The organism is Selenomonadales bacterium (assembly GCA_018335585.1).
In the GTDB taxonomy this organism is placed as follows: domain Bacteria; phylum Bacillota; class UBA994; order UBA994; family UBA994; genus UBA994.
Genome location: JAGXRZ010000020.1, coordinates 230,687 through 326,744, shown reverse-complemented (window position 1 = coordinate 326,744; position 96,058 = coordinate 230,687). Strand labels below are relative to the sequence as shown.

The window sequence follows — 96,058 nt, the reverse complement described above, 5'->3', positions numbered from 1 at the left end:
AAGCGGTAAACCTTGGGGGTTCGGGGGCAAAGCCCCCGATATGCCTAACTCTAGCAGTGGCCACCCGAACCAGTAGTTTCGGCCACGCTTCACGGCAATCCTCGGTCAACTTACGCCGTCTGCTGCGGGACAAATTGCGTTAGCAGTAACACCGGAACGCCAGAAAGACTTGCTCTACTTCAAATATGCACTAGACCTAGATGACGCACAGATCGCGGCGGTGTACAACATCTCCCCCGCCGGCGTCAGGCAAGCGCTGACGCGAGCGCGTAGAGCCGTAAAGAGACTTACCGCTAAAAAGGAGGAAAACAAGGATGACGAGCACAAGGGCGAAGCTGCAGGCAGAGTATGAACATGCCTTGTTCAAAGTGCTCTTGCACGATGCGGCCGAACAGGAGGGCAGGGCGCTGCTAGAGGAGCTAGACGACGCAGGCCATTCCCCCGCACATGCGCCGTCCGAACTCGAACTGAAACGGTTTGGCAAGGCACTAGACAAACGGCAGAGAAGGCAACGCCAAGCCGCTTGGCAAAAGGCTGCGCTGTCTGCCGCACGTACTACCGCGATATCGCTCTTAGCAGCCACGGCGGTATTTGTCACCGCTATGACCACCGTTTCAGCCTTTAGGGTACGCGTCATGAACCTATGGATGAGCGTGCAACCGGAGTACACTTCCTTCCAGCTAAGGCGGGTTGACGGCAGCCAGTTTCACCACAGCACCATAGCGCTTAACTTAAGCAATGATTACGTTCCCACGTATGTGCCACAAGGCTATGAGGTTAACTCCTTTGCCGTAAATGACGGCTTAAAGCGAATCGTGTTTGAAAACCATCGCACCAAGACCTTTATCGTCTACACCGAAATGGACGCAGCAAGCAATCTAGTCGTTGATACCGAGAATGCCACTCGCTTTCTGGAGATAAGCATCAACGGTCACGCAGGCACACTCGTAGTTAAGAACAACATGGTCACCGTCATTTGGAGCATAGGCGAGCGCATGTTTATGCTCAAAACCCAAACCACTGTGGATACTGCCATTAGAATGGCCCGGGGAGTAAAATTTGTCGAATAAGCCGCGGCATCATATAGGTCGGGGCACGGGGTATGAGAGCTGCCCTTTATATTTACGGGGACGCACAGCCGCGGTGCGCTTGGTCTCGCACTGCAAAGAAACGCCTCGCCTTATTTGTCTTATTAATGTAGACAAACCGCTTCGCCTAAGGCGTTGACCACGCACCCGCTAGCTTCTCGCCCCCCGCATTAGGGGCCCGCGTATCCCGAAAAGCGACAAGGGGGAGGGAGGCCAAGCACAAGAGCGCTTTCGAAGGCGTTGCATTTCTTCTAGCCACACATCAGTTCAAGGAGGGAAAACATGGCACGCCCACGTAAAATGTATGCCTGGCGTAAAGTAGCCGCCGTTGGTGTCGTGGCTCTGGTTGTCGTCCTCTTGGGTGCCAACTATTCCGCACAGTCATACTTACAATCGAGAGTACTTCCACAGCGCACTGCAAGCGGATGACATTTGGGTAGTCACTAACGCTGGCATTGCATCTGCAAGACCGGCTAGCGTTGACTTGGCAGCTATAAATGCGCGCCCTGTCGTCGGAGAAGACTTTGTTGGCGGCCGGAGAGAAATCCTGTTCAGGCTAAGCCGCCAGCCCGGAAAAATAGAGACTGCGTCTGAAGACGGCGTTATAGTTGTGCATTTGCGGCTTCTGTGGCTGCGCGCAGTGATTAGAAACAAAGGTCTATGATCGGCACAAAACGCAAATCCTTACCTCATATGGTGACCCCAAACTGGTGTGACCCGATTCGCCCAGTGTATCCGCCGCCTCGCTAAACTCCCACCCCCTGGGGTGATTTACGGACGCGAACGAAGGTTGTTTGTCCTAAAGGAGGTGAACACAATGCTCGACATCCAGTCTCCGGGAAGAGGCCTGGCGTCTTTGATTGCCGCATTCGCACGCTTGACCCTCAAAATGGAGATGAACAAGATGCCGCTGCCGGTTGCCCAAAGAGTGAGGAGAATCGGGACGCATGAATCAGTACAATATTAGGGATAGGAGAGAAGGTGCAGTAGCATGACAAGGAGAGCGTTCCTAGTGGCGGGCGTTCTGCTATTGATGGTGAGCGCCCTCACTCTATGGTTCCTATCAGCAAACAGCTCCACACTGGATTTCACCCTCAGACTTGAATCCGCAGAATACGAGCCACTAGATGGGCAGACCCTGAAAATGGAAGGACATGCAATAACATTCCCTTTCCAGTTTGTGTACGGCAGGGTTAGGTTCACTATAGGAGAACACGTGTTGCACACTGAGCAGTTCAATCTTGCGGGGAACATCCTAAATCAGAAGAATGTATATTCTTTTACGCTCTGGAATCCCAAATGGAGGGCAAACCCTGATGGACCCGTGTCAGGAGGCGGTACGCTAGTTGCAGATCTGAAGGACGGGAGGGTGGAGCATGCAGGTATACGCTTATATTTCCCTAAGGGTGACCGCGATATATGGCTACGCGCATTCCCGCTCCCATAGTGTTACTGTCTTGCTCCCCCACCACTCTACCCTCATGCTCCCTTCGCTCCACGGGGTTCAAAGGGCACCTTCGGGCAATCAAGAGGGACTTGCCTAGGAACGTTGTCTATGGAGTCGCGTTCTTACTGGTACTATCTGAGCTTTTCTCCGCACGCAGAGCCCCCCTGTTTTCATTTAGGTTCTTTGCGTGGACATCTTTGTTTGTGCTTGCAGTATCTTCTCCCTATTGGCCAGCCCATATTAAGTATGAGTTGCGCGAAGATGGTGTTTACCTGCAATCTGCTCTGCGGCGCCGCACTATTCCTTATGCGAAAATCAAGCTGGCGGCTGTGTTTACGGACATTTCGTCACTTAGCTGGAGACTAGGGGTAATCGGCTCGCCGCAATACCACGTTGGTATTTATGCCAGTAGAGAGTTTGGCTACGTTGACTTGGTGGCAAGTCATCTCTATGAGCATGCGGTCATATTGTTGCTTGAAGACGCGCGCCCAGTTATTTTCACGCCGTCCCAGCCTGAAGATGTAGTAGCTATGATTCGTTCGCTGCAAACAGCTGCCGAAAAACAAGCGATTCTGGCTGCGATGCGCAGCGCTGACACTGGCGGCACGTAGGTCATTGCCCCTACCTAAGATGTGCCATTTCACCCGCGGCAACTCGCGGACAAAGAAGCCGTGAGCTATTGGTCATTATGCGTGGCTGAAACAGCGATGACGCGCATGGGGGTAGTCACGCACTCTGAGTGTCATTTATCTGATACGAGTATTATCAGAACGAGACTGCAGTAAGCAGATGAAGTCGGCAAATGTGGGGAGTGTGTGAGATGTCAAACAAGCGAATCAGAGGTTGTGTAAAATTGCTTCTGGCAGGCACCGTGCTGGCGGTTTTAGTAACCACTCGCTGGTTGAGCATCTACCCTGCAGTGGCGCGCCAGTTGGAGATTGGCTCTTTCGTTCCGGTATGGCTGGTGGCGTCTATTGTCGCTGCGAGCTCAATACTGGCCGTCGCAGTTCTGGCCGCCCTTGACAAGCATCTGCATGCTAAAGAAGGACAGCAACTAAGCTTTAGCCAAGCGTTTCTTAAGATTTGTCTCGTCTTTTCGCCTGTGGTGATTACTAGTGGTCTCCACTCGCGCCTGCTTCCCGCTGATATCGCAAGGCTCGGCCTTGATCCATTCCAGTTCTTCCCTCTGCTGCTTGGCTCTCTGTGGGAAGGACTCACAAACATGAGCTATCTCCAAGACATGAGCTACTTTGTATGGGTGGTCTTCGCAGCAGCTCCTTGGTTGGCGTCTGGTGTAATCTACGTCAGGCTCTCTAGTATTGGCCGACTGCGGTCAGCCCTAGCCCTAGTTTTAACTCCGATAATTGTGGTTGCCACAGCTACGGCTGAGCTGGCACTGATTATCGATTGGATCGATTAGGTGGAACATAGGAATACAAAGGTGGGGAGGTTCTTAGGTTGCTAGGGAAACGGTTTCTAGCTGTAGTACTATGCGCGTTGTTCTTTGTCTCCTTGCCGCATCGAGCCTTGGCCGCAGGAGGCGCAAGCGCTATGCCGGTATCATCTGTGTCGATTCAGTATGCTATAGGTAGAGACATAGTGTTAACAATAGCCGAAAGCGTTAGGGCTATCGACGAATTTGTTGCTCCATAGAGTTATTGCCACATTTATCATTTAAAGGACAAAGAATGGATGGTGAAAGAAATGCCGAGGAGGCTGCGGCACGTCCGCGGACGTGCGAACGCACGTCCCTACAGCGCGGTGGGCACCCCGTCAGCTCGCTGTGAGAAGAAGGGTGGAAGGGTACAAGGTAAAAGGGTAAAGGGAAACCGGCACCGCTGCGATACCGCTCTACTGGGCACTGAGCACTAGGCACTGGGCACCTTCCTCTTCCAGCAGCCAGCAGCCAGGAGCCAACAGCCCTCCGTTCTCCACTCTCGCGCGCATGTCCTGCCGCAATGTGGTATAATACTGCAGAGCGCAGGCGTGCGCGTTATTTTGTTGCGTGAGGAGAAACAAATTGCAGGAGCGCATACGCAATTTCTGTATCATTGCCCACATTGACCATGGGAAGTCCACCCTTGCTGACCGACTAATTGAGGCCACGGGCACCATGTCCGAGCGCGAAATGCAGGAGCAAGTGCTCGACAGCATGGACCTCGAGCGCGAGCGGGGAATTACGATTAAGCTGCAGGCAGTGCGGCTTATTTACCGTGCCAAAGACGGCGCCGAGTATATCCTTAACTTAATTGATACGCCGGGGCATGTGGACTTCTCCTATGAAGTTTCCCGCTCGCTCGCCGCCTGCGAGGGAGCGCTGTTAGTGGTTGACGCTGTGCAGGGGATTGAGGCGCAGACACTAGCCAATGTTTATCTAGCGCTCGACAGCAATCTGACTATCATCCCGGTAATTAACAAGATAGACCTCCCGTCTGCCGACCCGGAAAGGGTACGGCGCGAAATAGAAGACGTGATTGGCTTGCCTACCGACAACGCCATTCTTTGCTCGGCTAAAGAGGGGATAGGGATTGACGAGATTCTGGAAGCCATTGTTCGCGAAGTCCCGCCTCCCCAAGGCGATGTTAACGCCCCGCTGCAGGCGCTAATTTTCGATTCACACTACGATTCCTACCGCGGCGTCGTGAGTTACGTGCGGGTAGTTAACGGGTCGATGACGCGCGGGCAAAAAATCCGCATGATGGCGACTGAGCGCGAGCACGAGGTAGACGACGTGGGCGTGTTCACGCCACCCCGCCTGCCTGTCCCCGCGCTGACGCCCGGCATGGTAGGCTACTGCATTGCCGGCATTAAGAACGTAAAAGACACCCGCGTGGGCGATACCATTACCGGCGCTGCTAACCCGGCACTAGAAGCGCTCCCCGGGTACCGCAAGATTACGCCCATGGTATTTTGCGGGCTCTACCCAAGCGAAAACAACCAGTACGACGAGTTGCGCGACGCGCTAGACAAGCTTAAGCTAAATGACTCATCGCTTATTTATGAGCCCGAGACATCTGAGGCGCTAGGCTTTGGCTTTCGCTGTGGCTTCTTGGGGTTATTGCATATGGAAGTGATTCAGGAGCGGCTCGAGCGCGAGTACGAACTCGACCTAGTCACTACCGCGCCGAACACCCTCTACCGCATCGTGACAACGTCCGGCGAGGAGCTCTTTATCGACAACCCGGCTCGCCTGCCGCCGAGCAATAAAATCGAGACGATGTACGAGCCGTATGTTAAAGCCTCGATTATTGTGCCGGAGGAGTATATCGGCACGATGATGGAACTTTGCCAAGACCGCCGTGGCACCTTTAAGAACATGGAGTACCTAGACACCACCCGTGTCGTCATTACCTACGAACTGCCGCTCTCAGAAATACTTTACGACTACTTTGATCAGCTAAAGTCGCGCTCGCGCGGCTACGCTTCGCTAGATTATGAGGTGATTGGCTACCGCGAGGCCGACCTCGTCAAGCTCGATGTGCTGCTTAATGGCGAGCCTGTCGACGCGCTCTCGTGCATTGTGCACGCGGATAGAGCGCAACAAAAGGGCCGTGGCCTCACGGAGAAGCTGCGCAAGATTATTCCACGCCAGATGTTTGATATCCCTATCCAAGCGGCCGTCGGTGCGAAAATAATTGCCCGGGAAACGGTTAAGGCCATGCGCAAGGACGTACTCGCCAAGTGCTACGGCGGCGACATTACGCGCAAGCGCAAGCTCCTAGAAAAGCAAAAAGAGGGCAAGAAGCGCATGAAGCAGGTTGGCAGCGTAGAGATTCCACAGGAGGCGTTTATGGCCATTCTGAAGGTAGACGAGTGATAAGCCGCGGCCTCTATCTCCACGTCCCTCTGTGTGTTTCTAAGTGCCTGTACTGCGACTTTTACTCCTTGCCGCTGGCAGCGGATGTCGCTGCCAAGTACCTAGAGGCGGTTGTGCAAGAGATAAGGCTAAAAGGCGAGTTGTGGGGAGGGCCTGTTCAAACCGTCTATTTTGGCGGAGGCACACCGAGCTGTTTGTCACTCACGCAAGTGGCGAATATCCTCGGGGAGTGCGGCCGCTTTTTCACGCAGTCGCCAGATTGTGAAGTAACGTTTGAAGTTAACCCGGCGACGGCCGACCTAGATTATTTGCGCGCACTTGCAGCCCTAGGAGTTACCCGTCTAAGTATCGGTTTGCAGTCGGCTACACCAACGCGGCTCATGGCCCTTGGGCGAAGCCACACCTGCGAGGACTTTTTTCGCTTAGTGAGGGAGTCCCAGGCGGCAGGCTTCGGCAACTTTAGTGTCGACGCCATGTATGGGTTGCCTGGGCAGACTACAGGCGAGTACCTAGAAACGCTAGAGACCATCGTGAATACAGGTGCGCCGCACGTGTCGGTCTATTCTCTGCAGGTGGAACCTAATACTCCCCTCGCCGGTCAAGTGGCCAGCGGGCAGGTGGCGCTGCCTACCGACGATGCGGTCGCAGATATGATGCTGGCCGGGCGGGAGTACCTACTCGCGCAGGGCTTTTTACACTATGAGCTAAGCAATTTTGCGCGCGCCGGTTACGAGAGCGCGCATAACACCATCTACTGGCGAAACGAAGAGTATATCGGCCTTGGGCCGGGGGCCGCGAGCTACATAGCAGGCCGACGCCTAAGCAACGTGCCGAACCTAGACGATTATGCGCACACGTTAGGGCGCGGGCGTCTCCCCGTCCACTACTGCGAGCATTTGCCTGTAGCACGGCAAATGGGTGAAACGATGATGCTTGGCCTGCGTATGTTACAGGAAGGGGTCAGTAGGGAGAGGTTTGCGGCACGGTTTGGGTGCGACCCTGTCGAGGTCTACAGCCCGGTAATCGCGCGCTTTGTCCGGCAGGGAATGCTTGAAGTGACCACGCGCTCTGTGCGACTAACCGCCGCCGGGTTTCCACTGGCGAGTCAAATCCAGATGCAGTTTCTTGATTCCTTCCCCACTTGACAACCGCACCGACGCGATGGTATTTTTGTGCTGTAAGTGTTAGCACTCAGCACCGACGAGTGCTAACGCAGAAGGGCGGTGTATGAGATGTTAGATGCGCGTAAGCGACAGGTCCTGTTTGCGATTGTGCAGGACTACATTCAGACCGCAGAGCCTATCGGGTCGAGGACTATTGCCAAGCGGCACGCTTTAGGCGTCAGCCCTGCTACCATTCGCAACGAAATGGCCGACCTCGAAGAACTTGGCTTTCTGGCTCAACCACACACTTCGGCCGGACGCATCCCCTCTGAGCGGGGTTACAGGTTCTATGTAGACGCCATAGAAGAACTGCCTGTGTTGACTGCTGTTGACGCAGAGATTGTCAAGCGTCAACTTGGCGGCATATTGCGCGGACAGCAGACTATGCTTGACGCTCTGGCCCGCCTCGTCTCGTCCCTTACTAATTACACTTCCATCGTCGTCGGCCCAGAGCAGCAGTTAGCCTGCCTGAGACTCATGCAGGCAATTCCGCTAGACGAAAGCAGGGCCGTGCTTATGCTCGTCTTAGACACCGGCATGGTTGCTAACGAAGTGCTTGCGCTGCCGCCCGGCCTTACTATGTACGACCTCCTGGCGTTCTGCAACTACGTTAACTACCACTACGGCGGCACATCGCTCGGCAGGCTCAAGGCCATGAACTTCGAGGCTTATGCGGGCCGGTTTCACGCCGGTGCGCAGGCGGTAGAGCAAGCCATGGACTCGCTTATTGCCGGGCTGAGTCGCAGCGACGGCGAACGCGTTGTCTTGGGCGGGGCGACCAACATCATGAACCAACCCGAGTTTAGGGACATTGCCAAACTCCGCGCCATTATGCGCGTGCTAGATGAACATGAGCTAGTGTTGCGCCTGGTGACGTCGGTTCGAGGTGCTAGCGCCTCCGTCAGCATAGGGTCAGAGAACGCTGTCGAGGCGCTGCGTGACTGCTCGCTGATTACGGCTACCTATCAGCTTAGCGGGGGGCAGACCGGCCACATCAGTGTGCTAGGGCCGACGCGGATGGAATACGCGCGCGTTATTGCGCTCTTAAACTACGTAACCAAACTAGTTAGCCAGGCGTAAGCGCGGGCCTGAGGGGGAAGGGAATATTGACTGCGCAGGTGAGAAATCCTGAAGGCGAGCAAAGAAACGCCGCTCTTTTGACCAACAGCGCCGCCATAGCTGCGATTGCCGCAGCCGTGGCCGGGACGATGGGGCCAAAGGGGCTTGACACGATGCTCGTCGACCGCTTTGGCGAGGTCGTGGTCACTAACGCGGGTGTGACAATCCTAGAGAAGATGCAGGTCAACCATCCTGCGGCACGCATGCTCATCAAGGTGGCCAAAGCGCAGCAGGAAGAGATTGGCGACGGCACTACCACCGCTACTTTAATGGCGAGCACACTTATAGCCGAAGGCGTCAACCAAGTGGTGCGGGGCGTACCGGTAGCCCGTGTTATAGAGGGTATGCGTAGCGGGATTAAGTGCGCCTTAGAGGGGCTTGCTCGCCGCTCACGCCCCATGGATGCGTCCGATTCGCCTCTGCTCGAGCGAGTGGCCTACATATCTGGGCGGGCTCATGCAGACATTGCTGCGCTGGTAGTGCGTGCGGCACAGCTCATTGGCCAAGATAAGCTTAAGGAGCGGTCATTTAGGCTAGCTGACACTATTCGCGCCGAGGAAGGCATCGCCAACGAAGTCTTTATGGGCGTTATCGTCAGCAAAGGACGCAAAAACCGACAAGTGCCCGCAGGTGTTAGGAACGCGCGCATCTTGGTGCTTGACGATGCTCTCGAACCCGAGGCAGTCGAAGACGAGGCGTTAGCTACCGAGTCTGGGTTTAAGAAGTACCTTGAGCTGCAGGCAGATTTTCAAACGTACATACGAAAGATTATCGGCCTAGGCGTTACAGTCTGCCTCGTTGAACGTGGTATGCACGATATAGCCGAGGAAATGCTAACTGATGCAGGGGTGCTGGTAATCTGTCGCGTTCCCGCAAACGAACTGCGACAAGTCTGCGAGCACACCGGGGCTAGGGCGATAAAACGCACCGCACTGCGCAAAGCCGGCGAGGAGCTTGTCCGTTGTTTGGGCGAAGCGAGCGAGTGCTTCGAGGACGAGAGCTTGCGGCAGGTGCGTATCTTAGGAGGCAGCGGTAAGCCGATGGCGACCATAGCGGTTGGGGCTGCCACTGCCGAAGTGGTAGGCGAAAGACTGCGCATAGCCCGAGATGCGGCCTCGGCCGTGCAGGCCGCGGTGCGCGGGGGGTATGTCCCCGGCGGCGGTGCGGTGGAAATCGCCTTGGCTAAGGATGTGGAACGTGCGCGCGATACTGTTAAGGGCATGGCGGCCTACGGTCTGGATTGTGTCAGTGCGGCGTTGCGGCGGCCGCTTGCGCAGATTGTCCAAAACGCGGGCTTTAACCCATTAGAGAAGGTGGAAGAGGTGGCAGCTCTGCAACTCGCCTCTGACAGCGACGCAGTGGGCATCAACTGCGATACGGGTGAGGCGGCCGATATGCTAGCACTTGGCGTGGTTGCCCCGACACTAGTTAAATTACATGCCGTCAAAGCGGCGGGCGAAGTCGCCGAGGCTATCCTCCGCATTGATACGATTATTAAGATGACGGACACTGAGGGTTAGAGCGAGAAGGTGGTGGACAGATGGAAGAGACAGTAAAGGACGCCGTAGAGTCAGAGGTCGGTAATGAGCTAGAAAGCCTTAAGAACAAACTGGCCGAGGCCGAGGCACGCGTTTTGCGCCTGCATGCCGACATGGAAAACATGCGCCGCCGGATGCAGCGCGAAAAGGAAGAGATCTGGAATGTCGCCGTAGCCGATTGCCTAGCGAGGCTACTGCCGGTGGTAGATAACCTCGAGCGGGCTGTCGCGACGCTGCCTGACTCCACGTGGGGGCAAGGCGTAGTGCTGGTAAGCAGGCAGTTCGAGGATGTACTGACCAAGCTAGGGCTCGAACCAATCGCGGCGGCAGGCATGTTTGACCCGCAGTATCACGAGGCGCTCATGCAGGACGTCGAGTCGCCTGAGCCGGAAAACACAATTACCGCCGTGCTGGAGCGCGGATATGTCTTTAAGGGTAGAGTCATAAGACCGAGCAAAGTAAAAGTTTCAGTGGGAGGGTGCAGTGATGAGTAAGATTATCGGGATTGACCTTGGCACCACAAACTCAGTGGTAGCCTATCTGGAAGGTGGCGAGCCGGTTATCATTCCTAATACCGAGGGCGGGCGTTTGACGCCGTCTGTGGTAGGTTTCTCCAAGACAGGGGAGCTGCTTGTGGGGACCATTGCCAAGCGCCAGGCGATTAGTAACCCCGACCGCACCGTGGCGTCGATTAAGCGCCATATGGGCACGAACCACAAAGTGCGCATCGATAAGAAGGAGTATACGCCGCAGGAAATCTCGTCCATGATTTTGCGCAAGCTCAAACAGGACGCAGAAGCCTATCTCGGCACGACCATTGACAAGGCCATTATCACCGTGCCCGCGTATTTTACGGACAGCCAGCGTCAAGCCACAAAGGACGCAGGCGCCATCGCCGGGCTAGAAGTGCTTAGGATAATCAATGAGCCGACTGCCGCAGCGCTTGCCTACGGCTTAGACAAAGGTCAAGATCACACCATTTTGGTGTTTGACCTTGGCGGCGGTACGTTCGACGTCTCAATTCTGGAGTTAGGCGACGGGCTTTTCCAAGTGAAGGCTACCTCCGGCAACAACAGGCTCGGCGGCGACGATTTTGACCAGCGCGTGCAGGAACACTTGATTAAGGAGTTTAAGCGTGACACCGGCATCGACCTTAGTAAAGACAAAATGGCCATGCAGCGCCTGCGCGAAGCCGCCGAGAAAGCCAAGATTGAGCTTTCCACTTTGCAGCAGACAAACATTAACCTGCCCTTTATCACCATGGACGCAGAAGGTCCGAAGCACTTAGACATTACCTTGACGCGGGCAAAGTTCGACGAACTGACGGCCGACCTCGTCGAGCTGACCATGGGCCCGACACGGCGGGCGCTACAAGACTCTGGGCTAGAACCGTCGCAGATCGACAAGGTAATACTGGTAGGCGGTTCGACGCGTATTCCCGCCGTACAGGAGGCCGTGCGCCGCATCATCGGCAAAGAGCCACACAAGGGAGTTAACCCCGACGAGGTGGTCGCACTAGGTGCCGCTATTCAAGGGGGCGTGCTGTCGGGCGATGTAAAAGACGTTGTGCTCTTAGATGTAACGCCGCTGTCCTTAGGGATTGAGACACTTGGAGGGGTGATGACGCGCTTAATTGAGCGTAACACCACTATTCCTACTTCCAAGAGCCAGATTTTCTCCACCGCCGCAGACAGCCAAACCACAGTTGAGATTCACGTTCTGCAGGGCGAGCGCTCCATGGCGCAGGACAACGTCACGCTCGGGCGATTCAACCTTGACGGCATTCCCCCGGCTCCGCGCGGTATCCCCAAAATAGAGGTCGCCTTTGACATAGACGTCAACGGTATAGTTAACGTAAAAGCCAAGGACATGGCCACCGGTAAAGAGCAGCGCATCACCATTACGTCGTCAACCGGGCTTTCCGAGCAGGAAATCGAGCGCATGGTGAAGGATGCCGAGAAGTACGCCGCTGAGGACGCCAAACGCAAAGAACTGGTCGAGGCCAAGAATTCTGCCGAGCAGTCCTCTTACGCGGCCGAAAAACTGCTCAAAGACCTAGGCGACAAAGCTCCTGCCGACAAAGCCGAGGCCGTCAAAGAAGCTGTAAGTGAAGCGCGCGCAGCTATTGCGACTAATGACTTAGCGAAAATCACAGCGGCAAGCGAAAAACTAACCGCGCTGATGAACGAGCTATCCACCCTGCTCTACAACCAAGCCGGCGCAGGACAGCACGGCGAGCAGGCGAGCAGCGAGCAAAGCCACGGTCCGTCTGATGGACAGACGTTTGACGCCGACTACGACGTCGATAAGAAGTAGCGCTAAGGTTAAAACGCGAGGGGTGATTCAGAGTCATGGCTAAACGTGACTACTATGAGGTGCTGGGTGTAGAGCGCTCGGCCGATGAAGGTGACATAAAGAAGGCCTATCGCAAACTCGCCCGGCAATACCACCCTGACGTTAACCCAGGCGATGCATCTGCTGCCGACAAGTTTAAGGAGATTACCGAAGCGTACGAAGTCTTAAGCGATAACGACAAGCGCGCTAAGTACGACCGATTTGGGCATGGCGCTTTTGAGCAGGCTCAAGGCGGGGGGCCGGGTGGCTTTGGTGGATTTAGCGGTGACTTCGGTGGGTTCGGTGGTGTCGAGGACATATTCGATATGATGTTTGGCGGGGGCGGACGGCGTCAGCGGTCCGGCCCCGAGCGCGGTGTCGACTTGCAGTATGAAATGGAACTGGAGTTTGTCGAGGCCGCCCTCGGCAAAGAAGTAGAAATCGAAGTGCCGCGCACCGAGTCCTGCGATACCTGCAAGGGAAGCGGAGCAAAACCCGGCACCAAAGTAGAAACGTGTTCCGTGTGCAAGGGCACCGGTCAGACTAGCTTTATCCAAAACACGATTCTTGGCCGTATCAGTAGCGTTCGCACTTGTGAACGCTGTCATGGCACAGGCAAAGTCATTCCTTCACCCTGCACGACGTGCGGCGGTAAAGGCTTAGTACGCAAGCGCCGTAAAGTCACCGTACGCGTCCCTGCGGGTGTAGACACCGGCACGCGCCTGCGCATGAGCGGTGAGGGCGAGGCAGGCCTGCGCGGCGGGCCGGCGGGGGACTTGTTTGTGGTAATGCGGGTTAAGCCTCACCCAGTGTTTAAACGGAGCGGGGCCGACCTGCTGGTAGACCTGCATATTTCTTTCCCAAAAGCCGCCTTAGGCGGCAAGGCGAAGGTTACGCTAATTGAGGATGAGACTGTCGAATTAGACATTTCCCCCGGCACGCAAAGCGGCGCCGTGCAGCGCATTAAGGGGAAGGGAATTGCCAAACTCGGTAGCGTATACAAAGGCGACGTAATCGTAACCGTGATTGTCGATACTCCTAAGAAACTTGGCGCGAAAGAGCGCGATTTACTAAAGCAACTCGCACAAGCCTTAGGAGAAGACCTAGATGATGATAAGGGCTTCTTTGGGCGCGTACGGGATGCCTTGCGATAGGTGAGCAAGATGAACACCAAGTGGCTGGAGATTATAATCGTCACGTCGCAAGAGGCCAAAGAGGCTGTGGCCGACATGCTGTATTGCCGTGGTGCGACCGGGGTCATTGTCGAGGACAGCGAGCTTTGGCACGGTGCGCTTGACGACGAAGACTACGCGGAGCGCCCCGAGCCGAATATTCCCCTCGAAGAAGTGCGCGTGACGGCTTACCTTCCTATCGGTAAGAACGCGCCGGGCTTAGTGGAGGGTCTACACTCATCCTTGGCCACCTTGGTTGAGTGTGGGCTAGACCCGGGACGTGCCGAGGTTGTGCTGTCAGAAGTGCAAGAAGAAGATTGGGCTACTGCCTGGAAAGCATATTTTAAGCCGCTACGGATTGGGGAAAGGCTAGTCGTCAAACCCACGTGGGAAGACGTAGAACTGGCGCCGCACGAAGTTGTCGTGGAAATCGACCCCGGCATGGCCTTTGGCACCGGCACCCACCCGACAACCGTGATGTGTCTCGCGCTCTTAGAAAAACAAGGGCTCGCAGGGCGCCGCGTGCTTGACCTTGGATGTGGCTCGGGGATACTTTCACTTGCGGCGGCGCAGCTTGGCGCAGGTAGCGTAGTGGCTGCCGATTATGACCCTATTGCCGTCGCCGTGGCAGAGGAGAACGTCCGGCAAAATGGGTTGGCCGATGTAATAGAGGTAGTAGAGAGCTCGTTGTTCTCGCGCGTAGAGGGTCGCTTTGACGTGATAGTCGCTAATCTCACCGCGAAAATCATTATAGAAGCGCTGCCGGATGTTCCGGGTCACCTTGCGGCGGGCGGGGTGCTGATTGTGTCCGGTATCATCCGGGAGAAACTGGCCGTGGTAGAAGACGAGCTCGTGCGACAGGGCCTCAGTATGGCCGAAGTAAGGGCCGAGGGCGAATGGGTAGCGCTCGTGGCTAAGGGCGCTGAAGCGTAGTGCCCCGCTTTTTTCTTAGCACCCGCCAAGGCGAGAGGGGAACTATAGACGGCAAGGAAGCGCATCACTTATTCGCGGTGCATCGCCACCGTGTAGGTGATGCTATTGAAGTTGTGCATGCAGGCCAAGTCTTGCGTGCCGAAATTATCGAGGCGAGCACACGTGCAGTTACCGTTAGACTTACGGCGCAGCTTGTTAGCCCTGAGGCTAAGCTCAAGGTGACTTTGTTGCAGGGATTCCCTAAAGGGGACAAACTCGAGTTAATTATCCAGAAGGCAGTAGAGCTAGGAGTTGCGCGAGTATTGCCTGTGACGTGCAGCCGCTCTTTAGCTCACGTTCCTTCCGGTAAAGTTGCTGCGCGTGTAGAGCGTTGGCGAACGATTGCCGCAGAGGCAGCCAAACAGAGCGGCCGTGCCGTCGTACCAGAGATAAGCCAACCGGCGGAGTTTACAGGGGCGATAGGCGAAGTGCAGGCGAGCCTAAAGCTTGTTGCCTACGAGGTGGCGGGCAGTGGGCTGAAGGAAGTCTTACGGCGTGCCGGGGAAAACCAGAACCTAGACAGCGTAGCCTGCTTGGTTGGACCGGAGGGAGGCTTGTCGCGAGACGAGGTAGAGGCGGCAGAAGCTGCCGGTTTCGTACCTGTCACGCTCGGGCCGCGGATTCTCAGAACCGAAACGGCGGCACTAACCCTTGTCAGTGCGGTGATGTATGAGCTTGGCGATGTGGGAGGTCGAAATGACGACGGTCGGATTTCACACCCTCGGGTGCAAGGTTAACCAACAGGAGACCGGCGCGCTGGCAGCCCGCTTTCAGGCGGCGGGTTTTTGCGAAGTGCCTTTTACAGAGCCTGCCGACGTGTATGTCATTAATTCATGTGCGGTCACGGGTGAGGCGGAGCGCAAGTCACTCAGCCTGGCACGGCGTCAGAAGCGGCGCTGCGGTGAAGCCATAGTTGTTCTGGCCGGTTGCTTTCCGCAGGTGTCGCTAGAGAAGGCCACCGGGGCAGGCGTCGACCTTTTGGTGGGCAGCAACGATAAAGCTAAGATCGTGGAGCTCGTAACCGAGTTGCTCGAGGGTAAAGGCGGCGCGGTTACTATGGTTACTCCTTGGTCTGGTGACACTCCTTTTGAAGTGATTTCGGACGTCTTTAGCTCCTCGCGCGTGCGGGCTACGCTCAAAGTACAGGACGGGTGCGAGCAGTTCTGCGCCTACTGCATTATTCCCTATGCGCGCGGCCGCGAACGTTCGCTTTCGCCTGCGGCAGTCGTAAAGCAGGCGCGCGGTTTGGTGGCGCAGGGGTATGGCGAGGTGGTCTTAAGCGGCATACATCTTGGGGCCTATGGGCGTGACCTACCGGAGTTGCCGAGCCTTGCCGACCTAATTGCCGAGCTTTCCGGCGTGGCAGGCCTTAAGCGCCTGCGCTTAGGGTCGGTGGAACCTAACGATGTTAACGCGCCGTTGCTAGCGCAGTTCGCAAGCAATGAAAAACTCTGTGCGCACATTCACCTGCCGTTACAAAGCGGCAGCAACAGCGTGCTTAGTCGCATGGGAAGGCAGTACACTGCCGAACAATATCTGGGCGTTGTCGCCGCTTTGCGTACCGCATCGCCAAGCATCGGCATTACGACCGACGTAATGGTAGGTTTCCCGGGGGAGAGTGACGCCGAGTTTGGCGAGACCGTAGCGCTTGTTTCCGAAGTGGGCTTCTCGCGTCTACACGTCTTTCGCTACTCCCGGCGGGAAGGGACACCAGCCGCCTCCATGCCGCGGCAGGTGGCGGCAGCCGTTAAGGCCAAGCGAGCGAACTTACTGCAGGAGCTGTCGTTACGCGAGGCCCACAAGTTTAACCTCTCCCTAGTCGGACAAGAGGCCGCAGTACTTTTGGAGTCTTGTGGCGGCGAAGTATGCGAGGGATATACGTCATCGTATGTTAAGGCGTATCTACCGGCAGATGCTGGTGCTATAGGAGATATCGTTACCAGGCAAATCGCTGCGGCCACAAGCGAAGGCGTATGGGCAGCAGGAGTTATTTTCCCGCCACAGAATATAACTAGAGCAAAGAAATGAGGTGAGTTATATGTCTTGTGTCTTCTGTCGAATTGTAACGCGAGATATTCCCGCGCGCTTTGTGTACGAGGATGAGCATGTATGTGCTTTTCACGACGTAAACCCCGTCGCTCCCGTACATATTTTAGTTATCCCGAAGGCGCACGTGGCGCGCGTCGATAGGCCCGAAGTTTGCGAACTTGGGCTTGGCGACCACATTTTTCGTGCTATCGGTAGCATCGTGCGGCAGGAAGGTCTGGAGGAGGGCGGCTTCCGCGTCGTCAGCAACGCCGGCAAGGACGGGGGGCAGACGGTTGACCACCTGCATTTTCATCTGATTGCCGGGAGGCGCATGGCCTGGCCGCCGGGTTAGAGTTGACACTACCCCTTGCTGTGCTATAATACTTAGGGCATGGTATTAAAGTCCGAGACTTCTCCGAGCAGTTGTTAGTGGCGGAGGGAGGGAAATTTAATGTCAGAAGTTAAGATTCGCAAAGACGAGAGTCTTGACCAAGCGCTGAAGCGGTTTAAGCGTCAGTGCCAACGGTCGGGCGTGCTTTCGGAAGTGCGTAAGCGCGAGCATTATGAAAAGCCTAGTGTGCGCAGGAAGAAAAAATCCGAAGCAGCGCGCAAGCGCAAGTTCTCCTAACTCCCTCTTAAGATAGGCCCACAAAGGCGTTGCCGCGGCAACGCCTTTATACGTGAAAACAAAGCAAAACAAAAGGGACGGTTCTTCCTGTAAATTGCGAAGCAAAAGGCTCCGTCCCTTTTGCTTCAGGGCGTTGCCGCGGCAGCGCCTTTTTGCGTCCTTTTGCTTCGTGTTATGCGCGCTGGGTTTCGCTCATAGTGTACTAGGAGGGGGTGATTGACGTGCCGCCGCTTGGTCGCTTGTTTGGGTCAGTCTTGGACCTGCCTCAAGATGTATATATGGACTTGCCGCGCGTCACCATCGTCGGGTGTGAGGAGGTCAGCATAGAAAACACGCGTGGCGTACTACATTTTAGTGATACAGAATTAGTTATCGAACTAGCGCACAGGGTGCTGCGCATCACGGGCGAAAATCTGTCGCTGCGCAATATTCAGTCCGGAGAGATTGCCGTGAACGGCAGGGTTTTCGCATTAGTTTTTGAGAGTGTCAGTGCGCATGAATAGGCTTACGAACTACTGCACTGGGTTTCTCTTGCTTAGACTAACAGGGCAGAACCGGGCCGCATTTCTTAGCGAATGCGCTCGTGCTGGAATACCGCTGTGGAGCGTCAGGCAACAGGGTGGCCACGTGCTGCTTTACTCGTCCGTGCCGGGGTTTCTGTCAATGCGTAAGCCCGCGCGCAAATACCGTTGCCAAATAGAAGTACTAAGTCGCAGGGGGGTCCCCTTCTTGCTGCAGAAGGCTCGGCGGCGTCTGTTTTTCTCCTTAGGTGCGATTTTCTTTGCGGGTCTGCTGTGGCTTTTGACAAGCATGGTCTGGCGAGTCGAGGTGGAGGGGAGTCAGAAGGTCGCAGCCGCAGATATCCTTCCGGTTGTGCGCGAGGCCGGCCTTGATATCGGGACATGGCGACGTGAGGTTGATTCGGAGCGAATTGCGACCGCTATTCTGCGGGAGTTTCCGGAACTAGCTTGGGCTGGCGTGCGCCTTAAAGGTAGCGTAGCGATCATACAGCTAGTCGACCGCGCTGTGATACCACCCATCCTCCGTTTGCCTGGAGATGTGGTGGCCGCTCGCGCCGGCGTGATTACCCGCATTATTGCCTTTAGCGGCGAAGTAAGAGCGGCAGCCGGTGATACTGTGGCCAGAGGACAGCTTTTGCTCAGTGGCGCGACGGCCCAAGGAGGGCATGCCAGTGGACTGGTTGAAGCGCGAGTGTGGTATGAGGCTGTCGGTTCGATGGAGACTACGCAGGTCGTCCGGAACACGACCGGTCGCGTCGCCGTACGGGAGTATGTGCGCCTAGGCGAACGCGAAGTTCAAGTAGCGGGCCCTTCACAGCTACCATTTGCGCTCTACGAGGCGACTACCCTAAAGAGGAATTTGCTGCCCGGTGTCGAACATGTCACCGTCACCTTTCACGAAGTCACTCGCTCACATAGGTCCCTAAGCGCGAGCGAGGCCGAGGCAGCGGCCACTTTGGCTGCGCAGGAGAAGCTGCGAGTGAGTCTGCCCAGCGGGGTTACAATACTCGATAGCAGGACTGATGTGTGGTGGAGTGAAGACAAGACGGTAGTCTATGTGCGCGTCATTGCAGAGACACTCGAAGACATTGCGCAGTTCGTGCCGCAGCAACAATAGGAGGGCATGGTAATCGAAGGGAAAGAAGTTAAGCTCATTATTCGCGACAACAACGAGGCGGTCAAGCTATTTGGCTTGCATGACGAGAACTTGCGCGCTATCGAGGCAGCCTTCCCGGTGCGGCTTTTCAGCAAGGATAACGAAATGGTCATTGCCGGGGCCGAACAACACGTCTTTAAGGTAGAGCAGGTCATCAAGGGGATGCTCGAGATTTTGCGCAGCGGCGGTGACTTAGGCCGCGGGGATGTGACGTATCTTTTGCGCTTGGCGGGGGAAGGACAAGCCGTGCGCAACTTCTCCCTCGCGACTGACGTAATTGTGCAGACGACGCGCGGCAAACAGATTCGACCCAAAACCGCGGGACAGAAAAGATACTTAGACGCCTTGCGCGCGCATGACATTGTGTTTGGCATCGGGCCCGCGGGCACCGGCAAGACCTATCTGGCCATGGCCCACGCGGTGGCCGCGTTAAAAGCACGGGAGGTCAGTCGACTGGTACTTACGCGTCCCGCTGTCGAGGCAGGCGAGAGTCTTGGGTTTTTGCCGGGCGACCTGCAAGAGAAGGTTGACCCGTATTTGCGCCCTCTCTATGACGCTCTGTACGACATCATGGGCGTGGAGACTTTCGCTAAGCATATGGAAAAGGGCATTATCGAGGTGGCGCCGCTTGCCTACATGCGTGGGCGCACGCTTGACGATGCCTATGTCATCCTTGACGAGGCTCAAAACACGACGCCCGAACAGATGAAGATGTTTCTCACCCGTCTTGGGTTTGGGTCACGGGCGGTGGTCACCGGCGACTTAACCCAGGCAGATCTTCCGCGCAGCAAGGTGTCCGGGTTAATGGACGCCAAGCGAGTGCTGACCGGTATCGAAGGCATAGCCTTCGTCTTCCTCTCGCATACGGACGTCATCCGTCACGTTTTGGTGCAAAAGATAATCCAAGCCTACGAGGTCAGCACAAAGCAGGAAGGTGGATAAATGAGAAACTTCTGGCAGCGAGGACTGCTGCTGTTGCTTGTGTACGCCGTTACGGCTCTCTTGCTGATCCTTACTTTGGTGCCTGAAGCGGTAGACCTTGAAGTCGGTCAAGCGAGTCCGCGTTATATTGGCGCGCCCCGGGTGGTCGAAGATGCCTTTACCACCGCTTTGCTGCGGCGTCAAGCGGCGCAGGGAGTCGCCGAGGTGTTCGAACAAGACCCGACGGTCCTCGATCGTGTGAGCGCAGAGGCTGAAGCAATACTGAATTCTTTTGTGCGGATTGCCGAGACTGAACCGGATGCGACAAGACGCGCGGAAATGGTGCGTGCACGCGTAACTTTTGCCATTACCGAAGCATCGGTGCAGACCGGTTTGACGCTGGATGCGGGGAGTGTGGAACAACTTCTCGCCGAATTCAGACTGGCACTTGGACCTGTCTACCGACTCGGGATTAAGGTTGACGGGCTTGAGAGCGCACGCGCGGCGGTGGTGGCGGTTTTGCAGAACTCAGGGCTGCGAGCCCCATATCGTGTGCTCTTGTCGGAACTGGCTCGGGGCATCATGCTCCCTAATATGAGCCCCAACGAAGCAGCGACAGAGAGAAGGCGCATTGAAGCTAAAGCAGAGGTGGCCCCGGTAATGCTGCAGATTGGGGAAAAGGTAATTGGGCAGGGAGAAATAGCAACCGAGCGTGAAATCATATTATTACAGACGCTCGGCCTTTTGCGCCGCACTCTAGAGTGGAGGGTTATCTCGGGTAGTCTCCTGTTTGCCCTTATCGCCGTCGGGGTGCCGACACTTTACTTCTATCGCGCTTACTGGCATGCAGGCCGCACGACTAGCGAGCTTACACTTGCCGCAGTGGTGTATCTGGGCACGTTGTTTATTGGCTTGGGCTTATCTACCCTTTCAGGGTATCTATTTCCTATTGCCGGGGCAAGCATTCTGCTGACGGTATTGCTTAACGCGCGAGCGGGGCTTGTCGTGGGCAGTGCCCTTAGTCTGCTCGCGGTCGGGCTTGTCGGGTATGATGTAAGCTACCTGATGGTAGGACTCCTAGGCACAGCTGTGGGCGTGTACGCGGTTTCTACACAAGAGCATCGCGCGGGCATTGCACGCAGCGGCATAGCGGTTGGGCTCGCCAACATGGCGGCGATAGCTGCGCTTAGCCTGCTATTTGGGGGGCTTGGGCCGCAAGTGCTGGTTGACCTCGTCTGGGGTTTTGGTAGCGGGGTGCTGTCTGTTGTACTTGCTATAGGTGTTCTGCCGTTTCTTGAGCATTCATTTGGCGTGACTTCGTCGATTAGACTAGTCGAGCTTTCTAATCCGCATCAACCCCTATTGAAAAGACTCTTGTTTGAGGCCCCCGGCACCTACCAACATAGCGCTATAGTCGCAAGTCTCGCGGAGGCTGCAGCCTTAGAAATAGGAGCGAACGCGCTCTTAACTAGAGCCGGTGCCTACTATCATGATGTGGGGAAGCTTGTGCGCCCATATTTTTTTATAGAGAACCAGATAATGATGGATAATCCGCACGATCAATATCCCCCTGAGTTAAGCGCCTCGGTGATCATCAACCATGTCAAGGATGGCGTTCAACTGGCCAGAGAGCATAAAATTCCGCCCGTTCTGATTGACTTTATACAGGAGCATCACGGCACGTCCATGGTGCAGTATTTTCTGGCGAAAGCACAAGAACAAGGTGAGTCAGTAGACGCAGGCAACTACATGTACAGCGGACCGCGGCCGCGCACTAAAGAGTCGGCGATTGTCATGCTAGCTGACATGGTCGAGGCTGCAGTACGAGCCACGAAAATGCCCACCCCTGAAAGAATGGCCGAGAGGGTGCAGTCGTTGATTAGGGAGCGGTTGTATGCCGGTCAGCTCGACGAAAGCGAGCTCACTCTGCGGGAGCTAGACAAGATAGCTGCGGCGTTCGTGCGGCATCTTTCAAGCGTCTTTCATCATCGAGTAGAGTACCCGGGACAACAAGGAGGTCTATCGTATGCAGGTGCTGTGGACGGACGCCCAGGACAGGTTCCCCTTACCGCCCCACCTACCCGAACTAATGGTGGAACTAGCCACACAGGTAGCGGCGAGGCTTTCACTCGATAAAGACACAGAGCTGAGCTTGGCCTTTGTCGATGACGAAGAAATACAGCGCCTAAACTTAGCCTTTCGTGGGAAGGATGCCCCTACCGACGTGCTGTCCTTTGCTAATGCCGACGAGGACGATCTCCCCACTCCTCCTGGGGCGCCAAAACTACTTGGTGACATCGTAATATCTCTCGAACGAGCACATGCTCAGGCCGCTCTGTTTGGCCACAGCCTAGAGCGCGAGGTAGCCTTTCTCCTAGTGCATGGGCTACTCCACCTCGCCGGATATGATCACGATGTTGACAACAGCGGCGAGATGCACGAGTTGACCGAGAGCATACTTAGCGAGGCTGGGTGGCGTAGGTGAAGAGACCACATACACTGCGCGATAGTTTTCGTGACGCAACTGTTGGGCTAAGGACCGCGCTTAGGGAAGAGCGCAATATGCGCATACACTTTACGGCGCTTGGGCTCTTATGCGCTGTCAGCCTGGTAGTGGGGCTTAACGCCTTGGAGTGGGCAGTCTTGTTGTTGGCGGCGGGGGCAGTAATAGGGCTCGAGCTACTAAACTCGGCTGTGGAAAGAGCAGTCGACCTTGCCGAGCCGCATGAAAACGAACTGGCCGCACAGGCTAAGAATCTTGCCGCTGCCGGTGTGCTGGTAGCTTCTGTCGTGGCTACTTTGGTAGGACTGCTTGTTCTTTTGCCTAAACTATTGTCTGCATTCTTTGGGGCCTAGGGAGGAGATGTGCAAGTGAATAGACTTAAGACCTACTTCCTAGCCGGGTTAATTGTCATCTTGCCGGCAGCAGTCACGGTTTACACGCTGGTTGTTTTATCGCGATTTTTTGACGGATTGCTTTCGCGCCTCCTGTTCTACGTCCCGGCCATAGGACCTCTCTTGGCGGTAATTCCGGGGAGCGGCCTGGTAGTCACGGCTGTAACCGTGGTAGTCATAGGGATGGTGACCACTAATGTAATCGGGCGCCGCGCTATCGGTTACTGGGACAGGTTTTTCCTAGGGGTGCCTATTGCCCGCAGCATATACAATTCGACCAAACAAATAGTCGACGCCTTCTTGGCACAAGGCAAGTCGGCCTTTCGGCAGGTTGTATTGATTGAGTATCCGCGGAAAGGCATTTATGTGCTTGGTTTTCTTACAGGCGAGCTCAGCGGCGATGTGTTCTCGCTTGCGGGCGAGCTCGTGGCCGTGTTTGTTCCTACAACGCCTAACCCTACATCTGGTATGCTAGTCTTAGTGCCTAAACAGGAAGTCCAAGTGTTGGCTATGCCAGTCGACGACGGCCTAAAGCTGATTGTCTCAGGTGGTGTTTACCGACCTAACGAACGTGCTGTGCGACAGGCTAAGCCAGAGGAGGAAGAAAGTGCACCAAGAGTTACGTCAGCAGTTAATTGATGTCGCTAAGGCCGTCTGCCGCCGGGCCTATGCCCCCTATTCGGGCTATAAGGTGGGGGCTGCTGTGATGTCCGCTGGTAGGATTTACAGTGGGGTAAATGTAGAAAACGCGTCCTATGGCCTGACGATGTGCGCCGAGCGAGCCGCTGTCATGGCAGCGGTAAGTGACGGAGCGCGGAGCATCGAAGCCGTAGCCATAGCGGTAGAGGAAGGAGCGCCCTCGCCCTGTGGCGCCTGTCGACAGGTGCTGCGGGAGTTTGCGGACGACATGGCTGTTATCTTGGTCGCCGCCGACGGCACTGTGCGTGACACAACTCTCGCCAAGCTCCTGCCAGATTCGTTTGGGCCGGACTTTCTCAAGGAGGACCGACGTGACGCATAAATCAGGGTTTATTGCCGTAGTCGGACGCCCAAATGTGGGGAAATCCACACTGCTAAACTGCGTTCTAGGGGAGAAAATTCTCATTGTCAGCGACAAACCGCAAACAACACGCAACAAGATTCGCTGCATCTACACCGAGCCGGGCCTGCAGGCTGTTTTTCTTGACACACCGGGCATCCACAAGCCGCATCATCGTTTGGGCGAGCAGTTGGTGGCAAACGCGCTTACCGCACTAGCCGAAGTAGATGAAATCTGGCTTGTCGTAGAGCCCACTGCGCGCGTCGGCTCCATAGAGAAGGAAATCATTGCTAAGCTCCCTCAGGCGGCGTCGGTAGTCCTAATCGTAAACAAGGCCGATACCGCGACGCCTGCGAGTATCGAAAACACGCAGGACGCATTCCGCGCGCTGCACGACTTTAAGGCGACATTCAGTGTGTCCGCCGCGACAGGCGAGCGGGTGCCGGAGCTCTTAGAGCACTTGCGCAGCACTTTGCCGGAGGGGCCGCAGTACTATCCGGAAGACATGATTATTGACCAACCCGAGCGCTTTGTCGCGGCAGAGATTGTGCGAGAAAAAGTGCTGGAGTTTACGCGCGACGAAATCCCGCATTCCACGGCTGTGGTGGTGGAAAGCATGAAAGAGCAGGGTGACATAGTGCACGTAACCGCTACCGTCTATGTGGAAAGGGAGTCGCAGAAGGGGATAATTATCGGCAAGACAGGGTCAATGCTCAAGGCCATAGGCACAGCCGCCAGACAAGACATCGAAAGCCTCCTCGGCAGTCAGATTCACCTAGCGCTGTGGGTGAAAGTGCGCAAGGACTGGCGACAGAAGGAGCATGAACTAAGGCACCTAGGGTATGAAAGAGAGAGGCAGTGATACAAATGGATTCTAAGCAGTTGGCACGATACATTGACCATACCGTACTCAAGGCAGATGCGCTGCCTAGCGACATCAAAAAGCTCTGTGAAGAGGCGGTTAAGTACAACTTTGCGGCTGTGTGCGTCAACTCATGCTACATACCGATGGTAAAGCAACTGGTACAGGCAGAGGTCGGCATAGCGAGTGTAGTGGGCTTCCCGCTTGGCGCGGCATCTACGTTTGCCAAGTGTGAAGAAACGCGGGAGGCTGTGCGTCAAGGCGCGACGGAAATCGACATGGTCATTAACATCGGGTGGCTTAAGGCAGGGATGCTGCAAGCCGTTCTCGAAGATATACGCGCAGTTGTAGACGCGGCAGGGCAGGCAGTTGTTAAGGTGATTCTCGAAGCCGCGCTCCTAAACGACTCCGAGAAAATTAAGGTATGTGAAATGTCTGTCGCCGCGGGGGCCGGGTTTGTTAAGACATCGACAGGGTTTGGTCCCGGGGGCGCGACGGTGGCCGATGTGGCGCTGATGCGCCAAGCCGTGGGTGCAAAACTCGGCGTAAAGGCCTCAGGCGGCGTGCGCAACCTAGACCTTGCTCTGGCTATGCTAGCGGCGGGGGCTACTCGCATTGGAACTAGCTCGGGTGTGTCGATTGTGGAAGAGTGTAAGTCTAGGCATGCCGCAAGTCAAGGGTGAGGGGCTGATACTTAGGACCAGTAATCTCGGCGAATGGGATAGGCTAGTTGTCGTGTTGGCGGCAGGCATGGGCAAGCTGCGAGCGGTAGCCAAAGGTGCCAGGAAAGTGCAAAGCCGCTATGCCTCCGTAACACAACCGCTCACTCACCTGCGGTTCACGGCCTATGTCGGGCGGAGTCTCCCCACCTTAAGCCAAGCTGAACCGTTGGAGAGTTTTCGCTCGCTCCGAGAAGACCTCGATAGCCTAGCCTACGCTCTATACATGCTTGAGCTTGTAGATAGCTCACTTGTAGACGCCGAGCCGCACGACGACGTGTTGAGTCTAGCTATCGCTTGCCTGCACATCCTGAGCCACACCGAGCACCGCGAGCTGTTGCTGGCATTTTTTGAGCTCCGGCTATTAGCACGACTTGGGTTTGGTTTGGAGTTAAGTTTATGTCCGCATTGCGCCGGTCCCGCCGGCGAATATTTGGTCCCGGATGTCCCCGGTTTCCCGTGTCGGAAGTGTAGTCAAGGTGAGATGCGGGGCAAGCAGGTTAAGGTAAGCACTGCGGCGCATAACTTGCTCTGCAAGTTACGGGATAGAGACTGGCGAGCAGTGGAAGGTTTGTGCGCCCCTGTGGCGGGAGAGAGGGAAGTGGCTGCGGTGCTCGACAGCGTCGTGATGGCCAAACTTGAGAAACGCCCGGCCAGTCATGCCTTTTTGTGCGCCATACGCACAGCCGGCAAGAGAGGCGATTAAGGAGGACAAAAGTGAGCAAGGTTGTTGTTTTTGTAGTTTCAGATTCTCTGGGCGAGACGGCACATCGCGTGGCCCATGCGGCTGCCAGCCAGTTCGGCAACGACATGGATTTTCGCCGCATCTCATACGTCGCCGGGCGCGAGGCATTAGATGAAGTGGTAGACGAAGCGAGAGGTTTGCGCGCGCTGGTGGTGCACACTTTGGTGTTGCCTGAGTTTCGGGCCCACATCAATGCACGTTGCCGGGCGGAGGGGATTGCCGCGATAGACATTTTGGGGCCGATGATGGACGGGTTCTCGACTATTTGCGAAACTCAGCCAAAGCTTCAGCCCGGGCTAATCTACCAACTAGACGAGGAGTATTTCCGCGAGGTAGAGGCGGTGGAGTTTGCGGTCAAGTACGATGACGGCAAGGACCCGCGCGGCCTGCTCAAAGCAGAAATCGTGCTGCTTGGCGTCTCCCGTACGTCTAAGACCCCGCTCAGTATGTACCTAGCACACCGCGGCTATAGGGTGGCGAATGTGCCGCTTGTTCCAGAAGTCAATCCGCCGGACGAAATCTACCTTGTACCGCGCGACCGCATCTTTGGCTTGACGATTCGCGCCGAGGAACTGCAGTCCATTCGCCAGGAGCGCCTAAAGGCACTCGGGTTAGCCAGTAATGCCAGCTACGCCAGCTTCGAGCGCATTAACGAGGAGCTTAGATACGGGGAAGGCATTATGCGGGCTGCCGGCTGCCGCATTATCGACGTCACCAAACGGGCAGTCGAGGAGACAGCCTCTAAGATTATTGACTACTATAATCGCCGGGATAAACTAGGAGACTAGCGCCGAAAAGTAAGGTGGGAGCCGATGCCTGAGTATGGACGAGAGCTTGTAGAGAGTGTCGTTAATAGCGTCGATATAGTGCAGGTCGTAGGCGAGCATGTCCGCCTAGAGAAGCGGGGCAGGAGTTTCTTTGGGTTATGCCCGTTCCATGCCGAGAAGACAGCATCCTTTAACGTCAATCAAGAGAAGCAGATGTACTACTGCTTTGGCTGCCAGGCGGGGGGCAATGTCCTAAGCTTCGTCATGGAGCACAATAAACTAACTTTCCCCGAAGCACTAGAAAACCTAGCCGAGCGTGCGGGGATTACTTTACCCGCGCTGCATACCGATGCTCCCGACGTGCTGGCCAGGCGGCGGGCGCGTGAGCGCGACCTGAAAGTCACTGCGTGGGCAGCAGATTTATTCCACCGCCAACTGCTGAATGAGTCCCTAGGACGCGAAGCGCGAGATTACCTCGTGCAACGCGGGCTAAGTTTTGACCTAATCACCTCGCTTAAGCTAGGCTACAGCTTAGCAGCTTGGAACACGCTTATCGAGCGTGCGGCGGCAGAGCGCATCGGGGAAGCCGAGCTGTTGCGTCTAGGTTTGATTGTACAGGGAGAGAGGGGCCTTTACGACCGCTTTCGCCACCGCGTGATGTTTCCCATTCGCAACCGCCAAGGGCAGGTGATTGCCTTTGGCGGCAGGCTTCTCGGAGACTCCAAGGAAGTCGCCGCACCCAAGTATATGAACTCCCCCGAAACCCCTTTGTTCAGCAAGGGCCGGGAGCTCTATGGGCTCGACCGCGCGGCTAAGGCCATCACCCAAGCCGGATTTGTCATCGTCGTCGAGGGGTACATGGATGCTATAACCCCTTGGCAATACGGCGTGGACAACGTAGTTGCTACGCTTGGGACAGCGCTGTCACCAGAACACGCCCAAGTTCTTAAGCGCTACACCTCGTCCGTTAGCGTTTGTTTTGATGCAGATGTTGCCGGGCAGAACGCCGCTTTGCGCGGCATAGAGGTGCTAAGCGGAAAAGGGCTAGCGGTAAGAGTGGCTACCCTGACCGATAGCAAAGACCCAGACGAGTTCCTGCGCAAGTTTGGGCGCGAGCAGTTTCTAGCGGCCGTAGGCAGCGAGGCCCTAGCCGCCACGCTGTATCGCATTCGCGGTCTATCCAAGCAGCATGACCGGAATACGCCGCAGGGTCTTGGGGCTTTCGGGGCAGAGGCTGCCAAGGTTATAGCCGGGGTAAGCAATGCCCTCGAGCGCGATGCGTATGTCAAGCAAGTCGTAAGGCTGTACAAGCTGCCGGAAGACGCCTTTCTGGTGGAGCTGGCAAAAGCCCTAGGGCCGCAGCCGACGGATAAACTTTCCAAAGCACGGCATACTATGGCTGATAAGGGCGGTGCAAAGGCGGTATTGCCGGGTTGGGTTAGGGCTGCGCGCATGCTCCTCTACATCCTGGCGAAACATGAGGAGTCGCGGCAGCCTCTCTTCGACCTCTGGACGCGCGTCGGTTTTATTGACGAGAAGTATCGGCACTTGGCGACGTGGTTAACGCGCGAGCTTGGCCCCGAAGATGACCCCATGCATTTGGCACACGAGCTCGCCCCAGAGTTAAAATCCGAACTTGCCGCTGCGTTAACCGTAGATTATTTAGAGGAAAACGTGCTCGACGTGGCGAATGAGTGTTTTGTAAAGATTGAAGAGCAAGCTTTGACGCTAGAGATAACACGCTTGCAGGATGCCCTAGCGGGGGCAGAAGGGGAAACTCGCGGGGTGCTGGCAGCGCAGCTAGCAGATTTGCAGCGGCGCAAGAAGGTCCCACAGAGAGAGAAAGTTTCCCAGTTGAGGGGGTACAGGACGTGAACAAGAAAGAGACTCAGGCTGAGGCGGTCAAGGAACTGATAGAGCGCGGTAAAAAGCGCGGAGTGCTGACCTACAAGGAGATTGGCGAACACCTCAGTGAGGTGGAGCTTGAGCCTGAGCAAATCGACGAATTCTATGAAGGGTTGGCATCCTTAGGAATTGACCTCTTGGCGGACAACAGCGCCATGGAAACGGTCTACCCTAGCGTGCCCGACACTTCTACCGTGCGCGCGGAGGCAGACGCGCCTCTCGAAGAAGCAGAAACCGGGGAAATCGGCATTCCCGACGGTTTGCGGCTTGACGACCCTGTGCGGATGTATCTCAAGGAAATTGGACGCGTGCCGCTGCTTTCCTCGGAAGAAGAGGTCGACCTAGCTAAGCGCATGGAGGAGGGGAGCGAGGAGGCCAAGCGGCGTCTGGTAGAGGCCAACTTGCGCCTCGTCGTGTCCATTGCCAAGCGGTATGTAGGACGCGGCATGCTTTTTCTCGACTTAATACAAGAAGGCAATCTCGGCTTGATGAAGGCAGTTGAGAAGTTTGACTACCGCAAGGGTTACAAGTTCTCGACCTATGCCACGTGGTGGATTAGGCAGGCAATTACCCGCGCTATTGCCGACCAAGCCCGCACGATACGCATTCCCGTGCACATGGTTGAGACCATTAACAAGCTGATTCGCATCACGCGCCAGCTCCTGCAAGAGCTAGGGCGAGAACCGACGCCGGAAGAGGTCGCGGCGGAAATGGGCGTGCCTGTTGAACGCGTGCACGAGATTCACAAAATCGCGCAAGAGCCTGTATCGCTAGAAACGCCTATCGGCGAGGAAGAGGATTCGCATCTGGGCGACTTCATACCCGACGAAGACGCTCCGGCACCGGCAGATGCCGCGGCTTTCGCGCTTTTGCGCGAGCAATTAGACGAAGTGCTTTCAACGCTAACGACGCGCGAACAAAAGGTACTGCGCCTGCGCTTTGGGCTTGAGGACGGCCGCTCGCGCACACTCGAAGAAGTAGGCCAAGAATTTGGTGTGACGCGGGAAAGAATTCGCCAAATCGAGGCCAAAGCGCTACGCAAATTGCGGCACCCAAGCCGCAGTAAGTGGCTCAAGGACTTTTTGGAGTAGAACAAAAGAGAACAAAAGGGACGGTTCTTTTTGTCACGACCCGTGATGCAATGGGGCCGTCCAAGGAGTCCATAGAGAAAGGATATCGGGCTTGGCTGCTATGAAAATCCTAGAATATATCGACATTGACTATACCAAGGTTAAGCGTCAGTACGAGAAGGTAACGGGTCATCTCGCCAGAGATGACTTTCGCTCCGCCACTGTCAAGAAGTTGGCGGATTTTGATTTGTACAGTGCAAGACTCGACGACGCAAATCGCTTAATCTTTAAGCTAGTGCAGTATCAGGGAGTGCGCTACGCCCTAATGCTGGAGGTAGTGCTCAACCATGCCTACGACAGGTCCAAGTTTCTAAGGGGAGCCAAGATTGACGAGGCAAAAATACCGCCATTGGATGACCAAGCGCAAATAAGCACAGACACCTTACCATCTGTCAGCTACGTTAACCCGACAGAGAAACGCTTTCACTTCCTAGAAAGAGCTGTATCCTTTGATCCTAACCAGTCTATAATATATCGCGCTATTTGTCCGCTTATCATCATTGGGCCGGCAGGCAGTGGCAAGACTATCGTCACACTTGAGAAACTAAAGCTGTTCCGCGGCCAGGGGCTCTACGTCACTCATTCGCAGTATCTGGCAGAACGAGCTAGGGCGCTGTATGGTAGTAATCATTATGAGAACGGCGAACAGGACGTGTCCTTTCTCTCCTTCAGGGAGTATCTCGAAACCATGCGCGTCCCGGAAGGCAAGGAGGTGAGCTTCAGCCGGTTTGCCGAATGGCTATATAGATTTCCGAAGCAGCGGCGAGTCGCCGACGCCCATCGGCTATACGAGGAATTTCGCGGCGTAATTACCGGCTCTGCCTTAGATGCCCCCTATTTGGGCCGGGAGGAGTATCTCGGCCTCGGGGTCCGACAGTCGATCTACCTCGGAACTGAACGTCAGTTGGTTTATGACCTCTTCGAGAAGTATCTTGTTTTTCTTGGGGAGAATCACCTGTATGACCCCAATATCATAGCGTATGATTATCTGCGTGAAGTGAAGCCACTATACGACTTCGTCGTGGTCGATGAAGTCCAAGATGTAACGAACGTACAGCTCCAGCTTGTTCTTAATAGTCTTAAAAATCCCCGTGAGTTTATGCTCTGTGGCGACTCTAACCAAATTGTACATCCGAACTTTTTCTCGTGGAGCCGCTTAAAGTCGATGCTCCTAAGCAGCGCAGAGCTTGAAACAGCTCGAGTGACACGCATCTTACAGTCAAACTTTCGCAATTCTAGGGCGGTCACTACGTTGGCCAATAGACTTATTCTAATTAAACAACGGCGATTTGGTTCAGTAGATAAGGAAAGCACCTATCTGATGGACAGCCTCTCTGAGAAAGATGGGGAGGTGCTGCTTCTAAAGGATACTCAGAAGGTCAAGAGTGAGCTAAACAAAAACATCAGGCGATCTACTAGGTTTGCCGTTATTGTGATGCGCAGTGAGGACAAGATCTTGGCCCGAAAGTGGTTTGAAACCCCTCTGCTGTTCACCGTGCAAGAGGCGAAGGGCCTTGAATATGCAAATGTCATCCTACTTAACTTCGTCTCCGAGGAGCGGCAGAGTTTTCAAGAGATTGTTAGGGGAGTAAGCGAAGCGGACATGGAGTGCGACCTCCATTTCATGCGAGCCGCAGACAAAACCGACAAGTCTCTAGAAGTCTACAAGTTCTTTATAAACTCGTTGTACGTTGCCGTTACTCGCGCCGTAGAGAAGCTGTACATCATCGAGAGCGATGAGGCACACCCTATTCTTAGTCTAATGGGGTTGCGTCAGGCTATGGAAGAAGTCGCAATAAATGCTGAGCAGTCTACCACAGCAGAATGGCAGGCAGAGGCCCGCAGATTAGAGCTGCAGGGCAAGCAGGAACAAGCCGATAGCATAAGGCAATCTATTTTAAAGGTGCAGCCTGTCCCTTGGGATGTTTTTACTCCGGCGAAAGTTGTAGAGCTAGCCGACCAGATTCGTCAGGCTAAAGATAACCCACAAAGACCGAGAAAGCTGCTCTTTGAATACGCACTCTTTCACGACTCGCCAGCAATAATTGCTTTCCTGAGTGGGCAAAACTACGCCAAGGCACGGCAAATACTCGCACAACGTGATTATGGGCTGCTCGTTAACTCCTCGTTGTATGATCAACAGAGAGCAAATCTGTACGCGCACCTGCTTCCAAAGTATACAAACAGTTTGTACAAAGAGATATTGAAGCAGTGTGCTGTGTACGGCGTTGATTTTCGCAATGAGTACAATGCGACACCGCTTATGCTTGCCGCTAGGACAGGGGTTGTTCCCCTCATCAAAGAGCTGCACTCGGGCGGCGCAAACGCTGATTTGACAGACAACAGCGGCTTTACGGCATGGCAAATCTCACTTCACCAAGCTATAAGGGGGCGCGGCCTTGACCCCGCAACCGTCTATCAGGTGCATGAGTTGCTAGCCCCCTCGAGTGTAAGCTTACGTGTTGGCGATAAGTTAGTGAAGTTAAGTAACCGTCAAGGGGAGTTTCTTCTCTTTCAGGTCGCTCTTGTGCTTTTAATGGCTGTCATTGGTAACCCAGCCCATCGTAACGGAGCACTGACGGCAGCTTACCTCGCGGAAGCAATGAGGGCATTGCCGGACAGTGTTGTACAGCCCTACAGAAAGAGCCGTTCCTATATCTCGAGCCTACTGGCGAAGCATGAGGCAGACAGCCAGAACCCATATAATAAAAAACTGTTTCGGCGCATAAAAATGGGCCACTACATTCTTAACTCAGATATAAAGATAAAGTCACAAGAGGACTGGCAACCAGTGCTCGAAGTGCTGGGCTTCGATATCTTGCGCCGCGCGCTTGCGCCGCAATAAGGTTTGTCAATGGTGTTGACGACGACGCCTGCATTTCGTATAATCTTGAGTGTCGACTAATAACGGCGACACTCCTTACGTTCCTCAGTAGCTCAATGGCAGAGCAACCGGCTGTTAACCGGTAGGTTGTAGGTTCGAGCCCTACCTGAGGAGCCATTTTTTTCGGGCCCATAGCTCAGTTGGTCAGAGCGGTCGGCTCATAACCGATTGGTCCTAGGTTCGAGTCCTAGTGGGCCCACCATAGGTTAGATGTTGGATGTTGGATGTTAGATCTGAGAAGTGCGAGGTTCGAAGTTAGAAGCTAGGGAGGAACTGCCCTAGCTTTTTTCATGCACTGCGCGTCAACATTTGTCGTCGCTTGCACGAAGGAGTCTTGCCGCCGTGACCGAAATAAGTGAAGTGGGGCCCTAGTGCGAACAGGAGGTAGTTAATATGGAGTATGCATTCTATGCTGTAGCCGGTCTATTAATTGGCGGAGTCGTAGCTTGGGTTTTTGCTTCAGCACACACAACGAAGGCGCTGACGGCGCGTGTTGAAGAAGCGCGGGCGCAGGCCGTTGCTGCGGAGCGTCAGGCTGCTACTTTAGAAGCATTGCGGCTCGCGCTTAGCAGCCAGAACGACCAGCTCACTCTGTCCATTGAGAGGCTGCGGGAGAGCTGTGTCAGCGAGCAAACCGCACGTATCAAGGCGGAAACGCAACTAGCAGAAACAGTAAGGCGTCTCGATGCGGAGCGAACCTTGCTTGCGGATGCTAAGGCTACGCTCACTGATACATTTAAGGCGCTTGCTGGCGACACGCTTAGTCACAGCACGACTGCGTTTCTGCAGTTAGCAAAGGAAACGCTTGAAAAGGCGCTCACCGATGCCCGCGGCGACCTCGGCATGCGCCAAGAAGCAATTCAAGGCCTTGTCAACCCCTTAAGCGAGTCACTGACCAAGTTTGAGGAACATATCCGCACACTAGAAAAACATCGGCAGGAGGCATACTCCGGCCTCAGTGAACACCTTAAGCATCTTGGCGCAAGCCAGCAGCAGCTACAGAAGGAGACCGCGAACCTAGTCACCGCATTGCGCAAGCCGCAGGTGAGGGGACGTTGGGGTGAGCTTACTTTACGCCGGGTGGCCGAGCTAGCCGGAATGGTCGAACACTGTGATTTCGCCGAGCAGGTTACCGCTACGACCGAGGACAATCGGTCGCGGCCTGACCTTATTGTGAGACTGCCGGCCGGCCGCGAAATAGTCGTAGATGCGAAGGTGTCCCTAGATGCGTATCTCGATGCAGCCGCCGCGGAGTCGGATGAAGAGCGCAGGTTAGCCTTAGGGCGACACGCTAAGCAAGTGCGCACGCATATGACTGCCTTGGCGGACAAGCGTTACTGGGCACAGTTTCCTAGCGCTCCCGAGTTCGTAGTGATGTTTATCCCCGGCGAGTCGTTCTTTGGAGCCGCAGCCGACGCCGATCAGCGCCTGATTGAGGATGGATTGGAAAAGCGCGTAGTGCTGGCTACACCTTCCACTTTGATTGCGCTGCTGCGCGCCGTGGCCTATGGGTGGCGACAAGAGCAGCTCGCCAAAAACGCGCAGCATATCAGCGAGCTTGGCAGGCAGCTTTACGAGCGCCTAGGAACACTCTCCGAACACTTGCGCGACATGGGCAAAGGCCTAGAGAAAGCTAACGCTGCTTATAACAACACTGTAGGCTCAATGGAGGGGCGCGTGTTGCCTGCCGCCCGCAAGTTTAAGGACCTAGGTGCTACGAGCGGCAGCGATATTGCCTTGCTCAGTCCCATCGAAACTTCACCCCGCGAGCATCTTGACCTACCTAAGGCCTAGCCATACAATAAATAGTAGTGAATACTATTCTCAAGCATGAGGCTTAGAGGGGGAATAACCGTGAAAATTAGATTACGTGCTGCGCTGGCATGGGGTTGCTTGGCTACGATGCTTTTGCTGAGTTTTGGCTCTTACGTCGTGGGATCTGCCGCGCGATTAGTTTCAGTAACAGTCGACAATCAGCCCGTCTCATTTGACGTGGCGCCGGAGATTGTAAGGGGGCGCGTAATGGTGCCCATCCGGCCCATTGCGGAGACGCTAGGGGCCACGGTAGCCTGGGACGAAGTCAACCGGACCGTACATATTCGCAAGGGCGCGACTAGTGTCTCGCTGGTACTAGGCGCGGTTGTAGCACGCCTCAACGAACGAGCAGTAGAGCTTGATGTCCCGGCCTTCGCGACGCGGGGGCGCACCCTAGTTCCCCTGCGCTTTATCAGTGAAGTACTAGGGTACGGCGTAACTTGGCAAGAACGGACTGGGCGCGTAGCTATTATCACTAGGCTATCGAGACTAAATATGCTCGGGCCGATTTCCCCGCTCACATTCCCATTTTATCGCGTGGGCAGCGAGCCCCACATTACCTCGCTTGCCGAGCAAACACAGGTACACATCGCGCGAACTGTGGACATGTTGCGGGCGCAGGCGATTGCGCCTGGTATGCACTTCGCCGCTTTGCCCACATACGTCGCCGCCAACTTGTACAACCGCGGGGTCAACCTGCGCCTAGTTAATGTTGCTATCTGGGGGAACCTCTACGTAGTCGGAACCGAAGGCATTCCGGTTAGGTCGATGGAGGACCTTAAAGGCAGGCGCATTGTTGTGCCTTCGCGCGGGGACACGCCCGACCTCGTCTTTCGTTTCTTGGCGGCAGGCAAGGGACTAGACATTGCGCGCCACCTGCAAATTGAGTATGTCCCATCGCCCATGGAAGCGGCCGGGTTACTGGCGACTGGGCGAGCTGAACTGGCAGTGCTTTCGGAGCCTGCCGTGACCACGGCCTTGCTGCGAGCGCAACAAGAAGGGAGGCGTCTTGCGCGACTTATCGAGTTGCACAAAGTCTGGGGTGAAGTTACGGGGTCTCCTGCCCGCATACCGCAAGCTGGCATTGTCGCGCTACCCGCTGTTGTCGACCGCAACGACCTGATTCATGCTTTTAGTGACGCTTACGACCAAGCCGCGCTGTGGGCGGCCGCCAATCCAAATGAAATGGGCGCCTTAGCCGCACGTGGCATAGAAGGCGTACAAGGGCCGGCTGCAGCAAGTGCTCTGCAGTTTTCGGAGTTTCGAGTCATACCAGCGCGCGACGTTAGGCAGGAAATAGAGCTGTACTTTACCACGCTACAGCAGATGGCCCCGGAGATAATCGGCGGGAGGCTACCGGATGCGCGCTTTTATTGGCAACCGGAGTAGAGAGATCTGGTTCGCCATCGGGGTAGCTTGTCTCCTACTGGCGTGGGAATATGTGTCCGGTGCAGCGCCGGCGCTCTTGCCGAGGCTGGGCACTGTGGTCGCGAGCTTGACCGAGCTTTGTACATCAGGCGAGCTTCATAAACACCTCGGCGTTTCGCTACACCGTTCTGTGTCAGGGCTTGCCATTGGCGCAGCCCTCGGGTTTGTCACTGGCGCCGCCGCCGGCTTCTCAAGGCCTGCCTACTATATGTTTAAGCCTGCCATGGGAGCCTTGTTCGCTTCACCTGCGGTAGTAGTTGTTATGCTGGCGATGGTCTGGTTTGGAGTGGGTTCCGGCATGGCAGTGTTCGTTACGGCCTTGTTCACGGTGCCCATCATGTACGTCAGCGTGGTCGAAGGCATGGCCATGGTCGACCGCGACCTGCTAGAGATGGCGGCCGTGTATCGGCTTTCGAAATGGCATCTGTGGTGGCAAGTGTACCTGCCGGCCCTCTCGACAGCCGTTCTAACAGGATTCTCTTTTGCCGCCGGAAGTGCCTTCCGCAAGACAGTAATGGCTGAGCTCTTAGGTAGCAGCAACGGCGTTGGGTTCGCTATGGCCATGACACGCTTCAACTTAGACGTAGCGCGTTTTTTCGCGTGGGTGGCGGTCTGTCTGCTTGTGGCTTTGGCGATTGAACTTGTGCTGGTCCGCCCAATTGTGGCAAGTCTCTGTAAATGGCGTGCGGCGAGCGCAGCGGGTGCTACTTATGAGTAGGTGGCGTAAGTCTAAGGCGCTGTTCCCGTACGTGTGGATGCTGCTTGGTTTAGCGGCATTTACCCTAGCTTGGCACGGTGCGTCGCGCCTGTGGGGTCCGCTGCTGGTGGCCACCCCTGCCGAGACGGGGGCTGCTGTCTTGCGCCTGTTTGCTTCGCCTGCGGGTCAGCTCTCGCTTTATCAGACGCTAGCGCGCGTAGCGGTCGCCTTGGTGCTACAAGTGGTTGTCGGTGCGGCACTAGGTATGCTAGCCGGCTTTTATCCGTGGTTCGAGGAGCTACTAAGACCCGCCATAAGCGTCCTCATTTCGGTTCCTCCGGTGGCAGTAGCCTTGTTCGTCATCTTTGTGTCTGGCGGCGGCGAGCTTCAAGTCGTTGCGACAGCAGTAGCATTGGGGTTACCTCTGTTATACAGGGGCGCAGTGGCTGCCGTGCGGACCTTAGACCGCGACTTACTGGAAATGCTTAGGGTTTATCGCGTCTCGCGGGTCAGGCAGCTCCGGACCATGTATCTGCCTGCGACCCTGTACGCCTTGTTGCCTAGCATCCTACTCGCGGCCGGTTTAACTATAAGACTCATGATTATGGCTGAAATCATTGTTGGTATAGAAAGAGGCATTGGCCCCGCCTTAAGCCTTGCTCGCGTACACATGGCGACAGCAGATATCTTCGCTTGGATGTTAACTATGGCCGCGATAGTACTGCTCATTGAAGGCTTGTTGCTGCACGTGGTCAGAACCCATGTATTGTCGTGGCAGACGAGGAGGTAGGCGCGTGATTGAGTTTGACGGGGTCAGCAAGGCGTTTGGCCAGCGCCCTATTGTGGACTCGGTGTCCTTTACGGTAAAGGAAAAGCAGATATTGGCAATCTTAGGGCCCTCAGGAGTCGGTAAGACGACCATCCTCCGCATGGCCGCCGGCACCCTAACACCCGACGCCGGGCAGATTCGGTCAGACGGGCAGCGTATCGGCTTTGTTTTTCAGGAACCGCGGCTGTTGCCGTGGCGGACTGCATTAGCAAACGTCACACTTGTGCTACAGGACAAAGGACTGACGCGCGCTGAACAGGTAGACAAGGCGACGGCCATGCTCAAGCGGCTAGGACTTGGGGGCTTTACGCACTATTATCCCACGCACTTAAGCGGGGGCATGCGGCAAAGGGTGTCTATTGCGCGGGCGTTTGTCCTTGCCCCGGACCTAGCCTTGCTTGACGAGCCCTTTACCGGTCTAGACATCGGGCTAAAGGCGTCCTTACAGGAAATGCTGTGCGAGCTGCTAGCGTGGCACCCCTGCGCCATGGTTTATGTCACACATGAGCCGCAAGACGCGGTGCTATTGGCTGACACAGCTATCGTGCTAGACGGTAGGCCCGGCAGAATAGTGGCCAGCATGGACTTTAACCGCCCGCGCGGGGAGAGGGACCGGTACTACATAGAAGAGCAGGCAACGAAGTTGACGGCAGTGCTGGCGCGAAGTAGCTAAGAAGTATCCATAAGGAGGAGATTATTGTGTCCGATTTGTCCGCCTACAGCGTACGTTTAGCGACCGAGGCAGATTTGCCCGCATTGCACCGCCTCGTACGAGAAGCCTACAGCGAGCACATTGCGCGCGGGCTTAACTTCACCGGCACCTACCAGGACGAACAGACTACGCGCGAACGCATGGAAGGCAACGAGGTGTACTTGGTATGCCGAGGGGAAGAGGTTATCGCGACTGTAACACTGTCGAGCGACGAGAGCCGGGACGGGTCGTGCGGGCTGTACGTTACTCAGCTTGCCGTATCACCTACATATAAGCGCCAAGGGATTGGCCGGTGGCTCTTGCGCTATGCGGCGGACTGCGGGCAGGAGAGAGGTGCGGCGTTCCTAAGGCTAGATACGGCTATCCCCGCGACGCACCTTGTGTCTTTGTACCAGTCCGAGGGGTTCCGCGTTATCGACGAGGTGCAGTGGGAAGGGAAGGCTTACAGAAGCTATATAATGGAGAAACAGCTAAAGCGCTAGCTACGGCTAGCGCTTTGGGTTTTCGTTTACGGATTACGAGCTATGGATTACTAGTTCACTTAGCTGGCGGCGCACGCCGGGGCGCTCGCGTTCCCTGAGTTCTGCCGCAAGCAAGCTAGAGTTACCTAGTTTTCCGACAGCAACCAAGGCGACAGGAGCAATGTCTGGCGGCAAGTCATAGAGGGCTATGGCTCGCTTGCGGCTAAACCCGCCCATGGCGTGCGTTATCAGCCCGCGGCGTTCAGCTTCAAGCGACAAGTAGCCCCAAGCAGTGCCTGTATCAAACATATGCCAGTAGTTTTCCTGTCCGGTTTCGGAGAAGGTTCGTTTCGCAAGCAACAACAAGAGAACAGGCGCATGCTTTGCCCACAACAGGTTTTGCTCGGTCAAAAGGCCCTGCATCTTCTGTAGTGCCTCGGACGTTTGCGCGACAATAAATCGCCATGGTTGCTCGTTGTAGCACGACGGCGCAAAGCGCGCTGCCTCAAGGAGTGCCAGTACTTCTTCTCCTGCTACTGGTTCATCACTAAACGCGCGCGGCGACCAGCGCCGCATAATCTCGGGCATTATCTGGTATTTGAACTCTCGCATATGTACCTCCTTTATCCCTCTCACACCGTCCCCGGTTCTCTTCTTCCGTGCTTGTGTTTTGTGTGTTGTTTTTCTGCGTCTACCTTTCGTGCTTGTGTTTTGTGTGTTGTGTTCTGTGATTCGTTTCTTGCCTCTTGTTTCTTTCCCCTTGCCTCTTGTATCATGTCCCGCAAAACGTACGGCAGCGCTTGCCGGAAGGCTCAGTGTACCCCGCATGTTCGGGGTTGTCGCTGTAGGGGTCTGCTAGCGCTCCAAGCAGGCGTTCCATAACGCTTAGGTCGCCTGTTGCGGCCGCCTCTAAAGCCTCCTCCACGCGGTGATTGCGGGGAATAACGGCCGGATTAGCGGCACGCATTACCGTAACAGGGCGTGGGTCCTCGGGCTGTCGCTCTTGCCTCTCCTGCCAACGCTGGCGCCACTGCGAAAATCCGGGCGCCTGTCCGAGCGCTAAGCCGTCAAGCAGGCTGTTGGTTAGGGCACGAAAGGTGTTCGTGAAGTCCGAGGCTGTACTATGCATCATGACTAGCAACTGCTCAATCAGTTCCCCATCCTCGGGCTCGGCATTACTTAGCCCGAGCTTACGTCGCATGGCCTCTAGATAGCTCGCGCGAAACAAGTCCGCACCGCGAGCTATTTCTTGCTGTGCCAATACAACTGCTTGTTCTCTGTCCGGGTCAAGCAGCGGCAACAAAGTTTCAGCCAGGCGTGCTAGGTTCCATAATCCAATGCTCGGCTGGTTTCCGTAAGCATATCGCCCATAGTGGTCGATAGAGCTGAACACCGTCTTTGGGTCATAGGCGTCCATAAAGGCGCAGGGACCGTAATCAATGGTTTCGCCACTGATCGAAGTGTTGTCTGTATTCATGACCCCATGCACAAAGCCAATTGCCTGCCATCGCGCTATGAGGTCCGCTTGGCGAGCAATGACCTCGCGCAAGAAGAGCAGGTAACGGTCCTCGTGCCCGCGAAGGTGTGGGTAGTGTCGCTGCACGGCATACTCGGCGAGGGCTGCAAGGTCCGGTGCACGGCCAAAGTGGGATGCATATTGAAACGTGCCCACGCGCAAATGGCTCTCTGCCACACGCACCAGAATTGCACCGGCTAGTGGCGCTTCGCGCTGAACCGTTTCGCCTGTGCTCACGACAGCGAGGCTACGCGTTGTCGGTATGCCGAGCGCATGCATGGCCTCGCTGATAACGTACTCGCGCAGCATGGGGCCTAGTGCCGCACGGCCATCCCCGCCGCGCGAGTAAGGAGTGCGCCCGGCTCCTTTTAGCTGTATATCAAAGCGTTTCCCATCCGGGGTAACCTGCTCGCCAATAAGAATCGCCCTGCCGTCGCCAAGCAGCGTGAAGTGGCCAAACTGATGCCCCGCGTAGGCTTGCGCGATGGGCATGGCTTCTCTCTGGATATTGTTTCCTGATAACAGCTCGGCTCCTTCCTTGCTGCGCAGCCGAGTGGCATCAAGCCCTAGTCGGAGTGCCAAGGGCTCGTTAAGAACTACGATCCTCGGCGCGCGCACTGGGGTGGGGTTTTGCCGCGAGAAGAACAATGGAGGCAGTTCGGCATAGCTGTGCTCTAATCTGAAGCCTGTCATGTCGGTGTCTTCTCCTCCGCTACATGTCTTGTCGGCAGTAGGTTTTCCCTAGACGTAACAGCCTTAATCAAGCGCTTCAGGTAGAGCGATTTGAACTGCTTAGCAGCGAGGGCCTGCTTAAGCGGCGGCATCCTGAGCACGGCAGAAAGGACAGCCGCCATGGCTCGGTGGCTAGCAAAAGCTTGATTGTCAAAAACAAGGTCGGCTAGCCGTCCTTTCTCAATGGCCATCTGCACAACACGGTGAACTGAGTTGACGGGGGTTATGACGCGCTGTGCCCTCCGTTTTAGCAGCAAAGCTCCGTGCGGACAATTGCGCACGCAGACGCCGCAGCCGAGGCATATCCCTTCGTCGACCGAGGCTTCATCCTTGCCGCCTACTGCCGCAGCGTTAGGACAGATTTTGATGGCGCAAATAGGACAAGCATCCACACAGCGGCCGCATCCGCTACACTCCTCGGTCACCTGCGGGATAAAGTTAGTGGTATGTACCGGCACAAGTATGCCAAACTTCTTAGCGGCGAGCATGGCCTCACAGCAACACCCACAGCAGTTACAGATAAAGCTGACCCGCTCGCGCACGTTCTCGCCGCACTGCACAAGATTACTAGCGTAGGCCTGTTCTAGCAGTTCTAGTCCTTCACGGGCATCCGCACGCCGCGCATGTCCATGCCTAATCAACGAAGCGGCTGTGCCGTCGAAAGTTAGGCAGATGTTCATGGGCGCTTGGCAGCTTTGTTCGAGATGCTCCATCTTGTGGCGGCAATAGCACATGCTCACGCCAATGTGTGCGGCGTCGCGAATGTAGTGACTCGCACGCTCGTAATCGAGCACATGTATCGCGTCCCGTGGGGTAACTAGAGATTCCTGCACGAACACACGCCCAAGCCGCGTTTCGCTGCCTAAGAAGAGGTCCTTAATGAAGTCCTCTTCAACATTGAGATACTGGTGCAAAAGCTCTGCAAGCAGCTTTTGGTCTATATCCTGGCGTACGCGCATAAAGGCGAACTCAAAAAACCCGGCCATAGGCGGCGGAAGAAAGTACTGCTTGACGCCGCGATGATCACCGTCAATTAGTATGGCCTTGCTTGCTAGTGTGTCAAGCGTCGCCTGAGCGTCTGCTTCGCTAGTATGCCAGATGTCACCTGCTGTCTTTGCGGTAAACGGCTTAATAGGCAGCTCCGCTACTAGCCGAGCCTCCCGCTCGCTAAACAGGATGCTGAGAATCTTGTACAGAGTCTTAGACGGCGGCGCTCCCTGCGGATAGCGGTTTAATCGGTCCACTAATCTACCGTAGACCGAGTTCCCTGAAGCATGGGACAAACGTTGACAACCTCACTCTCTATATGGATTGCTTGAAGCCGTATCTGGCCTCTGATAATATGCATGGTGAGAGGCAAGCTGCTCCTCTGGGGTATCCCTGCGTTTTACACTAACTCGCCGCGAGCTACAGGTACAACTTTGCCGCCGACGTGTATGGCGATGGCTTCGCCGTGGGCTTCTGCTTCTAGGCGCAGTAAAGACGGGCGCCCGATTTCATAGCCCTGCTCTACATTAGCGCGTAACTTAGACGCGCCGCGATAACGGTGCTTAACGAGATAGCCTGCTAGACAGCCGTTAGCGCTCCCGGTGGCGGGGTCCTCGGGTATGCCGAGGTAGTCAGTGAAGACGCGAGCGTTAAAGTCGTTGCCCGGCTCATAAGTTTCAGGGGCGAACACGAGGATGTTTTTGGCTGTGTAGGGTGTGACGAACCGCAACAAGTCTGCTGTTTGCGGCCTAGCGCGGCGTACCGCGTCTAGCGTGCAAAGCGGTACAATAAAGAAGGGCAGACCGGTCGACACTTCCTGTGGGGCGAAGCGCGTGTCAAAGTCTGCGAGTGATAACCTCAGCACTTCGGCTAGGTCGGCATGGGTCACTGTCTTCCCAAACGTGGGCTCAATCTGTCGCATCCAAAGCACGTCGGGCACGCCGTCGTGGTAGGTGAAGGTGACGGTTATCGGCCCGACCGCGAGGTTTAGCTGTACTGCAGGCACCTCGCTGCGCAAGATTTCCTGTTGAATGACGTGCGCTGTCCCAAGTGTTGGGTGCCCGGCAAAGGGGACTTCTTCGGCAGGTGTAAAAATCCGCACGTCAAAGCCGCCGTTGTGAGGCTCGTCGCGTAGTATGAAAGTAGTCTCGCTGTAGTTCATCTCCTTGGCGATGAGCTGCATTTCGGCGGTGCCTAGTCCCTCGCAGTCGCGAACTACCGCGAGCTGATTGCCAGCATACTTCTTTTCCGCAAACACATCCACGGTGTAAAATCGTCGTGACACTCCGTTTCCCCCTTCGTCTGTCGTAAGTCTACGATAAACGGGAATCTTACCCATTGTCAATATCCAAGCCAAGAAAACACTGGGAGGTCGTAAGAATGAGCAAAGTGGCAGAGAAGTTTCTTAGGTACGTTCAGGTGGACACAGCTTCGGACATCAATTCCCCTTCCCAACCGAGTACACATCGGCAAGTGGAGTTTGGCACCGCATTGGCTGCAGAAATGCGAGCGATGGGGCTCACAGACGCGCACATAGACGAACATGGGTATGTATATGCGACGTTGCCGGGGAACATTGAGCGGCCTGTGCCGGTGATTGGGCTTATCGCCCACATGGATGTGGTGGCTGATGTGCCCTCGGCTAACGTAAGACCTCAAATCGTGCGCAACTACGATGGGGGAGACATTACCCTTAACGCAGAAAAGGGCTTAAAGATGTCGCCGCAGGATTACCCTGAGCTCCCAAATTACCGTGGGCAGGACATTATTACTACGGATGGCACGACGTTGCTAGGCGCAGATAACAAAGCAGGCATCGCCGAGATTCTCACCGCCGCGGAGTATCTGCTGGCGCATCCGGAGATTAAGCGCGGTACACTGCGTATAGCTTTCACCCCAGATGAGGAGATAGCGCGGGGCACGGCCAAGTTTGACGTCGCGCAATTTGGTGCAGACTTTGCTTATACCCTGGACGGCGGCGCGGTCGGTGGCATTGAGTTTGAGACCTTTAATGCCGCGTCGGCCAAAGTGACGGTTAAGGGCCGCAACATCCACCCAGGCGCGGCCAAGAACAAGATGCGTAACGCCATCCTTATGGCTATGGAGTTTAATGCCCTGTTGCCCGCCGCAGAGCGCCCCGCCCATACAGAGCATTACGAGGGGTTCTATCACCTAAACGAAGTGCGCGGCACGCCTGAGCAGGCTGAGCTCAAGTACATTGTGCGCGACCACGCCCGGCCTGTATTCGAAGCGCGTAAGTCGCGCCTAACGGCGATTGGAGAGTACCTTAACGGCGTTTACGGCGAAAAGAGCTTTACTGTTGACTTAGTGGACTCCTACTACAACATGGAGGAGAAACTGCGGGACGCTTGGCACGTAGTGGAGTTGGCCAAGGCAGCGATGCGTGAGCTCGGTATCGAGCCGGTCACCACCCCTGTGCGAGGCGGTACGGATGGCGCGCGACTGTCGTTTATGGGCCTGCCGTGCCCGAACATCTTTACGGGCGGTCACAATTACCACGGCACGCATGAGTACATCCCGATTCAGTCCATGGAAAAGGCAGTAGAGGTCATCTTAAAGATAAATGAGCTAAACTGCCGCGCAAAGTAGGCTTCACTACAGCAATACAGGCACGACTCCCTTGCGGGTAGCCGTGCCTGTACTTTTTGGCCTACAAGTGGTATTCCCAGATAATAGTACCATCATTCCCGGTAAAGCCGCGCGCCCGCAGATGAGGCAGCAGGGGACTTGCCGGATTAAGCCACGCCTTGAACGTAGCACTTTCCTTGCGCGGCAAGTAGGCAATCAGCTCGTCGCATGCTTCCAAGACTTCGCGGTCGTCGCCACAGGGTGGGAACAGGGCAATGTACTCCCCAAAATCCTCAAAACCTGCCCACATGCGCGGCTCACTGCGGCCCCACAGCCAAAGGTTGTTGGCTAGAATGTTGCGCTCTAGGGCAGCGCGTGACATGAGTTGCCACTGCCAACAGGCAAAGAGCCCAGGTTCGCTGCTGTTTTTGTCAGCTATGCGCTCCAAATCAGCCAAGTCACCGGACACGGCCTGACGCCAGTTAGTGACGCCAACTTCATCGCCTTCCGCTCGCGGCGGCAAAACTTTAGTCACTCGCTCATACTGCATAACTTGTCTAAAGCCGACTCCCGCAGTCATAGTCAACGAGGGCGTGTTCTCTGCGTCAATGCCTAAGTATACATGTTTTATGCCGTGGCTTTGCACTTGTGCCAGACTTGCCTCGGTCAGCTTGGTGCCTATGCGCTGGCGGCGAAACTTCGGGTCGACGCGCATAGCCTGAAACCAGGCACTTTGATGGGGCATAAAGTTGATGTAGCAGGTTCCGGCAATCTCACCGTCCTGCTCGGCCACGAGTACTATGCCTTGTTCGGGACTAGTGACCCACCCCTCCCACATGTTTGGCACATAGTCGTCCTCCCAGACGCGGCTTAGCAGGTCTAAGACACGGGGCTTGTCCGCTAGTTCTCCTTTTCTTATCGCTATCATGATGTCAGCTCCTTACTTTACCCTGCACGTGGCACATTCGCCGAACACTTCAAGGCGGTGGCCCGTTATGCGGAAGTTGTGGTTCGCTTCAAGCAGGCCTAGGGCGGAGGCTAGAGGGCAGCCATTCATGCGTGTTGAAACTCCACAGCGCGTGCAAGTCAGGTGATGGCTGTGGCCGTAGGCAGAGAGCGCATAGGTAAACCTGTTGCCTAACGGATGGTGCATCTGCTCCACTAGCCCTTTTTCTAAGAGCATTTCCAGCATGCGGTAGATAGTAGAGAGGTTAACGGTGTTGTCCTCACGGCGGAGTGTCACATGGATGTTGTCTACCGACAAGGGGGCTTCAGCCTCTGCGAGGATGCGCAGCACGGCCTCGCGCTGGCGCGTCTTCTTTATGCCATGGCGGCGCAGCAAGTCCCCGGCCTGTACCTTGTTGGTCAAAGGCTTACCCTCCTATAGCGCCAAACTTCCGTACCCCTACGGAGCAGAGGAACATCACCGCATTAAGCAGCACAATTACCGCGCCCGTGGGGAGATTATACACGTAAGACCCAAAGATTCCTAGCACTACGCAGGTTACCGATACAAGCGCAGCTACGGCTATAGTCGACTTAAAGCCTTTGGCCACCTGTAGGGCAGTGACAGTCGGGAATACAATTAGGCTCGAGATTAGCATAGTGCCCACAACCCTAATGCCCAAGGCAATCGTCATGGCGGTGAGCATGGCGGTCATGTAGTTTATAAGTCTTGTATTAAGCCCAAGGACGCGGGCGAAATCCTCGTCATAGGTAACAGCAAACAACTGGTTGTAAAAGAGCAGGACCGCGCCAAGGATAACAACAGCTAAGGCCACCGAAATGAGTACGTCGGCATGACTAATAACTAGGATGCTCCCAAATAGAAAGCTCATCAGGTCGACGTTAAACCCTTGTGCAAGGCTGGCCACCAACACGCCGACGGCAATCGAAAAGGAGGAGACCAAGCCGATAGCGGCATCGCCATGCATGCCGGTGCGTTCGCTCAAGGTGAGAATGGCCAGCGAAGCTACGGTGACCAGTGGAATGCTTATCAGGAGCGGCGAGGCCGATAAGAGGAGGGCTAAGGCCACTGTCGCGAAACTGACGTGAGCTAGGCCGTCCCCAATAAGCGACAGCTTGCGCAATACCAAAAATCCTCCCAAAAACGCGCAGCAAAGCGCAATTAGTGTGCCTACGATAAGCGCCCGCTGGATAAAGACAAAGGAAACAGCTTCTGCGAGTAAGTCAATTAGCGCCATGGCTGTGCCTCCAGCAAAACAGATGTTGCGATACAGTGCCGAAGTAGGCAGTCATAGCTTCCGAGCCGCAAAACTCGTCATATGTGCCGAAAAACACTAGGCCGCGGTCTAAGTACATAAGTTTCTTAGTGTACTTTCCGATTGAACCTATGTCGTGTGAGACAAGCATGATTGTGACTCCATCCTGCGTGTTTAGGTCTTGTAGGAGCTCGTAAAACTCGTCGCGGATTTTTGGGTCGAGTGCACTTGTGGGTTCATCAAGGATGAGTAGAGACGGGGCGCTAACCATAGCCCGCGCCAACATCACGCGCTGCTGTTGCCCGCCCGAGAGGTTGCCTACTTTTTTGTCGCTAAGCGAGGCGGCGCCCAAGCGGGCGAGGACAGCGTCAGCGCGAGCGCTGTCCTCAGGCGTGAATATGCGTGGCTCTCGCTTTGACGCGAGCAAGCCAGTCATTACTACTTCTTTCACGGTCGCAGGGAAGAGGGGGTCATTCTGCGTCGCCTTTTGCGGCAGGTAGCCTATGGAGTGCCGCTTAGCGGCTTGAATAAAGCGTATCTGTCCGCTAGCGGGTGGTAAGAGGCCGAGTAGCGCCCGCAGCAGCGATGTCTTGCCCGAGCCGTTAGGCCCGGCTATGCCGATGTAGTCCCCTTGCTGCACGACAAACGAGACTCCGCTTAAGACCTCGTGTCGACCGTACTTGAGTGTTAAGTCCTTAACCGAAAGTAAGGCGTTCATGTTACCTTAATCCTTCGCGCAGTCGGGCGAGATTCCCTTCCATGATGCTCAAATAAGTTGCGCCGGCGCGTAGCTCCTCCCGCGAGACATTATGGGCGCCGTGCAAGAGCGACATGCGCGCTCCGGTAGCCTCGGCTATGATGCGCGCTACGCGGGGCTCCACCAGCTCTTCATGGAAAATGACTTGACTGCCGGTCTCCCGCACATTCTCAATCAGCTCGGCGATGCGCCGGGGAGTAGGCTCCGCATTGGGAGAAAACCCTACATAGGGTGACTTGTGTTCGAGGCCGTATCTGCGGGCAAAATGGCCAAAGGCGAAGTGACCCGCATAAAGGATAGTCCGGTTTTCCACGGTGGCGAGGAACGAAGCAAACTGCTCGTGCAAAGCCTGTAGCTTAACTTTGTAGGCTTCGCCGTTTTCGCGGTAGAATGCGGCGTTCTGTGGGTCGGCCTGTGCTAGGCCGGCGACAATGTTGTCGACCATGTGCTGGGCAAACACAGGGTCAAGCCAGATGTGGGGGTCTTGCCCATGCTCGTGCGCGTGGTCGTGGCCGTCACCTTTGTGGTCAGGATATTCTGCGACAGAGACGATGTCGCGGTCTGCCGCATCGCGGAAAAAGTGCCTGCCAGCTTCAAACTCGGAGGGAACGTGTCCGGTCAGGAGCACGTAAGTGCCGGCGGTCTCTATGCGCACGGTAAAGACAGAGGACTCGCGCGTCTGGTCAAATTCGAGCGAGTAGACACCTTCGCGGGGACTGACGGTGCCACCGTGCTGTATGGCGGTTGGCGAGGCGTACTTAAACAGGTCTTTGGCGTCATGTTTAGCCGCGTCGAGTGCGTCTTCGCCGGTGTAGGGCGAGCGGAGCAGTACAATGGGCATGGAGGGGTCGGCGTAATGGCCGCCAACTTTACTGAACTCGAGTCGGTAGTTGCCGGGCGTCAGCTCAAACACCCCGATCCATTCATAGGGATCCTCGTGTTTGGGCTCTGACTCGAGCGCTATGCCGTGACTGGCATCGACTACGACTACAGGTTTGCCTTGCATGGCCTCGATTACCCTCGCCGCCCAAGGCTCCATGTATTTGCTGGTGTAGATAAACACATCTGCGCGGTGGATGTTGGCGATGTCGCGCGGTGTGGGTTCGAAAGCATGCGACTCGACACCTGGGGGAAGGAGCAGGGAGACTTGCACTCTGTCGCCGGCAATCGCCCGCACAAAGTCATACTGGGGGAACAGAGTCGTGATTACCGTAGGGCGGCCGGGACTGGCAAAGCGAGCCTGCAGAGCGGCACAACCCGATAGAGAGAGCGAGAGCACGAACACGAGCGCCACGACGAGAAAACGTTTCATAGGACCTCCTTATGTACGGCAAATGCACTTGCTGCGAATGCAAAGCATTTGCATTTGCGTTTGCAATTAGTATAACTTACTTTGCGCGAATAATACACGTTTCTACAAAATTTCTTTTTGACTCTGGTTCCGCCAGGCTGTACAATTTTTCTAGCCTGCCGAGGAGGGATTGTGATGCGCGAGCTGTCACCTAGACTGCAAACAGTGCTTGCTCAACTTAAAGAGACCCTGTGCCTCGGCGACATAGGCAGCGACCACGCCTTCTTAGTGACCGCTGCCATCCTGCAGGGCAAAGCTAAGCGGGGCATAGCTGTTGAGCTCTGCGAACTTCCCTATCAGCAAAGCAAAAAGACCGTCGCTGCGCTTGGCTTAAACGAGCAAGTCGATGTGCGACTAGGCGACGGGTTAGCGCCGCTTGCGCCCGATGAAGTGCAGGCGCTGTGCATTGCCGGCATGGGGGGAGGAACTATGCGCGGCATCTTGGAACGAGGTCGGGACAAACTCGGTCAGGTCAGTCAGCTGGTGCTGCAGCCAAATGTCGATGCCGGGGTGCTGCGTAGCTACTTGTGGGAAAGCGGTTTCCGCGTTAGAGACGAGGCCATGGTCGAAGATGCAGGTATAATTTACCAAGTAATGCGGGCTGAGCCCGGCAGCGAAGCGGTAGGGTACTCACCGCTAGAACTGGAGTACGGTCGTCTCAATCTAAAGCGATTCGACGCTACCACTGCGCGTCTGCTCCGGCGCGACCTAGCGCATTGGAAACGTGTCTTGGTTGACTTGCAGGCGGCGAGGCAGGCAGGAACACACGAGCGCAGTATTTGGGTGAGCGAGCGAGTACGTGCACTAGAGGAGGTCTTGGCAGGTGTCAGTTAAGGTAAAGCAGATTGTCTCGCTAATTGAGGATTTAGCGCCAAGAGAAATCGCGGAGGAATGGGATAACGTAGGGCTCCTAGTCGGAAGCATCGACAGCGTGGTCAATCGGGTATTGCTGCTACTTGACGTCACCGAGGCAGCCGTAGACAGGGCGTTAGCACTCGGTTGCGAGTTAATCATTGCGCATCACCCCGTGATTTTTCGCCCGCTAAAAGCTCTGCGCACAGATTTGCCCCAAGGTCGTATTCTCGAAAAGCTTATCCGCGCAGGGGTGTCCGTCTATGCGGCTCATACAAATTGGGATAAGTGTCAATCTGGAACAAGCAGGCGATTGGCTGAGTCGCTAGGGCTTCGCAACATCAGCGTACTTAAAGCCATGGGGCAAGACAGGCGCTTTAAGCTCGTGGTCTTCGTGCCGGAGTCGCACCGTGAGGCAGTGTTTTTAGCCATGTCTGCCGCTGGTGCCGGACATATCGGTAACTACAGCCACTGCTCCTTCGCCACGCACGGAACAGGTACTTTTATGCCGTTAGCGGGAGCTAACCCCTATGTTGGCCGTGAGCAGGAACTGGCCTATGTAGAGGAAGTGCGGTTAGAGATGATTGTGCCGGAGGCGAAGTTGCCTGCGGTGCTTAATGGTCTTAAGTCAGCGCATCCTTATGAGGAAATTGCTTATGACGTGACTGTGCTTCAAAACGCGGGGCAACCTTACGGCCTTGGTTGCGTAGGGGAGGTAGCGCCGCCCCTTGCTTGGGGCGAGTTTAGTTCTTTACTGCGAAGTTTGTTCCCCGCTCTGCGGGTAGCCGGACACATACCAACGGAGGTACGGCGGGTCGCTGTATGTGGTGGCGCAGGCAGCGAGCTGTTGCTAAGCGCTCAGGCGGCTAGAGCAGACGTATTTCTTACCGGCGACGTGGGGCATCACACCGCACTAGACGCCGCGGCACTTGGGGTCGCTGTCGTTGACGCAGGGCACTATGCGACAGAGGCCTTTTTGCTTTGGGATTGGCATGCTTTGCTCGCAGAATATGCCAGTTTCAACCAAGTGTCCTTAGAAATTCATGTTTTCAGCCCTGAAAAGCCAGTGTTCTCCGTGCTCTAGCGTGTCGCTGAACGCATTATCTGTGATTTGCATTCTACAAAACAAGCTGTTATTATGTAAACACAGCTTTTGCTCTTGTCAGCAAGAGCAGAGAAGAATAAAATATATTGTCAAGTAGACTGGGTAGTTACGCGGCAGACATTTGCCGCGAGGAAAGTCCGGGCTCCACAGGGCAGAGTGCTGGTTAATGGCCAGTCGGGGCAACCCGAAGGAAAGTGCCACAGAGACATACCGCCATTTAGATTGCATCAAAATGGCAAGGGTGAAAAGGTGAGGTAAGAGCTCACCAGCGGCCTGGTGACAGGCACGGCTAGGTAAACCCCACTTGGAGCAAGACCTAATAGGGGAGAGTTAAGAGCTGCCCGCTCGTTCTCCCGGGTTGGTCGCAACCGGCGCGTTAGCGCCAGCGAGACTGATGGCAACATCAGCCCTAGATAGATTACTACCACCGCTCTCGCGGTACAGAACCCGGCTTACAGGTCTACTTGACACTGAACCGCCCCTTTCCAAAAGGGACGGTTCTTTTTGTTCTCTGTGTTTTTTCATTCCTGTCCCAAAAGGGACGGTTCTCTGTGTGTTCCAAAAGGGACGGTTCTCTGTGTTTTTTTATTCCGCGCTCAGAGATAATTGTGCAGACATTGCTTCTTTTAAGTATCACATGAACGTGCCCAAATATGGTATGATTCTCATGCTAAGCATTTGCGTTGCGATACGCGTAACGACCATTGTAGAGGAAGTCTAGTATGGGAGGCATTGCCATGTTTCGTTTCGTTTGGCCGCTTCTTTTCCTCGTCTTTAACGGCGTAATGGTGGTAGCCCTTCTTTACATAACGGTTATAGTCCACGAGTTTGGGCATGTAGCCGCAGCAAAACTTATCGATAAGCGGGGGGAGTACCTCGTAACGATGGGGAACGGGCGGCAGTTGTTCTCACTGAGGATTTTTGGCATACCGGTGCGCATTTATCAAAACCCTTTCAATCAGCATGGCCTTGATGGAATATTCCATGTGCTGTCCGTCGGTCGACCTTGGTTGTTGTGGGAGCAAATGCTGGTAACAGGCGGTGGAGCGATAATTAATCTCATGTTAACGACTGTCTCCTTCCTGATTATGTACCATGTGATAAAGGGCGGCGTGGAGGGTTCCTCTCTCGTTCATGGTGTCAGCGGCTTCTTAATGATCTTTGGCGGGTTAAGGGCGCATCTTGACGCTTTACCGATACTTGAGCGCATGCTCTTCGCTTTTGCTGCCACTAACAACTTCGCTATGTGGATGAGCATCATTCCGATTACTATTGGTGAGTACCGGACCGATGGGGCAAGCATTCTGTACCGTTTGCGGGCAGCTTGCGGCGCAAAGGGACAATCCAGCCGTGGGGGGATTGACTTGTGAAGACGATCTCCATCCTATTGGCTACTATACTCCTGCTCACAGGAGTGCTTGAGGCCGCGCCGCCAAGTGGATCTCAGCCGCTCACGTCCTCGATCATCACTAGCCAGGGACGCACAGTTTATGCCATGCTTAGCTATGCGGCGGGTAGCGAGAGCATGCCGGCTACTAAGGCCCGCTTGGAACAGGACTTACATGCCATCGAAAGAGTGTTTCAGGACTTTGTCGTGGCGCGGGCACCAGGCGGGAGACGCGCCGTCTTGCTGATTAGGGCGACGCAGCACGTGGGACCTGCTATCACCACCCTATCTCGTACGCCGGCTGTGGCTAAGGCAAGTATACACCCAGCCGGTGGGGGCTTAGTCGGCACGACTAGATTAGGCGAAGGCTATGTCATTGAGACCACTACCGCGCGGCTCGCTTTCAACGACCTACTGGCCCTAGTTTTGCTCCTGCCTCGCCTGACCGACCAGGCGCCGGTAGTGGTTGCGGACGGCGACGAGGTGTTGCGGCAGGTAAAAGAGAGCCAAGAATTTCACGAATTCAGCCGTCTCGAAGTGAGTTTTGGGCCTCAGGGGATGTGGAGCACGGAAGGAAAGCAGCTTGCTCCTGTCTGGCGAGCCGGAGAGCTCACCTATCGTGTCATCGATTTAGCCGGCGCGACCTTGATTGAGCTTAAGCCCTTGCCCTATTACATTGCCAGGCCAAGCTGGTCGCCACCGGTGCCGCGTTTTGTCGCCGGGGCAACAGCAACAGAGCTGCTAATCGCAGAGGCGCACTCGGGCGCAGTGCATCGTCTAGATTTGACCGCCCTCTTCCCTGAGCGATACCTGCGCATCACTGAGGTGTTGGAGATGGCGGCTTCGCCGGACGGTGAGCAAATCGCCTTTACCCTGAGCTTCAACATGCCGGAAACTTTTTGGCAAAGAGAAAACCATAGCTATGTCTATCATCTCGTTGCCCGAGAAGTAAAGGTTGCGCCGCCGCTAGAGCCGATAAACCCTAGGGTGCAAGAACCTGCTCCGGGCAGAGGTATTGTTCTCGATTTTATTACTCCACAGCCGGGGCACGTTTCGCCGGTGTGGCAAAGAATCAACCAAGGCTGGAACCGGGGAAGCCTCAGTCGTCAACAGAGCCATATCGGTGCGCTCTGGGCTCAGTTGTTGCCTCAGGATAAGCCTTTTGTCTTTCTACCTATCCAGTTTTTCCTGCAGCACCGTTTTATTGCCTACGCTTCGCAGACAGAAATCGTAGTCTATGACCGGGTGCAGCGCAAGTATCATCGCATGGATGCAAAAACGCTGCACTCCGATTACCGGAAGGTCGAAGGGGTGAGGTTCGCGTACGACCCCAATAACCCCAGAAGCCAAGTCTACATTTGGCTTATGTGGCTAGGTAGAACAGCCGAAGGACATCGCTGGGATATCGCGGCAGACACAACCGTGCCGCTCGCAACTACGCTAGAGCAGTTAAAGCGGTACGGACAAAGGCGTGACTGGGAGTTCGTTCCCGCCACAGTTAACTTTGCCCTGCCTTCAGATACAACTATTCTGATAGGCGACCAAGCGACTGCGGCGATATGGCGACGGCTGCTCTCCTCGCTTTCCCACGCTTTTTGGGCGCTCTCGGTTTGGCTCGGCGTCATGTTTTTTGTCTTTCTGCTGCCGTTTGTTGTGGCCTGTTTTTTCACGCTACTTGGCGCGCGCAAGCTGCGACGCTCAGGGATGTTTCAAGGAGCCGTGCCGTTCATTGCGGCATTGGCTTTCTTAGGGTTGTCCATGCTTGCACTGCGTCTAGCCATGCCTTATAGCGAGATTATAAGAGTTAGGGTCTATCCTCTTTTGTGGTTTCCGCACGGGAGCGCCGCGGGCATGCTCTTTATGAGCGGATTTGTCCTGGGGGTGGCGGCATTGTTGACCATGCTAGTCTTCTCGCAGTCGCGTCGTTTGCAGAGCGCGGTAATACCGAATGCAGCAAGTTTCACTCAGGCAAGGGGAAGTCAAGCTGCTCTTGCCGGAGTCACCTATGGCCTAGCCGGGGCAGCCATAGCATTACTCCTATTTCTCTGGGCTGCGGCGACGCTGCCGTATCATCTCCCCGCGCACTTGAGCGAACGGGTCTTTGTAGTGATATTCTACGGGTTGTGCCTTGCTGTTGTCTTCTTCCTGTTAAGGGCTCCCCTCGTCTTAGTGAGCTACTCAACTGCTGCGGCCGTATTCCTGGGTGTAGCCGGGTTGGTGAGCTATCCTCTCAGTATGAGTGAGTTTATCGGTGCCCTTAGTGTAGAGGGCTGGATTAGGCATATTGGGCTTGTCTCTCCGCTCGCGGCTTTCTGCCTTGTGTATCTACTTAGAGCAGAGCTGTCGCGCCGCGGATATGTGCTGACAACACGGGCGGCGTTGTTCGGGTCCGCGCTCTTGGCTGTGCCAGCTATCTATGTAGTTATCCACGGCGAGCGACTCCACTGGTATTTGCTGCCTTTGAGGTCGTTGGCACTTCCGGCGACTATGCTCCTGGGCGCGGTTACGGTCATTTCCTTCATAAGCGCGCTCGCTTCTCTATTGCATATTTTGCGCAAGGAAGCTCTGAAGGTGAAGGAACCCACAACGGAGTTCACAGACCCTATCACCCCTGTCGGGCTTGCGGCTAAACCTCATGCCCAGCGGCCAAGAGGGCTGCTCGGGCCGCTCATGACGGCAGCGGCGGCTCTAATGGTCTTCGTACTTATAGTGGTGGAAGCACAAACAGGTGTCATGCGCAGTCCGGGTGGTTACGTGGGGTTGCTGTTGCTGCTCTTCTTCCTCATTGTCTCGGCTGTATTCCAGCTTGGCTCATCTATAGCCGCGCGTTTGGGACAGCTTTTCAAAGCAGAAGAAGCAAAAGGGACGGAGCCTTTTGCTTCACCTTAGCGCGCCACCTGCGCGAAACCGTGACTTGAATTACGCGTATTAATGAGTATACGTTCGCGTAGAGCGATTATTGGAGGCGGAGGCGAGTTATGATCGATTGTCCAGGTTGCGGAGCCCATATCGAAGATCAAACTAAGCACTGGTGCGCAAACTGCGGCACGCAGTTACGGTCAAATCCCCAAAATCCCCCAGAAGGGCTAAGCAGCGAGGAAAAGGCTGGAGTATGTGTTGGCAACATATGCCTATCTCCGTTGCTCGGCGTTATCCTGTACTTCGTGTGGAAGGACGAGAAACCGCAGAAGGCCAGCGACGTATGCAGTGTAACCATCTTCTCTTTTATTGCGGCCATTGCGCTAGCTTTCATCTTAGCCCTCATGGGGACCATGTGATGAGCAGAGCTAGGAGGCGCGAGGCATGTCCCAGAGGGACGGCAGACCGTGCGAAAAGCCTTCCTCGGGTGTAGGGACGTGCCTGTGGCACGTCCGCGGACGCGCGAAACGCGCGTCCCTACTAGTTAACACCACGATGGCTCCGCTGATGTCCTAACGCCGTTTGGTGAGAGCGAAGAGGCCGATAAACAGAGAAGCGATTACAAATGCTGCGCCCGCAAGCTGAGTTTCCCTAGAAAAGCTGCTTACTACGTTAGCTTCTGTGGATTGACGATGCACAGCATCAGTTGCCTTTAGCGGCGTACTCGCGGCTGGCTCTTGTCTGAAGCCCATGGCAGGCTCAGCCGTCATTTGCTCATAAATGGCTACCACGGCATCAAGGGAGGCTATGGACTCGACTTCTTTGGCCGTTAGCTTAGCTGTCACTACCTCGCCACCAGGCTCTGTACTGGGCTCTGCGCCCATGGCAGTAAGCGCGGCTTCGATAGCTTTGACGGATTCGCGCACGGCCTCAAGCCTCAGCTGCCCTAGGGCATTAAAGAAGGCCTCGGCCTGCAGACGGTATGCCGTGTCCTGCTCTGACGGCACTCGGGGCTGTGGGGGAGATGGTGCTATGGCAATAGCTGGCTCCGCCTTGGCAGTCGTAGGCAAGTCGCTCGCAACGCCGCCTCCTCCGAGTAGTTGTTCATCGCTAAGGGCCAGTCCTTTGGCCAACATCGGGTATTTCGCTCTAAGTTCAGCCAACTTGACGCGTATTTCTTGGCTGATTTTAACACTTGGCTGAATCACTACGGACAACCTAGCCTCTGCGGGGAGGTCACGCAGTCTGCGGTATAAGCTAACCTCAGTCTTTCCAGCTTCAGCGGCCAGTTTCTCCCATGCCGCTTGTTCAGCTTGGTGGAACGCCTCCATTTGTGGCCCATCGAGAATTGCTCCTGTGGCGAGACGAATCGCGATTAGCCCGAAGATCTCAGGGGCTGGGGAAATGCTTCTGTCGGCAGGTGCAGGCGTGTCAACTCGTTTAAGAATCTTACCCTAGATGTGTAGTTCACTCACTTAAGGTTCTTACCCACTCCTTGATTGAGCGGGCTGTTGTTGAAGGTGGATCACCTCCCCGCGTCCCCCCCTTCCCCCTAGGGGGAAGGGGGGGAGGAAAATAGTGTAAGTTCCTAATTCGCAGCCTCTTTCCCTTTTTTCCCCTTTCCTGTCGCGGCAGCTTGCATGGATTTCTCTGGGTCTTGTCGCACTTGGGCTTCTAATTGCCGATAAAGCGCCAGCGGATTCAGCGTTGCTGCCATAGTCCTGTATTGGCTTGTTTGCTCAGGTGATAAAACTCCGGCTTCAATCGCACGCTGTAGGGGTGTCTTGGCTGCGTCATAACGCTTCTTCACTTTACTACCATGCCGGTCTTTAGAGATGAGCTTCTGGCTGGGTTGAAACAAGTTTACGTACAGGTCATAAGCATCGTATAGCTTGTTCATCCACTCTACTTGCTCGGGCGTGTCATATCGCTCGTATCCTACAAGGCGACGTACATGCTGAAAATTCTTCTGTTCGACATGGGGATTGTCGTTCTTCTTATAGGGCCGACTGCGCGTATAGGCGATTTTTCTGTCCTTGCAGAACCGTATCAGCTGGTGGTTAAGGAACTCTGCCCCATTGTCTGTATGTATGCCCCAGATGGCATAGGGCCAGTTCAGGATTATTTCAGCTAGTTCTTTGTGAACAATGGTTTGCCCCTTGCCGAGGATGGCGCGCCTGCGGCTGTACCCTGTGGCCACGTCAACTACAGAAAGGGTGTACGCGAAATGCCCAAGCGAAGACCCTCCGTTATGCTCCACTAGGTCAATCTCCAGCGCGCCTGGACGCAGCTCGCCGGAAGCATATCGCTCAATGGGCACCTGCTGTTCAAGTTGTGTGCGCTTTCGGGGCACAGACAGGCGCGGGGCTTTGGTAGAACGGGACTTGCTTAGCAGCCTCGCGAGAGTAGGGCGACTTATTGTGGCTACCAGCAGACGCACTTCAGGGCTCATATGCACCTCTCCGTGTTGTGCGAGCAGGTCTGCTGTCACCGCCAAGACAGGGTGAAGTCTTTCAGCGCAGGGGAAGTCTAGGGCTTCCCACGCTTTAAGTATTACTGGCTTGGCAGGCAAGTACTTTGAAGAGCGCTTGCGCTTGCGCCTGCCACTACCGCGCACTGTGCTAGCATTTAGCACATGGATGGCATACTTTCGGTGGTAGTTGAGGACTGCAACTACTTCCTCGATAATTACGGTCTTCTCGGCTTTTCCTTCTGCATCGGAAAAACGCTTGCGCACGCCTAAGATATAGCTCCCCCGACATTTCATTGGCAATCTCACACACATCCCCTCGGTAAGATTTCGATGTGAGTGAACCACTTCCCCCTTGGTAAGATTTTAAGTGAGTGAATGCGTTGTGTTGCGCATCCCTTCCTAACTCTGCTATAATTCGTTCAAGTTTCTCGCGAATACGAGCAGTGCTGCACGCTTGGGAGGGGGATGGTATGTCGCGCTCCTCCGTCCCTCTGCGACACTCCTCGGTCCTTTGCGACACAGGAGGGCTTCATGATGGCAGTAACGATGGACAAGCTCACGGCGCTATGTAAGAGCCGCGGTTTTATTTTTGCGGGCTCAGAGATTTACGGGGGCCTGGCAAACACCTGGGACTATGGACCGCTTGGCGCCGAGCTCAAGCAAAACATTAAGCGCCTGTGGTGGCGGAGCTTTATCCAGGAGTCGCCGCTAAACGTCGGCCTAGACTCGGCGATTCTCATGAACCCACAAGTATGGGTAGCGAGCGGGCATGTCGGCGGTTTCTCCGACCCACTGCTCGACTGCAAGGGCTGTAAGTCGCGCTTTCGCGCAGATCACCTCGTCGAAGAAGTAGGGCAGCAAAAGACCGACGGCTGGACTACGGCCGAGCTTGCCGCTTACATAGCCGCGCATCAGCTAAAGTGCCCTAAGTGTGGTACTCACAATTTTACAGATATTAGGCAATTTAACCTCATGTTTAAGACGTATCAGGGTGTCACCGACGATTCTAAAGCAGAGATTTACCTGCGTCCCGAAACCGCGCAGGGAATCTTCGTAAACTTTCGCCACGTGCAACGCACCACGCGCAAAAAAATACCCTTTGGCATAGGACAAATCGGCAAGTCCTTTCGCAACGAAATCACGCCGGGTAATTTTATCTTTCGCACGCGGGAATTCGAGCAGATGGAGCTTGAGTTCTTTTGCGAGCCGGGGACCGACCTCGGGTGGTTTAGCTTCTGGCGCAAGTTCTGTTACGACTGGCTGCTCTCCATTGGACTACGGCCCGAGTCGGTGCGCCTGCGCGACCACAGCAAGGAAGAACTAAGTCACTACAGCGCAGCCACTACCGACATAGAATTTAACTTCCCCTTTGGCTGGGGGGAGCTGTGGGGGATAGCCGACCGCACCGACTTTGACCTTAAGGCGCACATTGCCGCCGCGGGAGAGGACTTAAGCTACTTTGACCCCGACACATCAGAGCGCTATGTGCCCTATGTTATCGAGCCTTCGCTCGGTGTGGAGCGACTGCTGTTAGCCCTGTTAGCCGACGCATATTGTGAAGAATCGCTAGGCGAGGATGACATGCGCGTGGTCTTGCGCTTTCATCCAAGTGTCGCCCCCATTAAGGCCGCCGTGCTGCCACTTAGCAAGAAGTTAAGCGCGGGAGCGGAACAGATTTATGCCGATTTGCGCCGGCACTTTGTCGTGGAGTACGACGAAAGCGGCGGGATCGGCAAACGCTATCGCCGCCAGGATGAAATCGGCACGCCTTTCTGCATTACCTATGATTTTCAGAGCCCCGAAGACCACGCGGTCACGGTGCGCGAGCGCGACAGCATGGCGCAGGAGCGCGTGCCCATTGCTGCTCTACGCGAATATTTACAGGCCAAACTAGAAAGCCGTTAGCTGAAGTTCGAGGAGGGCGGCATATGACACGTGTTTTCTCCGGCATCCAACCTTCGGGAGTGCTTACACTCGGGAATTATCTAGGCGCACTAAAACACTTTGTGGTGAGCCAATACGAACACGAGGCTTTTTTCTGCATAGTAGACTTACACGCCCTGACCTTGCCGCAAGACCCGGCAGAGCTTAAGCAACAGATTAGGACTTTAGCGGCGCTCTATCTAGCGGCAGGCATTAACCCACAGAGGGCCACGCTGTTCGTGCAGTCCCAAGTCCCCGCGCATAGCGAACTAGCTTGGCTCCTACAGTGCATGAGCTATATGGGCGAGGTTGGGCGCATGACTCAGTTCAAAGAAAAGTCCGAAGGCCGCGAGACGGTTCCGGTGGGGCTGTTTACTTACCCCGTGCTGCAGGCTGCGGATATTTTGCTGTATGACACGAACCTAGTACCTGTCGGGGAGGATCAAAAGCAGCATATTGAGCTCTGCCGAGACATAGCTTTGCGCTTTAACCACCGCTTCGGCGACATTTTCGTAGTACCCGAGGCGCGCATTCCTAAGGTAGGCGCGCGCATTATGTCGCTTGACGACCCCACTAAGAAAATGAGCAAGTCAAACCCAAGCCCAGCCAGCTATATCAGCCTGCTCGACGACGAGGACGTCGTTCGCAAAAAAATCATGCGCGCAGTGACCGACCTCGGGCGAGATATTGTCTATGACGAGGAGAATAAGCCCGGCGTCTCTAACTTGCTGGTCATTAACTCTCTTTGCAGCGGCAGAAGTATTGCCGAGCTAGAAGGCCTTTTTGCCGAAAAAGGCTATGGCGACCTAAAGAAAGACACCGCCGATGCCGCGGTGTCGGTACTTGGGCCTATTAAGCGACGTGCAGAAGAAGCACTTGCCGGTTCCGAGATTGACGAAGTCTTAGCCCGAGGGGCCGCGCAGGCCTACGAAGTGGCGCAGGGCACATTGCTCCGCGTGCAACAGGCGCTTGGTTTAAGGTAACTGCTACCAGCGCCCTCCCGCACCGCCGCCGCCTGAGCGTCCGCCGCCAAAGCCTCCGCCGAATCCGCCGCCGAATCCGCCACCAAAGCCACCGCCAAAGGGACCGCCCCGATTGCGTCTGTTCATGTTGCCTATGCTGTGGCCAAGCAGAAACCACAATAGGCCCCGCCCGCCGCGGGTCGACAGCAGAAATAGGAGCACGATAACAACCAAAAGATTAAGCCCGCCATCAAAGAACATTACCGGGCCAGCCGCACTGCGCTCGGCAAGTCGGCCGCGCTCGATTGTGACGTTATATTCGCGCTCTAGGCGTGCCACAATGCCGTCGTTAGCAAGCAACGCGCCCTGCAGGCCCTCAAAGAACCGGCCTTGGCGAAAGGCTGGCTGAATATGGGTGCGAAAAAGTGACCCAAGGTATCCGTCTGGCAATGCGCCTTCCAGCCCGTAACCCGTATGAAAACGAAACTCCCGCTCCTCACGCGGCCCCTCTCCCAGACTCACGAGCATCAGCAAGCCGTTGTTCTTGTCGCGCTTGCCGATGCCCCATTCCGTGAATAAGCGTTGCGCATAATCAAAGACATCTATGCCGTCTAGCGTACGGACAGTGACAATCACGACCTCCGCCGTCGTAGCTTTTTCGATGCCCGCTAGCACCGCCGTGAGGTCTTGTTCTTCTCCGGCACTCAACAGATTAGCGAAGTCGTTAACAAAGGTTAAGGTTTCGGGTCGCGCGGGAACTGAGGCCTGCGCAAACGCCGGGAGGACGAGCAGGACTAGCAGCAGGAGTGCGGCAAGGAGCTTCTTCACGCTCAGTTCCTCGCTCTCGCGTTAAGGAAAGGTGACGCGTGGGGCTTGTTGGGCGCCGGGGTCTGCCTGAAAATACGTCCGCGGTTCGTAGCCAAACATGTTCGCCAAGATTACCGCCGGGAATGACTTGATGCGCGTATTGTACTGCTGCACAACAGCGTTAAAGTTATCGCGTTCTACGGCGATGCGGTTCTCGGTTCCGGCGAGCTCATCCATCAGGCGGGCGACAGACTCCTGCGCCTTAAGCTGCGGATAGTTTTCCATCACCACGAGTAGTCGGCTTAAGGCTCCCTCTAGTTGGTTGGTGGCTGCGACTCGTTCGTCTACCGTGCGGGCTCCGGCCATGCGCGCGCGTGCCTCGGCAATGTTGCCAAACACTTCTTGTTCATGCGCCATATGTCCTCTAACCGTTTCTACTAAGTTTGGGATTAGGTCAAAGCGCCGCTGCAGCCTTGCCTCTAGATTAGCGAACTGGCTATCTACCTGTTGTGACAACCGCACAAAGCTGTTGTAGGAGCCCACGAGGGAGATGCCAAGTAGCGCCAACACGCCTAGTACCACTAACAGCACACCAAGAATGCGTCCACTTTGGTTCATTGTTAACACGTCCTTTCTGGATGAAAGCCTCTTACATTAGTCTATTACGCGAACCGGAAGCTAAAGTTTCAGCGGAGGTTAAACATGGACTCACAACTGGCGCTCATGCAAAGTGCCGTCCGAACGAGGACAGAGAGTGATACTTTTATTAGACTACAAGCCTGTGCGGACGGTCAAGAGCTGGTAATAGAACCCCTCTGGACTACGCCTGGGGTCTTTGTCTTGCGCCTAGCCAAGCAGAAGGCGCGTGAGATTAGCCAAGCGGATGTGCCCGCGCTCCTTACAAATTTTCTTGGCGGAAAAACGCAGGCTACAATCACGTGTGTGGAGCGTAACCAAGAGACGATTATAGAGCTAAGCAAAGGCAAAGTGCGAGTCCGCTCAACCCCTAAGCAGCAGCCCGACCTGCCGACACATAGCCAAGGCGAGGCTGTGGCCCCCGGCACTCGCCAAATGTTCGTGAAAGCCGAAGCCGCGCGGGAGCTACTTGTAGCCATCGGCATTATGACTGCGGACGGCGAGATTAAGGGCGACAAGCGGCGCAAATACTACCAAATCGACCGCTTTATTGAGCTGGTCGCCGGTATGCTCGCAAGCTGGCCAAGGAATGAAGAGCTAGTGGTGCTTGACTGCGGTTGCGGGAAGTCCTACCTTTCGTTTGCACTCAACTACTACTTAGTCGAAGTCGAGAGGAAGAAGTGCCGCTTTATTGGGATAGACAGCAGCCAAGCGGTTATTGAGAGTTCACGCGCCATCCAAAGACAGCTTAACTATCGCAACATGGAGTTTTACGCAGTCGAAGTCAGCGCATTTGTGCCGCCCGGCCCAGTCCACATGGTGCTAAGCCTACACGCTTGCGATACGGCTACCGACCAGGCCATGGCCTTGGGGCTACGCAACAAGAGCCGCTATATTATCGCCGTACCGTGCTGCCAAGCCGCGCTGACGGACGAGTTGGACTATGGCGCGTTTACCGCCGTCGTTAAGCACAACATCTTTAAGCGTAGGATGGCAGACTTGCTCACCGACGGGCTACGCGCAGCGGCACTCGAGGCACATGGCTACAAAGTGAGCGTCGCCGAGTACGTCTCGCCGCTCGATACACCAAAAAACATTATGCTGCGAGCAGAGCTGTCTCTGGCGAAAGACGCCGGCGGGGGCGAGGCTTATGCCGAGCTTAAGCGCGTGCTAAGCGTCACTCCTTGGATTGACCGCCTGCTCTAATGCACGCGGTTATTTTTTAGTTACACGAAGGATTAATGCCCTGCGCGGCGAATGTTTCTGATGCAGAGTAGAAAGGAGTGTTGTACTTGTTGCGTCCCCTAGTCAAAGAAGACTTGCTTAAACTTAAGTTCGTCTCGGCTCCCGAGCTCTCTCCCTGTGGGGAACGAGTCGCGTTTGTAGAGACACACATCGAGGAGAAGACCGAGGAGTATCGTTCTCACATCTACGTGAAGTCGGTAGAAGGAGGGGCAGTACACCAGCTGACTTTTGGCGGCAAGCTACAGAGCTCGCCTAAGTTTTCTCCGGACGGCAAAAGACTCGCCTTTATTTCCGACAGAAGCGGAGACAAGCAGATTTTCGTCCTGGATCTTGAGTTAGGCGGCGAAGCGCGGCAGGTTACCACTATGCGCTTTGGGGCTGTATCGCCTGTATGGTCGCCTGACGGTAAACACCTAGCTTTCGTGGCGCGCTTTGCCGGCAGAGACAGCTCGCTCGACCTGCAAAAGGCGCGCACCCAGGAAGAGCGCGATGCAGACGACAAGAAGCGCCGTGAGGAGCCTAAGGTCATTTCGCTCATTAAGCATAAGGCCGACGAAGCTATGGGGCTTCTAGACGGGAAACACAGTCATATCTGGGTTGTAGCCAGCGATGGCGGCCCGGCACGCTGCCTTACGGGCGGGGACTTCGAACATGTTGACCCAAGCTGGTCTCCGTGCAGCCAAAGCTTAGCTTTTGCCAGCAACCGCGACGGCGACCCTGAGTTTAAGCCCTACTACGCCGACATCTACACCGTCGCAGTCGCCACAGGAGAGATTAAGCGCGTAACTGCTACAGAGGGGCCCGCCGTGAGCCCTGTTTGGTCGCCTGACGGTAAGAGCATAGCCTATGTTGGACACACCGGCGAGTTCTACTCGGCGACACTCGCGCGCGTGTGGCTAGTCGACGCCGGCGGCGGCGAACCCATTAACCTTACCGCGGATTTCGACCGCTGTGTCGGCGACCAAACAGGGTCTGACAGCCGCTACGGCGGCGGTGCGGAAGCGCTCTTGTTTAGCCCCGACGGCACCGACATACGCTTTCTTGCCAGTGACCGTGGCGATACACACGTTTACAGCATCTCACTCTCTACGCGGAAGGTCACTCAGCTAACCACCGGGCACCTGCATATTCAGAGCATGAGTTCGAGCAAGGACGGCAAACGCATGGTTGTGGCCGCCGCTACGCATATGCACCCGGCCGACTTGTTCCTTTTTGGCGAGGGTCACGTCCTGCGCCGGTTAACTGCAGTCAACCAAGAGCTGTTAAATGCTGTCGCGCTCAGTGAACCGGAGGAATTTTGGTGCCACAGCACCGATGAACAAAAGATACACGGCTGGATTATGAAGCCCACGAACTTTGTTCCCGGAGAAAAGTACCCGCTAGTCCTAGAAATCCATGGCGGGCCGCACACGCAGTACGGCTGTACCTTCTTCATGCAGTTTCAGCTCTGGGCTAACAACGGCTACGGTGTGTTGTTCACTAACCCGCGCGGCAGTCACGGCTATGGGCAGGCTTTTGCGAATGCCGTGCGCGGCGACTACGGCGGCGGCGACTTCCGTGACTTAATGTGCGCCGTGGATCGAGCCGTAGAGCTGCCTTGGGTTGACAGCGAGCGCTTAGGAGTTACCGGCGGCAGCTATGGCGGCTTTATGACTAACTGGATTGTCGGCCACACCAAGCGCTTTAAGAGTGCGGTGACGCTACGGAGCATCTCTAACTGGCTTAGTTTCTACGGCGTAAGCGACATCGGTTACACGTTTACCGAGTACGAGATTCTTGGCAACCCTTGGGACAATACCGAGCTCTTGCTTAAGCATTCACCTATCACCTACGTCAAAGACATCTCGACGCCAGTTCTTGTAATGCACGCCGAACAAGATATGCGCTGCCCCATTGAACAGGGCGAGCAGTTCTATGTTTACCTGAAAAAGCTTGGCGTCAAGACGCGCATGGTTAGATTCCCCGGCGCAAACCACGAGCTTTCGCGCAGCGGTAAGCCCAAGCTTCGCCTAGCGCGACTCCAACACCTTTTGGAGTGGTTCCAAGAGACGCTGTAGCGGCAAAAAAGAGCTGTCCTCCATCCGGGGGCAGCTCTTTTGGTTCTTAATCGCAGTTCTTAGTGGCGAGTCGTATCCCAGATAAAGGCTCGCAGTTCCGCCATGTTTTGCCCCAGCCAGACCATAGCGTGGTGGCGCCCGTAGGCGGCCTCGTCCTGACGGGGGTCGGGAGTCCCGGCGTAGTGGTCGCTAAAGCCAAACAGGCCGCGCACCAACTGGTAGTACCACAGGCGTGGCATCTCTAAGTACTCGGAAGGCGCCAACATGCCCCCGCCGTCGCGATAGCCCTTGAGCATGGCTGCAGCGAGAGGGTAGTTGAACTTGCCGTCTCGGAGACACGTAAAGCCGATGGCCCGCATTAACTCCCACGCCGGGAAGCTGTAGCAGGTTTGGTCAAAATCTAGCACGCCGGCGACTGTGCCGTGGGCATCGAACAGCACGTTCCCTAGTTGGTAGTCACCGTGAATGGCCTGTCGCCGCAGATGAAAGAACTGGCGCGGCCCAACGTCTACCCCCTGCATAACTTGGATGCGGTAGGTCAGGGAAGAGATGGTGAAGTAATCGAAATCGTCATGGCGGTCCTTCGACTGGACGGTTGTAAGCAAGTCAAACAGGCGAGGCAGAGACTCCTCGCTCCCACGCCACAGGCTGTTGTGGAGCTTGTCCGCCTGCGGGAAGAAACGCAAGCTGTGATGCAGTTTCCCAAGCATTGCGCCCATGCCAAGGCCTTCGGCCCTCCCTACTTCATCTAGGGCGAGATTGCGACCGGGGAGAAAGCGGAGCAGCAACAGGCGGAGCCGGTCAACTACGAGCACGAGGTCGCCTGCCGCAGTAGGTACGACGCGGGGGACAGGAAACCCTAAAGGGATTAAATACGAAGTGACCTCCAGGCCATCGTAGAGCCGCTTATCGGTAACGGCGTCGCTGTAGACCTTAAGGCAGTATGTGTTGCCGTCATCCGCACAGAGCTTGTAGGTGCGATTTACTCTCCCCGTAGACATAAGGTCGAGGGAAGAGACAACAAGGCCATAGTGCCGCAGAACAGACTCCCTTATGTCCATGAGTCACCTCCTCTGTGTCGGTTGTCATTCCTTTCGCTGTGGGCAAGCGTAATCCTCTTTATCTTTGGAGCGACTTTGTTAATCCTAAAAGCCAAGCTAGCGGAAAGAAGGTTCCCGCCGTAGTGACTGCCGCGAGTAAGAGGCGAAAAAGCGGAGTGCCGCCGTAGGACATAAGGGCCCACTCTACGGCAAAGAGAGCGAGCCCCCCGGCAACACCGCCGCGCAACAAGAGGTTTATTACGGCCCTTAGCCCGCTAAGCATCTTAAATACTTCTAACAGCCCTAAGGCCGCTCCCGTGCCAATGCCCGTGACCACGCCTATCACCGCTGTGTAGATGCCAAGTTCGGGCCGCAGATACGTCCCCAAAACGATAGCTAAGGAACTGAGAATGGTGCAAATAGCTGCGTTTCGCGTGGGCACGGCGGGTCTACCTAAGCCCTGCAAAGTAGCGGTAGTAATGTGTGTGAGGTAAATCATCCAGGCTACCCAGCCCATACTCGACAGGAGTTGCCCGGCTTCGGCCACGCCAAAGAGCAGCAGGCAAATGTCTACACCCGCGGCGATAAAGACGACGCTACTTGGCCAGCCGAGGAGCAGCGCTAGGGTGAGCCCACGCAAGAAGCTCTGCAAACCGTAGCGCTTGTCAGGCTGATCACCGCTTTCGGCCATCGCGGGCAATAGGTTGCTGGCCAAAGGGAAGGTCAGAACCGAAGGTATAAAAAGCACAGTCACCGCCATCCCTGTCAGCTGCCCGTAGGCAATGGCCGCAGCGCTGGCCGAGTAACCCATATGACGCAGGCTGCGCGGTATAAGCACTGCCTGCAGCGCCCCGGTAAGCGAGAGTATCAGGCGACCTAAGCCCACCGGTATAACTATCGCCAACAGCGGTGCGAATCCCGCGCGGGGCGTAGGTGTGACAGGGCGCCGCGCTATCGCCAATAACAATAAGAGCGTTAGCAGACCGCAGAGCTCACCTAGGGTATAGCCCATGGCGAGACCTAGCGAGATACCCCCCGCTCCCAAAGGGCTGAGGTAAAACGCCAGATAAAGCGAGGCCACGACGTGCGCAGCCTGCTCTACGAGTAAGCCTGTGGCGATAAGCGACATGTAGCGCATACCCTGATAGTATCCCCGCACGGCACCCCCCAATGAAACAATGAGGAGAGCGGGAGCCATAGCCAAGAGTGGCACCCACAGCCGTGCCTCGCCCACAAAGGAAACGGCCAGCGTGCGGCTACCTGCGGCCAACAGCAGCATACCTAGGCTCCCTGCCAGCCATGCCAACCGGCTCCCGGCCCAGAGCGCGGAGCGGACTCCGCCTGCGTCGCCGCGCTGGCGATGGCTTGCTACCAGCCTCGCTACGCCAATGGATATCCCTGCCGTGGAAACGGTCATGACGCTGACATAAAGAGGGAAGGCCATTTGGTATAGCCCAATCGCCTCTTGGCCGAACGTTCGCACCAGGTAAGCGCGAAAGGCAAGGCCTACGATGCGGTTGACTATCGCGGCAACAGCTAAGACCAGAGTTCCGCTCACCATGGTGTGCTGGCGCATATGCATCTCTCCTCTCGGGAAGATACATATGTCAGATTCGCGTCCGCATGCGTGTGTAAATTAAAAGACTTCTCTTTGGAGTAGGAAATGGCCGCTGCGATAGCGAAACCACAGTAAAGAAGACAGAGCACGAGGAGGAAGCGAATGAACGAGCAACGATTCGCAAGTAGACTACGTAACATGCAGGGAAATGTCATCCGGGAAATACTCAAACTCACTCAGCAACCGGATATTATTTCCTTTGCGGGAGGATTGCCGGCCCCCGACTCGTTCCCGGCAGAGGAGCTAGCCGAAATTGCGCGGCAGGTGCTCCGTAACGACAGGTCTATACTGCAGTATGGCACGACAGAAGGGTATGGCCCGCTGCGGGAGTTTGTGGCAGACTGGGTCAAAGATGTGGGAATCAAGGCTAAAGCAGAAGACGTCATCATTACATCGGGTTCACAGCAGGGGATTGACTTAGTCGCCAAGGCCATGCTGGACGCGGGAGAGACAGTGGTGGTGGAGAGCCCGACATACTTAGCTGCCATTCAGATTCTGCGCACTTATGAGGCCAGCTTCGCGGTCGTCCATAACGACCATGCCGGGGTCTTGGTCGATGAACTAGAGGCTGTAATCGCCAAAGAGAAGCCTAAGCTAGTTTACCTTGTGCCCACCTTCCAGAACCCTACCGGCATAACCCTAAGCCTTGCGCGGCGCAAAGCCATAGGCGAGATGCTTAGCCGGCACGAGGTTATTCTGATCGAGGATGACCCTTACGGCCGCCTAAACTTTACCGGTCAAGTCTTGCTGGCCATTAAGTCCTTTGATACAAGCAACCAAGTCGCATACTTCGGCAGTTTCTCCAAGATTATTTCACCGGGGCTCCGAGTGGGGTTTGCGATTGCGCCGGCTCCTTTGCTGCGCAAAATGGTAATCGGCAAGCAGGGGACGGATGTGCACACCTCGAACCTGTCGCAGGCGATGGTCTACGAGTTTTGTCGGCGCGGGCTACTTGCGCCCCACATAGCCGAGGTAGCACGACGGTACAGCAGAAAACTTGTTGTTATGCAGGAATGTCTGGCGTTGTTGCCGGCCGATATCAAGTGGACGCAGCCGGAGGGCGGTCTCTTTATCTGGGGTGAACTCCCCCCGCACATTGACGCGGTTAAGCTCTTAGAAATAGCTGTGCGCGAAAAGGTGGCGTTTATTCCGGGGGAGAGCTTCTTTGTTGAAGGCGGCGGCAAGAACACGCTAAGGCTTAATTTCAGCAACGCCACAGAGGAAAATATTCGCGTTGGCTTTGCTCGTCTCGCCAAGGCTCTACAGGAGTTTGAGTGAGGCAATGCGGGTAGTCCTGTTGGCGCTAAACGCCAGCTACGTGCATACGAGCCTAAGTGCGCGGTACCTAGCCGCAGTATGTCAAGTGGCGGGAGTTAAGCTCCATGTAGTCGAGTCAAACATCAACGAAGGGGCAGAGCTTATCACGAGCAAGGTTATGGGACTCTGCCCAGAACTCCTCCTGTGCTCCGTCTACATTTGGAATCGGCGCCTTATGGAAGATATCTGTACGAGGATACGCTTAAGTGACCCGGGCATTACCATAGTGTGGGGCGGCCCGGAAGCCAGCGGAGGGTGGGAGGACGTCCTTAGGCGTGACGATGTCGACTATGTCGCCTGCGGGGAAGGGGAGGGGTCGGTCCTCCCCCTCATTCGCGCGCTCGCGCAAGGGACAAGGCCAAACACAGCGGGGATTGCGTGGCGGGGCGGCCCCTTACCCAAAGCCCCGCGCCTCGAGACGCTAGACAAGCTACCCTATCCTTACGTCGACGAAGGGTGGCTGCAGAACAAAATATACTACTTTGAGAGCAGCCGCGGGTGCCCGTACAACTGCGCTTACTGCCTGTCTTCGCGCGAAGCAGGAGTGCGGTACATGTCACTAGATACTGCTAAAGCCCGCCTGTCCCACATGATGGGTAAAGCTCCGTTGATTAAGTTCGTCGACCGCACCTTTAATGCCGACCCCAATCGGGCGAGAGCGCTTTGGGAGTTTTTGCTCTCAGCCGACGAGGAAACGCGGTTTCACTTTGAGGTCTGCGCGCATCTTTTGACGGCGGATGATTTTGAGCTCTTAGCTGACCCCCGCGCCAAGCGGTTTCAGTTCGAAGTAGGCTTGCAGTCGGCTTCCCCGCCTAGCCTGCAGGCCGTTAACCGCCAGGTAGATGCGTCACATACGCTACAGGCGGTGAGGCAGCTAGTGCAACTTGGCACCGTAGAGGTGCACCTCGACTTAATCGCAGGACTGCCCGCGGAGAGCCTAGAGACTTTTGCCGCCGCCGTTGACGCCGCGCTGGCCACGTTGTCGCATCGACTGCACCTTGGCTTCCTAAAGCTCCTGCCTGGCACCGAGCTTAGGCAAAAGGCAGCTCAACTAGGCTTAGCTTACCTGCCGTTTGCGCCCTATGAGGTGCTTAGAACGCCTCACATGACAGCGCACGACTTTACTTACCTAAAGGCACTAGCTAAGGCACTAGACCACTTCTATAACTCCCGGCAAGCCGAAAATGCCTTGCGCTATGTGCTGGCGCAAGGCGAAATGACGGGGTTTAAGCTGCTTGGGCTCCTCTCTGCGGCAGAGCGCGAAGCGGTGCAAGAGAGCGTTTATCTCGCCCTGGAAAAGTACGTGCCGTGCTCTCTGACGCTTAAGGAGCTTTGCCGTCTTGACTTTCTCTGTAACGAGCCGCACAAACGAGTTCCCGACCTTCTGCTAGGCTGCGAGCCGCCCGAGGACGAAATGGTGCGGCATATAGTTTACCATGAACCCGAGCGCCTATTTGCCGCTCTGCCACACCGCCGGGGCGAAAAACCGGGGAGTATCCTGCGGCAGCTGCGCTTTGGAAAGTTTGCGCACGGTGAACTGCTGTTTGACCACAGCCGACCGCGCGGCGAGCGGGTTTTTGAGGTGTGAGCTAGGAGCCAGCCACCCTCCAAACTCCCTACCTAATATCCACCCGTCGCAGCAAGTTGGCATTCGTCACGACGCTAAGTGAGCTCACCGCCATGGCGATTTCTGCGATAATGGGGTGCATTAGTCCGGCGACGGCTAGGGGAATGGCTACGACGTTATAGAAGAACGCCCAGAACAAATTTTGGCGAATTTTGCGGAAAGTCGCGCGCGATAGTTTAATGGCGCTGACGGCGGCGGTTAGGTTGCCGCGCACGAGCGTCACATCGGAAGCCTCAATGGCGATGTCTGTGCCGGTACCGATAGCAATGCCGACGTCGGCCTGTGTGAGCGCGGGCGCGTCGTTAATGCCGTCGCCGACCATGGCTACCCTAAGCCCTTCGCTTTGCAGGCGCTTGATAGCCTCAACTTTGCCCTCGGGGAGAACTTCGGCAAGGATACTGGTTATGCCGACAGCGCGGCCGATAGCAGCGGCCGTGCGCTTGTTGTCGCCTGTAATCATGACCGGGGTTAGCCCCATTTTCTGCAGTGCCTCTATGGCGGCTGCGGAGTCTTCCTTGACGGTGTCGGCTACGGCTATTACCCCGTTGATTTGACCGTCAATGGCCACCAACATAGCCGTCTTGCCCTCGTCTTCGAGCGCGACTACCGATTCCTCTACGCTGGCTGCGGCAACACCTAGTTCGTGCATCAGTTTGCGGCTGCCCACCGCAACTTTCCGTCCGCCGAGCTCGGCCGTGATGCCGCGCCCTGTGTAAGAGGTAAAACGCTCAATCGGCGAGAGCAGCAATCCGTCGGCGCTACCCCGCTTAGCAATCGCCCGGCCTAGGGGGTGCTCGGAGCCAGATTCGGCACTAGCGGCAGCCTGCAGGAGCTCGCGCTCCGTTCCTACGACGGCGATGACGTCGGTAACCTCTGGTTTGCCTTTAGTAATCGTACCTGTTTTGTCAAATACGACGGTCTTAACTTCCTGCAGAGTCTGAATAGCTTCGCCGCGCTTAATGAGAATGCCATTCTCGGCTCCCATGCCGCTGCCTACCATCAAAGCCGTCGGTGTGGCGAGGCCGAGCGCGCAAGGGCAGGCGATAACCAAGACGGCGACAGTGGCCACCACAGCGAGCGTCACCGGGCTAAGGTGCGGGTTAACCCATGGGATAAAATTCTTGGCCACGTGGAGGATATCGGAGAGTTGCTCCGGGAACATAAGCCAGGCCGCTAAAGTCACAAGGGCGATGCCGATAACCACCGGGACAAAAACGGCTGTAACCTTGTCGGCGAATTCCTGTATAGGGACTTTGGTGCCTTGTGCTTCTTCCACAAGCTTTATAACTTGAGCCAAAAAAGTATCCTTGCCGACGCGCGTAGCCTTGCCGTGCAACAGCCCTTCTTGGTTTACAGTAGCGCCAATTAGCTCGTCACCTAGGGACTTACGCACAGGCAGTGATTCGCCCGTCGCCATGGACTCGTCAACACTGCTTTCGCCCCAGATAATCTGCCCATCGGTAGGCACCTTTTGCCCGGGCCGTACGACGTAGACGTCGCCGACTTGCACCTCCGACAGAGCTACTTCGCGTTCTTGCCCGTCAACAAGCAGGGTTGCGGTCTTGGCCTCTAGCTGCAAGAGGCGACGAATAGCCTGCGACGCTCGGCCTTTAGCCTTAGCCTCGAGGAAGCGCCCGGTCAAGTGAAAGGCCATAATCATAGCGGCGACGCCGGCGTAGTTTTCAATATGCGTAAAGAACGTGGCCACGCCTGTGCCCCACGCGGCAAGCGTGCCCATGGCAATGAGGGTGTCCATGCTAGGCGACAGGTGCTTGGCTGCTTTCCACCCCGAGACAAGGGTGGGCAGACCAACCCAATACATTACCGGTGCGGACAAGGCAAGCATGCCGATGCTGTAGCCGGTCTTGCCTAGCCACATGGCGTCCATGTTGTGGGGGCCCGCGAACATGGCTGGGAGCATCCACAGGACTATGGGGAGGGTGAGTGCCCAAGCTATCCACATGCGGCGAGCTGCCGCACGGCTGTGCTGTAGCGCTTTATCGTCGTCTAGCGGAGTGGTGGCTTCGGCCTTAGCCTCATAGCCAAGCGCCCGTACTTTAGCGATAAGCGCGGTAGCCGTAGTTGCGCTCGGGTCATACTCCACTACCGCTTTTTCGGTGGCGAGGTTGACCGCCGCGCGCAACACCCCGTCCGTTTGCGAGAGGCCTTTTTCCACACGACTTGAACACGCAGCACAAGTCATGCCCTGGATAGTGAGCGTGACGGAGTCGGACTTGACTCGCGCCTCGTACCCGGTACTGGTTACTACTCGTATTAGGTCGTCTGTGCTGGTCGATTCCGAATCATAGCGCACCACAGCTGTTTCGGTGGCGAGGTTGACGTTAGCTTCGCTAACTCCTTGGTGTTTGCTCAAAGCGCGCTCAACTCTACTCGCACAGGCTGCGCAGGTCATGCCCCCGAGAGTGAGGGTGACACGTTTCTGTGTCTTCATAGGGACTCCTCCAAAGCTTGTTTAATATACCCCTCTAGGGTATGCTAACAAAAGCCTAGCATGCCTGCGCCGTCGCGTCAATATGGCTAGCTTAATTCTTGCTGCTTCTTCTGTTGGCGCAGCCGTTCTTGGCGATTAAGTATGCGTTTGCGGAGGCGAATGCTCTTTGGTGTCACTTCTACTAGTTCGTCGTCGGCAATGTACTCAAGCGCATTGTCTAGGCTCATATCGCGCGGCGTTTCTAGGCGAATGGCGTCGTCGGCGCCGCTAGCGCGAATGTTAGTAAGCTGTTTGCGTTTACAGACGTTTACGTCAAGGTCGCTTGGCCGCGCGGATTCGCCGATAACCATGCCCTCGTATACTTGTGTTCCCGGCCCAATAAACAGATGGCCGCGCTCCTCCGCGTTTTGCAGGCCGTAGGCAGTAGCTTCTCCTTCTTCCCAAGCTACGAGCACGCCGCTTAAGCGCCCCGGGATATCGCCGCGGTAGGGGCCATAGCCAAGGAACAATGTGTTCATAACGCCATAGCCGCGTGTTTCGGTTAAGAGCTCAGAGCGAAAGCCAAGTAGGGCACGGGCAGAAATCTCAAATTCTAGGCGTACCGAGCCTGTAGCGGTGTGTTCCATGTTCGTCATAATGCCTTTTCTGGCACCAAGCTTTTCCATAACCGTGCCCATATATTGCAGCGGCACATCAATCGTTAAGTGCTCCATCGGCTCCTCTAGGCCGCCTTCGCCCTGTCGGAGGATAACCTTTGGACGTGATACCGCAAACTCATAACCCTGCCGCCGCATCGTCTCTATGAGGATGGCTAAGTGCAGCTCACCGCGCCCGGAAACATGGAAAACGTCCGGAGTGGGGCCATCTTCTATACGCATGCTTACATTTGTGTATCCTTCACGCAGCAGGCGCTCCCGGAGATGGCGCGAAGTTACGAACTGCCCTTCGCGTCCGGCAAAGGGGCTGTCGTTAATCATAAAGTCCATAGTCACGGTGGGTTCGTCTACCGGCACGAAGGGGAGTGCCTGGGGGGATTCGCTATCGGCAATGGTATCGCCTAGGCTGATATCCGAAATCCCAGCTAAAGCCACGATATCCCCCGCTTCGGCGGACGCGTGTTCAGTCCGTTTGAGCCCGACGTACTGGTAAAGTTTGGCCACCTTAGCCGACAGCACGCCGCCGTCTGCGGAGACTACGGCTACTGTCTGCCCTGCGCTCACTCTGCCGTTGGTTATTCTGCCGATGGCAATCCTGCCCACGTAATCGTCCCAGTCGAGGGTAGTCACCAGCATTTGTAGCGGTGCATCCTTATCCCCTGCCGGTGCGGGAATCTTAGTAAGGATAGTTTCGAATAGCGGAGTAAGGTCTTCACCCTCATCCTCGAGCTTGTACTTCGCGATGCCGGCACGCGCCGCCGCAAATAATACGGGAAAGTCTAGCTGTTCGTCGGTTGCCCCAAGCTCAATAAATAGGTCAAGACATTTATCCAGTACGGCGAGCGGTTGCGCGTCCTGGCGGTCGATTTTGTTTATAACTACTATAGCCTGCAAGTTAAGTGCCAAGGCTTTGCGGAGCACGTATTTGGTTTGTGCCAGCGGGCCTTCTGCGGCATCGACCAACAGCAGTACGCCATCAACGGTGCTGAGCGACCGCTCCACCTCACCGCCGAAATCTGCATGGCCGGGGGTGTCGACGATGTTTATTTTGACGTCGCCGTAGTACACGCCTGTGTTTTTGGCCATAATGGTAATCCCGCGTTCGCGCTCTAAATCTAAAGAGTCCATCACGCGTTCCTGTACATGCTCTTTGGCATGGAAAATGTGACTTTGCTTAAGCATAGCGTCAACAAGTGTAGTCTTGCCGTGGTCGACATGGGCGATGATGGCGATATTGCGTTTCACAGCTCTTATCTGGCTCCTTCAGTTTGTGGTCTAACGACACAGTATAGCCGCATACGCTCGCTGGAGTCAATGAAAAGGCAGCAGTTTGCAGGAGCGACGCTTCCGGTGTGGAACATTCATGTAGCATGTACGACGGTGTAAAAGGGGGGTAGACGTGAGTACAGGCAAGAAGCGCGTGGTTGTCACAGCCACGACAGAGATGCCCGTTAACTTAAGCGTAGTTTCGCGCGAGTTAGGGCCGGAGGTAGAGGTAGAAATTGTGCCGTTAGCGTTTGGCGATATGTCGCTTAGTGCGCGCGAGCGGTGCTGGCAGTCTATCTCCGGCGCGGACGGTCTCCTCGTGCGCACGGGGATAATCCCCTACGAGTTGATTGGCCGCTGCTTGCGCCTCCGCATTATTGCGCTGCATGGCGCGGGGGTAGATCAAGTCGACGTCAAAGCAGCCACCGAGGGCGGCATTTATGTGACCAACACGCCGGGCGCTAACGCCCAATCGGTTGCCGAACTAACGCTTGGCCTGATTGTTTCCTTGCTGCGGGGAATTACCCGAGCCGACTGCTTGGTCAGACAGGGGCGATGGGAGCAAGCGCGCACACTCGGGCGCGAGCTTAAGGGTAAGCGGTTAGGCTTAGTCGGGTACGGCCATATCGGACGGCTCGTGGCTGAAATGGCGGTCGGCTTAGGCATGGAAGTGGTGTGTTGGAGTCGCTCCACCTACAGAAGTGTGCCGGTAGGAGTGAGGCAAGTTTCGCTGGAGAGCTTGTTTGGCACGGCGGATATTGTTAGTCTTCACTTACCACTCGTCCCGGATACCGTGGGGCTCGTCGGAAGAAGGCTTTTGTCGCTCATGAAGAAGGACGCACTCCTGGTCAACACTGCTAGAGGCGCGCTGATTGTGCAGGATGACCTATTGCAGGCACTGCAAGAAGAGTGGTTCGCAGCTGCCGCGCTTGACGTGTTTGAGCAAGAACCTTTGCCGACGAACAGCCCGTTTTTGCAGCTGCCTAACGTAATCTTTACGCCGCATATGGGCGGCTCCACCGCGGAGTGTTTGGCGAGGGTGGCGGGCATGGCGGCACGCGATATAAAGCTGGCCATGGCAGGTGAGGAGCCTGAGTTTGCCGTTAATTCGCCGTGGCGAAGCAGTTGATGTAAACCGTAGCTGAAAAATAGGTTGACAATCTGCCCTGTGTCCGCTATTATACGCGGCAGGGAGGTGCTTGACGTGAAGTTTAGCGCGCAAGACATTACAAGAGTAGGCATTTTCGCGGCACTCCATGTTGCCGCCACACTAGTCCTGCGGTTTGGCGGCGAGGCCATGGTGCCGTTTTCTCTGGTGCCGTTTATGGCCTTTTTGGCCGCCTTCGCCTTAGGGGGAAGGCTCGGAGCCATGAGCTTAGCCGTATACATGGCGCTTGGGCTGCTCGGTGTCCCTGTATTTGCCCGTCCGCCATACGGAGGGTTGGTGTATGTACTGCAGCCGACGTTTGGATTTATCATTGGGTTTATTGTCGCTGCCTACGTCGCCGGGCTGTTTAACATTGACACGCCGCGTGGCGGAGCTTTGGCGATTGTCTTAGGCCTTGTGGCACTCTATGCCGTGGGGCTGCCTTATCTCTTTGCGATTGTGCGGTTCTACCTCGGTAGGCCGGTAGACTTCTGGTGGGCCATTCGTGTGGCTGCGGCTCCGTTTATTGGGCTCGACTTAGTCAAAGCAGCGCTAGCGCTCTTTATCGGCCGTCAACTAAAGAAAGGACTTCACCGCGCGTGAAGTCCTCTTAGTTTGGTCACCTTAGTATTCGCCGAACATGCGCTGAATTTCGGCTGCGTCGCGTGTTATAGTTAGCGCTAGCATCAGCAGGATGCGCGCCTTTTGGGGCGAGAGGTTGTCGCAGGCAATAAAGTCATCTAAGGATGCGGGGAGGATGCGCCCGCCGCCTGTGCGACTAGAGCGCACGATAATAGTGCCTCTCTCCATAGCCGTTTGCAAGGAGCGGTCGGCTGAAGGAGAAATGTGTCCTGCTCCCGTCCCCGCCAGTACGATGCCTTGCGCCCCGGCCTTAAGTACGGCTTTCACCAATACGTCGTCTGCGCCAACATACCCCAGCACAATGTCCACGCGGGGGAGTTTAGCTAGTCCACCCACGCGAAAAACTGCGTCTAGTGTGTGTTTGCGCAGCGGTCGGCGGTAGATTCCTACTTGGCCGTTGTCGATGCTACCTAGTGCGCCAAAGTCGGGCGAGCGAAAGGCGTCTAGTCTAGTTGTGCTGGTTTTGGTGACGTCACGGGCAGAAAATATCTCGTCGTTCATCACTACTAACACGCCTAAGCCTTTGGAACCGTTAGCCGCCGCTACTCTAATTGCGTTCACGAGATTCATCGGGCCGTCGGGACTGAGTGCCGTGGCCGGCCGCATAGCACCTACGAGAACAACGGGCTTCTTACTCTGAACTACAAGGTGGAGAAAGAAGGCGGTTTCTTCCATGGTGTCGGTGCCGTGGGTAATGACTATGCCGTCAATATCGTTTTCGCTTAACAGGGCATTGACTCGCTGCGCTAGTTTTAGCCAATCGGTAGGGGTTAGCGCCGAGCTTGGAAGATTGACGAACTGCTCGCCCGACACGCGAACCGAAGAGGTAATGTCGGGTAAGTCATCTAACATTTCATCGACAGTAAACTGGCCGGCTCGATAGCCCATGGTTTGCAGCGGTGAGTCGCCTCGGCCGGCGATTGTCCCGCCTGTAGCTAGAACCATAATATGCGGAATCATGCTTAGCCCCCATTTTGTTTATCTAATAGTTACATCGCCTGCGGTGAGAACTTTCTCCTGGCCGTCATCTAAGCGCACGACTAACGCTCCTTCGGCGGTTATATCGCGTGCCAGCCCGGTATAACTCTCGGACACACCGTGCACAGTCACCTGGCGTCCAAGCGTGGCGCTAAACTCCCGCCATTTCGCGAGACATGCGGCAAGGTGCCCGGCTCTAAATAAGTCTATGTTGGTCTCTAGCGCGGCTAGAATCGTTGCCAGCACTTTTGCCCGACTCTGCCGTACGCCTTCGGCCGCGAGTGATGTGCTTGCGTACTCGGCGCCCGTGGGATGTTCCCAGACATTTACACCAATCCCTAGGATGACATAGCTCGTGTAGTCGAGCTCGCCACTAAGTTCCGCGAGGATGCCGCACACTTTTTTGCCGGCGATGTGCACGTCGTTTGGCCACTTGAGCGTCGCGGTTACACCTAGTTCTCGCAGGGCTTCCGCTACCGCTACCCCGGCTAGGAGTGTAAGCCCGGCGAGTTCACCGGGTGGCATTTGTGGGCGCAAAAGGACAGAAAACAAGAGCGCGGTTCCACGCGCAGCGGTCCAGGTGCGGCCGCGTCTGCCCCGGCCTGCATGCTGTTCGTCCGCGGTGATTACGAGTCCTGCCGGTGCGCCCGCTTCCGCCCTTGCCCGCAGCTCAGCATTTGTGGAGCCGCACTCCGGCAAGTAGATTATGGTCTTGCCTAACGCGACCGGGGCAAAGTATTGGTGCACCAGCACGGCATGGGGGTGGTCGGGGATATGCGTCAGCGTGTAGCCGGTACCGGTACGGGAGTCAATCTCGTAGCCAAGTGCGCGGAGCGCCGTGACGTGCTTCCACACCGCGGCGCGAGAAACACCGAGCTGCCGGGCTATAGCTTCACCCGAGCGCGCTCGGCCCGACATAAGTTCCGACAATACCTGTGTAGTTGCATCTCGCACTCCGTCAATTGCCCCCTTTGGCGGCTCCTGCTAACTGCCGTGCCGCTGCCGCTACTTCTGTGAGTAACCCGTGTTGCTCGCGCGCCGGGACGGCATCCGTATTAGTAGCCGCGAAGACGTGTTTTAGCGGCGCACCGATGCACGTTAAGAATATACGCACCTGCGCGGCGGTAGTACTTACGCCGGTGCCTGGGCCGTCAGGCGCACCGGCCGTGAGTAACAGCACTCCCACGCGAGAGGTTTTGCGTCTGTTTGGATGAGTCCAGAAAGGCTGGCAACGGTCGACAACCGCCTTAAGCTGCGCCGTGACGCCGTAGAAGTATATGGGCGACGCGATGACTACTACGTCGTCCTCGGCTAGGTGGGTGTATAGCTGACGCATGTCGTCGTCCCGCACGCATAAGCCGCTGTTTTGGCAGGCATAGCATGACCAACAGGGGAGTATATGTTGATAGCAGACATCGACGCGCTTGACCGCATGAGCAGTGCAGAAGGGGGACAAAAACGACTCAAGCAGTAGGGCGGTGTGTCCGTCTCGCCGCGGGCTGCCTTGTAGTGCAATGACGCGCATGCTAAAACGCCCCCATTCACAGTCAATGTAGCACTTCTCTTGCGGTGAGGCAAGCATTTGCTTGAGCCGATGCGCGCGAGATGGTATATTTGGCCTAAAGGAAGGAGGTGGCACGAGTGAGGTGGGTGTGCGTAGTATGCAACTATGTCTATGATCCCAACGAAGGAGACCCCGAGAGCGGCATTGCTCCGGGGACAGCCTTCGAAGACATTCATGACGATTGGGTATGTCCGCTATGCGGCGTGGGCAAAGACCAATTTGAACCGGAAGAATAGGTTTATCTAATCGTAAGCCCAACGCGACGGAAAGCCGCCCGCACCTCGACTTCTACGATTAGTGCCGGAAAAGCCGCGTTCCAGTCGAGTGTGGCCATATAGTCCGGCTGGAGGCGGCGCATCTGTTCTCCGAGCCCCAAAATGTCCGCGTTAAACTCTTGCTGGAGCCTCTCTAGGGCGCTGTGAATCTCGTCGGCCACTACTTCTGCTAGGTCGGCCTCGATTTGTTTGAGCAGGGCATGGGTGATGGTTTGCTCGGGGTGTGGCCACGCCGTAAGGTTGCCGTCTTGGCTGACCCGCGCGTGCAGGCGGTAGCCGCCGTTGTCCTTGCGCGCACTAAATCTGACGGACGAGTAGTTGGCGAGCTGGACTAGCGGGCCTTCCTCCCTCAGGACTGTTACTACCGCCATGCGCAGGTTCTCGGCTAACCATGCCACGCCGCGGCTTTCCCGTTCGTCTAGAAACCCTACCAGTTTGTCGTCGCGAAACACCGCCGTGCCCTTTAGCTCGATAGCTGTGGCCGGCGGTTTTTCTTCTGCTTTGGCCGCCGGGTCGGCTTCAGCATCTGCGGGGGGCGGCGCAGGCTGCAGCGCTGGCAGTTTAATTTGCAGGCGCGGGCGGTTAGCATAGGCAATGCGGACGCTCAGAAAGTCGGCGGGTGGAACAATGCCGGTTGCCTCTCCCTGCCGTAACAGGTTAAACAGGTATTCCGCCGGCATGGCCTCTATGCGCGGCTCGACCTCCAAGACCTCTTTCGCTTCCCCGAAGGACACAGCGAGGCGCACGCGGTCGCGCAGTTCGCGGTCACGTGCGAGATAGTCCAAGAGCTCGCCGATACCGTGCCGCGCATACTCCTCACCGATTACGACGGCCAGAGTGTGTCCGGTAAAGGGCACTTTGCCGAGCACAGCGGGAAGGCGAAGCATGGCCTCGGCAATGCTTGGCGCAGCGACACTAGTTACCCACACCGGACTTTGCGCCCCTCCTTGCGCTCCCGGGCCCTCCCCACCCGGGGCGGGAAGAGCCAGCTGATAAGTGATGCGCACTCCTTCCGGGTCGGTGTCTACACCCATAGCCATCACAAAGGCCAGGTCTTCGATTTCTCGCGCGCTCCAGCAGCCTGTGAGAAAGACAGCGATGCAGGCGAAGAGAATAATAAGCGCAGGTGCTTTGAGCATTCGACTTTCTCTGTTGTTTTCACTCATGCGACTTTGCCCCACTTTTACCGCGCAAGAGGGCCCCGGCCAAAAGCACTCCGACTATGCCTATTTGGTAAAAATAGGCGTGTTCGTTGAACATGCTTTCCCATAGGTAGCTTTGTGGGACGCTGTCTGCCTGGAATGACAAGTAGAACGAGGCCGCGGCTAAGGGTGGGATGAACCAGTGATAGCTTCTAGCGCCCGTCACCAAAGAGAGGCCCAAGGCGGCGGCATAAAACAAAATGCTGACCTTGACAAACGTCCCGATAATCCAGACGCCTAAGTAGAGGGCCTCGATGCGTTCGAGGAATAGCCCAAAGGACACATTGCGCGCCAGTTCCAAAACAGGGTATTTCAGCGTCTCAGCCAAGGCTGGGCTATAGCCTGCGACGACCGCTACTTGCAGTGCACCGATTAACAATGTTCCCGCAAATACGGCCCACACGGAGTACTTAAGTACGGCCGATTGCTCTTCCACGAAATTAAAGAACATCAGCACAACCAGCCCATTGACTAGCAAACTCCCGCTAACAACCGAGGCTCGCGCCAGAGCAAAAGGCTCCGCGTCGAAGAGTGGCAACAGCCAACCTGGGTCAATGCGCCAGAGACCGGCTCCGGCCACGACAATCCAGGCTAAGAACCCAAGGGGGTAGAGGCCTTCGTTAAAGCGCGCTAGTGCCTGTATCCCGAGCCAAGCTCCGCCGCACACCAAAATGAGCATGGTTGTGATGGTCACGCTGATAGGCGTGTCCGGCAAGATGGCCGTAATTAAGAAGTCGCCTAGCGAGCGCAGCACAAGCGTGCTGGAGATAATGTTAAAGGCGACCAGCGACAGACCAAGCAGCGAGCCAAGCCACTTGCCAAATATTGACCTAGCGTACTCAAAAGGAGTAAGGCGCGGAAAACGTCGCCCTAGCGTTGTCGCCAGATACACAACCAAGGCGCTGAGCAAGCCTCCTCCAAGTACTGCCATATAGCCCTGCGCCCCGGCCAGTGAGGTAATTAAGTTTACTGCGCCCAAGAACACGGTGCCGGTGATGCCGCTTAGCTTAAGCAGCATGAGCTGCCGCGCGGTGATCGAGTCCTTTTGTTTAGGCATCGCCGTCGTCCTCTCCTCCCGGCGGGTGCTGCACATAAGCCGGCCTGCCGATGCGTCGCTTCTGCCGCGGCTCAAACATCCCGGGTCTTAAGAGTTGTGCCCACAAAGGTGCGCGGATGAGGGTGTCTTTTAGCCCTTGATTATCCGACGGCGCTAGGGGGGACAAGTAGGGGACGCCAAACGACTTGAGACTGACCAGATGTAGTACCACCGCAATTACGCCCGCGAGCACCCCATAGAGACCGAGGGTGCCGGCCAAGAGAATGAGCGGGAAGCGCAGCAGGCGCAGCGATAGCCCCACATTAAAGGCTGGCACCGCAAACGAGCCGATGGCAGTGAGCGCGACAACGACCACCATGACCGGACTCACCAACCCCGCCGTTACGGCTGCCTGCCCAATGATAATGCCCCCCACAATGCCAATCGTCGTACCTACCGTGCCGGGTACGCGAATGCCGCCTTCGCGCAGCAACTCAAACGTAACCTCCATCATCAGCGCTTCAACCACCGCCGGAAACGGCACGCCCGCGCGCGCCCCGGCGATGGTAAGCGCCAATTGGCTGGGAATCATCTCTTGGTGAAAGGTGGTTACCGCGACGTATAGTGCCGGCAGCAAAACAGCCATGATGATACTCATGGCTCGCACGAATCTCACGCCGGTCATCACCAGCCACCGTTCATAGTGGTCTTCTGATGTGGGCAGGAAGTTACTGAGCACCGACGGGACTAAGATGGCAAAAGGAGTGCCGTCCACGATTAACGCCACGCGGCCTTCCATAATCGCTGCGGCCACGCGGTCGGGTCGCTCTGTAAACTGCACTTGCGGGAAAGGGGAGTAGGGGCTGTCCTCGATATACTGCTCTATGTATCCGGAGTCTAGTATGCCGTCCACGTCAATATAGGAAAGGCGCTTGTATAGTTCGGTGAGTATTGCCGGTGATGCTAGGCCGCTGTCATAGAGGATGGCTAGGTTAGTCTGACTACGGCGCCCGATGCAGGCAAACTTAACCCGCAGGGAAGGCGTCTTCATGCGCTGGCGCACTAGGGCGATATTGCTCTTAAAGAGCTCATTAAAACCATCGCGTGGCCCGCGCACGCCGCGCTCAGTAACAGCCTCCATGATTGGCCTATGCTCCCACGTCCTCGCCCCAATCACCAGCGCCGTGTCCGTTCTGTCTAAGAGAAGCACGGTATCGGCAGAAAGTACGGCGAGCACGCATTCGCCCACCGTGCCGACATCTTTTACTTCCATTACGGTCAGCAAATGGCTTTTGAGCGCAGCGAAACCTCTTAACCCCGACTCACATTCCGCCTGCGCGGTGTGGTGAGCAAAGATCATCAGCGGGCTCAGTAGGTCGCGCTGCAGCTGATCCTTGTTTGTCAGGCCGTCAATAAAGACGACCGCAGCCCGAAGTGCACTAGCATTGCCTAAGCGAAAGTCCCTAAATACTACGTCATCGCTGCCTCCGAGGTGAAGCTTGAGCAGGTGGAGGTTTTCGTCGAGCGACAAGGCTAACGGCTCATCCTTCTCGTCCTCCACAGGGCGAGGCGGAGGGACTTTCAGGTCTAATTCTTTGGCCTTACCCGAGTTTTCTCGGCTACGTTCGCGCCTTAGCCGGGCTACAGACAGGGGTTTGCGCAGTCGGCGTTTCGTCATGTGTTCGCCTCCGGTTGCATGCGTCTCCCCATATTGTTCCCAGCTGTGCGAAGTTCATATGCCGAGCGTATGACCTGTGTCTGCAAGTAGCTCGGCGTGGTCGTTGCAGGAGTCGCAGTTGGGCACTTCCTCAAGTGACTGCACGTGGTGACAGGGGTTCACGTGTACCAACACATTGGCGACAGACGGCACCTGTGCGAGGATATTGCGCTTAGCGAGACTCGCGATGTGGTGACCCTGCTCAACTGTTAAGAAGCGGTTGACGCACAGCTTTAAGTCGACAAGCGCGAGGGAGCCTGCTAAGCGCGCCTTAACCTCGGTTACAGAGATGACACCTGCTGTACTCAGTGCCACTTGCTTAATCTGTGCCAAGATGTCTTCACTCGGCGCTTCATCAATGAGCTCGCGCACCGACTGAATGTAGAGCCGCACTCCCATCAGGGCTATGAGGGCGGCCACCAATAGACCCGCTAACGGATCAAGGATGGGATAGCCGAGGTAGGCCCCCACAACTCCGACCAGCACGGCAAAGGAGGCACCGGCGTCTCCGCGGTGATTAAGCGCTTCCGCCTGCAAAGCCGTGCTCTCGAGGCGACGACTCGCGTTTAAAACGTAACGGTAGAGGCGGTCTTTAACTACCATAGAGGCAATGGTAACCCATATGGCCAGCCGTCCGGGCGACTCGGCTTGGCCAAGGCGTAAGACGTTTGCGGCACTTAGGCCAAGGCCAAAAGCCGTGCCCAGCAAAACCAAGGCTACGACCTTAGCCGCGACTGATTCCAGCTTAGCGTGTCCGTAGTGGTGGGTTTTGTCAGGCGGCGAGCCGCCGATTCGGAGCCCGACCAGGACTACGGCGGTGCCGAATATGTCCGACGCCGAGTGCGCGGCGTCCGCCAAGACTGCGGTGCTGCCCGTGAGAAGGCCGACGATAGCTTTCGCGAATGTCAACGCGATGTTAGTGGCCATGCTTACGGTGGCTACCGCCCGTGCCGCGTTATTTTGCGCAACCTGCTTCACTTATCCACGCTCCTTACACTGCAACATAATACCATACCCTTGCTAATCTGTTGGGGAGACAGTACCATATACTTGTGTTGTGCCGCGTCACATGCCTCGTCTCTGTGGACTTTGTGCCTCTGTGTGCACACTTATAGGAGTGATGATAATGGATCCGGTGGCGTTTCAGGTGTTTGGGCTAGCCATCCGCTGGTATGGGCTGCTGATTACCCTCGGCATGGTACTGGGAATCTTGCTGGCACTGCGTGAAGTCCGGCGTCAAGGGGAAAACACCGATTGGTTCCTCGATATGGTGTTGTTCGCGGTACCGGCAGGGCTCATCGGCTCGCGCTTATTCTTTGTTATGTTTAACTGGTCGTACTACGCGGCGAATCCTCTAAGCATCATTAACATCCGTGAAGGCGGGTTAGCTATTCATGGCGGCATATTTGGCGGCCTGTTGGCTGGGGTGCTTTATACGCGCTATCGCCGCGTGAATTTTTGGCAGTGGGCAGATATCGCGGCACCTAGCCTGATTTTAGCGCAAGCTATCGGGCGTTGGGGCAATTACTTTAACGAAGAGGCGTATGGATATCCTACTACTGGGCCGTGGGCGATGTTTATCGCCGGTGAGTACCGTCACCCCACTTTTCTCTATGAATCGCTGTGGAATCTTGGCGTGTTTGCGCTCCTCTTGTGGATGCTAAAACGTAAGAAGTTTCATGGGCAAGTCGCCGCCCTCTACGCTATTGGGTATTCGGTTGGCCGTTTTTGGATAGAGGCGTTGCGAGTCGATAGCTTAATGGTCGGGCCGCTGCGGGCCGCCCAAATAGTAAGTCTGGTACTAATAGCCGCGGGGGGAGCTTTCTACTACTTTGAGTCGCGGCGTTTGTCGGCGAGCCCCCTTAAGACTAAAGAGCAGGAGGAAGAAGTGTGAGGAAAGTCCTAAGCTTAGCGGTAGCCTTAGCGATACTCCTAACTCCCCTTAGCGCGAGCTCTGTCGCTGCGCCGTGGGGGGTTTACCGCGGCTACCCTGTAGTGCGCGTGCTAGTCGACAATCAGGAAGTGCGGACAGATGTGCCTGCTCACGTTGCCGACGGGCGAACCCTCGTGCCCCTGCGCTTTGTGGCGGAGGCACTTGGCGCAGCAGTCACTTGGGATGAACAGACCTTTCAGGTAACCGTCTCCGCTGTGCCGCGCACGGCTTTGCCGGACCCGGCGCTACAGGCCGAAGTGGCACGTTTGAGGGCGGATCTAGAACAGCTCGGGCGGGAGCTAGCCGCATTGCGAGATTCCATAATTTCTCCCGCTGCAGTTGTTACTGCTGTGCAACAAAGCGTAGTAGGTATTATTGCTACGCAAGTGTTTCCCGGAGGAAGGCAGGTCATAGGGCAAGGCACAGGCGTGGTGGTGTCTTCAGATGGCAGGATTCTGACGAACACGCATGTAGTAAAAGCACGTGGCGCTACTACTACCAATATGTTGGTAATACTCCATGATGGGCGAGCGCTGCGGGCGGAGCTAGTGAACCACGATTATCTGTCGGACGTAGCCGTGGTTAGAGTAACGGATGCTGTTTCTCTCGTGGCCGCAACCCTTGGCGATTCGGATAGGGTCATTGTTGGTCAGCCGGTAATTGCCATCGGCAATCCACTTTCGCTTGGCCTCCGCAATACGGTTACGGTGGGCGTAATTAGCGGCTTGAACAGAGCAGACCAGAGTGCTTACCCGCTCTTGCAGACGGATGCCGCTATAAATCGGGGTAACAGCGGCGGCCCGCTAGTCGACTTCAGCGGACAGGTGATAGGCATTACCTCGTCTAAGGTCGTGGCAGAGGGGGTAGAAGGGCTAGGTTTCGCACTCCCCATGAATTTAGTGCGGAGCATCCTAGCTCGTTTCACCGACCGCGGCATTGTGCGCCCGTTCTTGGGCGTAGTGGTAGAGGAATCGCCCTTTGCCGGGCTTAACGTTCCTAACGCTCGCGGCCTGTCGGTGGTTGAACTGGCGCCGCGCTCTCCCGCGGTTCTAGCCGGCCTACAGGTAGGCGATGTCCTGCGCACACTTAACGACCGACCGATTCGCAGCCTCTTAGAGCTTAGAACGGAGCTCGAGCAGCATTCGCCGGGACAAAGAATTACTCTGGGAATACGGCGAGGTCAAACCGACATGTCGCTCAGCGTCACCTTAGGCTCGCTTGCTACCGAAGACACGCCACCCTTTAGGCATGGTGCTATCTACTCCTGGGAGGCGGAGTTCTAGGCGGTAGCCCTCGCATGCACCACTCACGCGTCCCCTTCATATGATGCAGCATGGCAGCGAAGGTTCTATCGCGTCATGCACTATCGCCCAGAGGCGGGTGAATGAAGGGGGGGACGATTATGTGGAATCGCCAAGAGACCGGGGGACTCAGAGACATTATCGCACGCACGACCTGCGCTAAGGGGCAAAAACGGTTTAAGCAGACTTTCACTCTGCAAGCTACGCACCTGCCGGATGGTATCCTCGGTTATCGCGTGATGAATCACAGCTTTGTGGCGTCGCCGGAGCGGCATTCCGTCGAGGTAACCGGGCAGTACGACTTACACGTATGGTATGCCTATAACGGCGGCAGTGAGACGGTGGTGGAGAGAAAGACGGTGTGCTACTCCGAGCACCTGCCGGTTATCGACCTTGAGGGCGTGCGCCTAGGTGTGAACGAGTGTGTCCAAGCGACGGTAGTCAAAGAGCCTCGCATCGCAAGTATTCATCTCAGGCATGTGACGGTGGAGGCAACGGTAGCGGTGGAATTCTATGCGGAGGTTGTCGGTGAAGCTAGGCTGTGGGTTAGGGTATACGAGCCACCCTCTGCGGTTGACGAGAAGAAGGACCTAGACTTTGTCGACGATGAGGAGTTTCTCGAATTCGAAGAAGACGACGAGCTAATCGAGGAAGAACTTTAGTTCACTAGGCAGCCTCTGCGAAGGACTGCGCCGATTACTTATCAATGCCGCCGCAAGGCGGCATTTTGTGTACCCAAAAACTACGCACTACATATGCTGAGAGTGAGCTTAGCGGAGAGGGGGGAAGTACATGGCAACGAGGGTTGTGCTCGCGGTTCGCCCCGAGGAGGATGCAGGCCGGGAAGTAGTATTGCCTCTGCCGTTAACTTCGCAGCTAAAGCCTGACTCGACCGTAACATTGCGTGCCGGGCAGTCTGTGGCGTCGGTGTCAGTAAAGGCAAGTACGGAAGTGTGTCGCCCGCGACGGGTGTTGCTGAGTCGAGACTTGCTGCAGGAACTTAGGCTCACCGAGGGCGATACGTTAGCGATGTGGCGTGACACACGTCAAGGTGTGGTCAGGTTTGGCCCGGTACTTGGGGTGCTTGGGAAACGCTCACGCGGTGGGCTGTTTGGCCCGTCGACAGGGATAATTCGCTGGTGTGTGCGCCAAGCGCGCAGGAAAGGTATGTTGGCGTATGCCTTTGCCCCGGAAGACATCAACTGGCAGGAGCGCGCCGTGCGAGGGTGGGTATGGACGGGTAACGTGCTCAGGCGGGTCAAGTGCCCCTTGCCTGATGTCGTCTACGACCGCGTTTCAAGCCGCACTGCAGAGAATGCTCCGTCCTTTGTGCGAGCCAAAGAGCGCTTGCTAGCCTGCCCGGTAAAATATTATAATCGCTCATTTTTTAACAAGTGGGATGTTCATCGCATTCTAGAGAAGCATGCCTCGACCAAGGGCTACCTCCCACAAACGGAGGAGCTCTCTAGTGTCAATGTACTGGAGAAATGTCTTAAGCGTTACGGCGTGGTCTACGTCAAGCCCGCGCACGGCAGTCACGGCGCGGGCATCTTTCGAGTTGCGCGGGCAGGCACAGGCTACAACTACCGCTTCACGCGCCTCAATCTCCCCGACAAGCGAGGACGCACCAAAGGGGTCGCGCCCGTGCTCGCCTTCGCGTCACGCCTGATGCAGAACGGGCAGTATGTCGTGCAGCGGGGACTGCGCCTAGCCCGCATCGGCGGGGCGACGTTTGATGTGCGCGTCCTGCTACAGAAGACTATCCGCAACAAGTGGGTAATCCAAAGCATGGTAGCGCGCGTCGCGGAACCCGGCAACGTAGTCTCTAACGTAGCGGACGGAGGGCACATCCTGCATCCTAGGCGCGCGATAGCGTTGGCCTTTGGGGGGAGAGTGAACTCACGCGCTATTATGCAGCGGCTAAAGCGCATAGCTAAAGCCACCGCGGAAGTCATTGAAAGCGAGGTGGGGTTTGAGCTAGCCGAGATGGGCGTTGACTTAGGGATAGATGCGGCAGCTAGGATATGGGTAATCGAGGCTAACTCACGCCCCGGCCGAGAGACGGGTGAGGGCCGCCCGCAGCGGATTTCGCGCTCGGTACAACGTTTGGTAAGCTTCCTGCGCAGCCGTGGGCTGCAGTAAGGAGGGGAAGCATGGCGGCCGTAATCCTCCATCACGACCCCTCCGCTTGCCGTGCTTTAGAGAGTGAACTACCGGCACTCACTGCGCAGCCCGCACTCGAGCAGCACGACTTGCCACAAGTGCTCATTCGCTGGGGCAGCGAACGGGACGGTGAACTTGACGCCAAGGTAAGTGTCGTACTGAACAAGGCGGCAGCCCTGCGCAACATCCCGCAGGCGCGCGACATGTGGGCCAAGGGCTCCGTGCCGGTGGCTACTGCCAAGAGCACGTGGTATCGACGGTATAGGTACTCCCTCTTTGATTTGCAGGTAGTTAGGGTGTTGCGCAGAGAGATAGGTCAGAGCGCGGCACTGGAAGTATCATCACAGGGCTCTAAGGAAGCGCGCGACGGGTCAGTCCTAGCCACAAGGGCTTTGCACACGCTGCGTCTCGATTTTGGGGTGGTAGAGGTGGGAGTAGACAGCCGCGGTCAACTCAAGGTGTTGGGCATTGACGCAGCCCCCAGAGTAACTACTCGCTTGGTCGAGGCCTATGCGGAGCACATCAGGCAGCGCATACGCGAAGCCGAGCTCCGGCAGACTCTACCTATCTTTCAGAAGGCCAATCCTAATTACCTTGACAAGGTAGTGAGCGTAGGCGCCGACCCTGAGTTTATGCTGCGTGACTGCCGCACGCGCCGCCTAGTTATGGCCTCGCGCTTCTTCCCCAGAGAAGGCGCAGTGGGGTGCGATGCACGCTTCGTGCGGGGTCCTGTGTCCGGATACCCTTTAGCGGAGATCCGGCCGGCACCTAGTTACTCGCCACTACAGGTAGTAGACAATATCCGCATGGTCATGCGCAAAGCACTGCGTCTAGCACCTTTCTCTAACATCGAGTGGCGGGCTGGCAGTATGCCTTTCGATCAGTTTCCTGTAGGCGGCCACATTCATTTCAAGGGCGTGCTGCTCTCCGGACAGCTGCTGCGAGCTCTAGATAACTACCTCGCCGTGCCTCTGCTGTTGATTGAAGAACCGACTTCAGCGCGGCGTCGTCGGGAAAAATACGGCTTTCTCGGAGACTTTCGCCTGAAGCCTCATGGTGGCTTTGAGTATCGCACGCCGGCAAGTTGGCTAGTCTCGCCCGAAGTTAGCAGGGCCGCGCTTTGTCTGGCCAAAGTTATTGCCAGCGAATACCATGTACTAGCGCGTGATGTCTTCCTAAGGGCTGAGGCCCAGCAGGCGTTTGTCACCGCCAACCGCGAGTACTTTATGCCGCACTTCGCCGCGCTTTGGAGTGACCTAGCTGCTACGCCGACGTTTGGTCTGTATGAGCAGGGCATGAAAGTGCTCGAAGAAATGATCCAAAAACAAGAGACATGGGTTGAGAAAATTGACATCCGCAAGACCTGGGGTCTTCAGATACCGCGCGCGAGAATCTACCGCGGGTAAGAAGTGAGAGGTGACAAAATGAGCGGCAGAATCTTAGTGGGCATTATGTCGTCGAGGAGGGGGGGGACGGGGTTACCTTTTAGCGAAGGGCTTTACTTTAAGCAGCTGATTCGCGCGGCGAGGGGCTTAAACGTGCGCGCCTTTGTCTTTTGTCCCCTAGATGTCGATTGGCAAGCGCGGACGGTTGCGGGATATACCTATAATCCTAGCCTCGGCGGGTGGAGTCACCAGCGCTTCCCCTTGCCGGACGTGGTCTACGACCGTCTTTTCCCGCCGCGCGGGCATATGGCAAACATCTTGTTTGCCGCCGCGCGAAGGCTCAAGCGGCAGAGAGGTGTAGTCTTCTTTGGCCGTGCCTTAAAGGGGAAGTGGGAGGTGTATCGGTCAGTACGCAAGTGCCCGGATCTCGCCCCCCATGTGCCCGACACAAAAAGGCTTAGCGGCGTCGCGGTTCTTAAGCACATGTTAGATAGACATCGCTATGTCTTTATTAAGCCGGACATGGGGAGCCAAGGCAAAGGTGTTATGCAAATTCGCGCTACCGGTTCAGGCCTAGCGTGCCGCGGCCGCGACAGTGCTAACCGACCATACTCGGCACTGGTACACTCAGCCGCTGTGGCGCTTAGCCTAGCCAAGCGAGAAAGTCAGCGGCACAGGCTCTTGGTGCAGCAGGGGCTTTACCTGAACCACTATCATGGCAGTACATTTGATGTTCGCGCGGTAGTGCAGAAGGACGAAACGGGCAAGTGGGCGCTCACGGGTACAGCGGCTCGCATAGGGCAGAGGGGGAGCATCACGTCGAACCTGCACGGCGGCGGCAGAGCTATGCGTACCGAGGCTTTGCTGCGGCTTGCGTTTCCCGAGCAGTGGGAGGCTATCTATGCTAAGATTCAGAGCCTGTGTCTGGCGATCCCGAGCGCACTCGACCGAGAGCTAGGGCGATTTGGAGAGCTAGGCTTGGATTTAGGAGTAGATAGGGACGGCAAGGTGTGGCTTATTGAAGCCAACAGCAAGCCGGGGCGCAAGGTCTTTCTTAGGATTAAGGCGATGGACTTAAGGCGCCTGAGTGTTTTGCGGCCAATGCAGTACTGCAGGTACTTAGGTCAGTCGAGGCGAGGTGAAGAGCCGTGCGTGATGTAAACGGGCGATGTGCGGTGGCGTTGCGGCCCTGTAAGATTGCGGAAATGGGACTTGCGACCGGCAGCCACGTGAAAGTGCGTTTTGGCAGCAGGACTGTTAAGGCAGTGGTCTTGGCCAAAGCAGACCTGGCGGAGGAGTACTCGCTGTCGCCGCTCTTAAGGATGAGGTTGCACTACCCGGCAGGTTATAACGGCAAGCTTGTCTACGACAGAGGCGAGAATGAGCTCCACTTCGGACCGCTCATCGGTCTCTTGACTGTCCCCTTTGGCTCGTCGCAAAGTGTTGGACGTAACCCCATGTACCGTGGTCTGTGCCGGGCCGCGTCTAGGGTGCGGGCCTTTGTCTATGCGTTCACTTCGCGCGACGTCGATTGGGGGAGGCGCTTGGTGCGGGGCACGGTAGACTATGGTCACGGCGTGAGGAGTATTACTCTGCCGCTACCTGACGTCATCTACAACCGTATTCCTAACCGCGGCTTGGAGCGCACCGCGCATTACCGGAGCTTTCTCAGGCAACTTAGCTCGGTCCGAGACACATACCTCTTTAACCCCATGTTCTTTAACAAATGGCACGTGCACCGTTGGCTTACCCGCTCAGGCGAGGTCAACCACCTCCTGCCCGAAACTAGGCCCTGGCGCGGCGTGTCCGATGTCGCGAGTATACTCAAAAAGCATCAGCATGCCTACGTCAAGCCGGTAGGGGGAAGTTTGGGAGCCGGCATCATGCGTGTCTACCAGAGTAAGCTCGGCGGTTTTGTGGTGGCCTATCGCCACGGCCACACCAATATCTTGCACCGGCATGCTACGTGGGAGGCGGCGGCAGCCGACCTCCTCGCTGCCAGGCATCGCCGTGAATACCTAGTACAGCAAGGTTTAACCCTAGCCAAGTACCGGGGGCGCACTTTTGATGTTCGCGTCACCATGCAGCGGAACGGCTACGGGGAATGGGTAGCGATAGGGCCTGCGGCCAAAGTTGCGGTATCGGGTGCCATCACGACTCATGTCCATAACGGGGGCCGCGTCTACCCGCTGCTGCGGGTACTAAAGGAAGTTTTCGGCGGTAACGAGCAGCTTGTTTACGGCCGCATCATTCAGGCCGGCAAGGAAGTGGCCTTGGCTCTAGAGAAGGCCATGAATGTAAGGCTCGGGGAATTAGGGCTCGACCTAGGCGTTACGCCAAACGGCGAGGTGTATCTCTTTGAAGTTAATGCCAAACCAGGCCGAATGGTGTTTGCGCCTATCTGGGCCCGCAGGGACGGGTGGTATTCATACCATTGCGTGTGCGCTTACGCCCATTTCGCGGCTGGATTTGGCGAAATCAGGTAGGAGGTGCAATATGCACTACGCACGAGTAATCATAGCGAGTGAGCAGCAGCGGGCGCAAGCCACGCGCCTTTCTGGAGGCGTGGCGGAAGTATCAGGGGGAGTTAGGCTTGCGGAGGGAAAGAGCGCGCTAGAGCTCACAGAGCGGGCAGCGCACCTGCTTGGTCTGCGCGACAAGCAGCGCGTAGGCGTGTGGCGCGCCGCTTACGGCATGCGCATCGGGCCATATGTAGGTATTATGACGAACAAACGCCCCGGCACTCTACCGGGGTTTCGCGGGCTGCGCGGCCGGCGCGAGAACTACACCGCTTTAACACGGATGGCCGGAGAAATGGGGGCCGTAGCCTTTGTGTTTGCCGTCGAAGACGTAGATTTCGCGCAAAGGCGAGTGCTTGGCTATGCACGCGTAGGAGGTCGGTGGGTGCCACGGGAATACCCTCTGCCTGATGTCGTCTACAACCGCGTGCCTGATAGGAAGAGCGAGGTGTCACTGCCTGTAATGCGCTTCAAGCAGCAGATAAAGCGCCTGCAACCGGCGGTGGCGCTGTTTAACCCAAAGTTTCTCAACAAGTGGGAGCTGTACGGCCTCCTCGCTAAACAGCCTGAGCTTACACCTTTTGTTCCTGAGACGTGTCTCTACCGGGAGCCGAAAGACTTAGTCGACATGCTGCGAAAGCACGACATGGTGTATCTTAAGCCGCAAGACACCTTTGCGGGACGGGGCATCATGCGCGTATGGCGTAAAGGCCAAAAACTAGTTCTTAGCTACAAGGACGGGGCAAAGTATCGGCATGCTTCGTACACCGGCACCGACGCGCTGCTCCGTGCCTTTGTCGCACGGCGTGCGGGGAGCCGCTATTTGCTGCAGGAAGGGCTGCGCCTAGCGAAGCTTCGCGGCGCCATTTTCGATGTTCGGGTGCTCGTGCAAAAAAACAATCAAGGCCAGTGGGAAGTCACAGGCATAGGCGTGCGCGTAGCGGCGCCGGGGGGTATCACTACACATGTGCCGAATGGAGGGCATATTGCACCTCTGGACACGGTATTGAAGGAGGCCTTTGGCGAAAGCGCTGGTCGACCACAAGGCCTGCGCGAGGAAATCGAAGCACTGGCCCTCAAGGTGGCACCGGCCATAGAACGCGGCGTAGGCAGTCTTTTTGGCGAAATGTCTATGGACATCGGCATTACCGAGGCAAAGAAGTGCTATTTTTTTGAGGCTAACGCCAAACCGATGAAGTTTGACGAACCTGCCATCAGGGCCAAGTCGCTGCGGAGGCTAGTGGAGTTTAGCCGGTATCTCGCCGGTTACCAAAGCAGTGGGGGACAGAGCGGTGTCAGTATTTAAGATTAGCCGAGAGAAATGGCCGCGCTGGAAGAAGCGCATTGTCGCCTTCGTCAGGCAGCACAAAGACAAACACATCACGCGCGAAACGAGTGCTAAGCTCCGTGCCCTAACTAAGCTAGACCTTACGGAGCCGGGAACGCTCGTCCTAGCCGCCACTGAGAACAAGCGCTTAACAGGCGTACTGGTAGGTAAGGATTATGGCAAGGACTGCTCCCTAGCCGTCGTCAGACGCAGCACCCGAAGTCGCGGGCTGGGCAAGGAGCTTCTGCGCCGGGCCGTTGCTGAGCTTGGCAGTTTTCACGTGCAAATAGCAGCCGACAACGTACCAAGCCTGAAGGTCGCGTTTGGCTGCGGGCTGCTCGGTTACGCCGTATTCGTGCGTGACAACGGCAAAGTGGTGCTATCGCTTAAGACCTTTGGCGATTTGTGCAGGGGCGAGGATGTGGTTTTACAGAAGCGCGGACATGAATAGATTAGATTGATGCTCCGCGAAGGGAGGCCATGTATGAGCTGGTTGACTACGAACGCCGCCAATGTTGCCGCGCTATACGGCCTACCTCCTTCGCTCTTAAGTGTAGACGGAGTCGATTGCCTGACGACTGACAGCGGGTTGGCGGCCGTGCGCTACTCGCTCGGCGGGCTCTTGGAGCTTAGTTGGGCCGGCGCCAGTCTAGATCGGTTAGCCGAGTTGGGCTTGCGCGATTTTGGGCAGTTCATCAGGACTCAGGATGGAGCATATGCCGTGGAGGTCGACGGCAGGTGGGTGTACCTGACTCAGTACATGCCGGGCACAGCGTGCGATGCCAGCAACTTCTTCGAGGTTAGAGCTGTGGGACGCCTTATAGCGCACCTGCACCGCGCTTCCCCCGCCGTGCTCGCGGTGCAACCGCCACCGACGACGTGTCTGGCCAGCGATTGGTTGACTGCGGCGCGCGAGCGAGCCGCTTACTGGCGTTTGGCAACACATCGCTACCGCAAGGGCACAAGGGGCGAAGCACTGCGCGAGTTGCTGCGGCAAGCAGAAGAAGCGCTGACTCGGGCAGAGAGGTACACAGAGAGCCTTGCCGGTGAGCGCGTGTTGTCTTTGGCGCACGCATCCTTCGGACAATTTGCCTATATGCGCGAGACACATGCCGTGTGCCTCAATGAGGCGCACCTATGCGTAGACCATAGCTTTATTAACGTGGGGGAGCTGCTTTTCGAGGCCGGGCTTGGCAATGAGCCAGGGCTGCACTTCTTGTCCGCCTATCAAGCAGCTCGCCCACTTAGCGCACTTGAGCGTGAAATGCTCTTGGCTTATCTGTGTTACCCCCACGAATGGGCTGAGAAACTAGACGAAGTCACCCGCGGCAACGCCACTTTTGACGGGGAGAGAGTGCTGGCTTTGTCAAAACGCAAGGGCGAATGGCTAGATTGGCTGGAGGAGCACCTGACAGAGATTCGCCGCGACAAGGTGCAGGTGGTTACACCCAAGAACGATGTCGAGCTAGTCACGGTAGAGGCTGATGCGTCGCCTGAGCTTTCACCGCCTCCACCTTCACCGCCATCGCTAACTACACCCCTTACTTGGAGACCTTTCCCCCGCCGCTGAGCGCAGCGGCTTTTATATTTTCGCGGGGCCTAGGGCAGGGTAGAAAAGAGGTGGTGCAGTTGCTGACTATT

The 96,058-nt window shown here is 56.1% G+C and carries 90 protein-coding genes, 2 tRNA genes and 1 other RNA gene (1 of these 93 only partly in view); 68 read left to right on the top strand and 25 right to left on the bottom strand.

Annotation, left to right across the window (positions count from 1 at the left end; translation table 11 throughout):
- Positions 1–169 precede the first annotated feature (169 nt).
- The 42 genes from KGZ66_04000 to KGZ66_03795 all read left to right on the top strand — a co-directional run bounded on the left by KGZ66_04000 (position 170) and on the right by KGZ66_03795 (position 38,813).
- Positions 170–352 (top strand): hypothetical protein, encoded by a 183-nt coding sequence (locus tag KGZ66_04000; protein MBS3984754.1) that lies wholly within the window; start codon positions 170–172, stop codon positions 350–352.
- A complete protein-coding gene (locus KGZ66_03995) occupies positions 315–1,070 on the top strand; it encodes a DUF4367 domain-containing protein (protein ID MBS3984753.1) in 756 nt (251 codons plus the stop codon). Before KGZ66_04000 ends, KGZ66_03995 begins: the two co-directional genes overlap by 38 nt.
- 349 nt (positions 1,071–1,419) lie before the next feature.
- Positions 1,420–1,752, top strand: a complete 333-nt coding sequence (locus KGZ66_03990; protein ID MBS3984752.1) for a hypothetical protein — start codon at positions 1,420–1,422, stop codon at positions 1,750–1,752.
- 153 nt (positions 1,753–1,905) lie between these two features.
- Positions 1,906–2,055, top strand: a complete 150-nt coding sequence (locus tag KGZ66_03985; GenBank protein MBS3984751.1) for a hypothetical protein — start codon at positions 1,906–1,908, stop codon at positions 2,053–2,055.
- Between the two features lie 24 nt (positions 2,056–2,079).
- A complete protein-coding gene (locus KGZ66_03980; protein ID MBS3984750.1) occupies positions 2,080–2,535 on the top strand; it encodes a hypothetical protein in 456 nt (151 codons plus the stop codon).
- Positions 2,536–2,738: 203 nt separating this feature from the next.
- Positions 2,739–3,146, top strand: a complete 408-nt coding sequence (locus KGZ66_03975) for a hypothetical protein (protein ID MBS3984749.1) — start codon at positions 2,739–2,741, stop codon at positions 3,144–3,146.
- Between the two features lie 209 nt (positions 3,147–3,355).
- Positions 3,356–3,955, top strand: a complete 600-nt coding sequence (locus KGZ66_03970) for a hypothetical protein (GenBank protein MBS3984748.1) — start codon at positions 3,356–3,358, stop codon at positions 3,953–3,955.
- 600 nt (positions 3,956–4,555) lie between these two features.
- On the top strand, positions 4,556–6,352 hold the full coding sequence (gene lepA, locus KGZ66_03965) for a translation elongation factor 4 (protein MBS3984747.1): 1,797 nt from the start codon (positions 4,556–4,558) through the stop codon (positions 6,350–6,352).
- Positions 6,349–7,497, top strand: coding sequence for a radical SAM family heme chaperone HemW (gene hemW, locus KGZ66_03960; GenBank protein MBS3984746.1), 1,149 nt, complete (start codon positions 6,349–6,351; stop codon positions 7,495–7,497). The genes lepA and hemW overlap by 4 nt, the downstream gene beginning before the upstream one ends.
- A gap of 87 nt (positions 7,498–7,584) precedes the next feature.
- Positions 7,585–8,595: a heat-inducible transcription repressor HrcA gene (gene hrcA, locus KGZ66_03955; protein ID MBS3984745.1), complete on the top strand. Its 1,011-nt coding sequence runs from the start codon at positions 7,585–7,587 to the stop codon at positions 8,593–8,595.
- A gap of 128 nt (positions 8,596–8,723) precedes the next feature.
- Positions 8,724–10,154: a TCP-1/cpn60 chaperonin family protein gene (locus KGZ66_03950; GenBank protein MBS3984744.1), complete on the top strand. Its 1,431-nt coding sequence runs from the start codon at positions 8,724–8,726 to the stop codon at positions 10,152–10,154.
- Positions 10,155–10,174: 20 nt separating this feature from the next.
- Positions 10,175–10,666, top strand: coding sequence for a nucleotide exchange factor GrpE (locus KGZ66_03945; GenBank protein MBS3984743.1), 492 nt, complete (start codon positions 10,175–10,177; stop codon positions 10,664–10,666).
- Positions 10,659–12,488 carry a molecular chaperone DnaK gene (gene dnaK / locus KGZ66_03940; GenBank protein MBS3984742.1) on the top strand — a complete coding sequence of 610 codons (1,830 nt, stop codon included), beginning with the start codon at positions 10,659–10,661 and terminating at the stop codon, positions 12,486–12,488. Before KGZ66_03945 ends, dnaK begins: the two co-directional genes overlap by 8 nt.
- A gap of 35 nt (positions 12,489–12,523) precedes the next feature.
- Positions 12,524–13,660, top strand: coding sequence for a molecular chaperone DnaJ (dnaJ, locus tag KGZ66_03935; protein MBS3984741.1), 1,137 nt, complete (start codon positions 12,524–12,526; stop codon positions 13,658–13,660).
- 9 nt (positions 13,661–13,669) lie between these two features.
- The gene (gene prmA, locus KGZ66_03930) at positions 13,670–14,611 is read left to right on the top strand and encodes a 50S ribosomal protein L11 methyltransferase (GenBank protein ID MBS3984740.1); all 942 of its coding nucleotides are present in this window, start codon (positions 13,670–13,672) and stop codon (positions 14,609–14,611) included.
- Positions 14,611–15,387 carry a 16S rRNA (uracil(1498)-N(3))-methyltransferase gene (locus KGZ66_03925; protein MBS3984739.1) on the top strand — a complete coding sequence of 259 codons (777 nt, stop codon included), beginning with the start codon at positions 14,611–14,613 and terminating at the stop codon, positions 15,385–15,387. Before prmA ends, KGZ66_03925 begins: the two co-directional genes overlap by 1 nt.
- A complete protein-coding gene (gene mtaB, locus KGZ66_03920) occupies positions 15,347–16,678 on the top strand; it encodes a tRNA (N(6)-L-threonylcarbamoyladenosine(37)-C(2))-methylthiotransferase MtaB (protein ID MBS3984738.1) in 1,332 nt (443 codons plus the stop codon). The genes KGZ66_03925 and mtaB overlap by 41 nt, the downstream gene beginning before the upstream one ends.
- Positions 16,679–16,688: 10 nt before the next feature.
- On the top strand, positions 16,689–17,030 hold the full coding sequence (locus tag KGZ66_03915) for a histidine triad nucleotide-binding protein (GenBank protein ID MBS3984737.1): 342 nt from the start codon (positions 16,689–16,691) through the stop codon (positions 17,028–17,030).
- A 99-nt stretch (positions 17,031–17,129) separates the two neighbouring features.
- Positions 17,130–17,306, top strand: coding sequence for a 30S ribosomal protein S21 (rpsU, locus tag KGZ66_03910; protein MBS3984736.1), 177 nt, complete (start codon positions 17,130–17,132; stop codon positions 17,304–17,306).
- A gap of 212 nt (positions 17,307–17,518) precedes the next feature.
- Positions 17,519–17,809 carry a hypothetical protein gene (locus KGZ66_03905; GenBank protein MBS3984735.1) on the top strand — a complete coding sequence of 97 codons (291 nt, stop codon included), beginning with the start codon at positions 17,519–17,521 and terminating at the stop codon, positions 17,807–17,809.
- On the top strand, positions 17,802–18,944 hold the full coding sequence (locus tag KGZ66_03900; GenBank protein ID MBS3984734.1) for a sporulation protein YqfD: 1,143 nt from the start codon (positions 17,802–17,804) through the stop codon (positions 18,942–18,944). The genes KGZ66_03905 and KGZ66_03900 overlap by 8 nt, the downstream gene beginning before the upstream one ends.
- Positions 18,945–18,950: 6 nt before the next feature.
- Positions 18,951–19,925 (top strand): PhoH family protein, encoded by a 975-nt coding sequence (locus KGZ66_03895; protein MBS3984733.1) that lies wholly within the window; start codon positions 18,951–18,953, stop codon positions 19,923–19,925.
- Positions 19,926–22,040, top strand: coding sequence for an HDIG domain-containing protein (locus KGZ66_03890; protein MBS3984732.1), 2,115 nt, complete (start codon positions 19,926–19,928; stop codon positions 22,038–22,040).
- Complete coding sequence (gene ybeY / locus KGZ66_03885) at positions 21,931–22,389, top strand: rRNA maturation RNase YbeY (GenBank protein MBS3984731.1); 459 nt, start codon at positions 21,931–21,933, stop codon at positions 22,387–22,389. Before KGZ66_03890 ends, ybeY begins: the two co-directional genes overlap by 110 nt.
- Positions 22,386–22,760, top strand: a complete 375-nt coding sequence (locus KGZ66_03880; GenBank protein ID MBS3984730.1) for a diacylglycerol kinase family protein — start codon at positions 22,386–22,388, stop codon at positions 22,758–22,760. Before ybeY ends, KGZ66_03880 begins: the two co-directional genes overlap by 4 nt.
- 15 nt (positions 22,761–22,775) lie before the next feature.
- The gene (locus tag KGZ66_03875; GenBank protein MBS3984729.1) at positions 22,776–23,438 is read left to right on the top strand and encodes a DUF502 domain-containing protein; all 663 of its coding nucleotides are present in this window, start codon (positions 22,776–22,778) and stop codon (positions 23,436–23,438) included.
- On the top strand, positions 23,407–23,820 hold the full coding sequence (cdd, locus tag KGZ66_03870; GenBank protein ID MBS3984728.1) for a cytidine deaminase: 414 nt from the start codon (positions 23,407–23,409) through the stop codon (positions 23,818–23,820). Before KGZ66_03875 ends, cdd begins: the two co-directional genes overlap by 32 nt.
- Positions 23,810–24,700, top strand: coding sequence for a GTPase Era (gene era / locus KGZ66_03865; GenBank protein MBS3984727.1), 891 nt, complete (start codon positions 23,810–23,812; stop codon positions 24,698–24,700). Before cdd ends, era begins: the two co-directional genes overlap by 11 nt.
- Positions 24,701–24,705: 5 nt before the next feature.
- Positions 24,706–25,383 (top strand): deoxyribose-phosphate aldolase, encoded by a 678-nt coding sequence (deoC, locus tag KGZ66_03860; protein MBS3984726.1) that lies wholly within the window; start codon positions 24,706–24,708, stop codon positions 25,381–25,383.
- Positions 25,364–26,125, top strand: a complete 762-nt coding sequence (gene recO, locus KGZ66_03855) for a DNA repair protein RecO (protein ID MBS3984725.1) — start codon at positions 25,364–25,366, stop codon at positions 26,123–26,125. The genes deoC and recO overlap by 20 nt, the downstream gene beginning before the upstream one ends.
- 11 nt (positions 26,126–26,136) lie before the next feature.
- On the top strand, positions 26,137–26,952 hold the full coding sequence (locus KGZ66_03850; protein MBS3984724.1) for a kinase/pyrophosphorylase: 816 nt from the start codon (positions 26,137–26,139) through the stop codon (positions 26,950–26,952).
- Positions 26,953–26,976: 24 nt separating this feature from the next.
- Positions 26,977–28,806, top strand: coding sequence for a DNA primase (gene dnaG / locus KGZ66_03845; GenBank protein ID MBS3984723.1), 1,830 nt, complete (start codon positions 26,977–26,979; stop codon positions 28,804–28,806).
- Complete coding sequence (gene rpoD / locus KGZ66_03840; protein MBS3984722.1) at positions 28,803–29,927, top strand: RNA polymerase sigma factor RpoD; 1,125 nt, start codon at positions 28,803–28,805, stop codon at positions 29,925–29,927. The genes dnaG and rpoD overlap by 4 nt, the downstream gene beginning before the upstream one ends.
- Positions 29,928–30,018: 91 nt before the next feature.
- Complete coding sequence (locus KGZ66_03835) at positions 30,019–32,811, top strand: PhoH family protein (protein MBS3984721.1); 2,793 nt, start codon at positions 30,019–30,021, stop codon at positions 32,809–32,811.
- 81 nt (positions 32,812–32,892) lie between these two features.
- A tRNA-Asn gene (locus KGZ66_03830) sits at positions 32,893–32,967 on the top strand.
- Between the two features lie 8 nt (positions 32,968–32,975).
- Positions 32,976–33,052 (top strand) — tRNA-Ile (locus KGZ66_03825).
- Positions 33,053–33,243: 191 nt separating this feature from the next.
- Positions 33,244–34,644 (top strand): DNA recombination protein RmuC, encoded by a 1,401-nt coding sequence (gene rmuC, locus KGZ66_03820; protein MBS3984720.1) that lies wholly within the window; start codon positions 33,244–33,246, stop codon positions 34,642–34,644.
- Positions 34,645–34,704: 60 nt separating this feature from the next.
- The gene (locus tag KGZ66_03815; protein ID MBS3984719.1) at positions 34,705–36,054 is read left to right on the top strand and encodes a hypothetical protein; all 1,350 of its coding nucleotides are present in this window, start codon (positions 34,705–34,707) and stop codon (positions 36,052–36,054) included.
- Entirely contained in the window at positions 36,026–36,811 is a 786-nt protein-coding gene (locus tag KGZ66_03810; protein ID MBS3984718.1) for an ABC transporter permease subunit, read from the top strand. Before KGZ66_03815 ends, KGZ66_03810 begins: the two co-directional genes overlap by 29 nt.
- Positions 36,804–37,580 carry an ABC transporter permease subunit gene (locus tag KGZ66_03805; protein MBS3984717.1) on the top strand — a complete coding sequence of 259 codons (777 nt, stop codon included), beginning with the start codon at positions 36,804–36,806 and terminating at the stop codon, positions 37,578–37,580. The genes KGZ66_03810 and KGZ66_03805 overlap by 8 nt, the downstream gene beginning before the upstream one ends.
- 4 nt (positions 37,581–37,584) lie before the next feature.
- Positions 37,585–38,292: an ABC transporter ATP-binding protein gene (locus KGZ66_03800; GenBank protein ID MBS3984716.1), complete on the top strand. Its 708-nt coding sequence runs from the start codon at positions 37,585–37,587 to the stop codon at positions 38,290–38,292.
- A 26-nt stretch (positions 38,293–38,318) separates the two neighbouring features.
- On the top strand, positions 38,319–38,813 hold the full coding sequence (locus tag KGZ66_03795; GenBank protein ID MBS3984715.1) for a GNAT family N-acetyltransferase: 495 nt from the start codon (positions 38,319–38,321) through the stop codon (positions 38,811–38,813).
- Positions 38,814–38,846: 33 nt separating this feature from the next.
- On the opposite strand, the gene KGZ66_03790 is transcribed toward KGZ66_03795, so the two are convergent.
- From KGZ66_03790 to KGZ66_03775, 4 genes are all read right to left on the bottom strand, one after another.
- Positions 38,847–39,404, bottom strand: coding sequence for a nitroreductase family protein (locus KGZ66_03790; GenBank protein ID MBS3984714.1), 558 nt, complete (start codon positions 39,402–39,404; stop codon positions 38,847–38,849).
- Positions 39,405–39,564: 160 nt separating this feature from the next.
- Positions 39,565–41,001 (bottom strand): YdiU family protein, encoded by a 1,437-nt coding sequence (locus KGZ66_03785; protein ID MBS3984713.1) that lies wholly within the window; start codon positions 40,999–41,001, stop codon positions 39,565–39,567.
- On the bottom strand, positions 40,998–42,323 hold the full coding sequence (locus KGZ66_03780; GenBank protein MBS3984712.1) for a 4Fe-4S dicluster domain-containing protein: 1,326 nt from the start codon (positions 42,321–42,323) through the stop codon (positions 40,998–41,000). The genes KGZ66_03785 and KGZ66_03780 overlap by 4 nt, the downstream gene beginning before the upstream one ends.
- A 104-nt stretch (positions 42,324–42,427) precedes the next feature.
- Positions 42,428–43,312 carry a PhzF family phenazine biosynthesis protein gene (locus KGZ66_03775; GenBank protein MBS3984711.1) on the bottom strand — a complete coding sequence of 295 codons (885 nt, stop codon included), beginning with the start codon at positions 43,310–43,312 and terminating at the stop codon, positions 42,428–42,430.
- Positions 43,313–43,407: 95 nt separating this feature from the next.
- Here KGZ66_03775 and pepT point away from each other — a divergent pair, with 95 nt between their 5' ends.
- On the top strand, positions 43,408–44,637 hold the full coding sequence (gene pepT / locus KGZ66_03770; protein MBS3984710.1) for a peptidase T: 1,230 nt from the start codon (positions 43,408–43,410) through the stop codon (positions 44,635–44,637).
- Between the two features lie 61 nt (positions 44,638–44,698).
- On the opposite strand, the gene KGZ66_03765 is transcribed toward pepT, so the two are convergent.
- The 5 genes from KGZ66_03765 to KGZ66_03745 are packed head-to-tail and all read right to left on the bottom strand — an operon-like array spanning position 44,699 to position 48,907.
- Positions 44,699–45,544 (bottom strand): GNAT family N-acetyltransferase, encoded by an 846-nt coding sequence (locus tag KGZ66_03765; GenBank protein ID MBS3984709.1) that lies wholly within the window; start codon positions 45,542–45,544, stop codon positions 44,699–44,701.
- A gap of 12 nt (positions 45,545–45,556) precedes the next feature.
- Positions 45,557–45,985: a transcriptional repressor gene (locus tag KGZ66_03760; GenBank protein MBS3984708.1), complete on the bottom strand. Its 429-nt coding sequence runs from the start codon at positions 45,983–45,985 to the stop codon at positions 45,557–45,559.
- Between the two features lie 4 nt (positions 45,986–45,989).
- Complete coding sequence (locus KGZ66_03755) at positions 45,990–46,820, bottom strand: metal ABC transporter permease (protein ID MBS3984707.1); 831 nt, start codon at positions 46,818–46,820, stop codon at positions 45,990–45,992.
- Positions 46,807–47,556 (bottom strand): metal ABC transporter ATP-binding protein, encoded by a 750-nt coding sequence (locus KGZ66_03750; GenBank protein MBS3984706.1) that lies wholly within the window; start codon positions 47,554–47,556, stop codon positions 46,807–46,809. Before KGZ66_03750 ends, KGZ66_03755 begins: the two co-directional genes overlap by 14 nt.
- 1 nt (position 47,557) lies before the next feature.
- On the bottom strand, positions 47,558–48,907 hold the full coding sequence (locus KGZ66_03745; protein MBS3984705.1) for a zinc ABC transporter substrate-binding protein: 1,350 nt from the start codon (positions 48,905–48,907) through the stop codon (positions 47,558–47,560).
- A gap of 174 nt (positions 48,908–49,081) precedes the next feature.
- Here KGZ66_03745 and KGZ66_03740 point away from each other — a divergent pair, with 174 nt between their 5' ends.
- From KGZ66_03740 to KGZ66_03720, 5 genes are all read left to right on the top strand, one after another.
- Positions 49,082–49,780: an SAM-dependent methyltransferase gene (locus tag KGZ66_03740; protein MBS3984704.1), complete on the top strand. Its 699-nt coding sequence runs from the start codon at positions 49,082–49,084 to the stop codon at positions 49,778–49,780.
- Positions 49,770–50,882, top strand: coding sequence for a Nif3-like dinuclear metal center hexameric protein (locus KGZ66_03735; GenBank protein MBS3984703.1), 1,113 nt, complete (start codon positions 49,770–49,772; stop codon positions 50,880–50,882). Before KGZ66_03740 ends, KGZ66_03735 begins: the two co-directional genes overlap by 11 nt.
- A 111-nt stretch (positions 50,883–50,993) precedes the next feature.
- Positions 50,994–51,374: RNase P RNA component class A (gene rnpB / locus KGZ66_03730), an RNA gene on the top strand.
- 266 nt (positions 51,375–51,640) lie between these two features.
- Positions 51,641–52,273 (top strand): hypothetical protein, encoded by a 633-nt coding sequence (locus KGZ66_03725; GenBank protein ID MBS3984702.1) that lies wholly within the window; start codon positions 51,641–51,643, stop codon positions 52,271–52,273.
- A complete protein-coding gene (locus tag KGZ66_03720) occupies positions 52,270–55,179 on the top strand; it encodes a hypothetical protein (protein ID MBS3984701.1) in 2,910 nt (969 codons plus the stop codon). The genes KGZ66_03725 and KGZ66_03720 overlap by 4 nt, the downstream gene beginning before the upstream one ends.
- A gap of 127 nt (positions 55,180–55,306) precedes the next feature.
- Here the strand turns inward: KGZ66_03720 and KGZ66_03715 are convergent, their stop codons facing one another.
- The 3 genes from KGZ66_03715 to KGZ66_03705 form a co-directional block, all read right to left on the bottom strand.
- On the bottom strand, positions 55,307–55,543 hold the full coding sequence (locus KGZ66_03715; GenBank protein MBS3984700.1) for a hypothetical protein: 237 nt from the start codon (positions 55,541–55,543) through the stop codon (positions 55,307–55,309).
- 178 nt (positions 55,544–55,721) lie between these two features.
- The gene (locus tag KGZ66_03710) at positions 55,722–56,480 is read right to left on the bottom strand and encodes a hypothetical protein (GenBank protein MBS3984699.1); all 759 of its coding nucleotides are present in this window, start codon (positions 56,478–56,480) and stop codon (positions 55,722–55,724) included.
- Positions 56,481–56,737: 257 nt separating this feature from the next.
- Positions 56,738–57,886, bottom strand: coding sequence for a transposase family protein (locus KGZ66_03705; GenBank protein MBS3984698.1), 1,149 nt, complete (start codon positions 57,884–57,886; stop codon positions 56,738–56,740).
- Between the two features lie 270 nt (positions 57,887–58,156).
- On the opposite strand from KGZ66_03705, the gene KGZ66_03700 reads away from it, so the two are divergent.
- On the top strand, positions 58,157–59,527 hold the full coding sequence (locus tag KGZ66_03700) for a glycine--tRNA ligase (GenBank protein MBS3984697.1): 1,371 nt from the start codon (positions 58,157–58,159) through the stop codon (positions 59,525–59,527).
- 23 nt (positions 59,528–59,550) lie between these two features.
- Entirely contained in the window at positions 59,551–60,528 is a 978-nt protein-coding gene (gene trpS / locus KGZ66_03695) for a tryptophan--tRNA ligase (GenBank protein ID MBS3984696.1), read from the top strand.
- A 3-nt stretch (positions 60,529–60,531) separates the two neighbouring features.
- Here trpS and KGZ66_03690 read toward each other — a convergent pair whose 3' ends face one another.
- Positions 60,532–61,335: a TPM domain-containing protein gene (locus KGZ66_03690; protein MBS3984695.1), complete on the bottom strand. Its 804-nt coding sequence runs from the start codon at positions 61,333–61,335 to the stop codon at positions 60,532–60,534.
- 21 nt (positions 61,336–61,356) lie between these two features.
- Positions 61,357–61,932 carry a LemA family protein gene (locus KGZ66_03685; protein ID MBS3984694.1) on the bottom strand — a complete coding sequence of 192 codons (576 nt, stop codon included), beginning with the start codon at positions 61,930–61,932 and terminating at the stop codon, positions 61,357–61,359.
- A gap of 84 nt (positions 61,933–62,016) precedes the next feature.
- On the opposite strand from KGZ66_03685, the gene KGZ66_03680 reads away from it, so the two are divergent.
- Both KGZ66_03680 and KGZ66_03675 read left to right on the top strand, forming a co-directional pair.
- Complete coding sequence (locus tag KGZ66_03680; GenBank protein ID MBS3984693.1) at positions 62,017–63,156, top strand: SAM-dependent methyltransferase; 1,140 nt, start codon at positions 62,017–62,019, stop codon at positions 63,154–63,156.
- A gap of 86 nt (positions 63,157–63,242) precedes the next feature.
- Positions 63,243–65,252 (top strand): S9 family peptidase, encoded by a 2,010-nt coding sequence (locus KGZ66_03675; protein ID MBS3984692.1) that lies wholly within the window; start codon positions 63,243–63,245, stop codon positions 65,250–65,252.
- A 59-nt stretch (positions 65,253–65,311) separates the two neighbouring features.
- On the opposite strand, the gene KGZ66_03670 is transcribed toward KGZ66_03675, so the two are convergent.
- Both KGZ66_03670 and KGZ66_03665 read right to left on the bottom strand, forming a co-directional pair.
- Entirely contained in the window at positions 65,312–66,313 is a 1,002-nt protein-coding gene (locus KGZ66_03670) for a phosphotransferase (GenBank protein MBS3984691.1), read from the bottom strand.
- Positions 66,314–66,371: 58 nt separating this feature from the next.
- Positions 66,372–67,868: an oligosaccharide flippase family protein gene (locus tag KGZ66_03665; protein ID MBS3984690.1), complete on the bottom strand. Its 1,497-nt coding sequence runs from the start codon at positions 67,866–67,868 to the stop codon at positions 66,372–66,374.
- A gap of 144 nt (positions 67,869–68,012) precedes the next feature.
- Between KGZ66_03665 and KGZ66_03660 the strand changes: the two genes are divergently transcribed.
- Together KGZ66_03660 and KGZ66_03655 are read left to right on the top strand one after the other, a co-directional pair.
- Positions 68,013–69,188, top strand: a complete 1,176-nt coding sequence (locus tag KGZ66_03660) for a PLP-dependent aminotransferase family protein (GenBank protein ID MBS3984689.1) — start codon at positions 68,013–68,015, stop codon at positions 69,186–69,188.
- Positions 69,189–69,192: 4 nt separating this feature from the next.
- Complete coding sequence (locus KGZ66_03655; GenBank protein MBS3984688.1) at positions 69,193–70,815, top strand: DUF4080 domain-containing protein; 1,623 nt, start codon at positions 69,193–69,195, stop codon at positions 70,813–70,815.
- Between the two features lie 28 nt (positions 70,816–70,843).
- Here KGZ66_03655 and KGZ66_03650 read toward each other — a convergent pair whose 3' ends face one another.
- Positions 70,844–73,306 carry a copper-translocating P-type ATPase gene (locus tag KGZ66_03650; GenBank protein ID MBS3984687.1) on the bottom strand — a complete coding sequence of 821 codons (2,463 nt, stop codon included), beginning with the start codon at positions 73,304–73,306 and terminating at the stop codon, positions 70,844–70,846.
- 86 nt (positions 73,307–73,392) lie between these two features.
- Complete coding sequence (typA, locus tag KGZ66_03645) at positions 73,393–75,216, bottom strand: translational GTPase TypA (protein ID MBS3984686.1); 1,824 nt, start codon at positions 75,214–75,216, stop codon at positions 73,393–73,395.
- A gap of 145 nt (positions 75,217–75,361) precedes the next feature.
- On the opposite strand from typA, the gene KGZ66_03640 reads away from it, so the two are divergent.
- Positions 75,362–76,357, top strand: a complete 996-nt coding sequence (locus KGZ66_03640) for a hydroxyacid dehydrogenase (GenBank protein MBS3984685.1) — start codon at positions 75,362–75,364, stop codon at positions 76,355–76,357.
- 75 nt (positions 76,358–76,432) lie between these two features.
- A complete protein-coding gene (locus KGZ66_03635) occupies positions 76,433–76,978 on the top strand; it encodes a biotin transporter BioY (GenBank protein MBS3984684.1) in 546 nt (181 codons plus the stop codon).
- A 21-nt stretch (positions 76,979–76,999) separates the two neighbouring features.
- Here the strand turns inward: KGZ66_03635 and KGZ66_03630 are convergent, their stop codons facing one another.
- From KGZ66_03630 to KGZ66_03620, 3 genes are read right to left on the bottom strand one after another with little or no spacing between them, the layout of a single operon-like run.
- Positions 77,000–77,977, bottom strand: a complete 978-nt coding sequence (locus tag KGZ66_03630; protein MBS3984683.1) for an asparaginase — start codon at positions 77,975–77,977, stop codon at positions 77,000–77,002.
- A gap of 18 nt (positions 77,978–77,995) precedes the next feature.
- The gene (locus KGZ66_03625) at positions 77,996–78,949 is read right to left on the bottom strand and encodes a biotin--[acetyl-CoA-carboxylase] ligase (GenBank protein ID MBS3984682.1); all 954 of its coding nucleotides are present in this window, start codon (positions 78,947–78,949) and stop codon (positions 77,996–77,998) included.
- Positions 78,950–78,953: 4 nt separating this feature from the next.
- Entirely contained in the window at positions 78,954–79,520 is a 567-nt protein-coding gene (locus tag KGZ66_03620; protein MBS3984681.1) for a flavodoxin family protein, read from the bottom strand.
- A 116-nt stretch (positions 79,521–79,636) separates the two neighbouring features.
- Between KGZ66_03620 and KGZ66_03615 the strand changes: the two genes are divergently transcribed.
- On the top strand, positions 79,637–79,795 hold the full coding sequence (locus KGZ66_03615; GenBank protein ID MBS3984680.1) for a rubredoxin: 159 nt from the start codon (positions 79,637–79,639) through the stop codon (positions 79,793–79,795).
- 2 nt (positions 79,796–79,797) lie between these two features.
- Here the strand turns inward: KGZ66_03615 and KGZ66_03610 are convergent, their stop codons facing one another.
- Genes KGZ66_03610 through KGZ66_03595 form a run of 4 tightly spaced genes read right to left on the bottom strand, consistent with a single transcriptional unit; the run spans position 79,798 to position 84,767 of the window.
- Positions 79,798–80,973, bottom strand: coding sequence for a Ger(x)C family spore germination protein (locus KGZ66_03610; GenBank protein MBS3984679.1), 1,176 nt, complete (start codon positions 80,971–80,973; stop codon positions 79,798–79,800).
- Between the two features lie 19 nt (positions 80,974–80,992).
- Complete coding sequence (locus KGZ66_03605) at positions 80,993–82,093, bottom strand: endospore germination permease (GenBank protein MBS3984678.1); 1,101 nt, start codon at positions 82,091–82,093, stop codon at positions 80,993–80,995.
- Positions 82,086–83,750, bottom strand: a complete 1,665-nt coding sequence (locus KGZ66_03600) for a spore germination protein (GenBank protein ID MBS3984677.1) — start codon at positions 83,748–83,750, stop codon at positions 82,086–82,088. The genes KGZ66_03605 and KGZ66_03600 overlap by 8 nt, the downstream gene beginning before the upstream one ends.
- 54 nt (positions 83,751–83,804) lie before the next feature.
- Positions 83,805–84,767 carry a cation transporter gene (locus KGZ66_03595; GenBank protein MBS3984676.1) on the bottom strand — a complete coding sequence of 321 codons (963 nt, stop codon included), beginning with the start codon at positions 84,765–84,767 and terminating at the stop codon, positions 83,805–83,807.
- 148 nt (positions 84,768–84,915) lie between these two features.
- Here KGZ66_03595 and KGZ66_03590 point away from each other — a divergent pair, with 148 nt between their 5' ends.
- From KGZ66_03590 to KGZ66_03540, 11 genes are all read left to right on the top strand, one after another.
- Positions 84,916–85,683, top strand: a complete 768-nt coding sequence (locus KGZ66_03590) for a prolipoprotein diacylglyceryl transferase (GenBank protein MBS3984675.1) — start codon at positions 84,916–84,918, stop codon at positions 85,681–85,683.
- Positions 85,680–87,005 carry a trypsin-like peptidase domain-containing protein gene (locus KGZ66_03585; GenBank protein ID MBS3984674.1) on the top strand — a complete coding sequence of 442 codons (1,326 nt, stop codon included), beginning with the start codon at positions 85,680–85,682 and terminating at the stop codon, positions 87,003–87,005. Before KGZ66_03590 ends, KGZ66_03585 begins: the two co-directional genes overlap by 4 nt.
- Positions 87,006–87,124: 119 nt before the next feature.
- Positions 87,125–87,685: an outer spore coat protein CotE gene (gene cotE, locus KGZ66_03580; protein ID MBS3984673.1), complete on the top strand. Its 561-nt coding sequence runs from the start codon at positions 87,125–87,127 to the stop codon at positions 87,683–87,685.
- Between the two features lie 130 nt (positions 87,686–87,815).
- Complete coding sequence (locus KGZ66_03575) at positions 87,816–89,165, top strand: YheC/YheD family protein (GenBank protein MBS3984672.1); 1,350 nt, start codon at positions 87,816–87,818, stop codon at positions 89,163–89,165.
- Positions 89,166–89,176: 11 nt separating this feature from the next.
- The gene (locus KGZ66_03570; protein MBS3984671.1) at positions 89,177–90,592 is read left to right on the top strand and encodes a hypothetical protein; all 1,416 of its coding nucleotides are present in this window, start codon (positions 89,177–89,179) and stop codon (positions 90,590–90,592) included.
- Between the two features lie 18 nt (positions 90,593–90,610).
- A complete protein-coding gene (locus tag KGZ66_03565; protein MBS3984670.1) occupies positions 90,611–91,732 on the top strand; it encodes a YheC/YheD family protein in 1,122 nt (373 codons plus the stop codon).
- The gene (locus KGZ66_03560; protein MBS3984669.1) at positions 91,720–93,057 is read left to right on the top strand and encodes a YheC/YheD family protein; all 1,338 of its coding nucleotides are present in this window, start codon (positions 91,720–91,722) and stop codon (positions 93,055–93,057) included. Before KGZ66_03565 ends, KGZ66_03560 begins: the two co-directional genes overlap by 13 nt.
- Positions 93,058–93,067: 10 nt before the next feature.
- Positions 93,068–94,396, top strand: a complete 1,329-nt coding sequence (locus KGZ66_03555) for a YheC/YheD family protein (GenBank protein MBS3984668.1) — start codon at positions 93,068–93,070, stop codon at positions 94,394–94,396.
- A complete protein-coding gene (locus tag KGZ66_03550; GenBank protein MBS3984667.1) occupies positions 94,383–94,868 on the top strand; it encodes a hypothetical protein in 486 nt (161 codons plus the stop codon). The genes KGZ66_03555 and KGZ66_03550 overlap by 14 nt, the downstream gene beginning before the upstream one ends.
- 33 nt (positions 94,869–94,901) lie before the next feature.
- Positions 94,902–95,987: a hypothetical protein gene (locus KGZ66_03545; GenBank protein ID MBS3984666.1), complete on the top strand. Its 1,086-nt coding sequence runs from the start codon at positions 94,902–94,904 to the stop codon at positions 95,985–95,987.
- 53 nt (positions 95,988–96,040) lie between these two features.
- Positions 96,041–96,058, top strand: the 5' portion of a protein-coding gene (locus tag KGZ66_03540) for a DUF421 domain-containing protein (protein MBS3984665.1). 666 nt of this gene lie beyond the right edge of the window; only the first 18 of its 684 coding nucleotides appear in the window; the start codon lies at positions 96,041–96,043; its stop codon lies beyond the right edge, outside the window.

Excerpts from the sequence above, each read along its gene's own strand:
- KGZ66_03995 (MBS3984753.1), top strand. The coding sequence starts at position 315 with ATGACGAGCACAAGGGCGAAGCTGCAGGCAGAGTATGAACATGCCTTG.
- KGZ66_03985 (MBS3984751.1), top strand. The coding sequence starts at position 1,906 with ATGCTCGACATCCAGTCTCCGGGAAGAGGCCTGGCGTCTTTGATTGCC.
- KGZ66_03980 (MBS3984750.1), top strand. The coding sequence starts at position 2,080 with ATGACAAGGAGAGCGTTCCTAGTGGCGGGCGTTCTGCTATTGATGGTG.
- KGZ66_03970 (MBS3984748.1), top strand. The coding sequence starts at position 3,356 with ATGTCAAACAAGCGAATCAGAGGTTGTGTAAAATTGCTTCTGGCAGGC.
- hrcA (MBS3984745.1), top strand. The coding sequence starts at position 7,585 with ATGTTAGATGCGCGTAAGCGACAGGTCCTGTTTGCGATTGTGCAGGAC.
- KGZ66_03950 (MBS3984744.1), top strand. The coding sequence starts at position 8,724 with ATGGGGCCAAAGGGGCTTGACACGATGCTCGTCGACCGCTTTGGCGAG.
- KGZ66_03945 (MBS3984743.1), top strand. The coding sequence starts at position 10,175 with ATGGAAGAGACAGTAAAGGACGCCGTAGAGTCAGAGGTCGGTAATGAG.
- dnaK (MBS3984742.1), top strand. The coding sequence starts at position 10,659 with ATGAGTAAGATTATCGGGATTGACCTTGGCACCACAAACTCAGTGGTA.
- dnaJ (MBS3984741.1), top strand. The coding sequence starts at position 12,524 with ATGGCTAAACGTGACTACTATGAGGTGCTGGGTGTAGAGCGCTCGGCC.
- prmA (MBS3984740.1), top strand. The coding sequence starts at position 13,670 with ATGAACACCAAGTGGCTGGAGATTATAATCGTCACGTCGCAAGAGGCC.
- mtaB (MBS3984738.1), top strand. The coding sequence starts at position 15,347 with ATGACGACGGTCGGATTTCACACCCTCGGGTGCAAGGTTAACCAACAG.
- KGZ66_03915 (MBS3984737.1), top strand. The coding sequence starts at position 16,689 with ATGTCTTGTGTCTTCTGTCGAATTGTAACGCGAGATATTCCCGCGCGC.
- rpsU (MBS3984736.1), top strand. The coding sequence starts at position 17,130 with ATGTCAGAAGTTAAGATTCGCAAAGACGAGAGTCTTGACCAAGCGCTG.
- KGZ66_03900 (MBS3984734.1), top strand. The coding sequence starts at position 17,802 with ATGAATAGGCTTACGAACTACTGCACTGGGTTTCTCTTGCTTAGACTA.
- KGZ66_03895 (MBS3984733.1), top strand. The coding sequence starts at position 18,951 with ATGGTAATCGAAGGGAAAGAAGTTAAGCTCATTATTCGCGACAACAAC.
- KGZ66_03890 (MBS3984732.1), top strand. The coding sequence starts at position 19,926 with ATGAGAAACTTCTGGCAGCGAGGACTGCTGCTGTTGCTTGTGTACGCC.
- ybeY (MBS3984731.1), top strand. The coding sequence starts at position 21,931 with ATGCAGGTGCTGTGGACGGACGCCCAGGACAGGTTCCCCTTACCGCCC.
- deoC (MBS3984726.1), top strand. The coding sequence starts at position 24,706 with ATGGATTCTAAGCAGTTGGCACGATACATTGACCATACCGTACTCAAG.
- recO (MBS3984725.1), top strand. The coding sequence starts at position 25,364 with ATGCCGCAAGTCAAGGGTGAGGGGCTGATACTTAGGACCAGTAATCTC.
- dnaG (MBS3984723.1), top strand. The coding sequence starts at position 26,977 with ATGCCTGAGTATGGACGAGAGCTTGTAGAGAGTGTCGTTAATAGCGTC.
- rmuC (MBS3984720.1), top strand. The coding sequence starts at position 33,244 with ATGGAGTATGCATTCTATGCTGTAGCCGGTCTATTAATTGGCGGAGTC.
- KGZ66_03810 (MBS3984718.1), top strand. The coding sequence starts at position 36,026 with ATGCGCGCTTTTATTGGCAACCGGAGTAGAGAGATCTGGTTCGCCATC.
- KGZ66_03805 (MBS3984717.1), top strand. The coding sequence starts at position 36,804 with ATGAGTAGGTGGCGTAAGTCTAAGGCGCTGTTCCCGTACGTGTGGATG.
- KGZ66_03790 (MBS3984714.1), bottom strand. The coding sequence starts at position 39,404 with ATGCGAGAGTTCAAATACCAGATAATGCCCGAGATTATGCGGCGCTGG.
- KGZ66_03785 (MBS3984713.1), bottom strand. The coding sequence starts at position 41,001 with ATGACAGGCTTCAGATTAGAGCACAGCTATGCCGAACTGCCTCCATTG.
- pepT (MBS3984710.1), top strand. The coding sequence starts at position 43,408 with ATGAGCAAAGTGGCAGAGAAGTTTCTTAGGTACGTTCAGGTGGACACA.
- KGZ66_03765 (MBS3984709.1), bottom strand. The coding sequence starts at position 45,544 with ATGATAGCGATAAGAAAAGGAGAACTAGCGGACAAGCCCCGTGTCTTA.
- KGZ66_03755 (MBS3984707.1), bottom strand. The coding sequence starts at position 46,820 with ATGGCGCTAATTGACTTACTCGCAGAAGCTGTTTCCTTTGTCTTTATC.
- KGZ66_03750 (MBS3984706.1), bottom strand. The coding sequence starts at position 47,556 with ATGAACGCCTTACTTTCGGTTAAGGACTTAACACTCAAGTACGGTCGA.
- KGZ66_03745 (MBS3984705.1), bottom strand. The coding sequence starts at position 48,907 with ATGAAACGTTTTCTCGTCGTGGCGCTCGTGTTCGTGCTCTCGCTCTCT.
- KGZ66_03740 (MBS3984704.1), top strand. The coding sequence starts at position 49,082 with ATGCGCGAGCTGTCACCTAGACTGCAAACAGTGCTTGCTCAACTTAAA.
- KGZ66_03725 (MBS3984702.1), top strand. The coding sequence starts at position 51,641 with ATGTTTCGTTTCGTTTGGCCGCTTCTTTTCCTCGTCTTTAACGGCGTA.
- KGZ66_03715 (MBS3984700.1), bottom strand. The coding sequence starts at position 55,543 with ATGAAAGCTAGCGCAATGGCCGCAATAAAAGAGAAGATGGTTACACTG.
- KGZ66_03710 (MBS3984699.1), bottom strand. The coding sequence starts at position 56,480 with ATGGAGGCGTTCCACCAAGCTGAACAAGCGGCATGGGAGAAACTGGCC.
- KGZ66_03700 (MBS3984697.1), top strand. The coding sequence starts at position 58,157 with ATGGCAGTAACGATGGACAAGCTCACGGCGCTATGTAAGAGCCGCGGT.
- trpS (MBS3984696.1), top strand. The coding sequence starts at position 59,551 with ATGACACGTGTTTTCTCCGGCATCCAACCTTCGGGAGTGCTTACACTC.
- KGZ66_03685 (MBS3984694.1), bottom strand. The coding sequence starts at position 61,932 with ATGAACCAAAGTGGACGCATTCTTGGTGTGCTGTTAGTGGTACTAGGC.
- KGZ66_03680 (MBS3984693.1), top strand. The coding sequence starts at position 62,017 with ATGGACTCACAACTGGCGCTCATGCAAAGTGCCGTCCGAACGAGGACA.
- KGZ66_03670 (MBS3984691.1), bottom strand. The coding sequence starts at position 66,313 with ATGGACATAAGGGAGTCTGTTCTGCGGCACTATGGCCTTGTTGTCTCT.
- KGZ66_03665 (MBS3984690.1), bottom strand. The coding sequence starts at position 67,868 with ATGCGCCAGCACACCATGGTGAGCGGAACTCTGGTCTTAGCTGTTGCC.
- KGZ66_03660 (MBS3984689.1), top strand. The coding sequence starts at position 68,013 with ATGAACGAGCAACGATTCGCAAGTAGACTACGTAACATGCAGGGAAAT.
- KGZ66_03655 (MBS3984688.1), top strand. The coding sequence starts at position 69,193 with ATGCGGGTAGTCCTGTTGGCGCTAAACGCCAGCTACGTGCATACGAGC.
- KGZ66_03650 (MBS3984687.1), bottom strand. The coding sequence starts at position 73,306 with ATGAAGACACAGAAACGTGTCACCCTCACTCTCGGGGGCATGACCTGC.
- KGZ66_03630 (MBS3984683.1), bottom strand. The coding sequence starts at position 77,977 with ATGATTCCGCATATTATGGTTCTAGCTACAGGCGGGACAATCGCCGGC.
- KGZ66_03620 (MBS3984681.1), bottom strand. The coding sequence starts at position 79,520 with ATGCGCGTCATTGCACTACAAGGCAGCCCGCGGCGAGACGGACACACC.
- KGZ66_03610 (MBS3984679.1), bottom strand. The coding sequence starts at position 80,973 with ATGCTCAAAGCACCTGCGCTTATTATTCTCTTCGCCTGCATCGCTGTC.
- KGZ66_03605 (MBS3984678.1), bottom strand. The coding sequence starts at position 82,093 with ATGCCTAAACAAAAGGACTCGATCACCGCGCGGCAGCTCATGCTGCTT.
- KGZ66_03600 (MBS3984677.1), bottom strand. The coding sequence starts at position 83,750 with ATGACGAAACGCCGACTGCGCAAACCCCTGTCTGTAGCCCGGCTAAGG.
- KGZ66_03590 (MBS3984675.1), top strand. The coding sequence starts at position 84,916 with ATGGATCCGGTGGCGTTTCAGGTGTTTGGGCTAGCCATCCGCTGGTAT.
- cotE (MBS3984673.1), top strand. The coding sequence starts at position 87,125 with ATGTGGAATCGCCAAGAGACCGGGGGACTCAGAGACATTATCGCACGC.
- KGZ66_03575 (MBS3984672.1), top strand. The coding sequence starts at position 87,816 with ATGGCAACGAGGGTTGTGCTCGCGGTTCGCCCCGAGGAGGATGCAGGC.
- KGZ66_03570 (MBS3984671.1), top strand. The coding sequence starts at position 89,177 with ATGGCGGCCGTAATCCTCCATCACGACCCCTCCGCTTGCCGTGCTTTA.
- KGZ66_03565 (MBS3984670.1), top strand. The coding sequence starts at position 90,611 with ATGAGCGGCAGAATCTTAGTGGGCATTATGTCGTCGAGGAGGGGGGGG.
- KGZ66_03555 (MBS3984668.1), top strand. The coding sequence starts at position 93,068 with ATGCACTACGCACGAGTAATCATAGCGAGTGAGCAGCAGCGGGCGCAA.
- KGZ66_03545 (MBS3984666.1), top strand. The coding sequence starts at position 94,902 with ATGAGCTGGTTGACTACGAACGCCGCCAATGTTGCCGCGCTATACGGC.